The sequence below is a fragment of the Kribbella sp. NBC_01505 genome (genome assembly GCF_045040285.1).
GTDB lineage: Bacteria > Actinomycetota > Actinomycetes > Propionibacteriales > Kribbellaceae > Kribbella.
Genome location: NZ_CP109425.1, coordinates 6252974 through 6365456, shown reverse-complemented (window position 1 = coordinate 6365456; position 112483 = coordinate 6252974). Strand labels below are relative to the sequence as shown.

The 112483-nt window shown below is 66.0% G+C and carries 119 protein-coding genes and 2 tRNA genes (1 of these 121 only partly in view); 78 read left to right on the top strand and 43 right to left on the bottom strand.

Going from position 1 to position 112483, the window contains the following annotated elements; translation table 11 throughout:
- The 8 genes from OG474_RS30055 to OG474_RS30020 form a co-directional block, all read left to right on the top strand.
- Positions 1 to 248, top strand: partial view of a hypothetical protein gene (locus OG474_RS30055; RefSeq protein WP_405056963.1) — the 3' portion only. The gene continues 73 nt to the left of window position 1, outside the view; only the last 248 of its 321 coding nucleotides appear in the window; its start codon lies beyond the left edge, outside the window; its stop codon occupies positions 246 to 248.
- A gap of 3 nt (positions 249 to 251) precedes the next feature.
- On the top strand, positions 252 to 3518 hold the full coding sequence (locus tag OG474_RS30050; protein WP_405056962.1) for a hypothetical protein: 3267 nt from the start codon (positions 252 to 254) through the stop codon (positions 3516 to 3518).
- A 1-nt stretch (position 3519) separates the two neighbouring features.
- On the top strand, positions 3520 to 4428 hold the full coding sequence (locus OG474_RS30045; protein ID WP_405056961.1) for a hypothetical protein: 909 nt from the start codon (positions 3520 to 3522) through the stop codon (positions 4426 to 4428).
- Positions 4429 to 6075, top strand: coding sequence for a siphovirus ReqiPepy6 Gp37-like family protein (locus OG474_RS30040; RefSeq protein WP_405056960.1), 1647 nt, complete (start codon positions 4429 to 4431; stop codon positions 6073 to 6075).
- Between the two features lie 33 nt (positions 6076 to 6108).
- Positions 6109 to 7149 carry a hypothetical protein gene (locus OG474_RS30035; protein WP_405056959.1) on the top strand — a complete coding sequence of 347 codons (1041 nt, stop codon included), beginning with the start codon at positions 6109 to 6111 and terminating at the stop codon, positions 7147 to 7149.
- A complete protein-coding gene (locus tag OG474_RS30030; protein ID WP_405056958.1) occupies positions 7146 to 7475 on the top strand; it encodes a hypothetical protein in 330 nt (109 codons plus the stop codon). Before OG474_RS30035 ends, OG474_RS30030 begins: the two co-directional genes overlap by 4 nt.
- Positions 7476 to 7592: 117 nt before the next feature.
- A complete protein-coding gene (locus tag OG474_RS30025; RefSeq protein ID WP_405056957.1) occupies positions 7593 to 8363 on the top strand; it encodes a peptidoglycan-binding protein in 771 nt (256 codons plus the stop codon).
- Positions 8360 to 8671, top strand: coding sequence for a hypothetical protein (locus OG474_RS30020; RefSeq protein WP_405056956.1), 312 nt, complete (start codon positions 8360 to 8362; stop codon positions 8669 to 8671). Before OG474_RS30025 ends, OG474_RS30020 begins: the two co-directional genes overlap by 4 nt.
- Positions 8672 to 8722: 51 nt before the next feature.
- On the opposite strand, the gene OG474_RS30015 is transcribed toward OG474_RS30020, so the two are convergent.
- Positions 8723 to 9022 (bottom strand): hypothetical protein, encoded by a 300-nt coding sequence (locus tag OG474_RS30015; RefSeq protein WP_405056955.1) that lies wholly within the window; start codon positions 9020 to 9022, stop codon positions 8723 to 8725.
- Between the two features lie 143 nt (positions 9023 to 9165).
- On the opposite strand from OG474_RS30015, the gene OG474_RS30010 reads away from it, so the two are divergent.
- From OG474_RS30010 to OG474_RS29910, 21 genes are all read left to right on the top strand, one after another.
- Positions 9166 to 9633, top strand: a complete 468-nt coding sequence (locus tag OG474_RS30010; RefSeq protein WP_405056954.1) for a hypothetical protein — start codon at positions 9166 to 9168, stop codon at positions 9631 to 9633.
- Positions 9634 to 9909: 276 nt separating this feature from the next.
- Positions 9910 to 10230 carry a hypothetical protein gene (locus tag OG474_RS30005; RefSeq protein ID WP_405056953.1) on the top strand — a complete coding sequence of 107 codons (321 nt, stop codon included), beginning with the start codon at positions 9910 to 9912 and terminating at the stop codon, positions 10228 to 10230.
- Positions 10227 to 11339: a hypothetical protein gene (locus OG474_RS30000; protein ID WP_405056952.1), complete on the top strand. Its 1113-nt coding sequence runs from the start codon at positions 10227 to 10229 to the stop codon at positions 11337 to 11339. The genes OG474_RS30005 and OG474_RS30000 overlap by 4 nt, the downstream gene beginning before the upstream one ends.
- Before the next feature lie 129 nt (positions 11340 to 11468).
- On the top strand, positions 11469 to 11996 hold the full coding sequence (locus OG474_RS29995; RefSeq protein WP_405056951.1) for a hypothetical protein: 528 nt from the start codon (positions 11469 to 11471) through the stop codon (positions 11994 to 11996).
- Positions 11993 to 12181, top strand: coding sequence for a hypothetical protein (locus OG474_RS29990; RefSeq protein WP_405056950.1), 189 nt, complete (start codon positions 11993 to 11995; stop codon positions 12179 to 12181). The genes OG474_RS29995 and OG474_RS29990 overlap by 4 nt, the downstream gene beginning before the upstream one ends.
- Positions 12178 to 12384 carry a hypothetical protein gene (locus tag OG474_RS29985; protein ID WP_405056949.1) on the top strand — a complete coding sequence of 69 codons (207 nt, stop codon included), beginning with the start codon at positions 12178 to 12180 and terminating at the stop codon, positions 12382 to 12384. Before OG474_RS29990 ends, OG474_RS29985 begins: the two co-directional genes overlap by 4 nt.
- The gene (locus OG474_RS29980; protein ID WP_405056948.1) at positions 12381 to 12548 is read left to right on the top strand and encodes a hypothetical protein; all 168 of its coding nucleotides are present in this window, start codon (positions 12381 to 12383) and stop codon (positions 12546 to 12548) included. The genes OG474_RS29985 and OG474_RS29980 overlap by 4 nt, the downstream gene beginning before the upstream one ends.
- A gap of 18 nt (positions 12549 to 12566) precedes the next feature.
- Positions 12567 to 12944 carry a hypothetical protein gene (locus OG474_RS29975; protein ID WP_405056947.1) on the top strand — a complete coding sequence of 126 codons (378 nt, stop codon included), beginning with the start codon at positions 12567 to 12569 and terminating at the stop codon, positions 12942 to 12944.
- 89 nt (positions 12945 to 13033) lie between these two features.
- Positions 13034 to 13477 (top strand): hypothetical protein, encoded by a 444-nt coding sequence (locus OG474_RS29970; protein WP_405056946.1) that lies wholly within the window; start codon positions 13034 to 13036, stop codon positions 13475 to 13477.
- 73 nt (positions 13478 to 13550) lie between these two features.
- The gene (locus OG474_RS29965) at positions 13551 to 14297 is read left to right on the top strand and encodes an AAA family ATPase (RefSeq protein ID WP_405056945.1); all 747 of its coding nucleotides are present in this window, start codon (positions 13551 to 13553) and stop codon (positions 14295 to 14297) included.
- Between the two features lie 16 nt (positions 14298 to 14313).
- Complete coding sequence (locus OG474_RS29960) at positions 14314 to 14835, top strand: hypothetical protein (protein ID WP_405056944.1); 522 nt, start codon at positions 14314 to 14316, stop codon at positions 14833 to 14835.
- Positions 14832 to 14978, top strand: a complete 147-nt coding sequence (locus OG474_RS29955; RefSeq protein WP_405056943.1) for a hypothetical protein — start codon at positions 14832 to 14834, stop codon at positions 14976 to 14978. Before OG474_RS29960 ends, OG474_RS29955 begins: the two co-directional genes overlap by 4 nt.
- Positions 14975 to 15355, top strand: coding sequence for a CHC2 zinc finger domain-containing protein (locus tag OG474_RS29950; RefSeq protein WP_405056942.1), 381 nt, complete (start codon positions 14975 to 14977; stop codon positions 15353 to 15355). Before OG474_RS29955 ends, OG474_RS29950 begins: the two co-directional genes overlap by 4 nt.
- Before the next feature lie 22 nt (positions 15356 to 15377).
- Positions 15378 to 15857 carry a toprim domain-containing protein gene (locus OG474_RS29945; protein WP_405056941.1) on the top strand — a complete coding sequence of 160 codons (480 nt, stop codon included), beginning with the start codon at positions 15378 to 15380 and terminating at the stop codon, positions 15855 to 15857.
- On the top strand, positions 15854 to 16237 hold the full coding sequence (locus tag OG474_RS29940) for a hypothetical protein (RefSeq protein WP_405056940.1): 384 nt from the start codon (positions 15854 to 15856) through the stop codon (positions 16235 to 16237). Before OG474_RS29945 ends, OG474_RS29940 begins: the two co-directional genes overlap by 4 nt.
- A gap of 204 nt (positions 16238 to 16441) precedes the next feature.
- Positions 16442 to 17629 (top strand): hypothetical protein, encoded by a 1188-nt coding sequence (locus OG474_RS29935; RefSeq protein WP_405056939.1) that lies wholly within the window; start codon positions 16442 to 16444, stop codon positions 17627 to 17629.
- Complete coding sequence (locus OG474_RS29930; protein WP_405056938.1) at positions 17619 to 17858, top strand: hypothetical protein; 240 nt, start codon at positions 17619 to 17621, stop codon at positions 17856 to 17858. The genes OG474_RS29935 and OG474_RS29930 overlap by 11 nt, the downstream gene beginning before the upstream one ends.
- Positions 17858 to 18169: a hypothetical protein gene (locus OG474_RS29925; protein ID WP_405056937.1), complete on the top strand. Its 312-nt coding sequence runs from the start codon at positions 17858 to 17860 to the stop codon at positions 18167 to 18169. The genes OG474_RS29930 and OG474_RS29925 overlap by 1 nt, the downstream gene beginning before the upstream one ends.
- Entirely contained in the window at positions 18166 to 18420 is a 255-nt protein-coding gene (locus OG474_RS29920; RefSeq protein WP_405056936.1) for a hypothetical protein, read from the top strand. The genes OG474_RS29925 and OG474_RS29920 overlap by 4 nt, the downstream gene beginning before the upstream one ends.
- On the top strand, positions 18417 to 18782 hold the full coding sequence (locus OG474_RS29915; RefSeq protein ID WP_405056935.1) for a hypothetical protein: 366 nt from the start codon (positions 18417 to 18419) through the stop codon (positions 18780 to 18782). The genes OG474_RS29920 and OG474_RS29915 overlap by 4 nt, the downstream gene beginning before the upstream one ends.
- A gap of 39 nt (positions 18783 to 18821) precedes the next feature.
- Positions 18822 to 19022, top strand: a complete 201-nt coding sequence (locus OG474_RS29910; protein WP_405056934.1) for a hypothetical protein — start codon at positions 18822 to 18824, stop codon at positions 19020 to 19022.
- Positions 19023 to 19070: 48 nt separating this feature from the next.
- Here the strand turns inward: OG474_RS29910 and OG474_RS29905 are convergent, their stop codons facing one another.
- Together OG474_RS29905 and OG474_RS29900 are read right to left on the bottom strand one after the other, a co-directional pair.
- Positions 19071 to 19484, bottom strand: a complete 414-nt coding sequence (locus tag OG474_RS29905; RefSeq protein ID WP_405056933.1) for a hypothetical protein — start codon at positions 19482 to 19484, stop codon at positions 19071 to 19073.
- A gap of 455 nt (positions 19485 to 19939) precedes the next feature.
- Positions 19940 to 21148, bottom strand: a complete 1209-nt coding sequence (locus OG474_RS29900) for a helix-turn-helix domain-containing protein (protein WP_405056932.1) — start codon at positions 21146 to 21148, stop codon at positions 19940 to 19942.
- A gap of 101 nt (positions 21149 to 21249) precedes the next feature.
- On the opposite strand from OG474_RS29900, the gene OG474_RS29895 reads away from it, so the two are divergent.
- The 11 genes from OG474_RS29895 (at position 21250) to OG474_RS29845 (ending at position 27501) form a co-directional block, all read left to right on the top strand.
- Positions 21250 to 21447, top strand: coding sequence for a hypothetical protein (locus tag OG474_RS29895; RefSeq protein WP_405056931.1), 198 nt, complete (start codon positions 21250 to 21252; stop codon positions 21445 to 21447).
- A 168-nt stretch (positions 21448 to 21615) separates the two neighbouring features.
- Positions 21616 to 21792 (top strand): hypothetical protein, encoded by a 177-nt coding sequence (locus OG474_RS29890; protein ID WP_405056930.1) that lies wholly within the window; start codon positions 21616 to 21618, stop codon positions 21790 to 21792.
- Positions 21793 to 21992: 200 nt separating this feature from the next.
- Positions 21993 to 22349: a hypothetical protein gene (locus tag OG474_RS29885; RefSeq protein ID WP_405056929.1), complete on the top strand. Its 357-nt coding sequence runs from the start codon at positions 21993 to 21995 to the stop codon at positions 22347 to 22349.
- A 65-nt stretch (positions 22350 to 22414) separates the two neighbouring features.
- Positions 22415 to 22687: a hypothetical protein gene (locus OG474_RS29880; protein WP_405056928.1), complete on the top strand. Its 273-nt coding sequence runs from the start codon at positions 22415 to 22417 to the stop codon at positions 22685 to 22687.
- 32 nt (positions 22688 to 22719) lie between these two features.
- Positions 22720 to 23667: an ATP-grasp ribosomal peptide maturase gene (tgmB, locus tag OG474_RS29875; RefSeq protein WP_405056927.1), complete on the top strand. Its 948-nt coding sequence runs from the start codon at positions 22720 to 22722 to the stop codon at positions 23665 to 23667.
- A complete protein-coding gene (locus OG474_RS29870; protein ID WP_405056926.1) occupies positions 23664 to 24761 on the top strand; it encodes a methyltransferase domain-containing protein in 1098 nt (365 codons plus the stop codon). Before tgmB ends, OG474_RS29870 begins: the two co-directional genes overlap by 4 nt.
- A 92-nt stretch (positions 24762 to 24853) precedes the next feature.
- Entirely contained in the window at positions 24854 to 25213 is a 360-nt protein-coding gene (locus OG474_RS29865; RefSeq protein ID WP_405056925.1) for an Imm1 family immunity protein, read from the top strand.
- A gap of 30 nt (positions 25214 to 25243) precedes the next feature.
- Positions 25244 to 25504 (top strand): hypothetical protein, encoded by a 261-nt coding sequence (locus tag OG474_RS29860; protein WP_405056924.1) that lies wholly within the window; start codon positions 25244 to 25246, stop codon positions 25502 to 25504.
- Positions 25504 to 26412: a DddA-like double-stranded DNA deaminase toxin gene (locus tag OG474_RS29855; RefSeq protein ID WP_405056923.1), complete on the top strand. Its 909-nt coding sequence runs from the start codon at positions 25504 to 25506 to the stop codon at positions 26410 to 26412. Before OG474_RS29860 ends, OG474_RS29855 begins: the two co-directional genes overlap by 1 nt.
- Positions 26409 to 26813, top strand: a complete 405-nt coding sequence (locus OG474_RS29850) for an Imm1 family immunity protein (RefSeq protein ID WP_405056922.1) — start codon at positions 26409 to 26411, stop codon at positions 26811 to 26813. The genes OG474_RS29855 and OG474_RS29850 overlap by 4 nt, the downstream gene beginning before the upstream one ends.
- A 475-nt stretch (positions 26814 to 27288) precedes the next feature.
- Positions 27289 to 27501 (top strand): hypothetical protein, encoded by a 213-nt coding sequence (locus tag OG474_RS29845; RefSeq protein ID WP_405056921.1) that lies wholly within the window; start codon positions 27289 to 27291, stop codon positions 27499 to 27501.
- 54 nt (positions 27502 to 27555) lie between these two features.
- Here OG474_RS29845 and OG474_RS29840 read toward each other — a convergent pair whose 3' ends face one another.
- Both OG474_RS29840 and OG474_RS29835 read right to left on the bottom strand, forming a co-directional pair.
- Complete coding sequence (locus OG474_RS29840; RefSeq protein WP_405056920.1) at positions 27556 to 30447, bottom strand: BTAD domain-containing putative transcriptional regulator; 2892 nt, start codon at positions 30445 to 30447, stop codon at positions 27556 to 27558.
- Positions 30448 to 30668: 221 nt separating this feature from the next.
- Positions 30669 to 31187, bottom strand: a complete 519-nt coding sequence (locus tag OG474_RS29835; RefSeq protein WP_405056919.1) for a TetR/AcrR family transcriptional regulator — start codon at positions 31185 to 31187, stop codon at positions 30669 to 30671.
- A 114-nt stretch (positions 31188 to 31301) separates the two neighbouring features.
- Here OG474_RS29835 and OG474_RS29830 point away from each other — a divergent pair, with 114 nt between their 5' ends.
- Positions 31302 to 31877: a hypothetical protein gene (locus tag OG474_RS29830; protein ID WP_405056918.1), complete on the top strand. Its 576-nt coding sequence runs from the start codon at positions 31302 to 31304 to the stop codon at positions 31875 to 31877.
- Here the strand turns inward: OG474_RS29830 and OG474_RS29825 are convergent.
- Positions 31866 to 32264: a MerR family DNA-binding transcriptional regulator gene (locus OG474_RS29825; RefSeq protein ID WP_405056917.1), complete on the bottom strand. Its 399-nt coding sequence runs from the start codon at positions 32262 to 32264 to the stop codon at positions 31866 to 31868. The two genes, OG474_RS29830 and OG474_RS29825, sit on opposite strands and share 12 nt — an antisense overlap.
- A gap of 44 nt (positions 32265 to 32308) precedes the next feature.
- On the opposite strand from OG474_RS29825, the gene OG474_RS29820 reads away from it, so the two are divergent.
- Positions 32309 to 33148 (top strand): alpha/beta fold hydrolase, encoded by an 840-nt coding sequence (locus OG474_RS29820; RefSeq protein ID WP_405056916.1) that lies wholly within the window; start codon positions 32309 to 32311, stop codon positions 33146 to 33148.
- On the opposite strand, the gene OG474_RS29815 is transcribed toward OG474_RS29820, so the two are convergent.
- Positions 33123 to 33794: a TetR/AcrR family transcriptional regulator gene (locus OG474_RS29815; RefSeq protein WP_405056915.1), complete on the bottom strand. Its 672-nt coding sequence runs from the start codon at positions 33792 to 33794 to the stop codon at positions 33123 to 33125. The genes OG474_RS29820 and OG474_RS29815 overlap by 26 nt on opposite strands.
- Positions 33795 to 33825: 31 nt before the next feature.
- Entirely contained in the window at positions 33826 to 34965 is a 1140-nt protein-coding gene (locus OG474_RS29810; protein WP_405056914.1) for an FAD-dependent oxidoreductase, read from the bottom strand.
- Positions 34966 to 35428: 463 nt separating this feature from the next.
- On the opposite strand from OG474_RS29810, the gene OG474_RS29805 reads away from it, so the two are divergent.
- Entirely contained in the window at positions 35429 to 36010 is a 582-nt protein-coding gene (locus OG474_RS29805; RefSeq protein WP_405056913.1) for an AAA family ATPase, read from the top strand.
- Here the strand turns inward: OG474_RS29805 and OG474_RS29800 are convergent.
- A complete protein-coding gene (locus tag OG474_RS29800) occupies positions 35997 to 36638 on the bottom strand; it encodes a TetR/AcrR family transcriptional regulator C-terminal domain-containing protein (protein ID WP_405056912.1) in 642 nt (213 codons plus the stop codon). The genes OG474_RS29805 and OG474_RS29800 overlap by 14 nt on opposite strands.
- Before the next feature lie 60 nt (positions 36639 to 36698).
- Between OG474_RS29800 and OG474_RS29795 the strand changes: the two genes are divergently transcribed.
- Together OG474_RS29795 and dnaN are read left to right on the top strand one after the other, a co-directional pair.
- Positions 36699 to 37670: an NAD(P)-dependent alcohol dehydrogenase gene (locus tag OG474_RS29795; protein WP_405056911.1), complete on the top strand. Its 972-nt coding sequence runs from the start codon at positions 36699 to 36701 to the stop codon at positions 37668 to 37670.
- A gap of 88 nt (positions 37671 to 37758) precedes the next feature.
- Positions 37759 to 38892: a DNA polymerase III subunit beta gene (dnaN, locus tag OG474_RS29790; RefSeq protein ID WP_405056910.1), complete on the top strand. Its 1134-nt coding sequence runs from the start codon at positions 37759 to 37761 to the stop codon at positions 38890 to 38892.
- Here the strand turns inward: dnaN and OG474_RS29785 are convergent.
- Both OG474_RS29785 and OG474_RS29780 read right to left on the bottom strand, forming a co-directional pair.
- The gene (locus OG474_RS29785; protein WP_405056909.1) at positions 38889 to 39758 is read right to left on the bottom strand and encodes a helix-turn-helix domain-containing protein; all 870 of its coding nucleotides are present in this window, start codon (positions 39756 to 39758) and stop codon (positions 38889 to 38891) included. The genes dnaN and OG474_RS29785 overlap by 4 nt on opposite strands.
- A 51-nt stretch (positions 39759 to 39809) precedes the next feature.
- Positions 39810 to 40613 (bottom strand): SDR family oxidoreductase, encoded by an 804-nt coding sequence (locus OG474_RS29780; RefSeq protein ID WP_405056908.1) that lies wholly within the window; start codon positions 40611 to 40613, stop codon positions 39810 to 39812.
- A gap of 90 nt (positions 40614 to 40703) precedes the next feature.
- Here OG474_RS29780 and OG474_RS29775 point away from each other — a divergent pair, with 90 nt between their 5' ends.
- The gene (locus tag OG474_RS29775) at positions 40704 to 41426 is read left to right on the top strand and encodes a YdcF family protein (protein WP_405056907.1); all 723 of its coding nucleotides are present in this window, start codon (positions 40704 to 40706) and stop codon (positions 41424 to 41426) included.
- 116 nt (positions 41427 to 41542) lie between these two features.
- Here the strand turns inward: OG474_RS29775 and OG474_RS29770 are convergent, their stop codons facing one another.
- Positions 41543 to 42331, bottom strand: a complete 789-nt coding sequence (locus tag OG474_RS29770) for an alpha/beta fold hydrolase (RefSeq protein ID WP_405056906.1) — start codon at positions 42329 to 42331, stop codon at positions 41543 to 41545.
- Positions 42332 to 42471: 140 nt separating this feature from the next.
- On the opposite strand from OG474_RS29770, the gene OG474_RS29765 reads away from it, so the two are divergent.
- The 4 genes from OG474_RS29765 (at position 42472) to OG474_RS29750 (ending at position 45787) form a co-directional block, all read left to right on the top strand.
- On the top strand, positions 42472 to 43443 hold the full coding sequence (locus OG474_RS29765) for a LysR substrate-binding domain-containing protein (RefSeq protein ID WP_405056905.1): 972 nt from the start codon (positions 42472 to 42474) through the stop codon (positions 43441 to 43443).
- Positions 43444 to 43488: 45 nt separating this feature from the next.
- Positions 43489 to 44649, top strand: coding sequence for an NAD-dependent formate dehydrogenase (locus tag OG474_RS29760; RefSeq protein WP_405056904.1), 1161 nt, complete (start codon positions 43489 to 43491; stop codon positions 44647 to 44649).
- A gap of 123 nt (positions 44650 to 44772) precedes the next feature.
- Complete coding sequence (locus tag OG474_RS29755; protein ID WP_405056903.1) at positions 44773 to 44934, top strand: hypothetical protein; 162 nt, start codon at positions 44773 to 44775, stop codon at positions 44932 to 44934.
- A gap of 106 nt (positions 44935 to 45040) precedes the next feature.
- A complete protein-coding gene (locus OG474_RS29750) occupies positions 45041 to 45787 on the top strand; it encodes a GntR family transcriptional regulator (protein ID WP_405056902.1) in 747 nt (248 codons plus the stop codon).
- Positions 45788 to 45859: 72 nt separating this feature from the next.
- Here the strand turns inward: OG474_RS29750 and OG474_RS29745 are convergent, their stop codons facing one another.
- The 6 genes from OG474_RS29745 to OG474_RS29720 form a co-directional block, all read right to left on the bottom strand.
- A complete protein-coding gene (locus tag OG474_RS29745) occupies positions 45860 to 46459 on the bottom strand; it encodes an acyltransferase (RefSeq protein WP_405056901.1) in 600 nt (199 codons plus the stop codon).
- 68 nt (positions 46460 to 46527) lie between these two features.
- Positions 46528 to 47067, bottom strand: a complete 540-nt coding sequence (locus OG474_RS29740) for a hypothetical protein (RefSeq protein WP_405056900.1) — start codon at positions 47065 to 47067, stop codon at positions 46528 to 46530.
- A gap of 1 nt (position 47068) precedes the next feature.
- Entirely contained in the window at positions 47069 to 48568 is a 1500-nt protein-coding gene (locus tag OG474_RS29735; protein ID WP_405056899.1) for an Nramp family divalent metal transporter, read from the bottom strand.
- Positions 48569 to 48645: 77 nt separating this feature from the next.
- Positions 48646 to 50790, bottom strand: coding sequence for an acetate--CoA ligase family protein (locus OG474_RS29730; RefSeq protein ID WP_405056898.1), 2145 nt, complete (start codon positions 50788 to 50790; stop codon positions 48646 to 48648).
- 88 nt (positions 50791 to 50878) lie between these two features.
- Complete coding sequence (frc, locus tag OG474_RS29725; RefSeq protein WP_405056897.1) at positions 50879 to 52105, bottom strand: formyl-CoA transferase; 1227 nt, start codon at positions 52103 to 52105, stop codon at positions 50879 to 50881.
- A gap of 12 nt (positions 52106 to 52117) precedes the next feature.
- A complete protein-coding gene (locus tag OG474_RS29720; protein ID WP_405056896.1) occupies positions 52118 to 53827 on the bottom strand; it encodes a thiamine pyrophosphate-binding protein in 1710 nt (569 codons plus the stop codon).
- A 132-nt stretch (positions 53828 to 53959) separates the two neighbouring features.
- Between OG474_RS29720 and OG474_RS29715 the strand changes: the two genes are divergently transcribed.
- Positions 53960 to 54244, top strand: coding sequence for a hypothetical protein (locus OG474_RS29715; RefSeq protein WP_405056895.1), 285 nt, complete (start codon positions 53960 to 53962; stop codon positions 54242 to 54244).
- Here OG474_RS29715 and OG474_RS29710 read toward each other — a convergent pair.
- Both OG474_RS29710 and OG474_RS29705 read right to left on the bottom strand, forming a co-directional pair.
- Positions 54205 to 54768, bottom strand: coding sequence for a hypothetical protein (locus OG474_RS29710; protein ID WP_405056894.1), 564 nt, complete (start codon positions 54766 to 54768; stop codon positions 54205 to 54207). The genes OG474_RS29715 and OG474_RS29710 overlap by 40 nt on opposite strands.
- A complete protein-coding gene (locus OG474_RS29705; protein WP_405056893.1) occupies positions 54765 to 56135 on the bottom strand; it encodes an OFA family MFS transporter in 1371 nt (456 codons plus the stop codon). The genes OG474_RS29710 and OG474_RS29705 overlap by 4 nt, the downstream gene beginning before the upstream one ends.
- 159 nt (positions 56136 to 56294) lie before the next feature.
- Between OG474_RS29705 and sucC the strand changes: the two genes are divergently transcribed.
- Genes sucC through OG474_RS29690 form a run of 3 tightly spaced genes read left to right on the top strand, consistent with a single transcriptional unit; the run spans position 56295 to position 59229 of the window.
- Positions 56295 to 57446 carry an ADP-forming succinate--CoA ligase subunit beta gene (gene sucC, locus OG474_RS29700; RefSeq protein WP_405056892.1) on the top strand — a complete coding sequence of 384 codons (1152 nt, stop codon included), beginning with the start codon at positions 56295 to 56297 and terminating at the stop codon, positions 57444 to 57446.
- 29 nt (positions 57447 to 57475) lie between these two features.
- On the top strand, positions 57476 to 58357 hold the full coding sequence (sucD, locus tag OG474_RS29695; RefSeq protein ID WP_405056891.1) for a succinate--CoA ligase subunit alpha: 882 nt from the start codon (positions 57476 to 57478) through the stop codon (positions 58355 to 58357).
- Positions 58354 to 59229, top strand: coding sequence for a 2-hydroxy-3-oxopropionate reductase (locus tag OG474_RS29690; protein WP_405056890.1), 876 nt, complete (start codon positions 58354 to 58356; stop codon positions 59227 to 59229). The genes sucD and OG474_RS29690 overlap by 4 nt, the downstream gene beginning before the upstream one ends.
- Positions 59230 to 59236: 7 nt before the next feature.
- Here OG474_RS29690 and OG474_RS29685 read toward each other — a convergent pair whose 3' ends face one another.
- From OG474_RS29685 to OG474_RS29670, 4 genes are all read right to left on the bottom strand, one after another.
- Positions 59237 to 60214 carry a LacI family DNA-binding transcriptional regulator gene (locus OG474_RS29685; RefSeq protein ID WP_405056889.1) on the bottom strand — a complete coding sequence of 326 codons (978 nt, stop codon included), beginning with the start codon at positions 60212 to 60214 and terminating at the stop codon, positions 59237 to 59239.
- A 292-nt stretch (positions 60215 to 60506) separates the two neighbouring features.
- Positions 60507 to 61523 carry a 2-dehydropantoate 2-reductase gene (locus OG474_RS29680; protein ID WP_405056888.1) on the bottom strand — a complete coding sequence of 339 codons (1017 nt, stop codon included), beginning with the start codon at positions 61521 to 61523 and terminating at the stop codon, positions 60507 to 60509.
- A gap of 5 nt (positions 61524 to 61528) precedes the next feature.
- Positions 61529 to 63295 carry a glyoxylate carboligase gene (gcl, locus tag OG474_RS29675; protein ID WP_405056887.1) on the bottom strand — a complete coding sequence of 589 codons (1767 nt, stop codon included), beginning with the start codon at positions 63293 to 63295 and terminating at the stop codon, positions 61529 to 61531.
- A gap of 50 nt (positions 63296 to 63345) precedes the next feature.
- Positions 63346 to 64143 (bottom strand): hydroxypyruvate isomerase family protein, encoded by a 798-nt coding sequence (locus OG474_RS29670; RefSeq protein WP_405056886.1) that lies wholly within the window; start codon positions 64141 to 64143, stop codon positions 63346 to 63348.
- A gap of 265 nt (positions 64144 to 64408) precedes the next feature.
- Here OG474_RS29670 and OG474_RS29665 point away from each other — a divergent pair, with 265 nt between their 5' ends.
- Entirely contained in the window at positions 64409 to 64612 is a 204-nt protein-coding gene (locus tag OG474_RS29665; protein ID WP_132164162.1) for a cold-shock protein, read from the top strand.
- 45 nt (positions 64613 to 64657) lie between these two features.
- Here OG474_RS29665 and OG474_RS29660 read toward each other — a convergent pair whose 3' ends face one another.
- Genes OG474_RS29660 through OG474_RS29650 form a run of 3 tightly spaced genes read right to left on the bottom strand, consistent with a single transcriptional unit; the run spans position 64658 to position 68778 of the window.
- Entirely contained in the window at positions 64658 to 65131 is a 474-nt protein-coding gene (locus OG474_RS29660) for a GNAT family N-acetyltransferase (protein ID WP_405056885.1), read from the bottom strand.
- A complete protein-coding gene (locus tag OG474_RS29655) occupies positions 65128 to 65541 on the bottom strand; it encodes a peptidoglycan DD-metalloendopeptidase family protein (RefSeq protein ID WP_405056884.1) in 414 nt (137 codons plus the stop codon). Before OG474_RS29655 ends, OG474_RS29660 begins: the two co-directional genes overlap by 4 nt.
- Positions 65542 to 65574: 33 nt before the next feature.
- Positions 65575 to 68778, bottom strand: coding sequence for a tetratricopeptide repeat protein (locus OG474_RS29650; RefSeq protein WP_405056883.1), 3204 nt, complete (start codon positions 68776 to 68778; stop codon positions 65575 to 65577).
- A gap of 207 nt (positions 68779 to 68985) precedes the next feature.
- On the opposite strand from OG474_RS29650, the gene orn reads away from it, so the two are divergent.
- The 10 genes from orn (at position 68986) to OG474_RS29600 (ending at position 79413) form a co-directional block, all read left to right on the top strand.
- Positions 68986 to 69594, top strand: coding sequence for an oligoribonuclease (orn, locus tag OG474_RS29645; protein WP_405056882.1), 609 nt, complete (start codon positions 68986 to 68988; stop codon positions 69592 to 69594).
- Positions 69595 to 69661: 67 nt separating this feature from the next.
- Positions 69662 to 69734, top strand: a tRNA-His gene (locus tag OG474_RS29640).
- Positions 69735 to 70430: 696 nt separating this feature from the next.
- Positions 70431 to 70652 (top strand): mersacidin/lichenicidin family type 2 lantibiotic, encoded by a 222-nt coding sequence (locus OG474_RS29635; RefSeq protein WP_405056881.1) that lies wholly within the window; start codon positions 70431 to 70433, stop codon positions 70650 to 70652.
- 30 nt (positions 70653 to 70682) lie between these two features.
- Positions 70683 to 70919, top strand: a complete 237-nt coding sequence (locus tag OG474_RS29630) for a mersacidin/lichenicidin family type 2 lantibiotic (protein ID WP_405056880.1) — start codon at positions 70683 to 70685, stop codon at positions 70917 to 70919.
- Between the two features lie 93 nt (positions 70920 to 71012).
- On the top strand, positions 71013 to 74324 hold the full coding sequence (locus OG474_RS29625; RefSeq protein ID WP_405056879.1) for a type 2 lanthipeptide synthetase LanM family protein: 3312 nt from the start codon (positions 71013 to 71015) through the stop codon (positions 74322 to 74324).
- Complete coding sequence (locus tag OG474_RS29620) at positions 74321 to 74848, top strand: hypothetical protein (protein WP_405056878.1); 528 nt, start codon at positions 74321 to 74323, stop codon at positions 74846 to 74848. Before OG474_RS29625 ends, OG474_RS29620 begins: the two co-directional genes overlap by 4 nt.
- The gene (locus tag OG474_RS29615; RefSeq protein ID WP_405056877.1) at positions 74845 to 76992 is read left to right on the top strand and encodes a peptidase domain-containing ABC transporter; all 2148 of its coding nucleotides are present in this window, start codon (positions 74845 to 74847) and stop codon (positions 76990 to 76992) included. Before OG474_RS29620 ends, OG474_RS29615 begins: the two co-directional genes overlap by 4 nt.
- 65 nt (positions 76993 to 77057) lie before the next feature.
- On the top strand, positions 77058 to 77573 hold the full coding sequence (locus OG474_RS29610) for a multidrug transporter (protein WP_405056876.1): 516 nt from the start codon (positions 77058 to 77060) through the stop codon (positions 77571 to 77573).
- A gap of 20 nt (positions 77574 to 77593) precedes the next feature.
- Positions 77594 to 78535, top strand: a complete 942-nt coding sequence (locus tag OG474_RS29605) for an ABC transporter ATP-binding protein (protein ID WP_405056875.1) — start codon at positions 77594 to 77596, stop codon at positions 78533 to 78535.
- Positions 78536 to 78543: 8 nt separating this feature from the next.
- Positions 78544 to 79413: an ABC transporter permease subunit gene (locus tag OG474_RS29600; protein WP_405056874.1), complete on the top strand. Its 870-nt coding sequence runs from the start codon at positions 78544 to 78546 to the stop codon at positions 79411 to 79413.
- Between the two features lie 3 nt (positions 79414 to 79416).
- Here the strand turns inward: OG474_RS29600 and OG474_RS29595 are convergent, their stop codons facing one another.
- Complete coding sequence (locus OG474_RS29595; protein WP_405056873.1) at positions 79417 to 80229, bottom strand: BTAD domain-containing putative transcriptional regulator; 813 nt, start codon at positions 80227 to 80229, stop codon at positions 79417 to 79419.
- A 336-nt stretch (positions 80230 to 80565) separates the two neighbouring features.
- Here OG474_RS29595 and OG474_RS29590 point away from each other — a divergent pair, with 336 nt between their 5' ends.
- Positions 80566 to 81054, top strand: coding sequence for a SigE family RNA polymerase sigma factor (locus OG474_RS29590; protein WP_405056872.1), 489 nt, complete (start codon positions 80566 to 80568; stop codon positions 81052 to 81054).
- A gap of 10 nt (positions 81055 to 81064) precedes the next feature.
- The gene (locus OG474_RS29585; protein ID WP_405056871.1) at positions 81065 to 81859 is read left to right on the top strand and encodes a hypothetical protein; all 795 of its coding nucleotides are present in this window, start codon (positions 81065 to 81067) and stop codon (positions 81857 to 81859) included.
- A 3-nt stretch (positions 81860 to 81862) separates the two neighbouring features.
- On the opposite strand, the gene OG474_RS29580 is transcribed toward OG474_RS29585, so the two are convergent.
- Positions 81863 to 83578, bottom strand: a complete 1716-nt coding sequence (locus tag OG474_RS29580) for an aminotransferase class V-fold PLP-dependent enzyme (protein WP_405056870.1) — start codon at positions 83576 to 83578, stop codon at positions 81863 to 81865.
- On the opposite strand from OG474_RS29580, the gene OG474_RS29575 reads away from it, so the two are divergent.
- From OG474_RS29575 to OG474_RS29555, 5 genes are all read left to right on the top strand, one after another.
- The gene (locus tag OG474_RS29575; RefSeq protein WP_405064630.1) at positions 83492 to 84217 is read left to right on the top strand and encodes a tyrosine-protein phosphatase; all 726 of its coding nucleotides are present in this window, start codon (positions 83492 to 83494) and stop codon (positions 84215 to 84217) included. The two genes, OG474_RS29580 and OG474_RS29575, sit on opposite strands and share 87 nt — an antisense overlap.
- Before the next feature lie 31 nt (positions 84218 to 84248).
- Positions 84249 to 84908 (top strand): thiaminase II, encoded by a 660-nt coding sequence (tenA, locus tag OG474_RS29570; protein WP_405056869.1) that lies wholly within the window; start codon positions 84249 to 84251, stop codon positions 84906 to 84908.
- A gap of 4 nt (positions 84909 to 84912) precedes the next feature.
- Positions 84913 to 86457, top strand: coding sequence for a phytoene desaturase family protein (locus tag OG474_RS29565; protein WP_405056868.1), 1545 nt, complete (start codon positions 84913 to 84915; stop codon positions 86455 to 86457).
- Positions 86458 to 86527: 70 nt separating this feature from the next.
- Positions 86528 to 86600, top strand: a tRNA-Lys gene (locus OG474_RS29560).
- Between the two features lie 216 nt (positions 86601 to 86816).
- Positions 86817 to 88238: a helix-turn-helix domain-containing protein gene (locus tag OG474_RS29555; protein WP_405056867.1), complete on the top strand. Its 1422-nt coding sequence runs from the start codon at positions 86817 to 86819 to the stop codon at positions 88236 to 88238.
- Positions 88239 to 88360: 122 nt separating this feature from the next.
- On the opposite strand, the gene OG474_RS29550 is transcribed toward OG474_RS29555, so the two are convergent.
- The 6 genes from OG474_RS29550 to OG474_RS29525 all read right to left on the bottom strand — a co-directional run bounded on the left by OG474_RS29550 (position 88361) and on the right by OG474_RS29525 (position 96254).
- Positions 88361 to 89056: a hypothetical protein gene (locus OG474_RS29550; protein ID WP_405056866.1), complete on the bottom strand. Its 696-nt coding sequence runs from the start codon at positions 89054 to 89056 to the stop codon at positions 88361 to 88363.
- Between the two features lie 771 nt (positions 89057 to 89827).
- Positions 89828 to 92836, bottom strand: a complete 3009-nt coding sequence (locus OG474_RS29545; RefSeq protein WP_405056865.1) for an ATP-binding protein — start codon at positions 92834 to 92836, stop codon at positions 89828 to 89830.
- A 130-nt stretch (positions 92837 to 92966) separates the two neighbouring features.
- The gene (locus OG474_RS29540) at positions 92967 to 93845 is read right to left on the bottom strand and encodes a hypothetical protein (RefSeq protein WP_405056864.1); all 879 of its coding nucleotides are present in this window, start codon (positions 93843 to 93845) and stop codon (positions 92967 to 92969) included.
- Between the two features lie 160 nt (positions 93846 to 94005).
- Complete coding sequence (locus tag OG474_RS29535) at positions 94006 to 94491, bottom strand: PPC domain-containing DNA-binding protein (protein WP_405056863.1); 486 nt, start codon at positions 94489 to 94491, stop codon at positions 94006 to 94008.
- Positions 94472 to 95911, bottom strand: coding sequence for a multiprotein-bridging factor 1 family protein (locus OG474_RS29530; protein WP_405056862.1), 1440 nt, complete (start codon positions 95909 to 95911; stop codon positions 94472 to 94474). The genes OG474_RS29535 and OG474_RS29530 overlap by 20 nt, the downstream gene beginning before the upstream one ends.
- Complete coding sequence (locus tag OG474_RS29525) at positions 95904 to 96254, bottom strand: hypothetical protein (protein ID WP_405056861.1); 351 nt, start codon at positions 96252 to 96254, stop codon at positions 95904 to 95906. The genes OG474_RS29530 and OG474_RS29525 overlap by 8 nt, the downstream gene beginning before the upstream one ends.
- A gap of 127 nt (positions 96255 to 96381) precedes the next feature.
- Between OG474_RS29525 and OG474_RS29520 the strand changes: the two genes are divergently transcribed.
- On the top strand, positions 96382 to 97122 hold the full coding sequence (locus OG474_RS29520; protein ID WP_405056860.1) for a multiprotein-bridging factor 1 family protein: 741 nt from the start codon (positions 96382 to 96384) through the stop codon (positions 97120 to 97122).
- The gene (locus tag OG474_RS29515) at positions 97122 to 97598 is read left to right on the top strand and encodes an NUDIX hydrolase (protein WP_405056859.1); all 477 of its coding nucleotides are present in this window, start codon (positions 97122 to 97124) and stop codon (positions 97596 to 97598) included. The genes OG474_RS29520 and OG474_RS29515 overlap by 1 nt, the downstream gene beginning before the upstream one ends.
- Here OG474_RS29515 and OG474_RS29510 read toward each other — a convergent pair.
- Positions 97555 to 98133 (bottom strand): HD domain-containing protein, encoded by a 579-nt coding sequence (locus OG474_RS29510; RefSeq protein ID WP_405064629.1) that lies wholly within the window; start codon positions 98131 to 98133, stop codon positions 97555 to 97557. The genes OG474_RS29515 and OG474_RS29510 overlap by 44 nt on opposite strands.
- A gap of 95 nt (positions 98134 to 98228) precedes the next feature.
- The gene (locus OG474_RS29505) at positions 98229 to 98900 is read right to left on the bottom strand and encodes an XRE family transcriptional regulator (protein WP_405056858.1); all 672 of its coding nucleotides are present in this window, start codon (positions 98898 to 98900) and stop codon (positions 98229 to 98231) included.
- Positions 98901 to 99077: 177 nt separating this feature from the next.
- Here OG474_RS29505 and OG474_RS29500 point away from each other — a divergent pair, with 177 nt between their 5' ends.
- Together OG474_RS29500 and OG474_RS29495 are read left to right on the top strand one after the other, a co-directional pair.
- Positions 99078 to 99257 carry a hypothetical protein gene (locus tag OG474_RS29500; protein WP_405056857.1) on the top strand — a complete coding sequence of 60 codons (180 nt, stop codon included), beginning with the start codon at positions 99078 to 99080 and terminating at the stop codon, positions 99255 to 99257.
- Between the two features lie 94 nt (positions 99258 to 99351).
- Positions 99352 to 99633: a hypothetical protein gene (locus tag OG474_RS29495; protein WP_405056856.1), complete on the top strand. Its 282-nt coding sequence runs from the start codon at positions 99352 to 99354 to the stop codon at positions 99631 to 99633.
- Between the two features lie 507 nt (positions 99634 to 100140).
- Here the strand turns inward: OG474_RS29495 and OG474_RS29490 are convergent.
- From OG474_RS29490 to OG474_RS29475, 4 genes are all read right to left on the bottom strand, one after another.
- Positions 100141 to 100344: a helix-turn-helix transcriptional regulator gene (locus OG474_RS29490; protein WP_405064628.1), complete on the bottom strand. Its 204-nt coding sequence runs from the start codon at positions 100342 to 100344 to the stop codon at positions 100141 to 100143.
- A gap of 338 nt (positions 100345 to 100682) precedes the next feature.
- On the bottom strand, positions 100683 to 101216 hold the full coding sequence (locus tag OG474_RS29485) for an ImmA/IrrE family metallo-endopeptidase (RefSeq protein WP_405056854.1): 534 nt from the start codon (positions 101214 to 101216) through the stop codon (positions 100683 to 100685).
- Positions 101217 to 101249: 33 nt separating this feature from the next.
- Positions 101250 to 102566: a hypothetical protein gene (locus tag OG474_RS29480; protein ID WP_405056853.1), complete on the bottom strand. Its 1317-nt coding sequence runs from the start codon at positions 102564 to 102566 to the stop codon at positions 101250 to 101252.
- Positions 102550 to 102888, bottom strand: coding sequence for a hypothetical protein (locus OG474_RS29475; protein WP_405056852.1), 339 nt, complete (start codon positions 102886 to 102888; stop codon positions 102550 to 102552). The genes OG474_RS29480 and OG474_RS29475 overlap by 17 nt, the downstream gene beginning before the upstream one ends.
- 28 nt (positions 102889 to 102916) lie before the next feature.
- Here OG474_RS29475 and mobF point away from each other — a divergent pair, with 28 nt between their 5' ends.
- Positions 102917 to 106723, top strand: a complete 3807-nt coding sequence (mobF, locus tag OG474_RS29470; RefSeq protein WP_405056851.1) for a MobF family relaxase — start codon at positions 102917 to 102919, stop codon at positions 106721 to 106723.
- A 132-nt stretch (positions 106724 to 106855) separates the two neighbouring features.
- Entirely contained in the window at positions 106856 to 107083 is a 228-nt protein-coding gene (locus OG474_RS29465; protein ID WP_405056850.1) for a hypothetical protein, read from the top strand.
- A 33-nt stretch (positions 107084 to 107116) separates the two neighbouring features.
- Here OG474_RS29465 and OG474_RS29460 read toward each other — a convergent pair whose 3' ends face one another.
- On the bottom strand, positions 107117 to 107647 hold the full coding sequence (locus tag OG474_RS29460) for a hypothetical protein (protein ID WP_405056849.1): 531 nt from the start codon (positions 107645 to 107647) through the stop codon (positions 107117 to 107119).
- Entirely contained in the window at positions 107644 to 112143 is a 4500-nt protein-coding gene (locus OG474_RS29455) for a DUF6531 domain-containing protein (RefSeq protein WP_405056848.1), read from the bottom strand. Before OG474_RS29455 ends, OG474_RS29460 begins: the two co-directional genes overlap by 4 nt.
- Positions 112144 to 112483: the final 340 nt, after the last annotated feature.

The following is a 112483-nucleotide window of genomic DNA, read 5'->3' as shown; positions in this document are numbered from 1 at the left end:
CAGACACATCACTGACCGTGGCACTCGCGTCTGGTGGGCGAGAGCACTACGGCTGGGGCGGCGACCGCCACCTGGCCGCCGACATCTTCGACGCGCTCAACCAGAACACGCGGGCCACCGGCAACTGGGGCAAGAAGCCTCCGAAGATCCCGGCCTACCCGCGGCCCACCCGAAAGACGAAGCCCGAGAACCGCCCGAAGCCGAAGTCGGTTGCGGAGCTCTACGCAGGCTTCCAGGCGAAGGGGTAGCGAATGGCTCAGACCCAGGTGATCGGCCGCGTCGCCGTCAAGGTGCTGCCCGACACGTCCGACTTCCGGCGCAAGGCGAAGGTCGATCTCGACAGGGTCGAGAAGACGCTGCCCGAGCTGGCGATCCACACCAGGATCGACATGTCCGGAGCCTCGCGCGAAATGATCGCCGAGGTCCGCAAGATCAACCAGCGCAACCGGATGCAGGACTCACGGAAGATCCGCTTCGCGACCACGATCTCCACGGACGGCATGAACGAGGAGATCACCAAGGCCCTTCGAGCACTCAGCGCTCGCGCCAACAACCGATCCCTCAAAATCAAGACCGAGCTCGTTGCCGCCACCGCTGTGCTGGAGCTGGACCAAGCCTCCCTCGAACATGTGCAACGCGAGCTCGACGACTTCCGCAATCAGAACGACCCCCTGAAGATTCAGGTCAAGCCCGAGATGGTGCTCGGGGCAACGACCGTGATCAACAAGCGGCTGGAGTTCATCTCGCGCCCGCGGCGCGTGCCGCTACTCCCGTACGTCGAAAGCTCGGCCGCCGCCAAAGCCCTGACCGCTCTGGCCGCGCTATCAGGCGCCCGGGTGCTGTCGTCGTACCTCGATGACATCGCCAAGAGCCTGAGTCGGCTGGACAAGAGCGTGCCGATCATCGGCACTCTTGCCGAAGCGATCGCCGGCCTCGGGGCCTTCGCCCTGGCCAGCGCAAGCAACCTCTTCGCCCTGTCTGCCTCCCTGGCTCAGATCGCCGGGGCATCCTTCGTCCTGCCGGGGATCTTCGGCGGTCTGGCCATCGGTATCGGCTCGACCATCGCGGTCTTCAAGGACTTCAACAAGGTTCTGCCACAGGTCAAGGGCCAGTTCGCTGCGCTCCAGGACCAGATGTCCGCGAACTTCTGGAAGGTTGCCGAGCAGCCAATCCGGAACCTCGTCGACCACCTCTTCCCCGAACTGTCGTCTGGTCTCCAGACCACGGCCAGCAACCTCGGCGGGTTCTTCGGCGCTCTCGCGACCGAGCTGACCTCGTCCTTCGACGGGCTGCTCGGAAACATGTTCGCCGATCTCAACGCCTCGATCGGCATCGCAGCCGGGCTGACCGACTCCCTGGCTCAATCCATCGCAACACTCGGATCAGTCGGTGCGGGGTACCTGCCCAAACTCGCGGCCTGGTTCGTCGACATCGCCGCCAAGTTCAACGGCTGGCTCACTGCGGCTGCCGCAGACGGGCGCCTCGTGCAGTGGATCGACGGCGGGATCTTCGCACTCAACGAGCTCGGCCGCGTCGCCGCTGGCATTGGCGCGACCCTGGGCGGACTGGCCGAGGCGGCGCAGCAGGCTGGCGGCTCCAGCCTTACTGGTTTGGCCGACACGCTTCAGCGCGCTGCTGACGTGGTGAACGGTCCGACGTTTCAGCAGGCACTGGTCGGAGTGTTCACGTCCGCGCACCTTGCGATGGACGAGATCACCACCCAGGCCGGTCCCGCGTTCGAGCAGTTCATGCTCAAGCTCGCCGGCACGCTGAGCTCCGTCCTGCCCGAGGCAGGCATCGCGATCGGCAGTCTGCTCGACGGAATCTTCGGAGCGCTCGCACAGCCGGAGGTATCCGCGGGCCTGGAGTCGATGTTCGCCGGGCTCACGGCCGGTGTGGCAGGCCTGATTCCGGCGCTCGGTCCGGTCGCCATCGCCCTCGGCTCGCTGATGCAGGTCGTCGGGTCGCTCGCGTCCGTGATCGGCCCGGTTCTCGGTGCCGCGTTCGCTGGACTGGCTCAGGCCGGTGCCACGCTGACGCCGGTTCTGCTGCCGGTCATCCAGCTTCTGGGCTCCGGACTCGCTGCGGCCCTGACTGCGATCTCTCCCCTGATCCAGCAGGTCGTTGCGGCCTTCTCGGGACTCGTCGGTGGCCCGGTCATGGGCGCTCTGTCGGGCATCATCGCGGCCCTCGTGCCCGCCTTGAGCTCGATCGGTGGCGCGGTCGGCAAGCTCCTGCCGCTCGTCGCGGCGGTACTCGGACCACTGGTCGAGGGCATCGGGCAGCTCGTTGCCAACGTGCTCCCGCTGGTCGCCGAGGCATTCGGCAAGATCGTTCAGGCGATTTCGCCGGTCCTCACCCTCCTCGGCCAACTGGTCGGATTCCTCGTTCCGATCCTCGTCCCCATCCTGACCTTCCTCGCGAAGATCCTGCTGGAGTCGATCGTCGGCGCGGTGCAGGGCGCAGCCAAGGCAATCATGGGCTTCGTCCAGATCCTGCAAGGTCTCTGGGCCATCATCTCCGGGATCTTCACCGGCGACTGGGCCAAGGTCTGGAACGGCGTCAAGCAGGTCTTCTCCGGCGTATGGGACGCGATCACCGGCATCATCCAGGTTGCCTGGAACATCGGCGTGATCGGTGCCCTGCGCAAGGGATGGGCTGCCATCAAGGCGCTCTGGGATCTGGCCGGCGCAGGTCTCAAGGCCGCTGCGGCTGCGATCTGGGCAGCGATCAAGGGCGGCGTCGACGGCTTCTTCGGAGGGGTTAAGGGCCTCTTCGCGGGGGCGCTCAACTTCCTGAAGTCCCTGTGGAAGGGCGGCCTCGACTTCCTGAAGTCGTACGCCGAGGGCCAGTGGAACCTCGTGAAGGCGATCTTCAACGCCGCCATCAACGTCGTGAAGAGTTCGGTCTCCACGGGGATCAACGCTGTTAGGTCGGCGTTCGGTGCGCTGGGCGATCTGATCGGCCTGGCGAAGCGAGCCTGGGAAGGCATCACCGGGGCGTTCAAGTCCGGCGTCGAGAAGGCGATCGGATTTGTCCGGGATCTTCCTGGCAAGGCGAAGGATGCCCTGAGCAACATCGGCACCGCGCTCATCGCGGCCGGTACTGCCCTCATCCAGGGATTCATCAACGGCATCAAGAAGAAGTTCGGTGACGTCCAGTCGACTCTCGGAGGCTTGACCTCCAAGTTGAAGGACTGGAAGGGGCCGTACTCGTACGACAAGGTGCTCCTGACTCCCGCTGGTGAGGCGGTCATCGACGGCTTCATCAAGGGCCTGGAGTCCAAGTACGACGCCGTCCGAAAGTCCCTCGCGGGCTTGACGAGCGACATCGCCGGCACGGCGTTCGACCCGCCCGGATTCCGCAGCAACGTCGGCTCCCTGTCCGGCGCCATCGACGGCGCCCTCGCGGGTGGGGGCAGCGGCAAAACCCTCATCTACAACGCCGCCCCGGGCAGCTCCATCTCTTCGGAGGAGGACCTGTTCGCGGCTGCCGACCGCTCAAGGATGGTGTTCTGACGTGCCCAAGCTGGTTCTGAAGTCCAACGTCAGCGAGGGAATCCTTGACTTGGATTCCCTGCTGAGGGAAGACGACCCTCTGTATCAGAACCTCCCCATGGAGATGCACGGCGTGCAGGCCCTGGCTGGTGTGACCGGTTTGGGCCTGCCCAGCCTCGCTACGCAATGGCTGGAGGGCGCAGGTGATGGTGCACGGTTCCGCGGACGGCGCGTGCTCCCCAGGGATATCGACTTGCCGCTCTATTTCGACGGCAAGGACCGCGACGGCCTGAAGGCGCTGATGTCGCGGCTCGCAACAATCCTTGCAGGGCAATGCGAACTTCGCATTGTCGAGGACGATGACACCTACTGGTATGTGACTGTGCATCGCGTAGGCGGTGGCAGCTTCGTCTACGGAGCAGACACGATCGGTGAACGAGATCTCCTGACCGTCATCACGTTGCGAGCTGGCGATCCGTTCTGGATCTCGAATCGTATGAGCTCGCCAGTGATCAAGGCGTCCGGTGCAGGGCGAGGACTGCTCAACGGCAGTCTGACTGCATTGAAGGTCAAGTCCTCACAGGCGTTCGGAAGCGTTCTTCTCACGAACAACGGTGATGCGCCGGCCTATCCGCTCTGGGAGATCACCGGTCCTGGCAACAGCTTCAAGTCGGTGTCGCCGTCCGGCGAGATCTTGCAGTGGAACGGCACGCTTTCCAGCACCGAGAAGCTCTACATCGACTCGAAGACCTCGCGTGTCTATGACGCAACTGGGGCCAACCGGTTCGCCGAGCTGGCTCCTGCCCCTCGGATGTGGATGGTTCCCCCGGGCATCTCCAATGCGCAAGTCACATTGCAAGGCGCATCCGCCATCGAGGGCCAGTCGATGGTCAGGATCACCTGGCAGGACCGCAAGTGGATGGTGATCTGAGTGCTACTCGACGACATCACCGTCCTCGTGCGGGACAAGAACTACGTCATCCAGGGAATGATCGCTTCGCCGGATCTCGACATCGAGGCGAACGTTGCCCACAACAACGTCGGCTCCTGGAAGGTCTGGCTTGCGGCCGACCACCCGATGGCAACCCTGCTCCGGACGCCGGGCGCCGGCCTCGTGGTGCAAGGCCCGAGCGATGTCATCTTCTCCGGTCCCACCGTGAAGCCCGAACTGGCCATCACGCCCGAAGATCCAGGCGGCACGATCACGATCGAGGGCGTCACTGACGAGGTCGTCCTGGCGGACGCGCTCGCGTTCCCCGACCCCGCCCACAGCGTCAACGCCGGTCAGGCCTTCGCCAACGACTACCGCACCGGCAAGCGAGAGACGCTCATGCACGCCTACGTCAATGCCAACATTGGCCCGGCCGCAATCGTCAGTCGCCGGAAGGCGGGACTCACGATGGGTCCGAACCTGGCACGCGGCGCGACGGTGACCAAGGGACCGCGCTTCCAGGGCCTGGGCGAACTGCTGGCCGAGCTCGCCATCGAACCAGGCCAGCGACTCGGCTTCAAGGTCGTCCAACGTGGCGCCGGCATCCGGTTCGAGACCTATCAGGTCACCGACAAGACGAAGCTGATCCGGCTCGATGCGCGTAACCGGACCTTGTCAGGGCAGCGCGTCGCCATCTCGCCTCCGGGTCTTACTGCGGCCATCGTCGCCGGTCAGGGCGAGGGCGTGAAGCGCCAGCTCAGGGAATACACCAACGCCACAGCGACTGCTGCCGAGGCCGAGTGGGGCCGGCGGATCGAGCGGTTCATCGACCAGCGCAACACCGATGACTGGACCGAGCTCGACCAGGCCGGCAACGAGCCCCTCGATGACGAGGGCTTCACATCGTTGGCCGTGCAGGCAGTACCCGCCGAAGACAGCTTCATGACCTTTGGCGCTGATTGGTACCTCGGCGACAAGATCAGCGTCGTTGTCGAGAACCAGGAGCTCGTCGCCGACGTGACCGGCTTCGTGCTCAAGGCCAACAAGGAAGGCTTCAAGGTCGGCGTCGTCATCGGCGACCCTCAGGGCTTCTCAACCGCCGCAGCGCTCAACGCACGAGTGGGCAACACCGAGAACCGGATCTCCAGCATCGAGCGAAACATGGAGAAGCCGCAAAAGGCGCCCTACACCTACCGATCCGGCGTGCAGCTCGCGGCATCGAATACAAACCTGATTCCGACAGCGAACTCCTGGCAACCCGTCCGGTTCACCACCGACCGCGGCCACTCGACCGATGCCAGCGGACAAACGCTCATCCCGCACACGTCAGGTGTCGGCGACGGCAGGTTCTACCTGAACCGGCCAGGACGCTACCAGGTAGCTGTCAGCTTCCCCTTCAACCTGGGCAACACCACTGGCAAGCGATGGATGCGCGTCTCGTCGAGCATCAAAGGCGAGCTTCTCTTCGACTCCGTGAACCCCGGCTCAAGCCACTCAGCGCTGCATGTCACCGGATCGCTCGTCTCCGAGCCCGGCGAATCCATCTGGGTCGACCTCCTGCAGACCTCTGGCGCAGCCCTCGGGCCAGCAGGAACCACCCAGGCACTCAACGGGTCCATCTCGATCGACTACCTCGGTCCCGCCTGATCCGCCACCTATGAACTGATTGGAGGCCCATCAGTGGCTACCAGCTCATACCCCTTCGACAACCAGGACTCGACCGAGGACCAGTACACCCGGCTGTTCCGGGAACTCCAAGACAGCGGCGTCGCCGACAGCAGCGGAGGCACCGGCCTCCGCGTCGACGCCAGCGGCGGCATGACGGTCTCGATCCTGTCCGGCTTTGCCGTCGTCCGCGGCCACGGCTTCTACTCGACCGCAACCGAGTCGCTGACGTTGCCCGCAGCAACCAGCAGCACCGTCAACTACCTCATCGTGCTGCGGCTCGATCCCACAGCCAACTCCATCACTATCCAGTTCGTGGCCGGAGCGCCAGGCGGCACCGTGCCGCTACCCACCCAGACCGACACCGGGATCTTTGAGCTCCCGCTCGCCAGCGTCGAGGTGCCTCCAGGCACGGTCAACATCGACCCAGTCAAGGTCAAGAGCCTCCGGTACTTCCTGGGCAGCGCACCGAGCTCCTGGTCGACAGCGAACAGACCAGCCGTCCCGCGGATCTCACGCCTCGGCTACAACACCGACACCTCACAGTGGGAGTACTGGAGCGGGTCGGCCTGGGTCGTGCTGGTCACCGCCGACACCTACGCACGCCTGGCCGCCGTAGAGTCCCCGCCGTCCATTCGGCGTACCAATGCAAAGAACAACGACAACGGCACGTACGCGATCCCGAATCAGACGAGCGTCACCCTGGACTGGACGCTCAGTGATGGGGGCGCTGGCATCACGTATGACCCGGCAACCGGCCGGTTCACGCCAAGCGTGCCCGGGACGTATCGCTACGACATCCAGATCACGTTCAACGGCGACGACAACAGCGTCGGCCGGCGGATGCTGAATCTGATCCGCAACTCAGCTCTGGTCGACAGCGACGTTCGTCCGGCGACAGTGGGCAACTACACCACGCTGCGCGCTAACGGCGAGGTCCCCCTGGCCGCCGGTCAGTACCTCTTCACGCAGGTCTACATCTATGCCGGTGGCGTCGTCGGCATGATCTCCGGACCGGCCTATCAGAAGTTTTCGCTGCGGAGGGTTGGCCCGTGAGTCAGATCCACACCGCTATGCAGCTCATCGCCCCTGCCCTGGGCGGCTCACTGGTCACCGGCATTGCCACCTATGTCGTTCAGCGTAAGAAGGCGCCGGCCGAGATCGACTCGATCATCGTCAACGGCGCCGAAACCGCGGTCGTCGCACTGAAGGCAGTGCTCGAAGCCGAGAGCGCACGAGCCGACCGCGCAGAGGCCGAGCGAGATCGCGCCCTGGAGCGCGAAGCCAAGATGGAGGTTCGCCTCGACGCGATGCAGACGATGCTCGACGAGGCCCGCGGCGAGCTCCATGCATGGCGCCAGGAACGTAACCCCACCAGCTAATCATCCAGATCGAAAGCCCCGATGCGAACGCCTCGCATCGGGGCTTTGGTCTGCCGCAAACAAGTCGTTGGGAGAAAGACCAACTTGGCCAACTACCTCCTGTTCGAAGGCTTCCGTATGGACGCTCGAACCCGAGACATGCTCGTCGAAGCGCGCCGGATCTGCGAGGCGCCACTAGTCATCACGCAGGGCGGCTACAACAAGGGCGGCGTCGAGGCGTCCGCCGGCACCCACGACGGCGGTGGGGCGCTCGACATCCGCATCACGAACCTGACGAAGGCGCAGATCGCCGAGGCCGTCCGCCGTCTTCGACAGGTCGGCTTTGCCGCCTGGCACCGCACGCCAGCCCAGGGCAACTGGGTCGGCCACATTCACTGCATTGCGGTCGGCTGCAAGAGCCTGTCCGCTGGCGCCAGGGCACAAGCCGTCGCCTACAAGAACGGCAAGAACGGCCTGAAGAACAACCGCAAGGACGACGGCGACCAGCTCTACGTGCACAACACCTGGGAGAGCTACCGGGCTTCACTCAAGCCAGGCAAGCCGCTGGGCGCACGCGTCAGCCTGAAGCTCATCGACTACGCCGCAAAGGGCGGCTACTACCACAGCGGCCAGAAGGTCGCGCTCGAAGTAGCCAGTGTCGTCGTGCGCTGGCTCGGCCGGATCAAGGTCGCCTCCGCCCGCGACATTCGCGTCTGGGAGCAGCTCGTTCGCGCGGCCCAGGCTTCCGACCGCAAGGCCGACTGGAAGAAGGCCGGCGCCCAGTACACCGGCATCGTCAGGCGATTCCAGGTGCGCTACGGCCTGACACCGGACGGCGTCGTCGGTCCGGCGACCAAGGCCAAGTTCTCTCAGCTCCTGTCCCACCACGGATTCCGGGTGGTCGCATGACGACCGCCCGCCACCGCAAGCCCACCACCGCCTCTGGAGGAAATGTGAACCTGCTCGACAAGATCCGCAATCTCAACTCCGCCTCGACCAAGCGCTCCGTTCGCACCGCGATCGACGTTGCGCTCGGCTTCCTGGCCACCATCGCCGTCATCGTGCCGCTCCTGTCCGACCTCGGCGTCCCCGTCGAGAGCGAGACCAAGATCGCCGGCATCGTGGTTGCCGCCACCCTGGTGATCTCGAAGGTCAAGAACAAGCTGGAGGAGCTCGGCTTCCTGCCCGCCTTCATGAAGGACACCGAGCAGCACTGACATGACAAAGCCCCCGCCGTCGAGCGGGGGCATTTCGTCGTTGAGGGCTAGCTAGCCCTTGTTCTTCATCGCCTCGATCTCCTCGATCGTCGCGGACCTGGCTCCACCACGGCGGGCAGCCGTCTTCCGCGCGGCAACCTTCTTGGCTGCTCGCTTGCGAGCGGGAGGCCTCTCTGTGCCGTCTGTGATCTGCTCGGGTTTCGCCTTGGCGATCACGTCGCGAATGGGTTTCGCGTCTGCGGTGCACAGGATCATGACCGTCGTTCCGTCCTGGTTCGTGACGGTCACTTCCTCCACCTCCTTGCCGAGCTCCCGGCAAATATCACACACCTCAACCTCGATCGTCGCCACTGTGCCTCATTCTCCCAGGTGTGCTAGTGATGCATGTCACTGTAACACCTTGACAATCAAAACTATGTGATGGCACACTGTCACACTCTGGATAGGTGGGCACGCATCCCGCATGTCGGGGACAGGCGCAGAAAGGGGGCCACATGCCGGCTTCAAAGATTCAGAACAAGCAAGAAGTCATTGACTGGTTCGAGGAGGGGCGGACATACGAGTGGATGGCCGCAACCTACCGCTCCAAGTACGGCATCGAGACGGGGCCGTCAATGTGGGCCAACTTCAGAAGCCGCAACAATCTCGTCCGGCGGACCGTCAGGGATGACGAACTGATCCCATGGGAAGTCAAGGAGGAGCATCGCTGGGCCAACCCGCTAGCAATGCTGCGAGCGGCTGCGCGCCAGCGAGCGGGAATCAAGCTCACTAAGAGTGACGAGAAGCGTCTAGCAGGGTGGCTGCGGGAGCGCGAGAAGGCGAAAGAAGTCGTCCACTACGACCCCGACACCGACGAGGGCTTCTGGTACGTCCCGCGGCGGCCAGGCATCGACCTTGACCTCATTCGTGAGCCAGAGAAGAAGACAACGAAGCGTCGCAACGCGGACCCCGCGGACGAATAGTCAAGCTTTCTGCACGTTGCTGCAAGCAACTTCTCGCCAAACATCACGGAACGATAACAACTGACGAGTAACGTAAAATCTTACCCATAGTGAAAACCGGACGAGTGTTATGTTTTTGACTCGTCAGGGGAATCGCACATCCGTTCGAGCCCTCAGGCGTCCGCCTGGGGGCTTTTCCATGTCCAACGGAGGGACCGTTTGACACACCATCACACCAAGAGGTAGAAACTCCCTCACGCAATGCCACACCATCACACCGGGAGGTTCTACAACAGCATGTCGGAGGCAACCACCTACCATCTCTTCCCTGAGCAGACTGGCCGGCGACACCTACGGCTGGTCGCTTCCTCGGTTCAGCCGAAGCTCTGGAACCTGCTCCCTGTCGACATCTCATCCGGCGGCGTCACGCTGCACCTGGACACCGAGAACGAGGAGCTCTATCTCGACGCGGCGCCCGATTTCAGCCAGAACGCCCTAGTCATCTTGCTGAGGGCCTTGCCGTCTTACGGGTTTGAGCCAATCCCCGAGGGCGAGTGCCCGAGCGAACTGCTCGATGACGGCACGGTCCGCATCTGGTTGGCCGAGGTGGTCGAGTGACGATCACCATCGAATCGCCCCAGACGCCGACGATCTTCGCTCAGCCCAGTACCGCGGGAAGGATTCAGCAGCGCACCGCCGGTGGCGATAACGAGGTGCCGCGTGACGACAAGGAACGCCCGCGGATCCGGATCGAGTGCCCGAAGTGCGTGGGGTCCGGCCGACTCCCATCCCAGAAGCGACCGGGCAACACCGTCCAGTGCCCTACCTGCAAGGGCAAGGGCGAAGCTGAACGCAGTTTCACCCGCACGACCACCTACATCGACGTCCTGGAGGACAAGTCCAACCTTCAGGCCTGGGGTGAACGCAAGGTGCTCATCGGAGCCGCGCTTGACCCGCGGTTCCTGGATGGCGTACTCGACCGCAACGACGAGGAGAACGAAGGCCGCGACTGGCTGAACGCTCGCGCGAAGGCCGCCAAGACAAAGGCTGGCTCAGAGGTCAAGGCAGAGCGCGGAACGTACCTGCACAGCCTGTCCGAACTGAAGGACCAAGGGCAGTTCCTTCCCGATGACGTGTCGTTCGAAGACGTACTCGACATGGACGCGTACACGCGGACCTACCGCAACTTCAAGCACGTCCACATGGAGAAGTTGGTGGTCGTCGACGAACTGAAGGTCGCCGGCACGCCGGACCGTGTGAGCAGGTGGGATAGCCGCGCCTACTGCTTCGAGCCGTACTGCGAGTTCTGCGACGGGCTACGCGAGCCGACTCACTATGTGCCACTGATCACCCCTGACGGTCAGGAGATCAGTGAGGACGACCTGCTGATCACCGACCTGAAGACCGGGCGGGTCGACTACGGCCAACTCAAGATTGCCATGCAGCTCGCGATCTACTCGCGCGGAAAGTTCTACAGCCACAAGCCCGAACTGCTGGCGGACTGCCGCCAAGACATGGGCAACGTCCGCCAGGACTGGGGCATCATCATCAACCTGCCGGCGGGCAGTGGTGAGGCCGAGCTCTACTGGGCTGACCTCACGATGGGGTGGGAGGCCGTCCAGGTGGCCACGAAGATCCGCGACCTTCGCAACCGCGGAAAGAAGGCCCTCATCCCGATGGCGAAGACCGCTCTCGCAACGGAGCTTGCTCTCGCGGTAGCGGTGTGATAATGTGTGATTTAACAGCGAGGGCCTGCCCCCCTCGCTCAAGCAGCCCGGGTGAACCGGGCTTTATTTGAAACCGAGTGTGATAGTGTGTGACTGTCGCTTCGGTGCGAGGAGAGGAGCGGCTACCGGATGGAAACCTGCGACATGGATGGCCGGTTGAGCGTCACGTTCAAGACCGGCGAGAAGTTCAAGGAGTCGCTGATCAACTTCAGCGGCGCGCGTGAGTTCGTTCGCTCCGAGATGATCGCCTACTTCGGTCTCAAGCCGAGTGAGTGCGACGGGCGAACCGACTACGAGATCCGGCTGATGTGCGATCGCGTCGCCCAGGCGGTCGAGATCGTCAGTAACAAGCTTGGCGCGGTCATCGCGACCAAGGGCGAGGTGCAGGCCGGTGATGCAGCCCTGGCCAAGCAGAACGAGACTGAGGCAGCAGGCGCCGACCCCTGGGCCGGCGTTGGTGAGGCTACTGCCGAGCCGGCCAAGTCTGCTGAGCCTGAGGTCGACCCGAGGCGGGTCGTCCTCGACACCATCGAGTCCGTGACCTCGGTCAAGGATCTCCATCGCCTCTGGTCCGAGAACAAGGCGATGTTCGAGGCGAACCCCGACGTGATGGCCGCATACAAGGTCAGGGGCAAGGCCCTTCAGGTGGCGGCATGATCACGATGAGCCGGGCCGAGTACGACAACACGATCGATGCGGCGCGCGCCGAGGCCAATGACGAGGGCTACGACCAGGGCTACAGCGACGGCTACGAGCAGGCCGGCGGCGACGACTGGGACGACGGCTACGCGAGAGGCGTCGAGGACACGATGTCCAAGCACGGCATCCGGAGCCAGCAGTGACGAGCGCCATCGCGACTCTCGACGACCTCGTCCTCCAATCACTGCTGGAGGAGATGGCTACGCCGCGGCGCTGGGCTGCCGGTGTCATCCGGAAGTCTGCGCCGGTGGTCCGCTGCGAGGACTACTCCTGGCTGCCCGTCGACCAGTGCGCTCACTGCCTCGGCCACGAGCTGCCTGACGACGTTCCGGTGCAGAGCTCGTGAGCCAGCGCGTCGAGGACGCCCTGGCCTGGGCACTCGCGGCGATGATCCTGGCTGCCGTCATCGGAGGGCTCATCTGGGCCAGCGCACACATCCCCTGCCACTGGTACCAGTTCTCGGCAGCAAGTGACGTACCAGCCCGCTGCCTAACCAACTTCAAGCACTGACGAGAAAGGACCCCACCCGTGAAGCAGATCCTGAAGGCCATCGTCCCAATCCGCAAGCCTGAACCCGAGCCGACGCTCGGAGAGCGGTACGGCGCCGCGCTGGCGCTGCAATCTGCCGCAACAGCGGTGTTTCAGGGCGTAGTGAACGACCTGACTCAAGCCGAAACCGAGCTCAGCGAGATTGCGCGTGACGCTGGCGCGGAGCAGGCGCTGGCAGCCGCGGAGTACGAGGCGAACCGGCAGGCACTGGTCGACGCACACGAGAAGGCGCTCGACGACCTGGAAGCGCATCACGTCAACGAGCTCAGCGGCCTGTCCGCCATCGCCGACATGGCCTACGGCGACGCGTACACGGCCTACGAACGAGCCGAGGAGATTCAGCGACTCATCGCCTGAACGTACGTCCGCCGATACCTGAGTGACAGTGAGCCACTCGACCCACTCGCAGTACCCCCATATCCCTTTACAGACAGGAGAACACCGTAGTGTCTTGTACCTTCGCGACCCAGAAGAACTCCGGCGGCGCCTTCTTCAAGCCGGGCGACCACAGCGCCGACCTGGCCCTCATGATCGAGCCCAAGAACGTGCTTGAGAACCAGCGCAACGAGTACCAGGGCGACGTGACCTTCCGGGACGTGGTCGTCGCGGACATCACCGTGTTCCGCAACTCCCAGAACATCGAGACCCAGTCGCCGTTCGAGGTGATCCGCGACGGCAAGATCGACAAGACCGCATTGGTCAGCGAGGCGCGCGAGCACGTCGGCACCGGAGTTCCAATGCTGGTCACGGTCGGCAAGAAGCCCGGCAAGAACTACTACGTCTTCAACTTCGACGTGCCCGCCGATCGTGTCACTGCCGTGGCCGGCTACTACACGAATCGCGAAGCCGCTCTGGCCGAGGCAACGGCCAACGCCCCGAGCTTCGACTAATCGGACCGTCTGAGTGCTGACCCCTTCGAGGTCGCTCTCCCTCAACTCCGAATCCGGGCGCGAACTACCTCGCGTGGACGCCTTCTCGGCGATCTATGCCAAGGGAGTTCGCCCCCGGTACGGGGAAGTCATCATGATCGTTGGACGATCCGGGACACAGAAGTCGGGCTTCGCCCTGTTCTGGATCGCGTCGATGAACCTGCCGACGCTGTACTTCAGCGCCGACATGTCTGCATTCACTGCGTCGTCTCGCCTTGCCTCGATGGCTACTGGCCAGACAACCGAGCAGGTCGAGCAAGGGATGGTCACCAATCCGGGGTTCTTCACGGATGCCCTGAAGGACTCGAACATCACCTTCTCGTTCGGTGCCCCGATCACCTGGCAGCAGGTGGACGAGGAGCTGGAGGCTCATGTTGAGCTACATAACAGCTATCCGCAGGTGATTGCCTTTGACAACGTCATGGACTTTGAGGGTGCCGAAAGCGACTACACAGAACAAATGGCAGTGATGTCGAACGCTACCGAGCTGGCCCGAGCTACTGGCGCGACGGTCATCCTGATGCACCACGCGTCCGACAAGTCATGGGATGCCAAGGCCGATCCTTGGAACCCTCCATCGAGAGACCAGGTCAAGGGTGGCCTGTCCGAGAAGCCCGAGCTGAGCCTCTCGGTCGCGCTCGACCCAAACACGCTGGAGTACAAGGTCGCTTGCATCAAGCAACGAATGGGTCCATCGGACGCGACCGCACGCAACTTCGCTGTGCTCAGGTGCGAGCCAGACAAGACCCGCTTCCACGCGTTCAACCGCATGGTCGCCTGACAGAGGAGGTGAGGCAGTGATTGCAGGACTGGACCTGTCCCTGACAGGAACAGGGATCGCGACCTACGGCGGGGGCGAGATCAGAACGCATCTCATCAAGACCGTGGGGAAGAAGACTGACACCGTCTACGAAACGGCAGCACGGATCGACAGCATCGAGCACGACATCCTCCAGCGCATCGGCTCCGACTGCGAGCTCGCGGTGATCGAGGCGCCATCCTTCGGCTCGAAGGGCGGCTCTGGGCACGAGCGTGCCGGCCTGTGGTGGAAGGTCACGACCACCCTGATCCGCCACGGGGTACGTATCGCGAAGGTCGCCCCGACCACGCTCAAGGCCTACGTGGCGAACAACGGCAAAGCCGACAAGGACGAGGTACTCGCCGCGGTCATCCGGAAGTACCCAAAGGCCGACGTGACGAACAACAACGTCGCCGATGCCGTGGGCCTGATGGCAATGGGGTGCCGGTACTACGACATTCCGCTCGATGTCGAGAACTCCAAGACGGCATCGAGCATGAAGGCTGTGGCCTGGTCATGAGACTCACACTGCTCACGCCCGACGAGGCTGCGCAGATCGACGCACTGAACGACATCGCACGAGAGGGCGACGACCCGGCCCAGATCTTCGCGGTCGAGCGGGCATTCCTCGGTGGAACGCTGGAGGAGCTGGGTCTCCTGTGAGCGATGGGAGGCCGGATCTTGCAGACCTTCTGGAGCACTACGACGTACCGGTCAACCGGGGCCGGTCCTCCCAGATGGTCAAGTGCCCGCTGCACGAGGACCGCACGGCGAGCTGCTCGATCAACACCGAACGCGGGCTGTGGAACTGCCACAGCTGCGGAAGCGGAGGCGATTCGTACGCCCTGATCATGAAGAAGGAGGGACTCACCTTTGCCGGAGCGCGAGACTTTGCGGCCTCTGTCGGACTCGCAAATGGAGCTGCTGGAGGAGGCGACCGCAAGCTATCAGGCAGCCGTTACGCCAGCCGTCGCCCAATACCTGCACGCAAGGGGAATCGGGCAGGCGGAAGCAGTTACCAACCGTCTTGGCGTCGTTAGGAATCCGTTCCCCGGACACGGGATGTTCGAGAACTTCCTCTCGATCCCGTACCTCGACAAGGCAGGCCGGCCGCTCACGATCCGGTTCCGCTGCTTGCAGCAGCACAACTGCCGAGACTACGGCCACGGCAAGTACATGACGATCCCCGGCGACACCCCCCGGATGTACGGCATCGCCTCGATCTTCGAGGCGGGCGACGAGATCCACACGACCGAGGGAGAACTCGACCGGATCATTCTGACGAAGCTCGGTCTGCCCGCAGTCGGCTTACCCGGCGCGAGCATGTGGGCCAACCGCCACCGACGAATGCTCGCCGGATTCAGCAGGGTCTATCACTGGGGCGATCCCGACGATGCCGGCGCCGAGCTCACAGCAAAGATCACCCGGGCATTGCGCTCGGCCAAACCCGTCCGCCTGAAGGCGGACGTGACTGACACCTACATGGCAGGCGGCGCGGACGCGATCTTCGCCGCCCTGGGACGAGAGGCGGTAGCAACGTGACCTACACCGAAGACATCCAGGACCGGATCGCCAAGATCAGCGACGAGATCGGCGAGGCATGGATGGACCACCGTCTGACCGAAGGGAAGGGCTTCGTCGACCTAGGCACTGATGAGGAGCTCAAGGCCAGGCGCGCCGAACTGCTCGACAGCATCGCCTTCGACATCAACGCGATGGAAGGAATCGACGAGGAGCTCGCGCTGCGAGCCGACCAGGCGAAGGCCAGGCGAGACAAGATCACCAGCGATAACGCGCGGCGGACGGCGCTGTACTCCATCCCGCCCCTGACCGGACCGGCCTACGACTACTGGCTCGGCTGGGACGGAAGCTTGACGGGCAACTCGCTCGCCAAGCGCTACATCAGCTCGGTCTTCCGGTGAACGACCTTCCCGGCTCGCCGGGACCGAAGCTCCAGAAGGCGTGGACCGAGATTCCGCCCGCCTGCAAGGAGCCGTTCAACGCTCACCTCCTCGGCGGCACTAGTGCCGACTGGCTGAGCCGGTGGCTCGGTCAGGCCGGTCTGTCTGTATCCGCATCCACCATTCGCACGTACCGGCGAACACTTCAGAAGGGAGTGTGAACGTTTGGCCTCCACGCTCCTTCAAGAGCTGCTGAACAAGCCCGTAGGCCCCCAGCTCGCAGCCACCAAGACCAACGACGAGTACTTCACCCGGCAAATCGAGATCTCCGGTGATACCGCCAGCGTGACCGTGCGGGCCGAGCCTGGCCAGGGCGACGAAACGACCGCCCGTGCCCTCCTTCGAGCTCAGGGAGAGGACCCGGACGAGTGGGAGGCTACCGGTTTCAAGACTGGTGAATGGACAACTCCCAATGGCGCCACTGGCGAGTCGAGTCGATACACCTTCAGGCGGGTCGCATCGCCCGGACGTTTGCGCGTCCCGGTCGACGAGCTCCTGGCGGGGGTACAGGACCATCGGCCGACGTTCGACCGTCCTGACGGCGACCACGGCTTCCTGGTCGTACTCGGTGACATGCAGTTCGGAAAGATCGACGGCGACGGCCCCGAAGGCGCCCTCGCACGGACGATCGCCTGCCTCGACCGAGCCGCAGACCGGCTGCTCGCCTACCACGCGCTATTCGACATCGGCCACGTGCACATCGCCTGGATGGGCGACCACATCGAAGGCTTCGTCTCCCAAAGCGGCTCGAACGTATGGCGGACCCAGCTCACGCTCAATGAGCAGATCCGCCTCACCCGGCGGGTGATGCTTCATGCACTGAAACTGTTCTCGCCGCTGGCGGTGAAGGTCACGATGGCCGCGGTCCCGGGCAACCATGGCGAGGCGGTTCGGTTCAGCGGCAAAGGGATCACACGGTACGACGATTCGCACGACACCGAGTCGCTCATCGCGGTCGCCGACGCTGCAAGCCTCAATCCCGAGGCGTTCGGTCACGTGCGGTTCTACGTACCAGACACCGACGAGCTCACAGTCCTTGCCGAGGTCGCCGGCACCCGCGTTGCGCACGCCCACGGGCACGCCTGGCGTCCTGGCAAGCACTTCGAGTGGTGGCGTGGACAGGCCTTCGACAAGCAGTCGGCCATGCATGGAGCTGACCTGCTCCTGGCGGGCCACCTTCACCACGAGTTCGTCGACACGGACGGTGCACGGACCTTCATCCAGCCACCGGCTATGGAGTCGGAGTCGACCTGGTGGAGGCATGCCAAGGGCACCATCGGCGCGCCCGGTCTGGTCATCGCCATCACGAAGAACGGCATCACCGACCTCAAGGAAGTAGTACGTGCGGCCTGAGGCCGTACGGATGTTTCGGTGCGCGGCGTGCGGCAAGTGGTCGCACGCCCGGCGCAAACCCACAACCCACCAGCGATGGGTCTACCAAGGCGAACCCGAGTACCGCGACGAGCTCAACGAGAACCCCGGCTACGACGGCGACCACGGCGGCGCCCCGAATGCGCACTCTGTTGCCTGCGGTCCATTCGCGGCGTACATCGCAACACCCGAGGGAGAGGAGACGAACTAGTGGACGACGAACTGAACGTGGACTGGGAGGTACTCAGCGTCGACGGCGTAACTGACGTGATTACCCAGGCGGCCCGATCCATCAGCAAGAACGAGCGGTACCGGCACGCCGTCGAGATCGAGGATCTGGAGCAAGACGCTCACATCCTCGCGGCCACCAAAACCGACCTTCAGGAGGTGGCCTACGAAGGATCGATGGGCCTGTTGCACCACCGCCTCACCTACGACCTGAAGAACCAGTACGCGACCCGAGCCAAACACCAAGACAACTTGGTGTCGTATGACGAACTCCTTGAACGGAGGAGCGCGTGAAGTGCGTCGTTGTCGCGGCAAGCTTCTCCGGCGACGCTCGCGACCACCTCCGACGACTCGGTGCCAAGCCACAACGGACAATCATCGCCACACCAACCAACGCTCACGCGCTGGAAGGACTCCGGGGCGACGCGATCGAGACCTTCTGGGACATTCGCCGGCCAGGTGCCTATCTCGGTCACCTCGACGACTGCATCGCACGGATGGTCGCGCACTATCCCGAGATGGACTACCGGGTGGCGTCCTGGTGAGTTGCTACGACCGAGAGCTCATCGAGCGCCTGCTGTTCACCGTCTGGGACCCCGAGGCTATGTACGGCGTTCCGGCTCCGCAAGCTCCTCCGCAGGACATGCCCCGCGGTACGGCGAACAAGAAGGAAGCCAACACCCTCTATGCCCACCTAGCCGACATGAACACCGGCTGGCAGAAGACGGATCTCCGGCGCGAAGAACGCCAAGCAATCTTCCTGAAGTACGGCATGGACCTGTCCATGACCGACGCCGCCACGGTCCTCGACCGTCCACGCAAGACCGTGGAGTACCACTGCTACACCGGCGTCGGAAAGATCGTTGCCAAGCTCAACGGAGACGTGTTCGCAGAGCCCGAGGCATGAACGAGCGAGCCCGAACGGCCCGACCTCTATCATGGCAGCATGGATATTCCGTTCCAGGTCCAGAAGGCTCGAAGCGGCTTCGGCTATGAAGTCATCATGAGCGTGCCGGTGGGCAGCGCAGTGAAGAAGCTTGCCCTGCCCCTCAAGAGCACAACCTGGGACGAGGCGCTCCAGGAGGGCGCGGCTGCGGTGAATGACGCCGCAGAGGCGATGGAGGCTCAGCGCAACCGCAGAAACTGAAACAGATACCCCCAAGGCATCTAGCCTTGGGGGTATTTTTCTTTGGGCCTACAGGTCGCCGGCCTGGTCAGTGCAGAGATTGTGGATCGCCGCAATGGCGATTGCCTCCTGCATCTTGATGCTGGCCTCCGGCTGACCTGCCTTCTTCATGTTGTCGGTCAGCGTCTTCACCGTGCCGGGCTTCTCACGGAACGCCTCACACGTCGCGTGGCCATTCTCGATCAAAGCATCCCGAGCGAGGGCCGCCTCGGGTACCTTGCCCATGACCTCAAGGACGAACGCCTGCTCGATCACGGTCTTGCTCGGTGTGGAAGATGACGAAGCCGCCGGCTTCGGAGCTGCTGACGTCGTCGGCGCCGGTGCGCTTGTGCTCGGTGAGGCCGCGGGCGTCTCGTCACCACCACAGGCCGCAAGGCCGCCAGCGAGAGCGATGACCGCGACGGCACACAGAACTGACTTCATTGAGATGAATCCCCCAGATAGATGAACGGGCCACCCCTGGCCCAGCCCGACATTCTGCCTCAATCGAGCGGCAGTTGCAGCTCGGTTCGCGTGGGACAGACCGCGGTCCTCATCACCTGCCGCCGGCCTCGTGATAGCGAGCTACCGCCCGCTGTGCGGCTGTGACCTCGGGCGGGTCTACGACCCGTACCAACCCTCGCGCGAACCAGTCTTCCCGAGACTCGGTCTTGCGCGGATCAGGAACGTAGCTGACGCGAGCTACCCAAAGATTCGCGTTCGTTTGACGCCATTCGTAGATCAGGCCAGGACACTCCGCCTTGTCTGGGTAAACCCGAACCATGCAGAGCCGCCGCCGCTGGTCCGGCGGTGGCGGCGGTGGCTCATACGGAGCGCGCCTGTTCCCCATGAAGTCATATTAGAACAGATGTTCGAGTGAAGTGTCGGGTGAGGTGCCCTCAGCCGGCAACTGCGCCGACGCGCTTAGCAAGCTTCCCAAGCTCGCCGTCGGCGACTTGACGCTTCGCTTTTCGGACAAGAAACCCTACCAACTCCTTGATGATGGCGCGGGTACGAACCTGCTGCGGTGAGCACAGCTCAGCGCGAAGCAGCGTAGCGATGGCCGCGGAGTACTGCCCCGTTGCCGCCTGGGCCCGAGCCAGCTCCATGAAGTACCGCGACTGCCTATCGTTGGTGTCAATCGACTCAGGGTTGAGCGTCTTTGACAGCTCGATGACCTCGCGAGCGTTGTGCATCTCGTTGGCGATAGACATCTGCCAGATGATGACGTTTTCCCGACCGAAGCTCAGCTCATAGGCCGAGCCGTCGCCTGCTCGCCGGACCGTCTCGATGGCCTCGCGAATGTGCGCTCCGGGGTCCTTCTTCAGCGCAGCGGAGGTGAGCGCAGCCTGGAGATGGAGCATGCCGTACAGCTCAAGGTCGGCCGGCGTGGTCAGCTCAGATTGCAATCGGTCGGCGCCGCCAGCCGAGTAGTTCAGCGATGCCGTCATCGCACCCGGCGTACCCAGCATGACCTGACTCCGCGCGAACTCAGCCGCAGCCAGACCACCTGGGTCTCCGACCGCCTGCGCTGATTCGGATGCCGCCCTGGCCGCGTTCCAAGCCAGCGAGGTGTACCCCAGCCCCTTCGTCGCCAGCGCCGTGACGAATGCGGCCTTGGTCAGCTCCTCGTGAGCCCGCCTCTGCGTGACCTCGTCGCCCTCCATCGTGTGCCGATAGAGGTCATTGATCAGGTTGGGCAGCATGCCGCCGAGCGTGGAGTAGTCGTTGCCCATCCGGATCTTGAGCGCCCTCTGGGCGTCGATAGCCAACCGCTCGATGGGAGCCGGGTCACCTGGCTTGTCGAGGTAGCCCTGGCTCATGAGCGCGGCCTCGATGCGAGGGACCGCAGCATGGAAGGCGATGACGTTCGGGTTGACCTTGTCCTGGGCATGCCCGGTGAGGTCCCCAACCTCGACCTGAAGCGCCTGCGCCAGGCCGTAGAGCACCCCTCGATCAGTGACTGGCCGCAGACCGCGCTCATATTGCGCGATCGCACCCTGCGTCTTGTTGACCATCTGGCCAAGTTGCTTCTGCGTCAGGCCGCGCAGCGCGCGGTACGCCTTCACCTGCTGCCCGATGTACCGGTCGTCGACGATGTCGCTCATACCTCCACGGTACCCGGGTTCGATCTAGTCCGTGAGGGCTGCATTACGGCTGGTAATACTTCGCCCCCCACAGACGGTTAATCGTCGTTACGGTCTGTGTCATGGCGCTGAATAGGGACGACGAACTTCGGGCCAGCAACGAGCTGACCGAGGACGAGATTGCTGAGCTGGCGGGCCGGTGCCCCATGCCTCAGCGGAAGTTGTTCGAGGGCTGGCTTCGGGGTGAGCGCCAGCTCGACGGCGACCTGATCGACACGGGAGACAGCGGTGCAGGAGACGACCACCAAGGGGGGATCTGAATGGCGAGTGCGGCTTTGGTTCAACGGGTACGCCATCGCGGACTCAACCGTAGATCGGGACCTCGCGCTCAGGCTGGTGCTGCATTACTGGCTCCGCTTCGCCAAGTTGCGCGTGACCGTGGTGCCGACCGTCCCGCCCGAGCAGTGATCGAGCAAAAGTGGTGGCGTGTGAAGGTCATGCGCGCTGGCCGGACAGTTGATTGGCGGGACGCGCCCACTGATCACGCCAACGCGTACGCCGTCGTCCTCAGGTTGCTCTATCCCTATGACCAGATCCGCGCAGTGGAGATCTCGCGGCACGAGGCGGCCTACCCACGTGATCGACCGTACGACCCCCGGGACTGACGTAGCCCATGAACCGGCGGGACCGGTGCCGCCCCTCACTTCCTCATGGCGCGGATCGGCGCTAGGTACCGGTCCCGTCACAAGACGGAGCCCTCGATTTAACCCCCGTGATCGAGGGCTCCTCAAGACCAGCGGTGGGTGACCGTGCGTGAGGCGAGTCGGTCGCCCGCCGCTGTTCCAACTATCGGCAAGGAGTACCTGTGACCACGCTTGAGATCGAGACCGGGACGTGCCGCCCGGCGGCCTTCCGCCGGGGCGAGCTGTACCGCTATCGCGATCCGTCAGGGGTCAGCGGGGTTGGGGTCGTGGCGCAGGTCGTGATGTTCAGCAACGGATGGGTCGCCGTGGCGTGGCTGGGCGATAACCCATGCGTCACGTTGTGGCCGTCGCTGGAATCGCTGCTCATGGTCCACGGACACGGAGGCGCGACGGAGGTGCGGTGGCTTGACGATGCCCCGGAAGAGTCGACCGCCGAAACCTCGCAATGCCACCAGTTGCCGACGCAGTACCGGACTTCCGCCACCGGCCAGACCGGCGGCGGATCACGGGTGCCCTGACCAGGGCGCCTGGTGAAGACGACGACGCAACAGCGTCAGAAACGAGAAGAGGAACCCACATGACCATGACCATTGACTTGGACACCGAGCGAGTCCCGATGGGACCGGCGCACGGCACCGGGGCGAGTGAGGTAAGCAAGGCATTCGGGATCTTGGCTGCCCGCTGGCAGCCGGACTTCCGCAACGACCGGGACGCGGTGACCCTCGACCCGGACACCCAGATCGGGTACGTCGGTGAGCGGCCGGTCAAGAACCTGATCACGGCAGCCACGACCTGCTCATCTGAGAGCGACGGCAAGACCGCGATCAGCCTCGACTGGTATACGGACGACAAGTGAGGCCGCGCAGCGGTCCGAGCCCTCGCGTTCTGGTGCTAACCGAAGTCTGTGACCCGACGGCGGACTTCGTTCTGGAGCATCTGAATCAGCGAGGCGTCGGGTTCTGGCGTCTGGATCCCGGCGATTTCCCGGACTCCATTGACCTGTCGGCCATCTTCGACCGGTCCTGGTTCGGGGAGGTGCTCGGGCCGCTGCGCTTTGTCGAGCTGGCCGACGTACGGGCGATCTACTACCGCCGGCCGTCCGGCTTCAAGGTCCCGAACGGGATGCCTGAAGCCGAAGCCAAGTTCGTTCGGTCCCAGGCCCGGCACGCACTGTTCGGCGTCCTGGCCGGGCTGCCCGATGTGACCTGGCTGAACAACCCGGGCCGGATGGCAGACGCTCGGGTGAAGCCCTACCAACTGGCGGTTGCCGCGCGGGTGGGGCTCACAGTTCCCAGAACGCTGGTCACGAATCGGCCCGACGATGTGGTGTCCTTCGGCAAAAGGGTCGGACGCATCGTGACGAAGTCTCTGTCCACGATCGTCTACGAGGACGCCGACGAAGGTAGGGGGCTGCTGTACACATCCGAAGTCCCCGAGGCCGACTGGGGACACCCGGGCATCGCAGTTACGGCTCACCTGTTCCAAGAAGTCGTGGAGCGGGACTACGAGGTGCGCCTCACCTACGTCGACGGGCAATGCTTCGCGGCGGCGATCAAGCCGGACGACCCGAACGGCGCGGTGGACATCCGGGCACACAGCCGCGCCGTCACCTACCGGGAGACGCGCGTGCCTTCCGAGGTGCAGAAGGCGGTAGGCGAGATGATGAAACGGCTCGGGTTGCTGTTCGGAGCGTTCGACTTCATCGTCAGGCCGGACGGGAGCTGGGTGTTCATCGAGGTCAACCCCAACGGCCAATGGGCCTGGATCGAGCAAGAAACCGGCCTGCCGATCAGTGCAGCGCTGGCAGACATTCTGGAGAAAGGTGCGATTGGGTGAGCGGGGATCTGTGGGAATCGACAGCGGCGAAGTTGCGCAGTCAGATGGTCGACGAGATGGTGTCGGACGGTGCGGTCACCGACCAGCCTTGGCGAGCAGCCTTCAACGCCGTACCCCGTCACGTCTTCGTTCCGGTCTTCTACCGCCAAGGCCCCGACGCTCAGCCGGCCGTTGACGAGACCTCACCCAACGAGTGGCTGGAAGGTGTCTACAGCAACCAACTGCTGGTCGTCTCGCCTGACGCGAAGTCGTCGAGCACAGTCCCGAGCCTGATGGCAACGATGCTCGAAGCACTGGACCCGGCAGACGGAAACCGAGCATTGGAAATCGGTACAGGAACCGGCTACAACGCCGCCTTGCTCTGCCACCGGCTCGGAGACACCAACGTTGTGAGCGTCGACATTGCCGCCGACCTCGTCAACGCCGCCAGGGAACGACTCGCCTCGCTCGGCTACCAACCGACCCTGGGGATCGGTGACGGCGGTAACGGCTGGGTCGGCGGCGCGCTGTACGACAGAATCATCGCGACCTGCGCACCGAACCGAATCCCACAAGCCTGGATCGAGCAGACGCGCGCCGGTGGGCGCATCGTGTCGCCGATAGCCACCGGCGTAGCCGTCGTTGACTTCGACGACAACCGTCACGGCACTGGGCACTTTCTGCCGGGCGCGGCCTTCTTCATGTCTCTGCGTCCTGATCCCCGACCCGCTGACCTTGGCAGCCAGATCGCCGACATCACCTCAGCCATCGCCACTGCTCGGCCCACCGAGCTGGATGAGACAGTGTGGTTCGACGGCGGCTTCCGCTTCGTTCAGGCGCTCGAACTTCCCGGCCTTCGTTTCCTGACCAAGCTAAGTGACACGGCCACCGCGATCTTCACGCACCCAGACGGATCTTGGGCCAGGATCGAGAAAGGAAGCGTCGCCCAGGCGGGACCACAGCGGATCTGGGACACCGTCGAAGCCGCTCACCAGCGCTGGGACGACCTCGGCCGGCCGTCCCGGGACAGGTTCCGCCTCGACATCGACGGCGACCTGCAAACCGTTAGCCTTGCGGGCACCGACCTCACCTGGCACCTTCCGGCGGTGCCGTGAGCATGGTCCGGTTCCTGTCCGCGGGCTATGGCCTCGGCCATGGTGGCGGCAAAACTTCGCGGACCACCAGGTGGTTGCTGATTCGAGGCTTAATGGACTTCGTGAACGAGCGCAGACAGCCTGTCTGGCTTGAACTTCTTGGTCCGAGCGAGACCGACGAGCCGTTCTCCTCGGCTGCTCTTCATATCGCTCTTGGAGCGGACTACAGCTCGCTCGTCTTCTACGAGGCAGGCGGCAAGGGGGATCGGTACGACTCAGCCGGGAACATCGTGTTGCCCGAGAACGAGGTGTTTGACGACTTCGGCGAAGCCATCTCGATCATGCCTGGCAGCGCGATAGACACGGCGTCGGCCCAGCACGCGGCCAGTGAGTTCCTGGAGACCGGGGCTCGGCCGACATCCGTTGCCTGGAGGAGGTTTGACCTGCCCAGCGAAGGCTGGCTGGAGAGGTAACCCGGAACATCGCCCAGTGAGGGGAACCAAATGTCAGACGTTCAGCAGCTCAAAGAACAGTTGTTCCAGGTCTCGATGGAGGCCAAGCAGGCGGCGGGTGGTCTGGCCGGATTCAAGCTGCGATTCACCCAGAACAGCCAGCAGGTCCAGAGCCTGATCGCCGGTACGGCGACCGGGGTCGACCGGGACATCTCGGAGATTTTGGACGCGGCGGGCAAGGCCGTGGAGCAGGCTGCGGAGGCGTTGGAGATCGCTTCTGCTGGGTGCAAGAGCTACGCCGACCAGATCTGATGCCCTCGGACCTTCAGAAGGCTGCACGCGGCCTTGTGGACTGTATGAACGAGGTGCCGGAGATCGCGGCCCGCCTTCAGCGCACGGCTGCTCGGTGCCGAGAGAATGCGGATATCGCGCTCCAGGTGTCGGGCGGCGGAGCGTCTATGGCTGCCCAGCAGCTCTATGCCGCTGCGCAGAGGTGCGAGGAGGCAGCTCATTATCTGTCCATGGCTCCGCCGAAGGCCAAGGGCTGGGCCGAGCGTCTGATCGGAGCGCAGCTCGGCGGGACCAGCCAACCCGACTCAGGATCAGCGAGCCGGAATCCGCTGACGACCGGTGGTCCAGGAGCGGGTGATCGGAGTGCCGGCCGTGGCGCGCCGGACAGATCGGGACCAGGTGGCCGGAGCGGCGGACGGCCTACCGGTGTCACGGGAGGCAGCCAGCCTGACGGTGAAATGAGCCGGGGCTTCGGTGGCGATGGGCCGAAGGTAGAGCTGAAGGGCGCTCGTCCAGCGCGTCGCGCTGACTGGTCCGAGGTCGACTTGAAGTTGTTTAAGAAGCTACCTGTACGAACGAAGGAGACCGACCCAACGGACGGCATCCTGATCGGCAACGGGGAGCCTGAGGAAATCACGAGCGGGCGCGGCGGACCGGGAGCGACTGGGCCAGGACTGACCGGGAACTATCGCCGAGCGATCACGGCCTTGCACCATGTAGAAGGACATGCAGCGGCGATCTTGCGTCGAGCTGGAGCATCTAAGGATGTGACGCTGTACGTTAACAACCGGCCGTGCCCCCGCAGACTGGGCTGCTACGCCATCTTGGAGGATCTGCTTCCTGTGGGTACCAAACTGACGGTCTACTGGCCCGAGAGCGACGGGCTCAAGAGCGACGTGTTCCGTGGCAATGGAAAGGGAGTGGCATGACCGCGCTTGAGGCGAGCTACGACTTCGAGTTGGTCCACGTAACGTCGGCGGACGATCTGGTAGCACTGCTCGACAAGGTTTCGGCGTTGAAGTATCCGACCTGGCTTGAACTCTCGTCGCCAGACGACGCCATACTCAGCATCGGCCTGGGAGCGGAGTTCAGCACACTGCGGTTCTACGAGGATGGCCTATCCGGCGAGATCTACCACTCGTCTCCGACGCTTGCGGAGCCTCATGTAGCCACGTTCCAGATGGGGGAGCAGCCGACGCACATGGATGACGGGAGCGCGATCGGCGTCGAGGAGGCCAGAGCAGCAGCCATCGAGTTCCAGCGGACTGGACGCCGCCCAGAGGTGGTCGCGTGGACGGTGGTCCCGCTGCCGGAGGAGCCGGCGTCGTAGCAGGCGATCATGCAGGGACTGGGTCCGCGTAATACGCTGACAGCCGTCATGAGCTGGCCTGTGGATAACTCCAGATGCGCTCGCAAGTCTTCTGTCATCCTGGAAGTCGTGGGCAGGGGCGCGGCCAGCAGATCACGTCGCACCCGTCATGTGTTCCAGAGTTCGACGAGCGAGCTTCGGGGTGCATTGCCAGGCCACCCCTGCCCGCCTCAGATGTGACCGGAAGTCTGACCGGTAGTCGCATGATTCATGACGACTTGAGCAGATCTCTGATGAAGTCGATGCCGCAGTAATCAGGACGAAACACCAGGTCAGATGGCATTTGCTGATCCAAGCTGATCTCCGGTGATGACCCGAACTGCGACTCCGTTGGTCGCAGGTTCGAGTCCTGCCTGGCGCACAAACCCCCTCCCTGACCTGCGGTTATGTGATTTCAGGGGTACGCGCTCCGGTGCGAGGTCAGTACGATCGGCTGATGAGTAGCGACCGCAGCGGGGACCGGGGACGCTTGTATCTGGTGCTGAGCCTTGTCGGCAGCGTGCTGGGCGTGGTGTCACTGGCTCTTGCGGTCGCAGACCCCAGCTGGCTCAGCTGGGGGCGCGTCGGCGTTTTTGCTTGTGTGACCGCCAGTTTGTTCATGGCGTATCGGCACGGCGCACGCCGTAGAAACCCCCGAACCCGCGTCTGACCTGCGGTGATGTCCCCAGCCTGCGCCGTCCGAAGGAACGCCTCGTACTGCGGTTCACCAGCCGGCGGGGCGTAGGTGTGGCAGCGACTCGGGGCGTTCCAGGTCGAGTCGGATGGCGATTTCGGCTGCCGCCTGGAGGTGCTTCTGTGCCGCCTCGGCATCGTCTTCGCCGAGCATTTGGGCGAGCTCGTGGTGGGCCTGGGCTTGTTCGTGGAGGTGATCACCCGGTACGGCGATGGTGAGGGCGAGGTCGTACTGCTCGACGGCCTCGGTGGTGAGGGCCAGCGCGGCGAGGGTCCGGCCGAGTTCGATCCGGGCCTGTGCTTGGAGCCGGGCGTCGTCGTCGGACATGGTGACGGCGGCGCGTAGTGGTTCCAGGGCGGCGTGGGCATGCCCTGACGAACGGTGTGCTGTTCCGATGAGAATCAAGGTTTCGGCTTCGCCCTTGAGATCGCCGATCCGTTGCCGCAGGTCACGTGCCTGATGGAGGTGACCGAGGGCTTCCTCGGAGGCGCCGAGTGCGATCAGGCATCGGGCCAGTGCGGTGAGCACGTGGTCGTTGGGGCTGTCCTGGCCCAGTACCTCGCATTCGGCGTAGGCCGTTCGGAGATAGGTCAGCGCGGTCTGGTGGTCGCCGTTCAGACCCCGTACGACGCCACGGGTCCAGAAGGTGATGACTTTGGCATCGATGCCGAGCGGGGACAGCCGCTCGAGACTGGCGAGCTCGTCGAACGCCGCTTGCGCATGGTCTGCTGCCTCCGTGTGGGCACCGCGTTGCAGGTGCATCAGGCCGAGCAAGGCGAGTGTGTGCGCGTGCGACTCGGTGTTCTCCTGCTGCTTCGCCGAGGCGGTCAGCAGATCGTAGGCGCGCGACGTGTGACCGGCTGACCAGTGGGCCAACGCCAGCAGAGTGCTCAGCAGTCCCTCGCCGCCCTCCCCCGTCTCCTGCGCCGCAGCCAGGCCCTGCTCCAGCAGCTCGATCGGGTCATCGGCGACGTTGCGACCCAGCAGGTGCCAGAAGGAGATGGCCAGCCGCCAGGCCTTGTTGCTGTATCCCTCAGCCGCGGCACACCGCGTCGCAGCCAGCAGATTGCGGCGCTCCGCCATCAGCCAAGCGTTCGCCGCCGCGGCGTCCGGACCGTTGCCCCCACGGTGGGCTGTCGCCTCCGTGATCGCTGCCATGTAGTGGTCAAGCATCTTCTCGGTCATTTGCGGGTCGTCGGACAGACCGCGGGCGTACTGCCTCAGCAGGTCGTGCTGGCGGTATCTGCCGGGCACGGGTTCCTCGGCCAGATGGACATCGACCAGCCTCTGCAGGGCGTCGTCGGCCTGCCCCAAAGACATGTCGGTCATTGCGGCGAGGACGGCGGCGTCAGCGTCGGCACCGGGGTGCCGGGCCAACGCGTAGAAGACCTGCTGGTCGGCGGCGGGCAGGTGCTCATGGGACATCCGGAACGCCAGTGCCACTTCTCGGTCGGCGAACAGTTGCGGCAACCGTCCGCGCGCATTGACCAACTGCGCGGAGAGATGCGCGATCGGCCACGCCGTACGGTGTGCCAGCCGTGCGCCGGACAGCCGGAGCGCGAGCGGCAAGCCCGCGCAGATGCCGACGATGCGTGCCACGGCCTCGGGCTCGGCGGCCGCCCGGTCGGCGCCCACCTGACGAGCGAAGAACGCCGTAGCTTCCGCTTCCGGCAGAACGACCAGGGACAGCGGCCGGGCCCCGGCGAGCTTCGGCAACCGGGCTCGACTCGTCACGATCACCAGGCTGGGACCGGCAGGCAGTAGCGGCCCTACCTGCGTCTCGTCCACGGCGTTGTCGACGATGATCAAGAGCCGCAGTACGGCGGTCTTCGCCCGCCACTGTGCCTTGGCGTCACCGGTCACGCCGATGGCGAGCTGCCCCAGCAGAACGTCCAGAGCCTCGTCCGCGGTCAGGGGCATCTTCCCCGCGCTGTGCCCTTGCAGATCGACATAGAGCGCACCGTCCGGAAACCGATCGGCCAGCAGATGGCCGGCGTGGACGGCGAACGCGGTCTTTCCGACCCCCGCCATACCGTCGACTGTGTAGACCGTGGCCCGATCGTCGGCGCAAGCCGCCAGCCGGGCGAGTTCACTGCCCCGACCGGTGAAGTCCGGAAGGTCACGGGGAAGACAGTTGCGGCGGTTCTCGCCGACGGCCGAGTCGGTGGCCGCGATTGCGGGCGCCGTGCTGCGGGGAAGGCTGGCAGCGAGCACCTGCCCATGCAGCTCCTGGAGCTCGGCACCCGGATCGGCACCCAGCTCTTCGATCAGCCACGCACGGACCTGCTGGTAGTGCTGCAGCGCTTCGGCGGCTCTTCCTGCCTGGTAGAGCGCCAGCATGTACTGGCCCGCCACGCGCTCGTCCGACGGGTGCTCGGCGGCGCGCGCAGACAATTCGGCAACCAGGTCTTCACCGTGACCCGACCTCAGCCGGGCGTCGACCAGCTCGTGTTGTGCCGCCAACCGCTCCTGCCCCAGCCGGTCGCGTTCCGTCTCGGCCCATCTGCCGTTCAAGCCGGTCAGCGCATCGCCACGCCACCACGCCAAGGCCTCGGTCAACCATCGCTCAGCGTTCACGTCGTCTGCGCGGGCGCGAGCACACAGGGCACGGAATCGGTGCAGATCGGTCACCGGGTGCGCGGTGGCGAGTGCATAGCCGCCTGAGCGTCGCACGATGGACACTCCCTCGGCGCCCGCCAATGCCCCTCGTAGCCGCGAGATGTAGCTGTGCAGCGTCGCTCGCGCGCGCGGCGGCGCGTCCGCACCCCAGACCCGCGCGACCAACCGATCCACCGGCACCACTCGGTCGGCCTCGACCGCGAGTGCTGCCAGCATGCACCGCTGCATCGGCGGCCCGAGGTCCACCGGCCGCCCGTCAACCAGCGCGTCGACCTCACCCAGCAGACGGATCTCAGCCGTCACACCCAGCCTCCCTGACGCTCCCTAACGACACGATTACAGGGCGTGGACAGCGTAGTGCAGAAAACCTGCAAGCAATCCACACGGACGACTCGCCATCGTGAACATCGCACGATCCGAAGTCGTGGTGACAGGAGATTCACTTGACAGCGAACGCACGGCCAACCGCCCCGGCAACCGAGGCCTGGGACTGACCCGATTCGACGGGTACGTCGCCACGTCCGTCACGTGAGGGCTCGGAGGTAGAAGTCCTTCCACGTGCCGACGGGGGACGTGGGCAGGGAGCGTTCGAGGGTCAGCAGGCCGTGCATGCTGGCCCAGAGCCGGAGCGGCTCGGCTTCGCCGGCTGCGGTGAAGTACGTCGCGATGCGGGTGATGGCGTCGGCGCGGAGCGCTTCGTCGATGTCCAGGGCCGCGAGCGACTGGTCGAAGAGCAGGGCGTAGGCGCCGGGGTTGGTGAGAGCGAACCGCCGGTACGCCGCCGTGAGGCCGAGCGTCGTGCTCCCCTCGACCGGCCGGGCGCGGTCGAGGACGCCGTACAGGCTGTTGGCCGCCTGCTCGTAGACGGCGCTCATCAGGCCACCCCGGCTGCCGAACTTGGTGTAGACGCACATCGTCGATCGCCCGGCCGCCTCGACCACGCGGCGAACGGTCAGCCCCTCGACGCCGTCGGCGGCCAGGACCTCGGCGGCGCCGGACAGCAGGCGTTCGCGGATGTCGGGTTGATCGGTACGGCGAGCCATCTGCTTCCACTCCGGACGACACAGGTGGATCACGGCCCTTGTGGTCCGCGATCGCTGCCGTCACTATAACAACCGTTATCCAATAACGAGTGTTATCGAATCTGGAGGCGTGTGATGACGTTGCCCTCGGTGTACCGATCCGCTGCGGTGGCAGGACTGGCCAGCGGCGTGGTCCTGCTCGTCAATACGGCCAAGCGGGCGGAGGTGATCCCGATCAGCGCGGCGACCCAACTGGTCGCACCGCTTGCCCAGGTCCTGGCGCTCGCACTGGTGGTCGCATTGTTCGCCCGAACCGGACGACGCAGCAGCACGTTCGGCGTGGTCGCCTTCGGGCTCAACTTCACCGCGATCGCGTTGCTCGTCGGCGTGGAGTTCGTGCTCAACCTGGTCTTTCCGCGCGTCGACGGCGCAACCGTCGAGTCTCTTCGCGCGGGTCCGCTGGGAGTGGCCCTGACGGTGAGTTCGATCCTGTTCCTGATCAGTACGACGCTGTTCGCGGCGTCACTGTGGCATCGCGACGGACCCCCGCGGCCGGCCCTGATCCTGTACGCCGTCGGAGCCGTGCCGGTGTCACTTCGCGCGGCCGTGCCGGAGGCAGCTCTGCAAGCAGGACTCCTGCTGCTCGCCGTCGCGATCGGCTGGCTGTCACTGTGGCTCTGGTCGAGTTCGCGGGAGCCCCTACCGGCCTGAAGGACCCTGCACGTCCAAGGTGGGGACGCACTGGGTTCCGTCGGGGTGCTGAGCGAGGGTGATGAGGAGGTCGAGGCGGCGGCCGGCTTCTTGGAGGTCGGCCACTCGGCGAGTGATCTGGGCTCGTTCGTCGGCCAGGCGTTGCATGAGGTCGGGGCCGATCTCGCGGGCGTCGATGCTGGGGAGCAGCGGCTCGATCAGGCGGCTGCTGAGGCCGGCGGTGTAGAGCTGCTGGATGAGCAGGACGCGGTCCACTGCGGAGTCGGGGTAGACGCGCTGACCGCTCGGGGTGCGCTCGGACTCCAGAAGGCCTTGCTCTTCGTAGTAGCGGAGCGCGCGAGTACTGACACCGGACTTGTGGGCTACCTCACCGATCCGCACGGCCATTCCCCTTGCCTTTGACGTCAACGTCAAGAATTAGCCTAGCTCGCATGGACATCACGATCGCGAACGGTCTCAAGCTCGAGTACGAGTCCCACGGACCTGAGGACGGCGAGGCGGTACTGCTCATCATGGGCCTCGGCGGACAGCTCACCCTCTGGCCGATGGGCTTCGTCGACCTACTGGTTCAGCGAGGCTTCCGCGTCATCCGGTACGACGCCCGCGACGTCGGTCTGTCCGAAAAGGTCGACGGGGCCTACACACTGGACGACATGGCGGCCGATGCCGCCGGGCTTCTGGATGCCTTGGGCATCGGCGCCGCCCACATCGTCGGCGGTTCGATGGGCGGGATGGTCGCGCAACTGGTCGCGATCAATCACCCCGAGCACGTCCGCACCCTGACTTCGATCATGTCGACCACCGGCAACCCCGAGCTCCCCAACTCCTCCCCCGAGCTGATCGAGCGGCTCAGCACCCGGCCGCCCGACCCCGCCGAGGACCTGGACGCCTTCCTCGACCACCAGGTCGCCAACATGCAGCTGACCCAGTCCCCCGCCTACCCAACCGATCCGCAAGTACTCCGCGCGCAAATCAGCCGCGACTTCAACCGCTCCTACTACCCCGCCGGCGCGCTCCAGCAGCAAATAGCCACCGTCGGCGCGCCAGACCGCCGTACCGGCCTCAGAGCACTCAACGTGCCCACGCTCGTCATCCATGGCGAGGCCGATCTGGTCATCGCGCCGGCCGGCGGCCGCGACACGGCGGAGAACGTCCCGAACGCTCGGCTCCTGCTCATCCCCGGCATGGGACATGACCTACCGCCGCAGCTGTTCCAGCAGTTCGCCGATGCCATCGCCGAACTGGCTAGTGCGGACGAGCGGTCGCGATGATGCCGTTGATGAGCATGTCGATCGCCCAGCGCCGGCGTTCGGCCGGGGCGCCAGAGACCAGATCGGCTGCTTGCTCGTGGAGGTGCGGGAACTCTTGAGCTGAGACGCCGCCGATCGTGTCGCTGAGCTGCTGCCACTCCGCGTCAGCGTCGTGGCCCTTGTCGGCGGCGTGCTCAGCGGCTGTGGCCGTGGCGGTCTGGAGGAGGTAGTCCAGACCCCAGGCCGCTTGTCCGGCGGGCACTCGGCCGGCCGCCAGCAGTGCGAGCAGAGTGTCGACCAGCGCCAGGTAGTTCGGACCGTTGGGGCGGAGGTTGAGGGCGGAGTGCGCCAGGCTGGGATGCGCGAGCAGCAGGTCGGTGTAGCTGCCCAGGACCTGCTGGAGTCCCTCGCGCCAGTCAGCTGCACCCCTGGCCGAGGTCAGATCGATCTGTGCCAGCAGCCGGTCCAGGATCGCGGCGTGCAGCTCGTGTGTGTTGGCGACGTACACGTAGAGGGAGGCGGGTCCGGTGTCCAGCTCCTGCGCGAGCCGGCGCATCGTCACGCGCTGCAGACCGTCGCTCTCCATCAGCCGCACCGCCGAGTCGACGATGCCCTCGCGGGTGAGTGCAGGTTTGGCGGGACGCTCCCGGCGGCTCAGGGCTGGCATGGCGACAGCGTATTCGGCCTGCACATCCCCATCACCGGATCGTGCTGAAGAACTCGACCATGCGCTCCAGAGCGTCCACGGCGAACATGTTCTCCAGCCCCTCGGCGGAGTCGGCAGCGCTGGCCTCGCCTCGCGGGAACAGAGCGTCCTCGTACGCCGTCAGCGCGGCCTCGGTGTCGTTGCGGTGTGCCGCGATCGCCTGGCCCAGCTCCGCGCCGTCGAACATTGCCAGGTTGGCGCCTTCGCCTGCGAACGGGGACATCAGGTGCGCAGCGTCCCCGAGCAACGTCACACCGGGCGTGCGCTCCCAGCGATGCCCGACCGGTAGCGCGTGAATGCGGCGTGGCACCAGAGAACCGTCAGCGTCCGCCACCAGCTCCCGCAGCCCTTCGTCCCAACCCTCGAACTGGCTCAGGACCGCTTTCTTGGCGGATGCGGAGTCGGTGAAGTCGATGGGGCTCAGCCAATCCTCGTCCACCTTGAGCGCTGTGTAGACGTGCACGCTGCCGTCGGTCTCCCGGTGCGCCAGGAAGCCACGCTGGTCGCCAAGACAGATGAACATTCCGCCTCCGACGAGCGCGGCGCTGCGCGGGTGCCGGACAGCAGGCTCCAGCAGGTCGGACTCGACGAAGGAGATGCCCGTGTAGGTCGGCAGCGCATCCGAAACGAGCGGCCGGATCCGGGACCAGGCTCCGTCAGCTCCGATCAGCAGGTCGGTGGTGATGGTGGACCCGTCCGCGAAGGTCACCTCGTGCCGGCCGTCACCCAGTGCGCGCGCACCGGTGACCTTCTTGCCCCAGTGGATCGAGCCGTCGGACAGCGACTTCAGCAGCAGCTCGCGCAGGTCGCCGCGATCGACCTCGGGCCGGCCGCCGCTGCCGTCGTCCGCCTGCTCCACGCGGACGCCGCCGTCCGGGGCGACCAGGCGCATCGCCTCGCCACCTTCGTGGATGATCGCGCGGAACTCGTCGTACAGGCCGGCCGCGCGGAGCGCCTGCTGCCCGTTCTCCTCGTGGATGTCGAGCATGCCGCCCTGCACCCGCGTCTCCGCGGACGGCTCCAGCTCGAACAGCGCCGCCTCGATTCCGTTGACCTGCAGAACGCGCGCGGCCGTCAGACCGCCGAGGCCCGCGCCGATGATCGCGATGGGGTGATGCGTCGATGTCGTCATGTTCCCACCGTAACGAACATGTTCGTTACGAACAAGTTCGTTACCGAGCTGAGCCGGAACTGAAGAGCTGCTCCCCCGCCACCAGCGGCTGCTCCGAACCCACGTAACGATGGACGCCCACGCCGTAGCCCGCGTCGGGCTCCGACAGATATAGCCGCTCGAACCCCACGGACTCGAACCACTCACAGATGGCCGGCGCGAGGTCGGGCTCCTCGCGATGCCGCGTCCAGAGCAGGGACCGCACCCGGCTTGCAGAACTGCGGGCAGGACGCGATGGTCCGCTCGACATCCGCATCGGAGATGTTTCCGAAGATCCCGCACGCCAGTACGACGTCCGCCGGGACCAGAACGGCATTGTCCTCTCTCAGGGAACTCCTAGGGAGTTCTTAGCGCGCCCATGGGGCAGAGCGGGGAACCCGCTCGTCTAACGAGTATTGGCGGGCTAGGGAAGGGCACTGACGTGATGGCGACGAACTTGGCGGTCGTCGGGGCCGAGGAGGAGATTCGGTACTCGGGTGAGGCTGTGGTCGTGCTGGCGGGGATTCCGGGAGCCGGCAAGAGCACACTGCTGCGTCGGCTCTACCCGGAGGACTCTGACCATGCCGGAGTGCAGGTGTTCGACTCCGAGCGGTTGCGGGCGCGGTGGATGCGAGTGCTCGGCGTGGTGCCGTATTCCTACTGGCGTCCGTTGCTGCACCTCACGTACTACGCGCAGGTGCTGACCGCGATGAAGAGTGGCCCGATGGTGATCCATGACTGCGCTACGCGCCCATGGGTACGGCGTCTGCTCGGTTGGCGGGCCAAACGGGCCGGACTGCCGTTGCACCTGATCCTGATCGACGTACCGGGTGAGGTGGCTCGAGACGGGCAGTGGTCGCGGGGACGCGTCGTACGGACCAGCAGCATGGAGACGCACTGCCGGCGGTGGCCGCAACTGCTGGCCAAAGCGACGGAGGACCCGGGACAGGTGGTTCCGGGCGCGCGGTCTGCGATCGTACTGAGCCGGCGGCAGGCCAGCCGGCTGCAGGCAATCACTTTCCGTTGAGTTTGGCCTCCAGGCCGTCCAGCACGAGGTCGAGGCCGAACGTGAAGTCCTCGACCCGGCCGGACTGCATGACGTGCGTGATGATCCGCACGACATGCGGGAACCGCTCGGGGTCCAGATCGCCGACGACGTTCGCCGACACGTCCGGCGCGGCCTCGATGGCGAACGGCAGGTTCACCTCCTGCAGGGTGAAGCCGTACAGGTGGCTGTCGAGCGTGTGCCACGCGTCCAGCGCGCCCTCGACCGTGAAGCCACCCTCGAGCAGGCGCCCGAGCGTCGAATCCAGGTACTTCGTCATGCCCGGCCCGATCGTGAACCGGGACATGATCTGCACCGCCGCCCACGGATGCGCCACCAGCACGTCGTGGGCCGAGATCGACCGGCGCCGCATGGCGTCCTTCCACGGCGTCCCCGCCGGCGGCACCTCGATGTCGGTCAGCACCAGGTCGACGATGGCGTCCAGCAGGTCGCTCTTGTTCTTCACGTGGTTGTAGAGCGACATCGCCTCGATGCCGAGCTCGTTGCCGAGTTTGCGCATGCTCAGCGCGTCCAGGCCGTCCCGATCGGCGAGCGCGATCGCGGCCCGGAGGACGCGCTCCCGGTTCAGTGGATCTCCCCGCGGTGTCATGGACAGATTCTAACTTACATCGTAAGCTTACGCCGTAAGTACGACTGGGGGAGATCATCAATGCTTGCCATCACACAGGACCGGTACGGCGAGCGCGGGGTGCTCGCACTGCGCGACATCGACGTACCGGTGCCCGCGGAGGACGAGGTCCTCGTCGAGGTCCGCGCGGCCGGGGTCGACCGGGGGGTCTGGCACCTCATGACCGGACTGCCCTATCCCGTCCGGTTCGCCGGGTACGGCGTTCGCGCGCCGAAGAACCCGGTGCTCGGGATGGACCTGGCCGGCGTGGTCAGCTCGGTCGGAGCCGGGGTCAGCCGGTTCCGACCGGGCGACGAGGTCTACGGCATCGGGATCGGCGCCTTCGCCGAGTACGCCCGGGTGCCGGAGAAGAAGCTCGCGCCGATGCCGAAGAACCTGACCTACGAGCAGGCGGCCGCCGTACCGATCTCGTCGTTGACCGCGCTCCAGGCGGTCCGCGACCAGGCCGAGGTCAAGGTCGGCGACCGGGTGCTCATCCTCGGCGCGTCCGGCGGAGTGGGCAGTTATGCGGTGCAGGTGACCGAGACGTTCGGTGCCGAGGTGACGGCGGCCTGTAGTGCCGGCAAGGCCGACCTCGTCCGGTGGCTCGGTGCGCATCACGTGCTGGACTACCGCACCGACGACTTCACGCAGTACGGGCCGTTCGACGTGATCATCGACATCAACGGGAACTCGTCGCTGAGCCGGCTGCGGAAGGCACTGACCCCGAAGGGGACGCTCGTCATCACCGGAGGTGAGAACGGCGGTCGATGGGTGGGGGGCAACGACCGCCAGCTGCGGGCGATGGTGCTGTCGAGGTTCGTCGGCCAGCGGCTGCGCCCGTTCATGAACTCCGAGAACCACGTCGACCTGGAGGTGATGACGGAGCTGATCGAGACCGGCCAGGTGGTGCCGGCCCTCGATCGGGTCTTTCCGCTCGCCGAGACCGGGTCGGCGATCCAGTACCTGATCGACGGTCACGTGCGCGGGAAAGTGGTGATAGCCGTGACCTGACAGGGAGTTTCCGCGCCTCCGGGGGGAGGGAACGGAAACTGTCGGTGGCGCCTGATTGGGTTGAACCTCGCGATCGGGAGGGGTGACCGTGAAGGTTCGAGTCGGGCGTGAGGTGCTGGCCGAGGCGGTCGGTTGGGTGGCAAGGGGGCTGCCGAGCCGGCCGAGTGTGCCGATTCTCGCCGGGATGGCCGTCGAGGCGGCCGACGGGATGCTGACGGTGTCCGGGTTCGATTACGAGAGCTCGGCGCAGGTCCGGCTACCGGCCGAAGTGGGGGACGACGGCCGGGTCCTGGTTTCGGGGCGGCTGCTCGCCGGCATCTGCCGGGCGATGCCGCGGGACACCGTTGACCTGAGCTCGGAGGGGGCTCGGGTGACGGTGTCCAGCGGCGCCTCCCGGTTCGCGCTCCAGACGCTGCCGCTGGAGGAATACCCCGCGCTGCCGGAGCTTCCGGCGGCCGGTGGGGTGGTGAGCGGTGAGGTGTTCGCGCGGGCGGTCACACAGGTGGTGACCGCCGCGGGGCGGGACGACACCCTGCCGGTCCTCACCGGGGTGCGGGTGGAGATCCGCGGGCCGGTGATCACGTTGCTGGCCACGGATCGCTACCGGCTGGCGGTCCGCAGCTTCAGCTGGGAGCCGTCCGACCCGGAGATCGAGGCGGACGCGCTCGTCCCGGCGAAGGTGCTGGCCGGCCTGGCCAAGACGATGGCCGGCCATGAGGTCACCCTCGCACTCGGTTCAACTCGCACAGGGGACGGGTTGATCGGGTTCGAGGGGGCCGGCCGGCGGGCCACCAGCCGGTTGATCGACGCCGAGTTCCCGAAGGTGCGCAAGCTGGTTCCGGCGCCCGGCGCGATCACCCGGACGGCCACGCTGCCGACCGCCGCCCTGATCGAGGCGGTGAAGCGGGTCTCCCTGGTCACCGAGCGGACGTCACCGGTGCGGTTCGCCTTCGCGGACGGTACGGCGACCCTGAGCGCGGGCAGTGGCGACGAGGCGGAGGCCACCGAGCCGATCGAGGCCGCCCTCACCGGCGATCCCCTGGTGATCGGATTCAACACCGGCTACCTCCTGGACGCGCTCGCCGCACTCGGTACGCCGTTCGCGCACTTCTCGTTCACCGAGCCGACGAAACCGGTCAACGTGGTCGGCCTGGGCTCCGCCGAGGAGATCCCGGACGGCAACTCGGCGTACATCGTGGTCCCACTGCGCATGACGAGCTAATGGTTCGCCAGGTCGGCCGCCCACGATGCCAACAGGGTCAGACCGTCCGCGCTCGCTGTGCCGGCGGGCGCGGTGTAGACGTTCAGATGCAGACCGGGATCCGCAGGTAGCTCCATCGACTCGACGTCCAGGTCGAGCCGGCCCACCACCGGATGGTGCAGTCGCTTGCGCCCGGACCGATGGAGCCGAACGTCCTGAGATGCCCACCGCTGCCGAAACAGTTCACTGCGTGCCGACAACTCGCCGACCAGCGCGATCAGCTCTTCGTCGTGCGGATTGCGGCCGGCCTCCATCCGTAGCTTCGCGGCCAGATCGCAGGTGATCTGGTCGTAGTCGACGAAGAACGTCTTTGCCGACTCGGGTTCCAGATAGACGAACCGTGCGGTGTTCGCAGGACGTCGGGTGTCGGCGAGCACTGGTGAATACAGCGCGCGGGCCAATTGATTCGTGGCCAGCACGTCGTACCGGATGTTGCAGATCCACGCCGGCGCCTCGGTGCTGGCGTCGAGTACCCGCTGAAGCGCCGGACGCACCGTCACGGTAGGTCGCTGGCGGCGGTGCGAACCATTGGGCGCCCTCGACTGCCGAGCAAGGTGGAACAGGTGATCGCGCTCGGCCTCGTCAAGTTGCAAGGCAGCTGCCAACGCGTCGAGCACCCCGTCGGACGCGGCGGCGAGGCCGCCGCGCTCCAGACGCACGTAGTAGTCGATCGACACCCCGGCCAGCAGAGCTACCTCTTCGCGACGCAGACCTTTGACCCGGCGGTTCCTGCCGTAGGCGGGCAGTCCGGCCCGCTCGGGCGTGATCCGTGCGCGACGCGAGCTCAGGAATTCCTTGATCTCAGTGCTCGGATCGATCGCAGCCACCCCTTCACTGTAGGCCGGGTCCGCAGCCGAAGGGAGGTACTGCCGGTACCCCTAGGTCCCCGTTGCGGTCGTCGCGATACCGCCGTCGACCGGGATGATGGTGCCGGTGAGATACGACCCGGCCCGGCTGGCCAGGAACACGGCGACACCTGCCATGTCGTCGTCCTGGCCGAGCCGACGCAGCGGCGCCTTCGCCGCGATCTGGTCGCCGATGGCATCGAGCGTGGCCGCCATCATCTGCGACGGGAACGGTCCTGGCGCAACCGCGTTCACCGTCACGTGCTGTGGGCCCAGCTCTCTGGCGAGCACTCTGGTGAGTTGATGGAGTCCTGCTTTGCTGCTGGCGTACGAGTAGTTGGGCGACGCGGCCACGTGGATGGCGCCGATACTGCCGATGTTGATGATCCGCGCGGGATCATCCGCGGTGCCCGCCTTGCGAAGCGCGGGGAGCAGCGCCTGCACCAGCCAGAACGGCGACTTGAGGTTGAGGTCGAGCACCGTGTCCCAGGCCTCGTCCGGGAACGTCTCCAGCGGCTCGCGCCACATCGCTCCCGCATTGTTGACGAGGATGTCCAGGCCTTCCGAGTCGGCCGTGACGAGATCAGCGAGCCGCTGACACTCGTCATGCCTGGACAGGTCCGCGGGGATTGCTCGAACCTCACCGAATTCGGACAGCAACTGCTGCGCCTCCGCGCACGCGTCTGCGTTGCGTGAGCTGATGACGACGCGTGCACCCGCCTGCAGCAGGCCGCGCGCGATCATCATTCCGATGCCCCTGGTGCCGCCAGTGACAAGTGCGTACTTCCCAGTGAGATCGAAGAGATCCTCGTGAGTGGTGACCTGGTTGTCCGCCATTGAACTTCGTTCCTTCTATCGTGGAAGCATGTGCTCAACCAGGTTGACCGCCGTCCTGGACTTCCGGGAGGCCCTGGTGAGACAGGTACCGTGAGGACCCCGTTGCCTGAGGCCACGATCGCCCGCTACCTCGCCCGGCGCGACGAACCGGCCGCGCACCTCGACGTCATCGTGCTGATGGGCTCGGCCGTGCTGGAGTCGGTAGCAGTGGCCGCCGAGGTTCAGCACGCCACGTCCGCGCGGATCCTGATCAGCGGCGGCATCGGCCACTCGACCCACCACCTCGACGATGCGGTCCGCCGTCGAGGGCTAGCCGTTGCAGTAGGTCGACCCGAGTCGCACGTGTTCCGCGACCTCCTCACCACGATGTACGACGTACCGGCCGCGGCGATCGAGATCGAGGACCAATCCACCAACTGCGGTGAGAACGCGGCCTTCACCAGACGTCTCATCAACGAACCGGGCGCGCTGATGCTGATCCAGGACCCGACCATGCAACGCCGAACCCATGCCAGCTTCGAGCGTTCTTTCGCCGATCTCCCCGACACCCGACTGATCAGCCACGCGCCGCTCATCCCGTGGATCGGCCCCGACGTCGTCAGCGCCGGCCCGGACCTACCAGAGATCTGGACGCTGGACCGATTCCGTTCCCTCGTCCTAGGCGAGGTCCGCCGCCTCCGCGACGATCCCGACGGCTACGGCCCCCGCGGCCTCAACTACATCGACCACGTCGACATCCCCTCCCCCGTCCTCGCGGCGTACGACGACTTGGCCACCGCACACCCCGCCCTAATCCGCCCACCCGGCGCCTAGCGGCCGGGTGGGCTGACCGGATACCGGGGGCGTGCACACCCCACCGTGGGCGTGAACAAGTTATGACCTGTGCACGGCCACCGTTTGCTGTTCACACCCCCAGCAACTGCCTTTGGTTAGAGGAGGTAGTTGGCCAGGACCTGGGTGAGGGTTTCTGGGGGGAGGGTATGGAACGTGCCGTCGTGGCCTTCGACTGTGCCGTGCGGCAATGCAGCGGCGGTCTGGCGGGTGGACTCTTGCAGCCAGTCCGGACTGGCGTTGCTGAAGAGTGCGAGCGTCGGCGTCTCGATCGACTCGAGCAAAGCCGTCGGTACGGCGCTGTCCCGCAGCTGCAGCGCGTCGTACACCAGCGTCGGAGCCATGGCTTCCAGCCCGGCCCACATCGGCGTATCGCGGATCTGATCGACCGCCTCCTTCGGCTGGCCGACTGCCTCCACGATGAAGAGCTCGACTGCCCCACCCGGGTTCCCGGCCGCGACAAACTCCTGCAGCCGTTCGACGTACCGGTCCGGCACCGGCGGTGCGCCCTCGGTCCGGAACGGCGGCTCGACCACAGCAATCCGCTCGAACGGCACCCCCGACTGCAGCAACACCATCACCCCGGACGAGAACCCACACGCGAACTGCGCCCCGGTCGCCGCCTGCACTGCGGCCAGGTCCTCCCACTCCCGCTCAACCGTGTACGGCGTGGTGTCACCGGAGTCACCACGGCCGCGACGGTCGTAGTTCACCACGGTGAACGCGCTCGACAGCGCCTCGACGTACGACGTGTTGGACGCCCGCTCAGTGAACGCACCGGCGACCAGTACCAGACCCGGTCCACGACCAACCACGTCGTACGCGATCTCGGTGCCGTCTGATGACACGACCTTCTGCATCTCGCTGCCCTTCATCGAAGAAGTCATGCTCTTGCCTCAGCGTCGATCGGGAGGCTTCACGCCGGACACTACGCCGCTGTGACCTGAGTCACACATAGACGAGGTCTATCGGACAGGCAGTCTGATCACTACAGTTGCATTATGTATACAGACAGCTGGTATGCGCGATGCTGCTGAGGCAGCTGGAGTACCTCGTGGCCCTTGCTCGGGAGAAGCACTTCGCCCGGGCCGCCGATGCTTGTTACGTCTCGCAGCCGTCCCTGTCGGCCGCGATCCGCAAGCTCGAGCAGGAGCTCGACGTGCCGATCGTACGGCGCGGACGCCGCTTCGAAGGGCTGACTCCGGAGGGCGAGCGGGTGCTTCTGTGGGCGCAACGAATTCTGGCTGAGCAGAATGCGCTCCGGCACGAGTTGTCTGTCCTGCGTGGCGGCCTGACCGGGACCCTACGGCTCGGGGCGATTCCGACCGCGATGCCGGTGATCTCGCTCCTCACCACACCGTTCTGTGAGCGGCACGGGAACGCGCGCGTGACGATCGAGTCGCTGTCGTCGCGCGACATCACCCACAAGCTGGCCGAGTTCGACCTGGATGTCGCGATGACCTATCTCGACGACGACACACTCGGCCAGGTGCGCAAGACCCCGCTGTACGAGGAGCGCTACCTGCTCCTGACTCCGCAGCACTCGCCGCTGGCCGACGTACCGATGGCAACCTGGGCGCAGGTCGCCGAGTTGCCGTTGTGCCTGTTGTCGCCGGAGATGCGCAACCGCCGGATCATGAACGGCTACTTCACCGACGACGGCGCGATCGCCACCCCGGCCATCGAGAGCGACACCGTCTCGGGCCTCTACAGCCACCTGCACGGCAACCACTGGTCGACCGTGATCTCCCATGCCTGGTTGCACATGTTCGGCGTACCGGACGGCATGCGCGTCGTACCGCTGAAGGGGCCGGCCGACGGACCGCGGGTCGGGCTGGTGATCGCGGCACGCAGCCCGGAGCCAGTGCTCGCCCGCGCGCTGCTCGACGTCGCCCGCCAGGCCGGCGTTCACAAAGCCCTGGACGATCTGCTCGACGTGCACTTGATGGGTACCGCCTATCAGGAGATAACGAGCAAGTCTTTGACCGTCGGTACCTAACCACGGGACGGTGGAATCACCTTACAAACAAGGAGATTCCACATCATGGCGAAGATCCTCTGTGTCCTGTACGACGACCCCGCAGCCGGCTACCCGAAGTCGTACGCCCGCGACGACATCCCCGCGATCACCAGCTACCCCGGCGGCCAGACGGCTCCGACTCCGAAGGCAATCGACTTCACGCCGGGCGAACTGCTCGGCAGCGTCTCCGGTGAGCTCGGCCTGCGCACCTTCCTGGAGAGCCAGGGGCACACGCTGGTCGTGACCTCGGACAAGGAAGGCGACGGCTCGGTTCTCGATCGCGAGTTGCCGGACACCGATGTGGTGATCTCGCAACCGTTCTGGCCGGCCTACCTGACCGCCGAGCGGATCGCGAAGGCGCCGAACCTCAAGCTCGCGATCACCGCCGGCATCGGCTCCGACCACGTCGATCTGGATGCGGCCGTGAAGCAAGGCGTGACCGTTGCCGAGGTCACCTTCAGCAACAGCATCAGCGTGGCCGAGCACGTGGTGATGATGATCCTCGGCCTCGTGCGCAACTACATCCCGTCGTACCAGGTGGTCGTCGACGGTGGCTGGAACATCGCGGACTGCGTGCAGCGCTCGTACGACCTCGAGGGCATGCACGTCGGCACGGTCGCAGCCGGACGAATCGGTACGGCGGTGCTGCGGCGACTGGCGCCGTTCGACGTGAACCTGCACTACACCGACCGGCACCGGCTGCCGGAGTCGGTCGAGCGCGAGCTCAATCTGACCTTCCACGCCAGCGCCGCCGACATGGTGCCGCACTGCGACGTGGTCACGATCAACGCGCCGCTGCACCCGGAGACGGAGGGGCTCTTCGGGGAGAAGTTGCTCGCGACAATGAAGCGCGGCACCTACCTGATCAACACCGCGCGGGCGAAGATCGCCGACCGGGACGCGATCGTCAAAGCCCTGGAGAGCGGTCAGCTCGCCGGCTACGCGGGCGACGTCTGGTACCCGCAGCCGGCCCCGGCCGACCACCCGTGGCGGACGATGCCGAACCACGGCATGACCCCGCACATCTCCGGCTCGTCGCTGTCCGCGCAGGCCCGGTACGCCGCGGGCACCCGCGAGATCCTCGAGTCGTGGCTGGCGGGCACGCCGATCCGCGACGAGTACCTGATCGTCGACGGTGGGCGACTGGCCGGTACCGGAGCGCATTCGTATTCGACCCGTATGTAAGGCGGATCACGTGAGACGCGGGCATAACCGGTGAGTACACCTGGTTGAATGTATACAGAAGCCAGAATTCAAAACAGCTCCTCAGAGAGCAGACAGCTCCTCAGGGAGCAGGAAGGGATAGAAATGATCTTCACCCGTAGGTTCGGTGCTCTGGCGGCGCGCCCGCAGTTTCCGGATGCCCCGGAGCTGCAGCACGAGCTCGACAACCCCGTGGACCTGGACACCGAACTCGCCCAGCTGACCGAGCAGGACGAAAAGAAGCGCGCCGAAGAGTCGGCCGCCTGATTCGATCGACCCAAGGCTGCGCAGAATGACTATGTACGGTCATGGCACTTGGTAGACTGTCTACCAAGTGCCATGCTGTTGCCTCAGGCTCAACGGGAGGACCTTCATGACGACGATCAGCGCAGGCCCAGGTGCGGAACCGGCCGGGGTGCGGCATGTGAAGCGGCCGCAGCCGTTGCGGGAGTCGGTCTACGAGGCCCTCACCGAGATGATCATCGACGGCACGCTCGAGCGTGGCCGGCATCTGGTCGAGGTCGAGCTGGCCGGTCTGCTCGGCGTCTCCCGGCAGCCGGTGCGCGAGGCCCTGCAGCGGCTGAACAACGAAGGCTGGGTGGACCTGCGGCCCGGCTTCGGCGCCATGGTGCACGTGCCGGCCGAGGACGAGGTCGACCAGCTCCTGGCTGCCCGCGCAGCGCTGGAGTCCGAGTCCGCCCGCTTGGCCGCTCGGCATGCCACCAAGGAAGACCTGGCCAAGCTCAAAGAGCTCTGCAAGGTCGGTACGGCGTTCCACGAATCCGGTGACACCGACGGCGCCGTCCGCACGAACGGTGAACTGCACGCCTTCATCACCCAGATGTCCGGCAACCGGTTCCTGATCGACTTCGCCGCCCAGGTCGACCGTCGCGTCCGCTGGTACTACACACCCCTCGCCCCCGTCCGCGGCGCCGCGTCCTGGCGGGAGCACAGCCGTCTCGTGAAGGCCATCAGCGACGGCGACGAGGACAAGGCCGCCCAGACGATGCGCGAACACACCGAGCACACCCGCAAGGCCTACCACGACCTCCGCGCCGCCGAAGGTCCCGCCGAGCCCACCCCCGAGCCAGAACCCCGCCGCCGGCGCCGCACGCTCTGACGTACGCCTCGTGCCCCGCCCGCTGCTTCCTTTTGACTAAGTGTACAAACGCGGGCTGGTCTCGCCGGAAGGTTATCCACAGGCCTCGGGGTACGTGACAGCTCGCAGCACCTTGGCGGGAGCTCCGGCCGCGATCGAGTACGGCGGGATGTCGTGGGTGACCACGCTGTTCGCGCCGATCACGGATCTTTCGCCGATGGTCACCCCGCTGGTGACGACGACGTTCGCGCCGAGCCAGACGTTGTCGCCGATCCGCGTCGGTCCTTTGGAGTCGAACCCCTGCCACGGAACCGGCCGATCCGGATCGTCGAAGCGGTGGTTGGAGTCCGTCACGAAACATCCGTTGGCGAGCATGCAGTGCGAACCGATCTCGACCAGCTCCAGCGCAGCGACCATCACCCCGAGATTGAGGAACGTCCCGCCGCCGATCCGTATCCGCGCCTGATCACCAACCGTGATCCACACGTTGGGCTCGAAGAGCGTGTGCTCCCCCACCTCGAGCCGCCCGTCCCGCAGCGCCTCGAGCACGTTCCCCTGCAACGGCCAGCGCGCGAACGCACCGCGGCGCATCAGCTCCCAGTGGATCCGGCCGCGATTCCATGGCAGCGAATTGCGCTCGTACCAACGCCATTTCTGCCCCCACAACCTGAGCTGCCCCGCCAGACCGTCCACGCGCTCACACTAACGACCGCCCGCGGCCCCTGGTGGGAGCTGCGGGCGGTCGGCAGGGGATGCCTCGCTCAGGCGACGCGTTTTGCCGGCCGACGACCGCGGCCGGTGGCGGCCTTGCGGGCCTCCAGGGCAGCGGCCAGGTGGCCGTACTGTTCGACGGTACGGCGGGCGTACCGGTTGTGCTCGAGGATGCGGGGCCACCAGTGCCGGCCCAGCTGCTCGTGCATCCAGAGGAAGCCGATCGCGAATCCCATACTGACCAGGGCTCGGAACGCGAGGAACTTCCAGGGTTCGGGCGGCAGACCGGGCGAGCCGGCCACCACCCATTCGGTGGCGATCGCGTGCACCATCAGCGAGAGCGGGAACGCGATCACCCAGTAGACCGCGGCCGGGGCGAACACCCCGGCCGGGACTTTGCCGAGGGCAACGAGTACGGCGTACCCGGCCCCGAACACCATCAGCGGCAGCCCCAGGCCGATGCCGGTCGCGATGGCACCGCCGAAGGACTGACCGGCGACCGAGCCGAGGATGCCGGCGACCAGCCCGGCCGCGGCACCAACTGTCGCGGCCGGGACCGAGAACTCCGCGAGTTCTTTCAGCGTGGTCATGTCAGCCCACTGCCACGCCGAAGCGGAAGAGGCAGTAGAAGAGCATGCCCAGGTAGAACACCGCGCCGAACCCGATGATCACGTTCCGCACCGGCCCCGGCCGGATCTTCTTCGGCAGCAGCTTGTTGTTCACCAGGAGCAACACGATGCAGTAGGCACCCATCGCGAACGTGGACAGGAACGCGAGGGTGTCCAGGATCCCGGCCGGCCCGTCCGCCGGACCGAACAACAGGATCAGGATGCCGAAGACGATCACGCCCCACAGGAACCCGGCGTACAGGCGGGACATCGAGAACCGCTTGGCGCCCGGTACGAAGTAGTACGTCATGTCCGCCTGGCCGCGGGAGAACGAGTCGAACAGACCCAGGGTCGCGTTCAGCCCGATCAGTGCGATGAAGGCGAAGAACAACGTGCCGAGGATCGGCGAACCGGCCGAGGCGAACGCATCCGACATCGCCCGCAGCGCCGCGTCCCGGTCACCGCCTTCGATCAGTGACTTCACGTCCGGGTTGGTCCGGGCCGCCGACATGGCCAGCACGGTGAACGAGACCGTCACCAGCATCGTGATGCCCCAGAAGAGCAGGATCGCGTCGAAGGTGACCCACTTGCGCCACCCCTTCCACTTCGCCATCTCCGCCGGGTCCTCGGTGTCGAACATGAACCCCCGCGACGGCATCGCCTCGGCCTCGCCGGCCGAGCGCAGCCCGCGCACCTTCGGGATGTGCGCACCCATCCCGGCGCCGCTGTCGCGCAGTTGCAGCGTGTACCACATCTGCTGCATCCCGGACGGTCCGGCGAAGGCGATCGAACCGACCACCACCGGGAACCAGGCCGACGTCATCGCCTCGTGCGGGAAGTACCCGACCGCGAACATCCCGCTCAGGGTCTTGCCGAGGTCCTCCCAGTTACCGACGATCGCCGCGATCACCGACGTACCGACGACCAGGAAGCCGATCAGCAGACCGAGGAGTTTCTCGAGGAAGTTGTAGATCACCGAGAGCATGCTGAACAGGACACCGACGAACACCAGAGCCACGCACGCGGTGACCTGCCAGGGTATGCCGCTCACTTCCTCGAACGCCGCGGCGCCGGCCGACAGGTGACCGGGCCACATGTAGATCAGGATCGCCGCCACGTAGAAGAACCACATCAGCGGTTTGAAGATCCGGGCGGCGCCGAAGAAGATGCTCTCCCCGGTCGCCATCGCGTACCGCGCCATCTCCAGCAGCACGAACGCCTGCAGGGTGACGCCGACCATGAACAGCCACCGGATGTCCGGGCCGAACACCAGGACGAGCCGGGGCCACATGTAGGACTCCCCCATGCCCACTCCCAGCGCGACCAGGAACACGGTCGGGCCGAGGATGTGCATGGACGGTGGTGCGTCCGGAAGTTTCCGGATCGGCATCGGTTCGAGCCGGCCCGCTTTCCAGACCCGCTCGGTGACGGCCGCCGCGGCGGGCTCGTCGGGTACTTCTGAGGTCTTGCTTGTGACGTCCAAGGCGGACTCCTTAGATCGACGCCAGGCCACTGACGCAGTGCGCATTACTTGGGCCCCCGCTGAGCACCCCTCCTTGCTTACGAACCGAGTGGTCCCGCGTTGCGGGCCCAGCGGTACTTGGCGCCGAGCACCTGGACAGGTGTCTCGGTGGTGTACGGATACGCGACCACGCCGTGCTCGAACAGGTACTGGGCGGCTTCCTCGACCTCGACGTCCCCCGACAGGGAGGCGACGACGGGCTTGTCGATGCCCTTGGCCCGGTACTCCTCGACCACCTCGGCGACCAGCTTCGCGAACACCATCGGCGGTGTCACGATCGTGTGCCAGTAACCCAGGATCAGCGCATGGATCCGCTCGTCCTCCAGCCCGAGCGCGACCGTGTTCCGGTACGTCGACGGTGGCTCCCCGCCGGTGATGTCGACCGGGTTGCCGGCCGCCCCGAACGGCGGGATGAACTTCTTGAACGCCGCGTCCAGGTCTTCGGGGATCGTCATCAGCTGCAGCCCGTTGTCGACACAGGCGTCCGAAAGCAGGACACCCGAGCCGCCCGCCCCGGTGATGATGACGACGTTCTCACCCTTCGGAGTCGGCAGCAGCGGGATCCCCCGGGCGTACTGGAGCATCTCGTTCAGCCCCGGGGCCCGGACCACACCGCTCTGCCGCAGGATGTCGTCGTACACCTTGTCGTTGCCCGCCAGCGCTCCGGTGTGCGAGCTGGCCGCCCGCGCGCCCATGGCGGTGCGACCGGCCTTGAGCACCACGACCGGCTTCTTCTTCGACACCCGTGAGGCCGTCTCGGCGAAAGCCCGGCCGTCTTTCAGATCCTCTAGATGCATGGCGATCAGGTTGGTGTTGTCGTCGTTCTCGAAGAACGTCAGGAGGTCATCCTCGTCGATGTCGGCCTTGTTGCCTACCCCAACGATCGCGGAGACGCCCATCCGGCTGGACCGGCTGAAGCCGAGGATCGCCATCCCGATCCCGCCCGACTGCGAGGAGAGCGCGACCGACCCGCGCACGTCGTACGGCGTACAGAACGTCGCGCACAGGCTCTCGGGCAGGTAGTAGTAGCCGTAGATGTTCGGCCCGAGGATCCGCACGTTGTGCTTGCGGGCGATCGCGACGACCTCGTCCTGGAGCTCCTGCTCACCGGTCTCGGCGAAGCCGGACGGGATCAGGATCGCGCCCGCGACCCCCTTCTCGCCGCACTGCTCGAGCGCTCCACCGACGAACTTGGCCGGTACGGCGAACACCGCCACGTCCACGTCGCCGGGGACGTCGAGGATGCTGGGGAAGGCCTTCAGCCCGAGCACCTCCCCGCCCTTGGGGTTGATCGGGTAGATGTCGCCGGCGTACCCGCCGTTGACCAGGTTCTTCATCACCGAGTTGCCGATCTTGCCGTCCTCGTTGGACGCCCCGATCACGGCGACCGCGCGCGGCTTCATGATCCGCGTCATCGCCGTCAGGATCTCCTCCTGGCTGTACCGCTCGACCGGCTTGCCGGCCTCGGCGTCGACGATGATCCGGAAGTCGACCGCGGTGGCGCCGTCCGGCCCGGCGAGCACCGGGTTCAGGTCCACCTCGGCGAACTGCGGGAAGTCGGTGACCAGGTCGGACAGCCGCTGGACCAGCTCGCCCAGCGCGTCCTTGTCCACCGGCTTGGCGCCGCGGACACCTTCGAGCATCTCGCGCGCCTTGATCCCGTCGATCATGGCGCGCGCCTCGTTGCCGGTGAGCGGCGCGAGCCGGAAGGTGACGTCCTTCAGCACCTCGACCAGGACGCCGCCGAGACCGAAGGCGACGATCTTCCCGAACGTCGGGTCGGTGACCGCGCCGACGATGACCTCCTGGATGTCACCGCCGGTGACCAGCATCTTCTGCACCTGCACGCCGCTGATCTGCGCGTCCGCCTTGTAGGCCTTGGCGTTCGCGATGATCTTCTCGTACGCCGCTCTGGCCGCCTCCGGGCTGTCGACCCCGACGACCACGCCACCGGCGTCGGTCTTGTGCAGGATGTCCGGTGAACTGATCTTCAGCACCACCGGGAACCCGATCTCGTCGGCGAGACCGGCGGCGCCCTCGGCAGTCGTGGCCAGCCCCTCACCCGGTGTCGGGATCCCGTACGCGTCCGCGACCAGCTTGGCCTCGGGCGCGCTCAGCGAGGTGCGGCCGTCCGCCAGAGCCTGGTCGAGGATGGTCTGGACTGCTGCCTTGTCATAAGTCATGCGTGAAGCTCCTCTGCTCCGATGCTTGCGTCCGAAGATCTGCTGTACGGCGGTCGCGGGTCGTTCGGCCGAATCAAGACGGCACTGCCTAGACCACGCCGGCGGCTTTCAGCGACTCGAGTTCGGCGGTGTCGATGCCGAGGGAGCCGTAGACGGTGGTGTTGTGCTCACCGAGACCGGGTGAGGTCTCGATCACGACCGGGGAGTCGGACAGCTTGATCGGGCAGCCGACGGTCTTGAAGGTGCCGCGCTGCGGGTGCTCGACCTCGACGACCGCGCCGAGGTCGGCCAGCGTCTCGTCCTCGATCAGTTCGCGGGTGGACATGATCGGCCCGCACGGCACGTTCAGCGCGTTGAGCTTGTCCATCACCTCGAACTTGGTGTGCTGCTCGGTCCACTGCTCGATCAGCGCGAACATCTTGTCCAGCTTGTCGAGGCGGGAGGCGGGCGTCGCCCAGTCCGGGTCCTCGGCCAGCTCGGGCTTGCCGATCAGGTTCGCGATCGGGGCCCAGCCGGGCGGCTGGACGATCACGTAGATGTAGTCGTTCGGCCCACCAGGCGCCGTCCGGACCGCCCAGCCGGGCTGACCGCCGCCGGACGCGTTCCCGGACCGCGGCACCTCGGAGCTGAAGTTGTCGTTCGGGTACTCCTTCAGCGGGCCGTGCGCCAGCCGCTGCTGGTCGCGCAGCTTGACCCGCGTCAGGTTCAGCACCGCTTCCTGCATCGCGACCGAGACCCGCTGGCCCTTGCCGGTGTTCGTGCGCTGGTACAGCGCGGCGAGGATGCCGGCGACCAGGTGGATCCCGGTCCCGGAGTCGCCGATCTGCGCACCGGTCGCGGTCGGCGGACCTTCCTCGAAGCCCGTCGTACTCATCGCACCGCCCATCGCCTGGGCGACCACCTCGTAGGCCTTGAAGTTCTCGTAGCGGCCCGGGCCGAAGCCCTTGATCGACGCGAAGACCAGCTTCGGGTTGATCTCCTGCAGCCGCTCCCAGGTGAAGCCCATCCGGTCGATGGCGCCGGGGGCGAAGTTCTCCACCAGGACGTCGGAGTTCTTCACCAGGTCGATGAAGATCTCCTTGCCACGCTCGGATTTCATGTTCAGCGTGATGCTGCGCTTGTTGCAGTTCAGCATCGTGAAGTAGAGGCTGTCGACGTCCGGTACGTCGCGCAGCTGCTGGCGGGTGATGTCACCGGTCGGCGCTTCGAGCTTGACCACGTCAGCGCCGAGCCAGGCAAGGATCTGGGTGCAGGACGGTCCGGACTGCACGTGTGTCATATCAAGAACGCGAACACCATCGAGGGCCTGAGACATGGCGGGTCCTCCCTACTTGTACATGGTCTGGTTCATGGTTCCGGGGGCGTACGCGTCCGGGTCGACCCAGACGTTGATCAGCGACGGCAGTCCAGACTCGCGTGCCCGCTGCATGGCCGGCCCGATGTCCTTCGGGTCCCGGACCTCCTCGCCGTACCCGCCGAGGTTGCGCGCGAACTCGTCGTACTTGACGTCGCCGAGGGTGTTGCCGACCCGGCCGCGGTCGTGGCCGTACTTGGCCTCCTGGCCGTAGCGGATCTGGTTCATCGACGAGTTGTTGCCGATGACGCCGACGAACGGGAGCTTGAAGCGGACCAGCGTCTCGAAGTCCCAGCCGGTCATCGAGAAGGCGCCGTCACCGAACAGCGCGACGACCTCCTTGTCCGGTCGCGCGTACTTCGCCGCGAGCACGAACGGGACGCCGACGCCGAGGGTGCCGAGCGGGCCCGGGTCCATCCAGTGGCCGGGCGACTTCGGCTGGACGACGCCGCCGGAGAAGGTGACGATGTCGCCGCCGTCGCCGATGTAGATCGAGTCCTCGGTGAGGAACTCGTTGATCTCGTGCGCCAGGCGCAGCGGGTGGATCGGGTTCGCGTCGGACAGCTGGCGGGGCAGGCGCTTCTGGTACGCCGACTCCTCCTCCGCGCGCAGTTCCTTGAACCAGGCGGTGCGATCCGCCTTGCGGACCCGACCGGTCGAGGCCTGGGTGACCGCGGCCAGGATCGCGCCCGGGTCGCCGACCAGACCGAGGTCCACGTCGCGGTTCTTGCCGACGGTCCGGTAGTCCATGTCGATCTGGACCACGGTCGCCGATTTCGGCAGCCGGCGGCCGTAGCCCATCCGGAAGTCGAACGGCGTACCGACGATGATGATCAGGTCGGCGTTGTTGAAGCCGTATCGCCGGGACAGGTGGAAGTGGTGCGGGTCGCCCGGGGCGAGCGTGCCGCGGGCGGCGCCGTTCATGAAGGCCGGTACGTCGAGCGCCCGGACGAAGTCCGTGGCCGCGTCACTGCCGCGCGAGGTCCACACTTGACCACCGAGCAGTACGACGGGCTTCTCCGCGTGGGCGATGAGATCCGCCAGCGCCTCGATGGCGGCCGGGTCGCCGATGCTCTTCGTGGACGCGCGGTACTGCCCAGCTGAAGGAACCGTCGCGGAGTCGACCGGGACCGAGTTGTCCAGGATGTCGCGCGGGATCTCCAGGAACGACGGGCCGAGGGCGCCGTTGTAGCACTCACGGAACGCCATCGAGACCATGTCGGCGGCGCGCGCGGTGTGCGGCACGGTCGCGGCGAACTTGGTGATCGGCGTCATCATGTCGACGTGCGGCAGGTCCTGCAGGGACCCCATCTTGTGCTGGTTCAGCGCGCCCTGGCCGCCGATCAGCAGCATCGGGCTCTCGGCGCGGAACGCGTTCGCGACACCGGTCACGGCGTTCGTCGTACCGGGGCCGGCCGTCACGACCGCACAGCCGGGCTTGCCGGTGATCCGCGCGTAGCCGTCGGCCGCGTGCGCGGCGACCTGCTCGTGCCGGACGTCGACGACCGCGATGCCCTCGTCGACGCAACCGTCGTAGATGTCGATGATGTGGCCGCCGCAGAGGGTGAAGATCACGTCGACCCCCTCGGCCTTCAGGGCCTTGGCGACCAGGTGACCGCCCGAGATCATCTCCGGCTCCTTCACCTGCGCGACGGACTGGGTCTCCGACACTGTCTGCGCCATCTGCAGTCATCTCCTCGGAAAGAGCCGGGATTCGGCTTTTGGGGTTCAATGTAGATTGCATACCGTATGTGGTAGTCGTAGTCTTATCCCACGCCATGGTGGTTGTCCAGAGGTCGAACCCAGGAGGCTGCGATGACGATCCACGAGGAGCTCCAACGGACGCGTACAGCACTGCTGGCGCTGGAGAAATCCCTTATGTCGTTGAGGAATCAGCTCGGCGCGCATATCGACGTACTCCGCCTGCTGGACGACCTCGAGCGCTGCGCGACCGACCTGGGCCGGCTCGAGGACCAGATCCAGGTGCCGGCTCGGCGCGAGCTGATGGTGATCCCCGACGACGACCGCGACCATGGGTTGTGGGGCGCCGGGGATGTCGATCACGAAGGCGTGGGCGCTCCCGGCCGGAGAGCGCCATGAGCCGCTAGGCACTGCTTGAGCAGCTGTCTGAGCTTGAGATCGCGGTCACCGCTCGCATGGCGAGCGGTGACCGCGACTGCTTCCGCCACATGCTCGGTGGCGACGAAGGTCCGATAGAACGGTTCGCTCCAGCCGAACCGGCCGAGGAGCGGCAGCCACCAGCGGGCCGCTCCCTCGGGCTCGGCCCGACCGGTCAACAGGTGCAGTGCCGTCTGATGCGCACCGTGCAGCCGTTCGCCCTCGTCCCTCGTCATGTCACCGCAGGCCAAGGCCGTAGACACACAAAGCGCGACGACCCGGGCCGAGACCTCCAAGCCGGGCCTGGCGGTGTCGAGGAACCTCGGCGCGAGCGGGAGCAGCGCCCGCCGCCCGGCCGAGCTGGAGTGGTCGTGGATGGCCCGGGCCGCCGCGCTCAGGGTCGGATGCACGCAAGTCGGCCGATCCGTCCACGGCTCCCGGGCCAGCCGCGAGACCAGCTCCATCACACACGGCTCAGGTCGCACGGCGCGCCCGTACTCACTCACTCGTTCGACCCGCTAACCGGCGTACCGAGTTGCGGCCGGACCGGTAGGGCGGGTCGCCCGGGTTGCTTGAGCAACCGGACGCTTAGGGCGGCCAGTAGGCCGAGCAGACCGGCGCTCAGGAACAGCGGCCGATAGCCGACGACGGCGATGACCGAAGCGGCCACACCGACACCGATGAGCCCGCCGACGGCCTTCGCGGAGTACAGGATCGCTTGGTTCTGCACGAGGCTGTTCTCGCCGAAGAACTCCAGCACGAGGTTCGCCATGATCGCGTAGAACGCGCCTCCGCCGAGACCGGCGAACATCGCGCAGACGACGAACGCCCAACCCACACCCGCCTCACCGGCGACCACCAGGCCGACATGGGTGAAGCTCTCGACCATCAGTACGGCGGCCAGCACGCGCCGGCGGCCGAATCGATCGGACAAGGTCCCGGCGAGCGAACGGCCAAGACCGTTGACTGCGGCAAGCAATCCGGCCGCGAACCCGGCGACCGCCACGCCTAGTCCGGTGGCGACGGCGAAGCTGACCACGAACGCGATCCCGAACAGGGACAGGGCCGCGCTGATCGCGAGCATCAACCACATCAGCGGCAGTGCACCGGTCCGCATCGCCTCAGCCGGGCGATAATGCCGGACCGCGGGCGCGTTGTGCGGGATGCTGCGGTTGAGCTTGCGGTCGATCGCCCAAGCCTGCGCATCGATCGCCGCCGGCCACCAATGCCGCGGCGGATCCTTCAGCAGCCCACCGCCGACCGCTGTGGCCAGCACTGCGACGATCGCGGTCAGATCGAAGACCAGCCGCCTGTTGCTCGCGCTGTTCGCGAGCGTCAGCAACGCAATACTCGGTACGGCGCCGATCGCGAACCCGCCGGTGACGAATCCGATCGTGGCGGTCCGCCGCTCCGGGAACCATCGCGCCGCGGTGGTGATGCACGCGGCGTACACGATGCCCGCGCCGATTCCGCCGAGCAGGGCGTAGCCGACCACGACGACCAGATAGCTGTCCGCGTGCGCGAGAGTGGCGAGGCCGACCGCGGACAGGACGCCGCCGAGGACCACGAGCTGAGTCGGCGTTGCCCGCCGTACCCGCTGAAGCCAGCCGGCTGGGATCGCGACCAGCGCCTGGCAGGCGACGAAGATCGCCAGCAGCCACAGGGTTTGGACCGCACCCCAGCCGCGGTCCGACTCGAGACCGAGGGCGGCGGTGCCGAACGAGTACTGCAACGGGCTGATGGCGAGCATGCAGGCCCACGCGGCCCACAGCTGCCACCGGCGCGGGTGCCCGGTGAGCTCCTGGGCCTCCTCGCCGACCCGGTACCGCCGGCCGTACACGTCACGCACATCCCGGGCAGTCACGTGATTCATGTCGCCTCCTGACCATGGCTACTGCATACCGTATGAGATCTGTGGTACCTCTCCACGCCGCCGGTTGTCCAGACCTGGCGTGTTGCAGCCACCTCTTGTGACCAGATTGCATACCGCATACAGTCGGCACACGACCGCTCGGATCGGAAGGACTTCCCCGTGGACCTGATGGAGTACCAAGCCAAAGAGCTGTTCGCCCGGCACGGCGTCCCGGTGACGCTCGGCCGCGTGATCGAGGATCCGGCCGATGCCGCCGCAGCCGCCGCGGAGCTCGGCGGGCGCGTGGTGGTGAAGGCCCAGGTGAAGACCGGCGGCCGCGGCAAGGCCGGCGGCGTCAAGCTCGCCGCCTCCCCCGACGAGGCGGTGGCCCGGGCCGGCGAGATCCTCGGCATGGACATCAAGGGCCACACCGTGCACCGGGTGCTGCTCGCGCCCGCCGCCGAGATCGCTGAGGAGTACTACCTCTCGTTCTTGGTCGACCGCGCCAACCGCACGTACCTCTGTATCGCCAGCACCGAAGGCGGTGTCGAGATCGAGCAGGTCGCGCACACCAATCCTGACGCGATCGCGCAGATCTCCATCGATCCGGCGGTCGGCGTCGATGACGCGAAGGCCGCCGAGATCGTGGCCGCGGCCGGATTCCCGGCCGGCGCGGAGGACGTCGTACGGCGACTGTGGGATGTGTTCATCGCCGAGGACGCGACGCTGGTCGAGGTGAATCCGCTGGTGAAGCTGGCCGATGGATCGCTGGAGGCGCTGGACGGGAAGGTCACGCTCGACGACAGTGCGGCGTACCGGCATCCGGATCATGCCGCCTTCGAGGACCGCGCCTCCGCTGATCCGCTCGAGGCGGCGGCGCACGACAAGGGCCTGAACTACGTCAAGCTCGACGGCTCGGTCGGCATCATCGGGAACGGCGCCGGGCTCGTCATGTCGACCCTCGACGTGGTCGCGTACGCGGGATCGCAGTACGGCGTGAAGCCCGCGAACTTCCTGGACATCGGCGGCGGCGCCTCGGCCGAGGTGATGAAGAACGGGCTCGGGATCATCCTGGGCGACCCGCAGGTGCGCAGCGTCTTCGTGAACGTCTTCGGCGGGATCACCGCCTGCGACGCCGTGTCCAACGGAATCGTGCAAGCGCTGGCACTCCTCGGTCCTGCCGCCGACAAGCCGCTGGTCGTCCGGCTGGACGGGAACAACGTGGCCGAGGGCCGCAAGATCCTTGCCCAGGCCAACCATCCGCTGGTGACCGTGGTCGACACGATGGACGGCGCCGCGGCGCGGGCCGCCGAGCTCGCCGCCGCGAACTGACCCGCCTCGAACCGAAGGGACTTATTCTGATGGCGATCTTTCTGACCGAGAAGAGCCGCGTGGTCGTCCAGGGGATGACCGGCGCCGAGGGACAGAAGCACACCAGCCGGATGCTTGCCGCCGGCACCGACATCGTCGGCGGCGTGACACCGGGCAAGGGCGGCCAGTCGGTCGACTTCGCGAAGCGCTCGATCCCGGTCTACGGATCTTGTGCGGACGCGGTCGCGGCAACGGGCGCCGATGTATCGGTGGTGTTCGTGCCGCCGCGGTTCACCAAGGGTGCGGTGTTCGAGGCGGTCGACGCCGGGATTCCGTTGGTGGTGGTGATCACCGAAGGCGTTCCGGTGCACGACACCGCCGCGTTCTTCGCGCACGCCCAGGCCGCCGGGGTCCGCGTGATCGGGCCGAACTGCCCGGGAATCATCAGCCCCGGCCAGGCGAACGCGGGGATCATCCCGGCCGACATCGCCGGGCCCGGGCGGATCGGACTGGTGTCGAAGTCGGGCACGCTGACCTACCAGATGATGTACGAGCTGCGGGACTTCGGCTTCTCGACCGCGATCGGCATCGGCGGTGACCCGATCATCGGGACCACCCACATCGACGCCCTGCAAGCGTTCCAGGACGACCCGGACACCGACGCGATCGTGATGATCGGCGAGATCGGCGGCGACGCGGAGGAGCGGGCGGCGGCGTACATCGCGGCGCACGTCACGAAGCCGGTGGTCGGGTACGTCGCTGGGTTCACCGCGCCCGAGGGTAAGACCATGGGGCACGCGGGCGCGATCGTCTCCGGCTCGTCCGGTACGGCGGCCGCCAAGCAGGAGGCCTTGGAGGCAGCCGGCGTCCGCGTCGGCAAAACCCCCACCGAAACCGCCGAGCTCCTCCGATCCGTGCTGGTCGCGGTATGACCGCCATTGGGTTCATCGGCCTGGGGATCATGGGCTCACACATGGCGGCGAACCTTCTGGCCGCAGGACACGCGGTCACCGGGTACGACGTCGTACCGGCTGCTGTTGATCGGTTGGCTCAGGCCGGTGGGAAGCCGGCGGCCGACATCGCGTCCGCGGTGGCCGGCGCCGAGGTCGTGATCACGATGCTGCCGGATTCGCCGCAGGTGAACGAGGTCGTGCTCGGTCCGGACGGTGTACTGGCCGCAGTCGAGTCCGGCGTCCTGCTCATCGACATGAGCTCGATCGCCCCGGAGACCTCGCGCGCGGTGGCGACCGCCGGCTCCGCGCGCGGCGTACGGGTCCTGGACGCACCGGTCAGCGGTGGCGAGCAAGGCGCGATCAAGGCCTCCCTCTCCATCATGGTCGGCGGTTCACCCGACGACTTCGAGACCGCCCGCCCGATCTTCGAGGCCCTCGGCCGAACCATCGTCCACGTCGGCCCCCACGGCTCGGGTCAAACGGTGAAGGCCGCCAACCAGCTCATGGTCGCCGGCATCATCTCCCTGGTCGCCGAAGCGATCGTCCTGCTCGAAGCCTCCGACGTCGACAGCACCCGCGGCCTGGAAGTCCTGGCCGGCGGCCTGGCCGGCAACCGCATCCTCGACCTCAAAGCCACCACCATGCTGGCCCGCGAGTTCACCCCCGGCTTCCGCATCGACCTGCACCACAAAGACATGGGCATAGCCCTGGCCGCAGCCCGCACCGCCGGCGTAGCCCTCCCCCTCACCGGCCTGGTAGCGCAACTCGTAGCCGCCACCCGAGCCCAAGGCCACGGCTCCCTCGACCACTCGGCCCTCCTAAAAACCATCGAGTCCCTCTCGACCCAGTAACCGAACCTCAGCCGGGAGTCGCCGTACTGGCGCGGACAATCAGCTCCGTTGGTACGGCGATCGGCTGCGGTTCGCCGGCGGCCAGCGTGGTGAGCAGGGACTCGACGGAGTGGCGGCCGAGATCGGCGAACGATTGGTGGACGGTGGTGAGGGGCGGCCAGAAGTGGGCCGACTCTTCCATGTCGTCGAAGCCGACCACGCTCACCTGCGCAGGCACCGAGCGGCCGTGTTCGTGGAGCGCTCGCAGAACACCGAGCGCCATCTGGTCATTCGCAGCGAAGATCGCCGTCACCGATGGGTCCGCCGCCAGCGTGCGGCCGGCCTCGTAGCCCGACTGCGCAGTCCAGTCGCCGAAGAAGACAGGCGGACAGTCGCGGCCGTGGTCGAGCAGGGTCTGTTCCCAGCCGCGACGACGGTGCGCGGCCGGGTACGACGTACTGGGTCCGCCGACGTGATGGACCGTCCGATGACCGAGGTCCAGCAGATGTGTGACGGCCTGGCGCGCGCCGCCGAACTGGTCGCTGTCGACGACTGGGTAGTCGTAGTGAGCACTCGAGTCCACGATCACCACCGGCAGTCCGTGCGGTAGCTGGACGCCGGCCTCGTCGAGCAGGTACGCCTCGATCAGGATGATGACACCGTCGACCGCCTGCACGCTGAGCCGGTTGAAGGCGTCGTTGACCGCGCGCTGGTTGATATCGAGCACCGGCATCAGATTGACCGCGTACCCACGCTCGGTCGCCGCGGCCGCGATCGCGTCCAGGGCCCGCGTCGTACCGAAGGTCGACAGCTCGAAGACGATCACGCCGATGCCCCGGAACTGCCCGCTCCGCAGCGCCCGGGCTGCGCCGTTCGGCCGGTAGCCGAGCTCCCGCATCGCCGCCCGCACCCGAGCACGCGTGGTCGCGTCGACGTTCGTCCGGTTGTTCGCCACCCGGGACACGGTCTGCCCCGAAACCCCGGCCAGCGCGGCCACATCCGCCATCGAAGGCCCGCGCCGCGGTCGTCCCGTCGTACCCAAACTTCACCCCCGTCCGCCGTGTTGACGTGAACACTACGACCGGACAAGGTGCATGAGAAGTAGACGCGGACCGCCACCACTGACTAACTGGGCCGCCCGCCACCCCGGCCCCGCTCAGCCCCACCGCAGAGCGCCCACTTCAGCACGTTAGTCAGTGGTGCAGATCCGCCCCGTGGAAACAGGTGGGTCCGAACTCTATGAAATCGGACCCACCCCACCGCCCCGGTCAGGGGCTGTGGATCGGGCCCACCTGGGCTCAGGACGGTGCGCGGGCCGACGTGGGCGCGTGGGCGAGGGCCGGGCCGGTGCCGATCTTGCTGGAGAGAAGATCAGCCACAGCGTGTACGGCGCGCAGCGTCGGAGCCGGCGTGCCAGTGAGATCGGCCAGTTCGACGACCGCGGCCAGGATGACGTCGAGTTCAAGGGGTTTGTCCTTCTCGAGGTCCTGGAGCATCGACGTCTTGTGCTCGCCGACCCGCTCGGCGCCGTCGATCCGCTTGTCCACCGAGATCTCCGGCCGGCAGCCGACCGCCGCCGCGATCTCCAGCGACTCCTCCATCATCAGCCGGATCATCGCCCGCGTCCCTCGATGGGTGGCGATCTCCACCATGGTCGCCCGGGCCAGCGCGCTGATCGGATTGAACGCCGCGTTGCCGAGCAGCTTGATCCAGATGTCCTTGCGGATGTCGTCCTCGACCGGGCACTTCAACCCGCCGGCGATCATCGCGTCGCTGAACGCCGTACACCGATCGGACACTCCCCCACCGGGCTCACCGATCGAGAACCGCGTGCCCTCCAGATGGCGGACCAGGCCGGGACCCTCCAGCTCGGTCGAGCAGTACACGACGCACCCGACCGCGCGATCCAGATCCAGCACCTGGGTCACCGACCCACCGGGATCCACGGACTCGACCCGACGACCTTCGTACGGTCCCTTCAGACCATGGAAGTACCACCATGGGATCCCGTTCTGCGCCGCCACCACGACGGTGTCGGAGTGCAGCAGCGGTTCGATCAACGGACCGGCCGACGCGTACGAGTTCGCCTTCAGCCCAAGGAAGACATAGTCCACCGGACCGACCTCGGCCGGATCGTCCGTCGCCGGCGTCCGGGCCTCGAAGTCACCCCGCGCACTGAGGACCCGGACGCCGTCCCGCCGGATCGCTTCCAGATGTGCACCACGAGCGATCAGGTGGACCTCGGTCCCACCACGGTGCAACGCAGCACCGACGTACGCACCGATCGCTCCGGCGCCGAGCACCGCAACCTTCATCCTGCTCACTCCCTCGGCCCGGAGGCGGTCGGCACCGGGTGGCGCACGTCGGCCAGTTCCTCGAACTCGACCACGTTGTCTATCTCGGTGCCCATGGCAACGTTCGTGATCCGTTCCAGGATCACCTCGACGATCACCGGCACCCGGTACTCGGCCAGCAGCTTCTTCGCCTCGTCGAGCGCGGGCTGGATGCCGTCGGGTTCGACCACCCGCAACGCCTTGCAGCCAAGCCCCTCGGCCACCTTCACGTGGTCGACGCCGTACCCGGCGAGCTCCGGCGTGTTGATGTTGTCGAAGGCAAGCTGCACGCAGAAGTCCATGTCGAAGTTCCGTTGCGCCTGCCGGATCAGTCCGAGGTAGGCGTTGTTCACCACCACGTGGATGTACGGAATGTTGAACTGGGCGCCGACCGCGAGCTCCTCGATCAGGAACTGGAAGTCGTAGTCGCCCGACAGCGCGACCACCGGCGTCTCCGGATCCGCGACCGCGACCCCGAGCGCGGCCGGGCCGGTCCACCCGAGCGGTCCGGCCTGGCCGGCGTTGATCCAGTGCCGCGGCCGGTAGACGTGCAGCATCTGCGCGGCCTGGATCTGCGACAACCCGATCGTCGACACATAACGAGTCTCCGGCCCGAAGGCGTTGTTCATCTCCTGGTACACACGCTGCGGCTTGATCGGCACATTCGCGAAGTCGGTACGGCGTCCCATCCGCGCCTTGCGATCCCGGCAGGCGGCCGCCCACTCGGAGCGATCGTCCAGCGGCGCCTGTTGCCGCCCGACATGCAGCAGCACCTCCAGCGCGGCCCTGGCATCGGACACGATCCCCAGGTCCGGCGCGAACACCCGCCCGATCTGCGTCGGCTCGATGTCGATGTGCACGAACTTCCGCCCGGCCCGATAGACCTCGAGCCCGCCGGTATGCCGATTCGCCCAGCGATTGCCGATCCCGATCACCAGGTCGGCCTCGAGCATCGTCTGGTTCCCGTACCGATGGGACGTCTGCAACCCGACCATCCCGGCCATCAGCCGGTGGTCGTCGGGGATCGTCCCCCAGCCCATCAAGGTCGGTACGACGGGCACGTTCGTGAGCTCGGCGAATTCGACCAGCAGGTCGGCCGCGTCCGCGTTGACGATTCCGCCGCCGGCCACGATCAACGGCCGCTCGGCCTGCGCCAGCAACTGCAGAACGGCCTTCGCCTGCGCGACCGAGGCCCGCGGAGTTGCCACCGGCAACGGTGTGTACAGCTCCGGGTCGAAGTCGATCTCGGCCAGCTGGACGTCCAGCGGCAGGTCGATCAGCACCGGCCCGGGGCGGCCGGACCGCATCAGCTGGAACGCCTTCTGGAACGTGCCCGGCACCTGCGCCGGCTCCATCACGGTGACGGCCCACTTGGTCACGGTCGCGGCGATGGACGCGATGTCGACGGCCTGGAAGTCCTCCTTGTGCAGCTTCGCCACCGGCGCCTGCCCGGTGATGCAGAGGATCGGGATCGAATCGGCGCTCGCGGAGTACAGGCCGGTGATCATGTCGGTTCCGGCCGGCCCCGACGTACCGACGCAGACGCCGATATTGCCGGCCCGCGTCCGGGTGTAGCCCTCGGCCATGTGCGAGGCGCCCTCGACGTGCCGGGCGAGGACGTGCCGCAGTTCGCCCTGGGCGCGGACGGCGGAGTAGAAGGGGTTGATGGCCGCTCCGGGCAGGCCGAACAGGTGGGTGATGCCTTCGCGGCGGAGGATCTCCACGGCAGCGCGGGCAGCGGTCATTCGGGGCATACCAGCTCCAATCAGGCGGAAGACTCACCGCCGGCGGGACAGGTTGTGGATCAGCGGATCCAGTCGAAGCTCTCGGCAGAACTGCCGGACGGCTTGTACTCCAGTCCGATCCAGCCCGCATAGCCCGCGGTGGCGAGCTCGGCGAGGTACTGGTCGACCGGGATCTTCCCGGTGCCGGGTTCGTTCCGGCCGGGTGCGTCGGCGAGCTGGACATGCGCGATGCGGTCCGCGTACGTCGAGATCGCCGTACTCACGTCGTCCCCGTTGACGGTCAGGTGGTAGAGGTCGGCGAGCAGACCGATCGCGGTGACCCCGGACTCCCGCCGTACCCGGTCGACGACCGCGACGGCGTCGGCCGCGGTCAGCAACGGGTAGCGGTCGGCGCCACTGACCGGCTCGACCAGTACGACGCCGCCGAAATCGCCGGCCGCGGTTGCGGCCAGTGCCAGGTTCTCGGCCGCGAGCTCGTCCTGGGCCTGCGGGCTGAATCCCTCGACCCGGTTGCCGTAGAGCGCGTTGAACGCCCGGCAACCGAGCCGCTCGCCGATACCGAGGGTGACCGGGATGTTGTCCCGGAACTCCAGCGCCCGCTGCGGCCAGGAGACCAGACCGCGGTCGCCGCCGGGCATGTCCCCGGCCGCGAAGTTCAGCCCGGTGAGCTGGACACCGGCCTCCGTGATCGCCCGCTCGAACGCGTCGACCTCGGCGTCGCCGGGCAGGTGGGTGTCGAACGGCCACCAGAACTCGACCGCCCCGAAACCGGCCGCTCTGGCCGCCGCCGGACGCTCGAGCAGGGGTAGCTCGGTGAACAGGATCGAGCAGTTGACGGCGAACCGGGCAGAGTTCATCGATCCCACCTTCCCGCATGGCTTTGTATACCGGATACAGTAGGCCGTGCCGCGAGTGCGGTCAAGATCACACCGGACAGGCCGAGTTCATCCACAGTTCCCGGTTCTGGCGGCCACTCTGTGCTACTGTCGTCATCGGTTGCAGTTCTTGCAGTTCCTCGATCGTTCATTGACGCCCGCGGATTTGTGATCCGCTCGGGCGTTTTTTCATATCGGCCGGGTTTACCGCAACCACCTCATTAATTTCTTTAGAAAGCGGTACATCATGGCCAGCGGTACAGTGAAGTGGTTCAACGGCGAAAAGGGCTTCGGCTTCATCTCCCCGGACGGCGGCGGCGCGGACGTGTTCGTGCACTACTCGGCGATCGCGACCGACGGCTTCCGTAGCCTCGACGAGAACCAGAAGGTCGAGTTCGACCTGACCCAGGGCCAGAAGGGCCCGCAGGCGGAGAACGTTCGCCCGGTCTGAATGACTTAGGAAGGGCCCGGTTGCTTCGGCAACCGGGCCTTTTTCTTATCTCCAGAGGTGTTCGCCGTCAGCCAGCTCGTCGGTGCGGCTGAGCCCGACGGCGGTTGCGACCGCGGCGGAGGCCAGGTGGTCCGGATGGATGTGGGCGATGAGCCGCAGGTCCTGGGCCCTCAGCCACTCGGCCAGCCCTAGAGACGCCTCCTTGGCGTAGCCGTGGCCCTGCCAGGCCGTGCCGACCACCCAGGCGATCTCCGCCGTACCGGCCGTCACAGTGCTCTGCACGAAGCCGATGAGCTCGTCACCCGCCTGGATCACCCAGTTGAGCCAGTACTCGTCCGGTCTGCCCGGTCCGGCGATCTGACGCTCGTACCGGGCCCGGAGCGCGTCCACGGTCGGCGGCTCACCACCGGTGAACGCATAGAGAGCCGGATCGGACAGTACGCCGGCCATCTCCTCGGCGTACTGGGGTGCCAGCGGGAGCAGGGTCAGGCGAGCGGTGCTGAAGGCGGTAGCGATCACGTGGTCACGGTAGCGCCGGGCGGCTCGACAGCTCCCTCCACAGCCGAATCACCCGGCGCCACCACCCGCATACGGGCGTTGATGTGCAGGTCGAACTGGGGCTTGCGATGGTCGCCGGCCTGGTACGGCGCGACCCGCTCCTCGTAGTGCAGTGAGGAGTCGGCGGCGGATCCGAGCAGCTCGCCTGTTTCCACGGTCTCCCCCTGGTTGACCGTCGGTCCGGACAGCCGCCGGTAGAGGTGCCAGATCGCGTTCGACTCGACCACGACCTGGTCACCGTCCACATGAACCACCACACCGGCCAAAGTCGCCCGGACCGTTCCTCCGGGCTCGGTGCGGTAGTCACGACCCGAATGAACCGCGGCGTCGAACTCGCGGACCACCACTGGTTTGTGCACCGGCGCTGCCATGAGCAGATCGTGCACGCGGATCTTCAGCCAGCCTTAAATTCGCGCGGGCACCGCAGGGTAGGGAGCGGGCTCGACCTCCAGCTCACCCATCCGCTGCACGTAGGTGCGGTAGGCCCGGCGCGCCTCACCGTGCGCACCGCTCGCCTGGAACGCCGAGACCAGGCCCAGGTGGGCGCGCTCGTCGTACTGGTCGCGCTGGAGGATCCGGAGCAGGTATCCGGCCGTCGCATCCGGGTCACGGCGTCCCCGCTCGGCCAGAACCCGTGCCACCCGGACGTAGAGCGCCCGGGCCTCCTCCCGCATGCCTGCGGCCCAGTCGGCGTACACGTCCTCTTCAAGGAAGTCACCGCTGTACGACGCCTCGGCCGTGCGCAGGAGCCGCAGATCGCTGGTGTTGAGCCCCTCCCGGGCACCATGCAGGAAAAGCTCCACGTCGACGGCCGTCTGATCGCCGTCCAGCCAGATGGTCGCCCGGTCGGCGCCGATGAAGCGGTCCGGCGGGTACTTCTTCTCTGGGTCGAGCACCGCCCGCACCGTCGACAGGGCCACCGACAGTCGCGGAGAGGCGACGGTCTCGTCCTGGTCCGGCCAGAGCAGGTCCAGCAACTGCACCCGCGCGACCGGTCGGCAGCGGCGGGCCACCAGGATCTTCAGCAGGTCCCGTGCCTTCTTGGACGGCCACTCCCCCAGCTGGACCGCCTTGCCTCCACGCAGCACCCGGAAGCCGCCAAGGCACTCCACCTTCACGGCAGCCGGGCCGGTCTGGTCACTCGTGGCCAGTGCGGCGGCCGCATAGCGGGTTGCACCGGCGGCCAGGAAGCGCTGGTGGGCCCGCATCGCGAGCTCCCGGCCTTCTGTGCCGCTGGTCCGCTTGGCGAGCATCAGCTCGGCCCGGGCCTCACCCAGCTGGTCACCCAGCTCATTGCGGATGTTCAGCACCTCGTGGAGGACCGATCCGCCACCAGCTTCGGCGTACAGCTCCAGAGCGTCAGCCAGACCAGCACGGTCGCGTCGCTTGCGACAGAGCGCTGCGGCTTGCTCCGCACTGGCCGCAGCCTCCGCGTTGTTGCCCGCATGCAGGGTGACCCAGCCCAGGGCGACCAGAGCCCCGGAGAGACCCAAGACCGGGCCATAGGCAACGGCCTGCCGAGCAACCTCGGCCAGCTCAGCTGCGCGCTGCGGCTCCTCCACCGCCAGCACTCTGGCCAGTCCCGCGAGTGAGGGAACCAAGGCCTGTACGTCCTTGGTCTCCTCGCCGATCGCGATGGCCTCTTCGAAACAAGCCCTGGCCATCGCCCGGTCGCCACGCTGCCGGTAGACCTCGCCGAGGACCGAGAGCGGCTGGGCGACCCGCTTGGACTCCAGCTTCTGCAGCAGGGCGCGGGACGCCTCCAGCTCGCTGATCGCTTCGTCCAGCCGGCCGAGCCGGAGCAGCGCCTCACCGCGGTTGTTCAGCGCCAGCGCGCGGAAGACCGCGAAGCCTGCCCGGTCCGCGAGCTCCAACGCGCTCTCGAGCTCTGCCAGCCCGAGATCGTAAGCACCTTCGGCGATGTGGTGCGACGACTGGTTCACCCGGATCCGGATGGACTGCAGCAGGTCGCCGGCGCGTTCGGCGTACTCCAGCGCTCGCACATAGTGCGTGGAGTTGGCGATCGGGTCGCTGTCGACCGCGGCCATCATTGCGAGCACGGTGTGCGCAATCGCGAGCGCTCCGTTGTCCCCGATCTCTTTAGCAGTCGCGTATGCCGCTGTGACGAGCTCCCGGCACTCCTCGAACTCACCACGTAGCCAGTGCGCGCCCGCACACCACGCCTGCAGCAATGCCTCGTCGGCCGGGTGCTCTCCATCGATCCGACCACGCTGGTACGTCGCGATCGCCACATCGGTCTGACCGCGCAGGTGATGGATGAGGCCGAGCCGCCACGCGATCGCTACTGGAATCTCACCAGCTGGCTCGATGATGCGATCGAAACACTCGACCGCACCCTGCCAGTCCCCGAGCACTTGCCGGGCTTCGCCTTCGAGCTGGTCCATGACCGGGTCACGCAGCTCCGACGGCAGTGCGGAGACAGCAGCGACAACTACCTCGGCGAGACCACCACTGACCATCGCATGACCGGTGTCGGTGAGCATCCGGGCCACTCTGGCCGGGTCGACGGACTGGTAGCAGGCGAGCGCGTCACGGGACTCGCCCACCGACTCGAACCACTTACCTGCTTGCAGAGTCAGCTCGGCAAGCTCCGGTTCGTCGACGACCAGTCGGTCGTTGGCGAAGTTCTTGACTAGTGGATTGAGCTCGTAGCCATCCGCCTCACCCGCCGAGACCAACAGCCCCCTGGTCCGCAGCTGGTGCAGGGTGTCCGGGTTGTCGGTCAGCCCGATCGCCTGGCAGAGCTCGGATCCGAACCGCGGAAGGACAGCCACGCTCGCGACCAAACGCCGTACCGATGGGGGCTCCGCAGCGAAGACCTCCTCAGCCAGGTAGTCATACAGCGGACCGTCCGAACGCAGCGCTCGCCTGAGCCGACTGGGCCGGTCAGCAGCCGGTGCGGTCCGCAGCGCCTCGACAGCAAGCCGCACGGCGGCAGGCCAGCCCTGCACCGCCGACTGCAACGACTCCGCGAGCTCCTCGGTGCCCGCACCAAGCACCTTCTCCAGTACGGCGAGGGTCTCGGGGACTGTGAACGCGAGCGCGGTCGCGTCGATCTCCAGCACCTGGCCACGTCCGCGGAGACGGTCGATTCCGAACGGCATCGACGTACGCGACGCAACCACCAGGTGGACATTCGCCGGGGCAATCCGGACCAGACCCTCGATCAGCCTGGTCGCCGGTGCATCCGGGCCCAGCTCGTGCAGATCGTCGAGCACCAGGACCAGGTCCTCGTCGAGGTTCTTGTCGAGGGCCTCCGCCAGCAGAGCGGCGTACGCGAGTGCTCTGGTCTCCTGCTCGGCGTCCGCATCCGGTCCGCGCGGACTCTGCAGCTCGGCCGGGATCGAAGCGAGTGCAGGGACCTGACTGCGCAGTGCAGCCACCAGGCCGGCCACCATGCTGGCCAGCGACGCGTCCTCGGCCCGCACGGTGTGCCAGGCGCAGGTGCGGTCGGCGGCCCAAGTGGAAAGCAGGGTCGACTTGCCGAAGCCGGCATCAGCCACGACCGTCAGCAGCCGGCGCTGCACGCCTTCGTCCAGCAATGCGGTCAGCCGCGGGCGTCCCACCGTCCCCGCTCCGGGTTCCATCAGCCCGCCACCCCCTCCCCAGGGTCCCCGAACAGGACAGCACCAGCAGTAGCCGCCGCGCAACCGAGTTGGCACGGATCCGGTGCGTGAATAGTGGCGGATTGTGGCCGGACCAGCAACTGAACGTATAAATCTTGATCAGACAGCGAGCGCCACCCGGCCAGCCGGTCGCGGCACTGTCCACGGACCGCCGTAAGGTGGGTGCCCATGAACGACCGGCTGGTGTGGATCGACTGCGAGATGACTGGCCTCGACCTGGCGGCGGACGCCACGATCGAGGTCGCGGTGCTCGTCACCGACTACGAACTGAACGTGCTCGGTGACGGAATCGACCTGGTGATCAAGCCACCGGCCGCCGCCCTCGAGCAGATGGGCGACTTCGTCCGCAACATGCACACCGAGTCCGGACTGCTCGCGGAGCTCGACGAAGGCATCGAGCTGGCCGACGCCGAGCAGCAGGTCCTCGACTTCATCTCCGGCTACGTCAAAGAACCCCGCAAGGCAGCGCTGGCCGGCAACTCCGTCGGCACCGACCGCACCTTCCTGGTCCGCGACATGCCGCGCGTCGAAGCCCACCTGCACTACCGCAACGTCGACGTCAGCTCCATCAAAGAGCTCGTCCGCCGGTGGTATCCGCGCGTCTACTACGCCACCCCCGCCAAGACCGGCAACCACCGCGCACTGGCCGACATCCGCGAAAGCATCTCCGAACTGCGCTACTACCGGCAGACCGTTTTCGTGTCCCAGCCAGGCCCCGACTCGGACACCGCCCGCGCCGCGGCAACCGCTGTCAGCACCCCCACGACAGGCGCCTGAACCCCCGATTTTTAGTAACCGGGCATCATCGCTATGATTGCCCAGCCGTCGCAGTAAGACGGTCATGGTGGGTGTAGCTCAGCTGGTAGAGCACCTGGTTGTGGTCCAGGTGGTCGCGGGTTCAAGTCCCGTCACTCACCCTCAGGCGAAGGCGACCTATGTCCGCGGAAAGCGCGGACGGGTCGCCTTCGGCATTTTGTGCGCCTGCGCTTCGCTTGGCGCGGGCGGGGGCTTCGCCACCCGCACCCCCTGGCGCCTTCGCTTCGCTCGGCTTCTTGTGGCTGGGGTGGGCTTTACAGTTCCCGGATTCGGCTGGGGCGCGCTTTACAGTTCCCGGATTCGGCTGGGGCGCGCTTGCTCGGCTCCTTGTGGCTGGGGCGCGCTTTTACGGTTCCGGCTTCGGCTGAGGCGCACTCGACAGTTCCGATTCGGCTGGGGCGCGCTTGCTCGGCTCCTTTGTGGCTGGGGCGCGCTTTTACGGTTCCGGATTCGGCTGAGGCGCACTCGACAGTTCCGGATTCGGCTGGGGTGGGCTTGCTCGGCTCCTTGTGGCTGGGGTGGGCATTTAGGGTTCCGGGTTCGGCTGGGGTGGGCGGCTGCGGTTGCGGTTGCTCGGCTTTGGTGCGGGTGGGGATTGACAGTTCTGGCTGGGGTTGCGGGCTGGTTCGCTCGGGGTTCTTGTGGCTGTGCGGGGATCGTCCGCCGGGTATGCGGGGGCTGTGCGGGGGGCTTCTTTTATGGGTGCTGGAGGGCAACAACGGGCGTCCACGATGGCCGGCACGGTCACCGCATGGATGGAGCGGTGAGCGAATTTCAAGGGGAGGAGGTGAAGACACATGAATCTCATTCGCGCTTGGAAAGACCCGGAGTACCGGGGGACTCTGGCCGACGTGCCGGCCAATCCGGCAGGGCTGGTGGAGCTGGCTGACGACCAGCTCGACGGGGTTGCGGGCGGTACCAGTTGGGCCTGCGCCACGGTCACGCTGACCGTCACGGTCTGCTCGCCCACGGGAACGCTGTGCGGCAGCTGCAGCATGGGCACCCGCGGCTGCTGCTGATCGGAAGTCACCACAAGGAAGGTGAGGCACGTGGACGTCATCAGGTCCTGGAAAGACACCGAGTATCGCCATTCACTCGGGATTCAGGCTCCCGCCCATCCATCGGGCGAGGGGCTCACCGCGATCACCGACGAGGAACTGGCCGCGGTCAACGGGGCCGGCACCGGTGTGCTCGGCACTCTCGGATGCTGCTCGTGTTTGCCGTGGTACTCGGGCTGGACCGTATGCGGTCTGGCCTGTAACCCGGGCAAGCCCTGCTCGGAGTAGCGCGCCAACGAACGACGCCGCAACCGGCGAGGTCCTGTGAGCGCGCTCGCAGCGGCCCCGCCGGTTGCGGTCCTACCGAAAGGAAGTTCCCGCATGCTTGTCGAGGCAACCGATCAACCCACTGGTAGGCCGGCTTCGTTGCGCCTCCCCTGGCAGCGGGCCGCCACGTTGGACGAACGCATGGGCGCGCAGGTGTCGCAGACCGATCCGGACCGGGGCGAGAGACGTCTGGCCGCGTGGATGGAGCTGGCTCCCCTCGCCGGCGATCGAGCGACACTGGACGAACGGCTCGCCACTCTGGATGTCACAGCTGATCAGCTCGCGGCGCTGCTGGGTGAGACGGACACCTCCCTGGCGGCGAGGCTCACCGTCGAGCCCGAGTGGCACTCCACCTTCCGCCGTTGGTGGGCCAAAGGTATGGCCGCCACCGATGCGGACCGCCGGCTGGATCCCGACATGGGACTGCTCGAGGTGATGCGGCCGCTGGTCGAAGGGGCTGTCCGTGAGCTCGACGCACTGGTCGAGAAGCGGGTCGCCACCTCGACCGACCCCGTCCTGGCCGACCTCGGCCAGGTCCTCGACGTGATCCGGGCAACAGCCCCGGCCGCCGATCTTCTCAGTCAGGTGCAGCGAACGCTGGTGCTCGAGCTGAACGTCGCCCGGGTGCAGGGCCGGCTCGACGGCGACACCCCGGCCGAGCGCTTCTCGTCGTACGCGAGGTTGCTGCGTGACGAGCGAGAGGCGTTGGCCGTATGGGACGAGTACCCCGTGCTGGCCCGGCTCGTGGTGACCACTCTGCAGTTCTGGATCAGCACCCGGGTCGAGTTGGTCGAGGCCCTCGTCGCCGACCTCCCCGTACTGCGAACCGGCCTGCTCGCCGATCCGGCCCCGCAACGGATCGAGCGGATCGAGTTCGGTGCCGGCGACAAGCACAGACGGGGCCGCTCGGTCGGCATCGTCACCTTCGATACCGGTGCGCTGGTCTTCAAGCCCCGCTCGCTGGCCATGGATGTGGTCTTCGACCGGCTGCTCGACTGGTTCAACCAGCAGCAGCCGCCACACGAGCTCGCCCGCGTCGTCGTCCTCGACCGAGGTGAGCACGGCTGGGTCGAGCTCGTCGACACCTCGGTGACGACCGACGCCGCCGGAGGCGACCGCTATGCCTGGCGCCTCGGTGCACTGACCGGCCTGCTTTACCTGCTCCATGCCACCGACTTCCACTTCGAGAACGTACTTGCCGCCGGCGAGTACCCGGTTCTGGTTGATCTGGAGGCGTTGCTGCACAGTGACAAGACCGCTGCGGTGGTCAAGATCAACGGCGAGACAGACATCGCGGCGGTCACCCTGGCCAACTCGGTGCAATCGGTCGGCATCTTGCCGAACCGGCTCATCGTCCGCGGCGAGGACGGCACCTTCGGGCTCGACGTCAGCGGCCTGGCCGGTCACGGCGGTCAGCTGACCCCGATGCCGGTGCCGACCTGGGAGGACAGCGGCACCGACCGGATGCGCCTGGTGAAGCGGCGGATGGAGATGGATGCCGAACGCAACCATCCGACCACCGCCGACGGAGAGGCGATCGACCTGGTCGCCCGGCTGGAGGAGTTCACGGCAGGGTTCGCCCACTGCTACCGGTTGCTCGCAGACCGGCGCGCGGAACTGCTGGCACCCAACGGACTGATCGCCGCCTTCGCTCCGGTCCGAACTCGCCTCATCGCCCGCCCGACGCACATCTACGGCCGGTTGCTGCTGGAGAGCACCCATCCGGATTTCCTGCGCGACGGACTCGACCAGGCCCGGTCCCTGGCCCGGCTGCTCAGCGGTCATGACGACCTGGACGCTCGCGTCGCGATGATCGTCGACGAGATCGCGGAGCTCGCCCTCGGCGACGTCCCGATGTTCACCGTGGACGCGGACACCGGTGCGTTGCGAGGTGGTCTCGAGGGCGCACAGATCGGGACCCGCGATCCGGCACCGCTGGCAGCGGTCCGCGAGCGGCTGCAGACGATGGACCCCGACGACCTGGCTTTCCAGGAACGGGTGATCCGTTCCAGTGTCGCGGCCACCACCATGGGGGGCGGCGATGCCCGCTGGCCGAACTGGCACCGGAATCGACTGACCGGCGCAGCGGGCGCAGGAGACTTCGCCGAGGAGGCGCACCGAGTGGCCCGGCGGTTGGCAGACCTCTGCGTCCGCGACGGCCACGGACTGGGCTGGATCGGCCTCGACCTCGTCGACGAGACGTACTGGCAATTGGCTCCGGCCCCGATCGGCCTCTACACCGGTACTGCGGGCATCGCCCACGCCCTGGACGCGGTCGCCGCGGTAACCGGCGATGCCGAACTCGGCGAGCTGGCGCTGGCCGCCTTCGACCAGGTAGCCGGACGCTCGCTCCTGATCGCCGAGACGCTCGCCGGCTTGAAGAACAAGCCCGGACCCAACGAACTCGGCATCGGGGCGTTCGGCCCGTTCGGCGGTGCGATCTACGCGCTGTCGCACGCCGCGGTGCGGCATCGCCGGACCCACTACACAGCAGCGGCGCTGGCCCTGCTGCCGAGCGTGGCCGAACTTGTCGAGGAGGACCCGCTGCTGGATGTCGTCTCCGGCTCGGCCGGGGCGATCCTGTCGTTGCTGTCACTCGAACAGGCCGTGCCCGGTCGCGGCGCCCTCGAACTCGCGGTGCGTTGCGCTGACCGGCTGCTCGCCACCCGCCAGGAGATCGGCGACGGGTGGGGCTGGATCACACCGCTCAACCCCGAAGCACCGCTGGCAGGGTTCTCGCACGGCGCCTCCGGGATCGCCTACGCGCTCGCGCGGCTGGACGCGGTGTCACCACGCCCCGAGTACGGCGAGGCGGTGCGACACGCCCTGCGCTACGAGCAGACGGCGTACGACCCGGAGCTACGGACCTGGCGTGACCTGCGCCCGGCGAACATCAGCGGCCGGACAGTGATGAATGCCTGGTGCCATGGGGCTCCTGGCGTCGCCCTCTCCCGCACGGAACTCCAGCGTCTGGGCGCCGCACCCGACCTGGCACACGTGCTCGAGAACGACCGGCACCTGGCCGTCCTCGCCTCGATGTCCACCGGGCTCGACCTCGATCCGGTCTCCGGTCTGGGGAACCACAGCCTCTGTCACGGTGATGTCGGCAACCTGCTCATCATCGGCGACAGCCACCGTCCCGAGACCGAGCCTGAGGTCGCCGAACTGCTGCCCGGTGTCTGGAACACCTTGCTGCACGAGGGACGCGAGAACGGCTGGTTGTGCGGCGTACCGCATGGCGTGGAGACCCCGGGCTTGATGACCGGGCTCGCCGGAGTGGCGTGGGGACTGGCCAGGATGGCCTCGCCGGCGACGGTACCGGATCTGCTCACGCTCGCCGCGCCGGCCCGATCGGACAACGCGTGAACACCGCGGCGACGCCGGGGGAAGAACTGAACGGCGTGGACGAGCGTGGGATCGCGAACGGCGTCTACCGGCCGAGCATGGTGGCCGCCTACCGGGCCAATCCCAGGGGCGCCGCCCGCTCCGGCTTCGACGCCGAGCGGATGTCTCCCCGCTGGCGATGGATATCGATCGGCGCTGTCCTCGTCGTAGCGACGATGCTGGCCGGGCTGCTGTTCACGGTCCCGGTCGGACCGACGGGTGCCGTCGCCGGCCACAACGGACGCGATCTCGTCCTCGCCTTCCCCAATTTCACTCCGCCGGCGCAGGGCAGCCCGATCGTGCTGCGGCTCGGCGGCGACCGCACCATCGCCGGTGTCGTGAAGGACAGCCAGCCGGGCGCGAACGGCTTTCAGGTCACCATGGTGCTGGTCGAGCTCCGTGACGCTACTGCTGCCGGAAGCCTGACCGACGGCGCACAGATCGTCCTCGATCAGGGCAGCAGGCCGTTGCTGCTCGACCTGCTCGGCATCGGCGGCCGGGAATGAGGCCGGGACGCCGCAGGGTTCCCGTTCGGCTGCAGTCCACGTCGGTCGAATGCGGCGTCGCCGCACTGGCGATGGTTCTCGGCTACCACGGCCGGCACACGGCCGTTGCCGAGTTGCGTGACCGCATGGTGCTGGCGCGCGACGGCGCGAGCGCGGCGTCGATCGCGCGGCAGGCCCGCGAGCTGGGAATGTCGGTACGGGCCTTCCACGCCGAGCCGCACGCCTTGGCCGGGTTGAAACTGCCGCTGATCGCGCACTGGGGAATGAACCACTTCGTAGTGGTCGAGCGCTTCACCCGACGCGGCGCCGACATCGTCGATCCCGCCTCCGGACGCCGCCGCGTCAGCGCCGAGGAACTCGACAGTTCGTTCACCGGCGTGGCGCTGGAGCTGCAACCGACCGACGAACTGGAGCAACGGAAGGGCACCGAGGCCGGCCTGTGGTCGTTCGTCAAGCCGTTCCTGCCGCGCAGCCGCAGTGTGCTGGCAGCGATCGTCGCCGCGTCGGCCACCTTGACGGTGCTCGGCCTCATCCCGGCCTTCCTCACCGCCTACATCGTCGACCAGGTACTGCCCGGCCGCGAGCAGAGCACCTTACTCGTGCTGGCGGCGGGACTACTGGCCTACACCGCGAGCCACGCGATGATGACGCTGGCCCGGGCCGAGCTGCTGCTCTGGATCCAGACCCGAGTCGACTGGTCGATGATGAGCTCGTTCCTGCGGCATCTGATGTCGCTGCCGTACAAGTTCTTCCAGCTGCGCACCGGTGGTGACCTGCTGGTGCGGGTGTCGAGTATGACGTACGTCCGTGACGCGGTCAGCAGTCAACTGCTGGCGATCCTGCTCGACGTAGCGCTGCTGGGTACCTACCTGGTGGTGATCGGGTTGAAGTCGATGCTGTTCGTCGGTGTCATCGTGGCCATCGCGATCGCCCAGCTGACCGTCATGATCGTCTCGGCTCCGGCCGCGCAGCGCCTGACCGAACGCGAACTCCAGTCACTGGGCGAGGCCCAGAGCGCCCTGCTCGAAGCGGTCACCGGGGCGGAGACGGTGAAGTCGTCCGGGGCCGAGCAGGTCGTGGTGAGCCGCTGGTCGCAGAAGTTCACCGATCAGCTCGGCTCCTCGCTGCGCCGAAGCAGGCTGGACAACGCCGTGAACGGACTGATCGGTCTGCTCGGCACCGCAGCGCCGCTGATGATGGTCCTGCTGGGCGCATACCTGGTGTTCAGCGACAGCCTGTCGCTCGGCACCATGCTCGCTCTGATCGCGCTGGCCGGCGCCGCGCTGTCACCGGTGGCTCAGCTCGGACGCAGCATCAAGACCTTCCAGACCGTCCGGGTCCACCTGGACCGGCTGCGTGACGTCCTGAACGAGTCCGCCGAGGACGTCGGGCAGGGCGACGTGGAGGCCGACCTGGATCAGCCGATCACCTTGACCGATGTCAGCTTCCGGTACTCCGGCGACGGTCCAGAAGCCCTGTCGGAGATCTGTCTCACGGTGCAGCCCGGGGAGAAAGTCGCTATTGTGGGCAGTAGTGGCTCGGGCAAGAGCACCCTTGCCCGGTTGATCCTCGGTCTCTACGACCCGACCGACGGTGCGATCAGCTACGGCTCCACTCCGTTGATCGACCTGGACCTGAACAAGCTGCGACGCCGGTGCGGTGTGGTGACCCAGGACGCCGACATCTTCAGCGGTTCCGTGCTGACGAACATCGCGCTGGTGATGCCCGAGGCAACTCTGGACGACGTCGTCGCGGCCGCGCAGCTCGCGGCCGTTCACGACGACATCACCCGGATGCCGATGGGCTACGAGACGATCCTGGGCGAAGGCGGCAGCGGCCTGTCGGGCGGACAACGCCAACGGGTGGCGCTCGCCCGGGCGGTGGTGCACGGTCCCCGGTTGCTGCTCCTGGACGAAGCCACCAGTCACCTCGATGCGACCACCGAGGCCACCGTGCACGCCAACCTCTCCGCGCTCAACTGCACCCGCATCGTCATCGCGCACCGGCTGAGCACGGTTCGCGACGCCGATCGGATCCTGGTGCTCGAGCGGGGCCGCATCGTCGAGAGCGGCAGTCACGACGACCTGATCGCGGAGAACGGCGCGTACGCGGCCCTGGTCGAGCACCAGTTGGTCAACGACTGAGCCGACGGTTACGGAGTGTCAATGTGCGATAACTTGTCTTTCCCCATCGTCGAGAGGTGGACTCCATGACGCGGCACCGGACAGCGCTCAGGGGACGGCTGCGCACCTTGGCCACCTTGGAACTGGTAGGCGTTCTCGTGATCGGCTGGGCGGTGTTCGGCGCCTACGAAGCCCCTCGGAGCAGGGCGAACATCGTCGGCTTCGCGCTGGTCACGCTGCACCTGCTCATCGGTTCGGCGTACTGGACGGTGAAAACGCGCCAGTTGCGGGACGTCGATCCCCAGCCGCCGTTGATCGGGGTGTTCGCGTGGCTGCGGCCGATCTGCCAGGTAGCTCTCGCCGCCGGGCTCATCGCGCTAGCGCCGGCCGTGGACCAACCAGTGGCCACCTGGCTGCCGGGCGTTGTCCTGTACGGACTGGCGCTGGCGGAGTACGTGAACTACTTCCATTGGCAGCTGATGCACGACACCCGGTCGGACTTGCTGCGACTGGCGCGTACCCGGAGGCTGCGCCGCTCTCATCTGTCCGAGGACCTGCGGATCCGTAAGGCGACCCGAACCCGACACGCAACGTCCCAGTGAGCCGAGGAGAGGTGTGAGTCGTGCCCAGAACAGCGAAGGATGCCGAGGCCGGATCCGTGGAGGTCCGGGGGCTCACGAAGCGCTACCGCGATGTGGTGGCCGTCGACGACCTGACCTTCACGGTCGAGCCGCGGTGCGTCACGGGGTTCCTCGGGCCGAACGGCGCCGGTAAGACGACCACCCTTCGGATGCTGCTGGACCTGGCTGCGCCGACGGCGGGTACGGCCACGATCAACGGCCGGTCGTACCGTGAGCTGGACGAACCCGCGAAGGTGGTCGGCGCGATGCTGGACGAGTCCGGCGCGCACCGTGGCCGGTCCGGCCGCGACCATCTGCGCATCCAGTGCGCGGCCGGTGGGCTGCCCCGGCGGCGTGCGGACGAGATGCTGGACTTCGTCGGCCTCGCGCGAGCCGGCCGCCGACCGTACGGCGAGTACTCGTTCGGCATGAGGCAACGGCTCGGCGTCGCCCAGGCGATGCTCGGCGACCCCGACGTACTGATCCTCGACGAGCCCGCGAACGGACTCGATCCGGAAGGGATCGTCTGGATGCGGGAGTTACTCCGGACGTTCGCCGCAGAAGGGCGGACGGTGCTCGTCTCGAGCCATCAGATCGCGGAAGTCGAGCAGACCGTCGACAACCTGGTGATCATCAACCACGGACGTCTCGTGGCCGAAGGATCCACTTCCGAGGTCATCGCTGGGCTCCGCCAGGATCCCCGGATCCGCGTGCGGGTCGCGCACCCCGCCGTACTGGCTGCTGCTCTGGTAGCGGCCGGAGCGACAGTCACGGCGGATCCGCCCGACAGCGGAGGTGCGCTGCTGGTCACCGGGATGCCGGCTGCCGGCGTGTCCGCGCTCGCGGGCTCGCACGGCGGTGCGCTGTACGAGCTGACGGAGGAACGGCCCGATCTGGAACAGACCTTCCTGCATCTGACCCGTGGAGAGGCGACGATCCGATGAAGCGCGCGGTGACCAGCGAACTGCTCAAGTTGCGAACAGTCCGGACCTGGTGGATCGCCGGGGCGGGAATGGCCGGTGTCGCGCTGCTGATGGCGTTGTGGAACAGCTGGCAGGCGAATACTTTCCTCCGTCCTTTCGACGAGTACCTGGCGGGCGCCATCCGGCGCCCTCGCGAGGACCTCTCGACGGAGCAGGTCGAGGCCATGCGCACGGTCTGGGAGACGCACAGCGACCCGAGCCGGATCGCCACGTCCTTGTACACCTCAGGGCAGCCGCTGGGCCTGCTACTCGCTTGCTTGCTCGCGGTCCTGCTGGTCACCAACGAGTACCAGTACCGAACCCTGACAGCTACGTTCCTGGCCACTCCACGCCGGGCTCGGGTGGTCGTCGCCAAACTTGTCGCGGTCGTCATCACCTCGGCCGGCTTGTGGCTGGCATCCACCTTGGCCGCGATGGGCGTCGGGGTCGCGTTCCTCAGCTCGCAAGGGACCGGCCTGCAACTCGGCTCCGTCGACGTTCCGAGAGCGATCCTGCTGAACCTGGCGGCGTACGCGATCTGGGGCCTGTTCGGCTTCGGCCTCGGCGTCCTGGTCCGCAGTCAGGTCGCGGCGATGGTCGCCGCGACCGCGCTGTACTTCCTCACCTCGGTCGTGGTCGCCTTCGGCTTCCAGGCGATCCACGACCTCGTCATCGAGGAGGCCTGGGTGCTGCAGGCCCAGGTGCTGGTCCCCGGCGTCGCCTCACAGATCATGACCACACCCGGCGAGCTCTTCGCCGGCGCCCCGCCGCAGTGGAGCGGAGCCGCCGTCCTGCTCGGCTACGGTCTGCTCGCCGCCGTACTGGGCACGATGCTGCTCCGCCGCCGGGACGTGCTGTGAGCGCTAGTTACACCATCTAGGTTCGAAGCCTCGCTCGGGAGCGTGCGCCGCGACGAGTGACCTCGCGCGGTCACGGTCCCAGTCCCGCACCGCGGCCTGCATCGCCTCGACACCGGGCGGCAGATCCAGGCCGAGTTCCTCCGCGAAGACGACCCGGCAGCGCTCGATCACGGACAGGGCATTCGCCGCGTCGCCGTTGATGCAATGCGCCGCGGCCAGCAACTCCCACAGCCGTTGCCGATAGGGCGCCTCAGCGATCACGCTCTCGATGCGGTAGCAGAGCAGATGGGTCCGGTTGGCCAGGATGTAGGCGGCGAACAGGTCCTGGAGGGCGTCGAAGCGCACGTTGTTGATCCCGGTGACATGGGCAGCGAACCATCGCGTCGGCGGTAGGTCCTCACCGAACGGCCCACGCCAGAAGGCCACTGCCTGTTCCAGGGAACCGACCGCACTGGGTAGGTCACCGCGCATCAGCGTCGCCCGGCCGTGCCGCGCGGCATGAGTGAACCCGGCGAGATCCAGCTCATCGGGGCCGATCTGCAGTCCGTACCCGCTCTGGCCGCCGCGGTAGGTCTTGATCTGGCGGCCGAGCCCGGGCTCGGCCGCGTTGAGGTCACGCCGCAGACCGGTGAGGTGACTGCGGATGTTCGGCCCCGCCGAAGCGGGTGGGTCGTCCCACAGCAGGTCGGCGAACTGCGAGACTCCGATGATCTGTCCGGCCCGGAGCAACAGCGCGGTCAGGATCGCCCGCCGTACCGGTGACTCGATCATGATGCTGCCGTGCACCAGCAGGGGTCCGAGGATCGCGAAGCGCATCACAGCGGACCCGAGCCGACCCGGAGCCAAGGCGCCTGAAGCGGCTGTACTGCTGCTGTATCCCCCACAGCCAGAGCCTAGAACCCGACCTGCGCGAGGCGACAGATCGAGGCCTTGCAACTTCCTGCAACGTTGCGGGTCGTAAATGCCCGTGGGGCTAGAAGACCAGCGTGAGTACCCAGGTGGTGAAAGCTATGAGGGCTACGACGAACGTCACCGCTACGACCACCGCGTAGGCGAACCAGGAGCTTCCATTCACGGATCCATCCTGCCAGGTGTGTGACCTGTTCCGGTGGTGGGTGCGTCTAGAGGGTGTAGGCGACGGCTGGAGGGTGGATGAAGGGGATTGCGGAGTTCGAGGAGTTCGCTCGGGCTCGGGTGGGTCCGTTGTACCGGACTGCTTGGCTGCTGTGCGGGGATCGGCACCATGCCGAGGATCTGGTGCAGGACACCCTCGCGAACATGCTGAAGGCGTGGGGGCGGGTGGATACGCCCGAGGCCTATGCGCGGACCGCGTTGGTGCGGACGTTCGTTTCGCAGCGGCGGCGGCGTAGCTGGACCGAGCGGCCCTCCGCGGAGCTACCGGAGCGGGTCGCGGCCTCGGGAGACATCGATCTGCGGATGGCTCTGCAGAAAGCGTTGGGTGAGCTGCTGCCCTTGGATCGGGCTGTGTTGGTGCTGCGGTACTTCGAAGATCGCAGCGTCGAGCAAGTGGCGCTGGATCTGGGGAAGAAGCCGAGTGCGATCACGACGCGGACGGCGCGGGCGCTGGAGCGTTTACGGACAGTGCTCGGGGACGACGTCGCGCAGTTGATCGCTCAGTGAAGGAGAAGTCGTGAAGGATCTTGATACTCAGCTGCCGGAGCTGATGGTGCGGGCCACGGACGGGCTCGAGCCGGAGTCGGTCGATCTGGTGGAGCGCAGTGTGGTGCAGGGCGTGCGACTGCGGCAGCGGCGCAGTGCGCTGGCCGGGGTCGCCGGCGGGGTGGCTGTGTTGGCGACTGTGGGAGTCGTCGTCGGCGCGGTTCAGCATTTCGATCAGGGCGGCAGCGCGGAGCCGGCGGGATCACTGGTGGTGGGGCCTGCGGTGACACCGACCCCCGCACCTTCGGCGCCGGTCCCCGGGGCCTCCGAGGAGGTCTACACGCCGCCGGTGGTGAACACCAAGGATCCGACCTTGCAGACGTTGAAGTCGCTGGTGAGCGGATCTGGGCGGACGCTCTCGGCGCCGGAGAACTGGGGCGGTAAGGAGGACGGCTTCTTCGCCGCCGGTTGGGTCGTCGACGACGGTAAGGGCGGGTCGCGGGTCCAGGTGTTGCTGGAGCGCCACGAGGCGTCGCCCAGTTGCGCCGGGGTGCCGGGCTGCCACAAGCGTCCGGACGGGTCGACGATCCGGTCCGAGAGCCTGGGACCCGAGTACTCCGACGGCCGTCAGAAGGAGTTCGGCATCGTGTCCAGCTACGTCGAGATCACCCGCAAGGACGGCCGGAAGATCTCGTTGACGGCGTACAACGGGGTGTCCGAGAAGGGCACGAAGCACACCCGGGCCGTGCCGATCCTGACCGTCGCCCAGATGACGAAGCTCGCCGACAACCAGGCCTGGAAGTTCCCGGCCAAGGTCACCAAGTAGACCTCAGGTCAGGCAGCGCCCCGGCAGGTCGAACCAGCGCAGGTGGTCGAAGTCGGAGTTGACGGTCCCTTCGGCCTCTGCGTTCCGGTCCTGACTGGACGAGAGCAGCTCGCGGGCCTCGGCCAGATAGTCCTGGAGCGCCGACTCCGGGGCGGTGTGGTCGTGCCGCGGATACCGCAGTTTGCCGTCGGCGTCGTACCCGACCGCGGACAGCCTCATCGGCGGCTCGACCGGACCCCGGTGATGACGCCACAGGCCGGTCGCCGGTGCGAAGCGATAGTCGCCGAGGAGACGCCAGCCGCCCTCGGCGACCAGCTTCACGGCCTCCACGACGTACTCGAAGACGGCCTCGGAGATGAAGTAGTTGAAGTTGACCCGCACCCAGCCCGGCTTGATGCCCTCGCAGCCGTGCATGATCTCCTCGGCGAACTCGGCCGACCGCGCCAGGTCGATGTTCAGCAGCGAATGCCCGTACGGTCCCGCGCACGAACAGCCGCCGCGGGACTGGATCCCGAACAGGTCGTTGAGCAGCGCGACCACGTAGTTGTGGTGCAGGTAGCGCCCGGACGGCGCCTTGATCACGAACGACACGATCGAGAGCCGCTCGGCGTCGAGGTTGCCGAGGATCTCGATGTTCGGGTCGCCGCGCCACGTCTCGACCGCACTCCGCAGGTACGCGTCCTCGTGCGCCCGGATCACGTCGATCCCGACCGCCTGCTTCAGCTGGAACGCCAGCCCGGCCCGGATCGAGCCGATGATGTCCGGCGTCCCGCCCTCCTCGCGGTGGATCGGGTCGTCCAGGTACCGGTGCCCGGTCGGGTTCACGAACGCGACCGTGCCACCACCCGGTACGTCGGGGACCCGGTTCGTCAGCAGGTCCCGCCGGGCCACCAGTACGCCGGGAGTCCCCGGACCGCCGATGAGTTTGTGCGGGCTGAGGAAGATCGCGTCCTTGTACGACAACGGGTCCGCGTCGCGACCGCCGTACATGTCGATCTCGATGTACGGCGCGGCGGCGGCGAAGTCCCAGAACGACAATGCCCCGTGCTTGTGCAGCAACGCCGAGACACGATGGGTGTTGCTGACGATCCCGGTCACGTTGCTGGCGGCCGAGAACGAGCCGATCTTCAGCGGGCGGGCGGCGTACTCGACCAGGCGCGCCTCGAGCTGCGGGATGTCGATGTGCCCGTCGGCGTCCTGACTGATCATCACCACGTCGGCGATCGACTCACGCCAGGGCAGCTCGTTCGAGTGGTGCTCGTACGGCCCGATGAACACCACCGGCCGCTGATCGGCCGGGATGTGGTCGGTCAGCTGATGCTCGTCGTCCAGCTGAGCCGGCACCCGCAACCCCAGGACACCGACCAGTTTGTCGATCGCTCCGGTCGCCCCCGACCCGCAGAAGATCAACGCGGTCTCGTCATCCCCGCCAACACTCTCGTGGATGATCCGCCGCGCATCCTCCCGCAGCCGAGTCGTCTGCAGCCCGGTCCCGCTCGACTCCGTATGCGTGTTCGCATACCGCGGCAGCACCTCCTCGCGAATAAAATCCTCGAGGAAGGTCAGCGCCCGCCCGGAAGCGGTGTAGTCGGCGTACGTCACCCGCCGCGGCCCGTACGGCCCAGGCATCACCTGGTCGTCGCCGATCACCGAAGCGCGAATCCGTCGCAACAGCGGCGAGTCCGGCGGAGCCTGCAAACGTTCGTCCTGGACCGTCATGGCGCCAGGGTAAGCGCTCAAGGAGACAAACCACTGACTCTCGACTGGGACGGCTGCACGAATGCCCGCGACGCCGGCGGCATCGTCGCCGGCATTCGTCCCGGGGCTTTGACACGCTCGGACAGCCACAGCCGGCTCAGCCCCGCAGGCGTGGCGGCAGTCCGTGCGAGCGGAGTACGCCGGATCCTCGACCTGCGCTGGCCGACCGAACTCGCGCAGGATCCGAGCCCGCTGGCCACCGATCCGGCGTACCGGCATCTTCCGCTGATCGCAGAGCTCGCCGAAGCGGGCACCACCATGCCTGACGCGTACCGGTCGATGCTCGACACCAACCAGCACCGGATCACCGCGGCATTCATCGCCGTCGCCGAGGCGCCACCGGGCGGGGTGGCGGTGCACTGCAGCGCCGGGCGGGATCGCACCGGAGCGCTCATCGCGCTGGTGCTGGCCGCTGCCGACGTACCGGACCGGCAGATCGCCGATGACTACGCGCTGACGGACGGCTGTTCGCCGACGACCATGCTCCGTATGTTGGCTCACCTCGAGACCCGCCATGGCGGCGTCATTGCCTATCTGACAGCCGGCGGCGCCGAGCCGAATCACTTCCATCGGGTTCGGTCACGGCTGTCGGGTGGATAGGGTCGGGGGCAGTCGACTGTGAGGAGCGGGGATGACGTTTTCCGGCGAGTTGTGGGGTCGGGGCGGGGCTGCTGTGTACGACGAGATCGTGCGGCACCCGTTCATCACGGGGCTGACCGACGGGACGCTGGATCACGATGCGTTCCGCTACTTCATCGTCCAGGACAGTCACTACCTGCGCGCCTACTCCCGGGCGCTCAGTCTGGTCGCGGCGCGGGCTACCGACGAGGATGCGGTCAGCATGTTCGCGCTGCACGCCACCAACGCGATTGCGGTCGAGCGGGAGCTCCACAGCTCGCTCCTCGGCTCGCTGGGCCTGACCACGGCCGATGTCGAGGCAGCCGGTTCGAAGCCGACCACAACGGCGTACATGTCCTATCTGACCGCTGTCTGCGCCACTGGCACGTACGCCGAGGCCGTGGCCGCCGTACTGCCTTGCTACTGGATCTACCGGGACGTCGGGCGCGAGCTGCTGAAGCGGTCGTCGCCGGACCCGGTCTACCGGCAGTGGATCGAGACCTACGGCTCTGACGAATTCGATGCCGTAGTGGAGTCCGTTCTTGCGGTGACCGACGTACTGGACGTGGGAACGTCGGAGCGGGAACGTTGTCACCAGCACTTCGCGACGACCTGTCGCTACGAGTGGATGTTCTGGGACGCCGCATACACCAAGCTCGATTGGCCGGTCTGAACACATGGACTTCTATGACGTCGTGATCGTCGGCGGTGGGCACAACGGCCTCGTCGCCGCCACATACCTGGCTCAGGCCGGCATGTCCACGCTGGTGCTCGAGCAGCAGCCCCACACCGGCGGTGCGGCGGTCAGCCAGCAGGTGTTCCCCGGTGTGGACGCACGCCTGTCCCGCTACTCGTATCTGGTCAGTCTGCTGCCCGACAAGATCGTGGCCGACCTAGGCCTCTCACTACAGCTCCGCTCGCGCGCAGTCGCCTCCTACACGCCAGTACGCCGTTCCGGCCGCGACCTCGGCCTCATGGTGGAACGCCCGGAGGGTGCGGCGACGCGGGAGTCGTTCGCGCGGCTCACCGGCAGTGACGCCGAGTACGACGCCTGGACCGCTTTCTACGGCGCAGTCGGCTCATTGGCCGAGGCCATCGCCCCCACTCTGCTCGAACCGCTGCAGTCCGCAGCCACACTGCGTTCCCGAGTCGACCCTGCCCTCTGGGACGAGCTGGTAGAGCGCCCCTTCGGTGAGTCCGTCGAACGACGCTTCGCCGACGACACCGTCCGGGGCGTAGTCGCAACAGACTCAGTCATCGGCACCTTCGCCGGTCTGCACGACCCCTCCCTGATCCAGAACCGCTGCTTCCTCTACCACCTGATCGGCAACGGCACCGGCGAGTGGCGAGTGCCCGTAGGCGGTATGGGCGCCGTCACCGACGCCCTGGCCTTTGCAGCGCGTCAGGCCGGAGCCTCACTCATCACCAACGCCTCCGTGACGTCCGTCGAGGTCGACGGCGTGCGCGGATCCGTCACCTGGCTCGGCGGCGACGGAGAGCGCTCCGTGGACTGCTCCTACGTCCTCGCCAACGTCGCACCGGCAACCTTGGACACCCTGCGTGGTCGCGACGTCTCCAGCAAACCCGAGGGCTCGCAGCTCAAGATCAACCTCCTGCTCTCCCGCCTCCCGGCCCTGCGCTCCGGCGACGACCCCACCCGCGCCTTCGCCGGCACCTTCCACATCGACGAGGACTACACCCAGCTCGAGACCGCCTACCGAACCGCCGCCAGCGGCGCCCTCCCCGACGTACCGCCGTCCGAGGTCTACTGCCACTCGCTGACCGACGCGTCGATCCTCTCCCCCGAGCTGATTGCCTCCGGCCACCACACCCTGACCGTCTTCGGCGTCCACTTCCCCGCCCGTTTGTTTGCCTCCGACAACGAAGCGGCCCGCGCCGAAGCCACCCGCCGTACCCTGGCCGGCCTCGAGTCCCACCTCGCCGAACCCCTCGAAGACTGCATCGCCCGCGACACCAACGGCGACCTCTGCATCGAAGCCAAAACCCCCTACGACATCGAGGAATCCGTCGGCATGCCCGGCGGCCACATCTTCCACGGCGACCTCCAATGGCCCTGGTCCACCGACGACACCACAGTCGGCCGCTGGGGCACCGAAACCGACACCGCCAACCTCCTCATCTGCGGCTCCGGCGCCCGCCGAGGCGGCGCCGTCTCCGGCCTCGGCGGCCACAACGCAGCCATGGCGATCCTCACCCGCTAACCGATTTCACATCTCCCCAAATCCCCTGCTAAGCTCCTCTTCGTTCGCAAGCAAGACCACAAAAGAACATGCGCCGCTAGCTCAATTGGCAGAGCAGCTGACTCTTAATCAGCGGGTTCGGGGTTCGAGTCCCTGGCGGCGCACAACACCGAGGCCCGGGCACACATCGCAATGTGCACCGGGCCTTCGTGTTGCCCGACTCACCCTTTACTCACCTCTTTGCCGCCTCCGGCACCGACCTGCGCGACAGGTGATCGTGACTGTGCGTCAGATCACATCAGTTGCCATCGTTGCCGACTTCGCGGAATCTCTGGTCTCTGAACCGTTGATCCAGCTCCAACACGAGCTGGAGGCTTGAGATGGCGAGAGCACCGCTGCCCATCGGATCTTGGGGCAAGATCTCGACGTCGATCACCAAGATCGACGCCAAAGGCAAGCCCCGCAGCCACACCGCCAGAGCTAACTTCCGCGACCACGACGGACACGTCCGTGATGTCACTGCAACAGGTCACAGCAAGACCGCCGCAGAGCAGGCCCTCCTCACCAAACTCAAGGACCGCGCGAGGACAAGCGGCGCCGGCGAGCTCACCTCGATGCACAAGGTCGGTCAGCTGATCGATCTGTGGGAGAAGAAGTTCAAAAAACTCGTCGAGATCGGCAAACGCTCCCCCACCTCCTACGACACCTACGAACGCGTCATCCGCAACCATATCCGCCCCGCCATCGCCGAACTACGCATCGGCGAAGCCACTACCCAACGCCTCGACAAAGTCATCACCACCATCAGCGACCGCTCCGGCCCCTCCACCGCCAAGACCGCCCGCGCCATCATCTCCGGAGCCATGAGCCTCGCCGTCCGCTACAACGCCGTCACCGTCAACCCCATGCGCGAAATCGAACCCATCGAAGCCGCCCCCAAGAACCCACCCCGGGCGCTCACCGCCGAAGAAGTCACCCTCCTCCGCACAAGCCTCGCCGCCGACCAGCGTGCCGTCGATGCCGACCTCCCCGACCTCGTCGCCTTCATGCTCGGCACCGGCGTCCGCATCGGCGAATCCCTCGCAGTCACCTGGTCCCAGGTCGACCTAGAAGCCCGCACCGTCGAAATCACCCACACCATCGTCCGAGTCCGCGGCCAAGGTCTCCTCCGCAAAGCAACAAAATCCAGAGCAGGCGAACGCCTCCTCCCCCTCCCCCAATGGCTCATCGCCATCCTCCGCAAACGCCAAGCCGCCGGTATCCGCCTAGACGCCGCCGTCTTCCCCGGCACCACCGGCACCCACCGAGACCCCTCCAACACCCGCCGCCACCTCCGCACCGCCCTCTCCCCCGTAGGCAGCACCGCCCGCCGCGACCTAGGCCTCACGCTCCGCTCCCTCCGCCGCGCAGCCAAACTCACCCGCAAACAACTCGCCGCCAAACTCGCCTGGCCCCAACACCGAGTCGAACTCCTCGAAACCGGCCGCATCAAACCCACCGCCGACCTCGTCACCGACTTCACCACAGCCTGCGGCGCCACTCCGGCCAACCTCACCCCCGAACTCGAAGCCGCCACCCAACCCGCCGACTCCGACCAACTCACCTGGATCCGCTCCCACGCCCTCCGCAAAACCACCGCCACCGCCCTAGACGAAGCCGGCCACACCGCCCGCCAAGTAGCCGACCAACTAGGCCAAGCCAAAGTCTCCATCACCCAAGACGTCTACATGGGCCGCAAAGTAGCCAACCCAGCCGCCGCCCAAGCCCTAGACGATGCCTTCGGCGACCTCGACCTGCTCTAAAGCGGACGCCCCGCACCGGAGCCAGAGTGCGGGGGCGTCGTGTCGCAGGACATCGGTAAGCAGTCTGCGACACGACTAAACCAACCGGAGCCGTCCCAGTCAGCCACCGCCCGAAACGACGATCAGTCGTCGTAGCGCTTGGTCACAATGAAGCCGGTGCCGGCAAGCGGTTCGCCGACCGCAGTCTTCGCCCAGGCCTCGAACTGATCATTGCCGTCCGCGCTGAGATTCAGCAGCTCCACGATCTCCTCAACGCTCGGAGACGTCGATCGTTCGCAGCTGAGAACCGAATCGCTGGATGCGGCCCCATCATCGAGGTCATCCGGATCATCTGGCACCCAGCGGCTGATCTCAACGCTCCAGCGCTCCTGCCCGAAGTCCCCGCTGGGAATCGGCGCTACAACGTCGAGGAAGAAGTTGTCGAGAGTATCGACGAAGGGGTCATCCATGATCGAGAAGTCTTGGACTCGCAGCTGGACTTCGTCGTTCGTGCAGCGCTGGACCGCGTCCCAGAGAACCTGCAGATCTGTAACCCCCTGACGAAGCTCTGGGCCACTTGCCCCCTCCTCTCTTTCGTTCAAGTACTCGCGATCTTCCTCACTCAACGCCGATTCGACGGCCACCAAGGCCGCACCGGAATCCCACAGCCGCCGTCCATCCGCCTCCGGCGGCTTCACACCGTCCGTGAACTCGACCCAAGCCTCCCTGAGGTTTCGAGCCTCTACCTCAAGCTCAGCCGCGATCGCAGTTCGCACCGGCGGAGGTGCCGCCGCAACTGTCTCGTCGAGATCCTTCAGCGCCAGCTCAAGACGCAACATGACGTGCTGATACCAAAGGCTGTGCGCACCCACCCGCAGTTCAGCACGAGCATCCTTCCTGACGAGAACCTCGATGTGACTAGTCGGATACCTCCGATACCGGTCATCCCGCCGGTCACGCGCACTAAGCGGACCTGTCGCATACGCAGACACACGATTGAGAGCATCGACAATCGGCCCAGCGATGGCCTCACTGTCGACACTTGTGACGGTCACCGATGACACACCGGCAGACCCCTGATAGGTAGCGAGAATCTGGATCTTGCCCCGGTTCGGGTGCTGAGAATAGATAGTCACGATCTTCCTTCTGCCATCAGTACATGACGCACCAACAGCGGGAGTCGAAGTACCTGGACCGAAGCGGAGGCGCAGGTCCTATCCCGCGCTCCATGCCTCGCAAAACAACGGTGGATGCCCAGGCACACTCCCAAGCCCCTTGCCGCTTCCGACCATACACGGCCCATCAACACCCCAGCCATTCCGACTGACCGCAGGCAAAACACCACGTCGGACCGCTTCGAAGATCCCGAGCATCTAGCAGGTACAGGCCAGGTCAGAGAGCGACTCTAGGTTCGCTCTCTGACCTGCATCTTCGTGCGCATCGGCCCCGACCCTGATCGCGCCTTGTCAGCGCCTCATGGGACAGCGACGGAACAGAGCCGCAGCGCCTTGGCGCTACCGTGAACGAGAATCCTCGTCGACCTGTCGGGCATAGCTCCGCGGCGAACAGCCGCGAGGCATCACGAATCGTTCGTCGTAGACACCGCGACCTCAATTCTCGCCTGCGAATGACATCAGTGGCATGAACTCGTCCGGACTAGGCCCAGCCTCCGCGTCCGTCTCCTCGCTCATGGCAGCAGTGCGCTTAGCCTCCGCGTGCTCGCCACTGGCCGCAAGAACTTGGACGAGGATCGCCCTAACATGCTGACGCAGGGCGTTCGGCCACTTGGCGGACCTGATGTCCAGATCACGGACGTGGGTCAGGGCTTCACGCGCTCGACCGACTTTGATGAGATTCGCGCAGAGGCGACCGATTATCTGCGCCGCCCCACCGTAGTCTTCTAATTCTTCGCACTGGAGCGCCACTCGCGCGAAGGAGTCGGAGGCGCCCTTAATGTCTCCAACCAGGAACCCAATCTCGCCAAGCACAACTGCCAGAGACAGCAGGGCTGCCCGGTCCTCAGCTACGTCGAGCAGGGCCTTAGCATGCTTGATATCTTCCATCGCCAGACTGGCGTTGTCCGGATCGATCGCCAGTAGGTTGTCAGCCATCCTGATCCTGGCTTTCGCCATCCCGACGGTATCGCTCAGCCTCTCGCAGATCTCGTAGTCGGCGACGTGACACTCGTAGGCCGCCGCGTGCTCCCCGGACGCATACCTCGCCAACCCCAGATCGTTCAGGGCGTTCCCTGCGTTCACCATGTCCGATGCGCCAAGATGCCCTTGTACCGACAATTGCAGCGCCGTGACGGCGGCACCGACCTCTCCCAGGTGAAGCCAAACGAGCCCGAGGGTGTTCAGCGTCTTCGCCTCGCCGATCCGGTCGTTGACCGCACGGCAATTGGCCAGATCGCTATAGAGATGCGGCAAAGCCTCGGCCGGACGACCTAACCTCATCAGCACCGCGCCGACGTTGTGGCGGACGACTCCGCTATACAGGTCGGCAGAGAACCCATCCCATACCTCCTCCGCGAGTCGGTACTCTGCCAGAGCCTCCTCGCGACGCCCGACGGCGTCCAAGAGATTCCCGCGGCAATTGTGAATCTGTGCGCTCAGCACCGAGCCTGGCTCGATCAACGACGAAGCACGATCACACCGCTCAAATCCTTGCTCGAACCTCCGTAGGCCACTACAGGCGGTGGCACTCGCCAGGAGGAACATCGCTTCGGCCACCGGAGCCGCCTCGGGATCAGCAGTTCCCTTCTGAATAATGTGCTCCACCAGCGACAGGCCGGACTGACACCACTCCTCCATCGGCTCCCAGGAACAGCGAATCTCGAGGTAAGAGACAAGGTCGACGGTCATCTGTAGAGCTTCGTTCGTCGCACCATCGACCGTCGCCTTGCGAATGGTCGCGGCAACAGCTTCTTCATGGATGTCGAACCAGGCCAGCAGGTCGGCAACCTCGATGGCAGTGGCGGACGATTGCTGCAGCTCGTTCCGAAAATGCGGGTCCAGCGCTTGCCCGATTTGATGTGCCGTCATGTAGATGTACTGCGCCACCCGGAACTCGGCGTCCTCGACATCCCCCGCCACATCGTCGGCGGCAGCTCGATCCTTCGCGAAAAGACGGAGCAGATCGTGGAGCCGAAATCTGTTGGGCAGGCTACTGGGGTCGACGAGACCCCGCTCAAGAAGTTCGAACAGCGACGCAGTGGCCGTGCTTTCACCCTGATCGATCGCCGCTGCCGCCAGACTTGCGTCGAACGTCGATCCCGGGATCAGTCCCAGCCGGCGAAAGGTCAGCTTGTCGGCCTCAGGGAGCATCCGGTACGAGAGCTCGAAGCTCGCACGAAGCTCGATGTCTCCAACGTTCAAAACGTCCAGACGAGAATGCTCGGCAGTCAGCTCCCGCACGAGCCACGCCAGACTCCACGGCGTACGAGCCGCGAGGCCAGCGGCAACACGCAGAGCGAGGGGTAGGTGGCCGCAAAGCTGAGCGATTTTCGCGGCTGCCTGAAACTCTTCGTCGACACGCACCGAGCCGATGTGCGCTCGCAACAAATCCACCGAATGCTCAGCTGGCAAGACCTCCAGACGGAAACGGAGATTGCAATCGAGCCCACTCAGGTTCGACCTGCTGGTCACGATCACAGAACTGGCGGAAGTGCCCGGTGAGAGCGGGCGCACTTGGCCTTCGGACCCGGCGTCGTCCAGGATGATCACAGCACGGAGCTCGGCCAGCTTGCTCCGGTAGTGGGCCGCGAGCTCATCGATGGTCGATGTCTCCGGAAGGTCGACCTGCAGCGCTGTCAGCACGCGTTCAAGCACAGTCCTGGGGTGCAGGGCGTCATCGTGTGTTCCGCGCAGATCCACGTAGATCTGGCCGTCGGGCCACATGTCCTCGGCCAGGTGCCCGGCGTGAACTGCGAGCGCTGTCTTTCCCACGCCAGGTTGTCCCGAGATCAGAACGAGGCCGCCGCCGTGCTCGCCGATCGACCGCAGGCACGCCAACTCGTTGTCGCGACCGGCGAACCCCTTCGCATCCGCTGGGAGACTCCGCGGCAACCGGGTCGACTCAGTTGTATGCGGTGTATGACGCGCGATCTGCTCGGACACCCAATTGTGCTCGCTGGGCATCGTCTCGAGCCATCCCCACAGGTCTTCTGAATCGATGGCCTTGACGTCACGCCATGCAGCATCTGCACGTTTCGCTTCAACCCACTTCGCCTTGCCGGGCCAATGGCGCATAGTGACGAACACGAAGGTCGTCTCAGCCGGATCGACACCTAGTGGCGCCTGCAGCCGCTTCCGATAGTTCCGTTCCGCAGCTTCCCCAACTCGCTTGGCGTTGCTCATCTCCCACGCCGACGGGCCAGCCGGCATGTACGGGCCTCCCGCCGACTCCTGAACCAGCCCGTCCCAACCGTCGCGCCACACCCCTTCGGCAGCCGGCATCGTCAGCCCGACCATCCCGGGCGTTGCCGCAACGAGGCGCCGCACGAGGTGCGGCAACAACCCGCGGGAGAACTCTCGAGTGTCGCGCGCCTGGGCCAGGTAGTTCAGAACATTCGCATCGACTACCTGACCCGGAAACATCCCTTCTCGCATTGGATTCATAGCGTGAGGCTCGCAGAAGCCACCGACAGTTCATTGTCTCGGATGGAATCGTGGACGATCGATCCTCTGAGGCGAGATCGGCACTGGATCGTCGCCAACCGGCGTACCTGACCCTAGATGATGCGCTATCTCACAGGCCCAGGTGCGGACCGCCGGTCACGTCTGGCGAGGGCTGTCCGAAGCTCCGCGACCCTCTCGATCGCGGCCTGCGGGGTCGCGCATAGTCGGCCAGGGGCCGGGTCAGCAGGAGTGCATCGTGCAGGCGCTGATGACCGTCGGGCGACTTCCACAGACTGGCCGGGGTATGGCTGTCCGGCAGCTCCACGGCTTGGACTCGCGGGAAGTTCGCGGACAGGTCATCTAGGCACTCAGCGGCCATCTGTCGTAGTGCTCGTCTGCGACTGGTCGCGACGATGACCGTTCCCGTCAAGGTTTCAATGCCGAGCATCCTTGCCTGCTCGGCGGACAGTACGCCGTCACAGAGTGGAATACCGACCCATCCTCCGCCGGCAAGCCGACTGACGCGCTCGATGGCGAACGCGTCCATCGGGTCGTTGACCAGTACGGGCGTTGCTTCTAGTGAGAGGAGATCAGATTGCTCGGCGAGGCCGACGAGGCTGGTCGATCGCTGATGTACCTGGGTCGCCGGGGTGGCCCGGTAGTACGGGCCGGATGAGCCTTCGTGAACTGCGATGAAGCCGACGATCTCGAGCCGGTGATTCCTTGCCGGCAGCATCAACTGGTCCCGGAAGCGATCGATCAGCCGTCCTCCGGGGCCGTCGATCCCGAGGCCGGCGTTGCGGACGGTCGCCATGTCGAAGCCCTGGGATCTCAGATGATTGACCAGGCGCGACGGCGAGTCCGGAGCGAACCCGACGATCCAGCTCGAACTGGGTTCCAGTACCTCGAAAGCCTCGCCTCGCTCGAGGTACCCGCGAGCCCAGGAATCCTTGGTCCGGAACAGTTCTCGCCTGAAGAACCTGGCCGCCGCATGGTTGACCTCCAGCAAGCGGCGAACCTCAGCAGCATTCGGAACCGCATTCGGATCTCGATCCTCCCGACCGACGCCCCTTCGCCAAGCCTCCAAGTGATCCATACCCCCGACGCTCGCGGCGCGGCATCAGGTTCAGAACCTGGTTCTGCAGTCCCGGAACTCCTCGTTGCCCCGATCAAGGACCAGTTGGCGACGGCTCTCCGAACGACAGGAGCGGAACGTCATACAGGGAAGGGTTTCGCTGCCGCGAAAAAGCCGGTCCGCTCACCTCGACCACATACATCTCGGTCAAGAACTGGATCTTCGCGCCAAGGAGATGGCTCGTGTGAGCGGTTGCCGACTGCGCCTTGAGCCCAACGGACACGTGAATGTGCGGCAAGACAACACCCGCCTCCGCGTCATAGGCAAGGCTTCCACCACCGACGGCCTCGACGTTCTCAAGATGGACCGAGCTCCAGACCGGCGCGTCCGGGTTCTCGAGCTTCTCGCAGGTGCCAACGAGTTGGACCTCGCGCATGCCGGCGATGAACATCGGGATGAATCCCTGTCGTACGTCGTGCTCGGCACAGAACTCGGCCAGAGCGGTGTAGAAGTCGTCTCCATGGTCGAAGTGGACCGCGAAGGTCCGGCCCATGATGAGTTCAGCGGCGCGCAAAGTCATCTCCCTCAAGGACGTCGATGTGGGCAACATAGCTGACCGCGGTATTCAACCCGCGAGTCGACAGCAGACGGCTACGCGGATGACAGATGTCGTCAACACCCACCGCCGCCAACTCGGCGCACCTCCGCCGGAACCACCCCCACGGCACCCGGAGATAGTCAGCGGCAGCGGCCAGCCGCTCAAGCGGCGTCGTCTGCGTCAACAAGGATTCTCCACCGACCTGATCAGCGAGTTCCCGGTACGTCGCCAAGCGTGACCCGGAAGCCGACGCCTCCACACACCACAGCCCAGGGCTGTCCAGCCAGCTCGCCACGATCGCCTGATCAGCGAGCACGAAGCCTTCCACCTCGGCATGATCGGACTCGCCGCTGATCTGCACGTGGATACCGAAGGCCTCCATAAGCGCCATCGCGAGCAGCAGCATCACCCGCTCATATCCGGGCGACGCCTCCACCTCACTCTCCGGGATACAGAAGCCCCGTCGCGCCCGCGGGAATCGCCGCCAAACATGTCGGAGGTACTCAAACTTGTGCGCCCAAAGCAACCAAGCCGCCGCATCCTCCCCACGCTGCTCCCGAGTCCAGAACAACGGATCATCCCCCACCTGATCGAGGTGCCGCACGATGTAGCGCGAGCAGAACTGCGACCCCAGCCACAGAGCAGCTACTCGATTCAGCGACGGCACCTCATCAACCGCTCCCTGCGAAGCCTCACGCTCCTGCTGAGCCATGACATACAACTGGCTCCGCTCGAGCTGAGCATCGTCGGCCAGCAGCGCCGAGTCCGCGTTCGCAGTCGCCCAGATGATCCCCACCGTGAGATCGTCAACGACATTCGCCAACGGCACCGCCTGCAACTCGGCACCACCTCGAGCACGGTCGCCCACACGACGACCGTCAGCGACGTAGTGCCGGTGCTCACTATCGACCGCAAACACCATAGACCGGCGGTCCGGTTTGCTGAGCTGAGCCAGTACCTGTTCGTCCGGCCGAATCAGCAACTGGTTCGAGCTGTGCCGGTCGACGTTCTGGTAGTACGCCGAGATCTCGGTACCGAAGTACGACCGCCCAGCCGGTACCACCAGGCATTCGGGCACACCCGACGTACTGCGTTTCCCGGCAAGCGCGAGCAGGTCAACGGAGGCAGGCTCCGACAGCCGCCGCTTAGGACGATTGATGTAGAAACCGAGCTCTTCAGAAGTTCGAACCTGCAGGACCTCGCAGAGCGCACTCCGCACCTCATCACGGGGCCAGGTGTGCCACCCACGCTCGTAGGCCGAGATCACCTTCGCCTCAATGTCCGCGGTATGACCGGTAGCGCGATAGATCGCGAGATTGACCTGCTCAGCGAGCGCCTCCTGCGACATCGAGCCGCGCGCCTTGCGAAGCAGTTCATTGGGCTTGCGCCCTCCATCAGCCACGGTCGACACGATCCCTCGGTGGCAACTGGTACTGATCTCGTACGACGTCGCGGCGGTCAAGGCCGATGTACGCCGCCGCGAGTGGATAAGCACCAGCCGGATCCAGGAGCCGGATCCGCACGCTGGGAACAAACCCACGGGGAACACCTCGCCGCCGACCCACCACGAGCAGCCGGCCACCGCTGAGGCGTCCTGTCTCCTCGTGAATCCACCGCTCAGCGATGCTCCGAACGCTCGCCTTGGGCGGCCGGCTGAACTGCCCCGTCCCGGATGCCACCCTCGACCACGAGCCGTCCTTGCCTCGCTTCGCGATCTCGAACGCATACATCCTTCTGCCTCGCATGACCCCTCCTAGGGTTCGTGCAAGCAGGATGCCCCGCGCCACCAGGACAGCATCACGGCAGGAGCCGACATCTCCGAGACATCTCGGATGACACCAAAATGTCCTGAAATGTCTTAAGTTAGGTTCCGTGGCTAACGAACGACTGCGAGCGGCGATGGCTGAGCGAGGCCTCACCCATCATGCCCTGGCAGAGGAGCTCGGTGTCAACGTGAAGACCATCGAGCGCTGGGTCCTCACCGATCTGATCCCCTTCCCACGCAACCGGCACGCCGTGGCCACCCGCTTGGGCAAGGAGGAGGGCTACCTCTGGCCAAACGCGCTCACTCGTGACAGAGCCGCCGCAGTCTCCGAAAGCGAGATCGTCAAGGTCTATCCCCGTCGCTCCGATGTGCCCAGCGACGAGTGGCGACAGTTGCTCGACGCAGGCGACCAAGAGATAGGCATCCTCGTGTACGCCGGACTGTTCCTGGCCGAGGATGCCGGCATCCAGCGCCTACTTCGGAAGAAGGCGAAGGGCGGGGCGCGCATCCGGATCCTTCTCGGTGACCCATCCGACCCGACAGTGGCCAACCGCGGCCGCGAGGAGGGCATCGGTGATGCTCTGGCGGCGAAGATCCGGAATGCGGTAGCCATGTACGGCGACCTGGCGACCGTCGACGGCGTCGAGTTCCGACTTCACCGGACCGTGCTCTACAACTCCATCTACCGCGCCGACGACCGTCTGTTCGTCAACACCCACATCTACGGCCTTCCCGCAGCACATGCGCCCGTCTGGTACCTGCGCAAGATCCCCGGTGGAGAGCTCGCAAACCACTACCTCGAGAGCTTCGAGCGGGTCTGGGAAGATTCCACCCCGATGGAGGACTGATGCCCGGCCGAATCGACTACTACGACGACCCCAACGCGCCCGCGGCCAACAGCATGGTCCCGTCGGTGAACGTCGTCATCGAGAACGACGCCGGCGAGATACTCCTCATCGAGCGTTCCGACAACGGCAACTGGGCGCTTCCGGGCGGTGCGATCGATCTCGGCGAATCCATGTCGCAGGCCGGCGTCCGCGAGACCAAGGAAGAGACCGGCATCGACTGCGAGATCATCGATGTCCTCGGTATCTACACCGACCCCAAACACATCATTCTCTACACCAGTGACGGCGAAGCCCGCCAGGAGTTCTCGATCCTGCTCCGCGCACGAGCAACCGGCGGTCAGCCGACCCCGAGCAACGAGAGCACCCAGGTCCACTGGGTCGCCCGCGAGGACCTGCCGGAACTTCAGATGCACCGCTCGATGAGGCAACGTATCAAGCAGTACCTCGACCCCGGCACGCCCCTTTACTTCGACTAGCCCCGAGTCGCCCCTGAACGTTCTCAGCGGCCGTCCGAATTGTCGGCGCCGAACGGAGAATCGACCGGTGTACGACGTGCTCGTTCGAGTACCGCATCAGGATCTCGCTCAGCCGTTCCTCGACGTCCACGCGACACCCATCTGGGTCTGTTGTGACATCGCAATAGGTCAGAGCATCCAGGAGATCTGCGTCCGGCAATGCGAACTCGTCGACGAGCTCCGGGATCTCCCGTTCATTAGCCTCGACCATCGCACCGGTGTGGTGCGCGACCAGCCGACACACCATGTCGTCAGCCGCCACGACATCTCGCAGGTACCGCGCCCCGTCGAGAGGGTGGAAGCCCGTCGATCGCAGCACCGGTGAGTACCCGATGTCATGCAGCCAGGCCGCTACCTCAACAACCTGCGCCCGCTCCCCCAGGATCGCTCTGAGCTCACGCGCACGGCCGCCCACACCTTGGGTATGCGCCCAACGGCGAGGCAGCTGCTTGGACAGCAGCCGCTCCGCCAGAGACCTTGCATCCTCAACAACCATCACCCCCTCGACACTACGACGTTGTAGCGGACAAGGTGACCGCACGGGCGGCATTCTCTAGACCGGCAAATGTCTGGCGCCTGCTCGCCGATCGATCAGCTGACGGTGCGCGCTCCTCCCAGCGCGCCCGACCAGATGATCTCGAAACTCGACAGGTAGGCGTCGTACATCTCGCCAGATTCCGTACGGCGGTAGTGGTAAACCGGCGATTCGGAAGCAGCGACGCCGTACGAGTGCTGGTTGACGAGGAGCTGATCATCGGCGATGTACATCGAGTTGTAGAGAACCTCTTCATGGAACCGCAGTTCGATGTCGCCGGCGTCGCGCAGCTCGACAGGTACACGAGAACCACCTGTCGACGCGACGACGATGCGTACCCGAATCCCTCGACCGCTGCGCTCCCTGAGAATTCGAACGAGGCCGCGATCCTTGAGCAGTAACTGGACATCACTCGCGAGGATTCCGATCTGGGATTCGGCGTCCGCGAAGAGGGTTAGCCAGTCGGCATGACTGATCGCTGCCGAGCGCGGGTAGACGCCGACCAACCCGGCCGGCCGATCGGCGCCGACCGCAGAGCGACTGGGCGATGGCCACAGCACCGAGGCATCGACATCGAGGAGGGCCGACAGCGCAGCTCGGCTCCCCGGATGAGGTACCTGACCGTGCATCCAGTTACGAACCGTCTTGGGGTCGACCGCCAGTTCGACCGACAGGTCGAGCTCGGTGAGGCCAGCGTCGTACATCGCGCGCCGAAGCACCGTGTTCACTCGGAGCACCACCCTTACCCATGGGTAGATGTCGGTAAATGTCTGATCGGACAGTAGCACGAAATGTCCGTAAATGTCTGAGGACATGGTTCTGCTGTCCGGCCTGTCGCCGACAGGCTTGGGGCACGCTCGGCAATGCCGTCGAGCAACCACCAAGCTGATGGAGGGGTGCCGAAGATGCACGACACAACCGCATCTGGACGGCAGCGCGTGCGGGTCTGGTTCGGGAAGGTCGCGTTCGTCGACCGATCGACATCGCCCGAACTCGCGCAGGCATTCGCAGCAGCGATGAGGCGTCGGTTCACGGGTCTTGACGTCACCGTCGAGCCGACCGGCCGCGGCGGGGATTCCTCGTGAACCTTGAACTGTGGATCCTGCTGCTGTGCACGGCGGTCATCGCCCTGTCGATGCTCTGCGACCTGGCGTACGACTTGGGTCGAGGCCGCGAGTGATGCGCCGTGGCGAGCTGTACAACTATCGCGATCCCGCCGGTGTCAGAGGGACCGGCATCGTCGCCTTACTCGTCGAGTTCCCGCCCAACGATGACGGCCAACAATGGGTAGCCCTGCAGTGGCTCGGCCGGTACCCCTGCCTCACGATGTGGCCAAGCATCGCCGACCTGCTTGAGGTGCACGCGCATCTCGGGGCGGCGGAGATCCGCTGGCTCGATCCAGATCCGTACGACGTGGACCCGGACCCCACACTCCTCACCGGTTCTCGATCACCCTCCTGATCCGGCGTGGCTGACGTGTCGAGCGGCGGTCTCCGCGTCGGTCACGCCCTCCAATCCACCCACGCCTCACAGTGTGGTGGGACACGGGGAACCAGGGTTCCTGCCACCGCCTCCCCTGTCGGTGGCAGGAACCCCTCCTGTCCGAAGAACCTATTCGATCGGAAAGAACCTATGCCATCCCCGGTTGCCACCGGCTCCCTACGAGCTTGGTGGCGGAAGCGGTCACCCTTGAGACCCCTTTCACGGTCTACTACTCGCCACGACTGAGCCGGCTCCTGCGGCCATTGATCAAATGCGTTCGGTGGCCTTGGGAGCGTGGCTACGGCGCCGGCTGGGACGACGCGCTCCAACTGGCCACCAACGAACTCTTGCGACTCGAGAACTCACACGCCGAAGGCATGGTTCGCAAAGTCGACGTACGAGCAGTGACAGACTGGCTCGTTCTCGAGGCCGAGCACCCTGAGGGAATGCACGTTCGCCTGCAACGAGTGAGAGAAGTCTTGAGTATCAGAGCTCTGCGCGACCGTGAGCGCGCTCGTCAAGACTCGAATACCACGCAATAACCTCAGCGGCGCGGTACCGCAGATGTCGGCCGACGCGACGTGCCGGTGGTCCGTAGCCATGTGTGCGCCATCGATACAGCGTGCGCCTGGGAACCTTCAGGTACGCCGAGACCTCATCGATGTCCCACAGCGGGTCGGCGTCAGGCATCCTCATCGCGCGCCCCTGTCCGCGGGCTTCCTCGGTCTTCAGCCGACCGACCACGCTCGGCCCTGACCATCCGCCGTACCTCCCGCTGTGAGATCCCAAGAATCTCTGCAGCCGCCTCGGCCGACCCGCAGACCTTGGCCAACCGAGTTGTCCCCGCTTGGGAGAGCATTTCGGCCGCAGCAATGAGCTCGTCATGGCGTTCGATAGCGTGGCATTTCGCCTCCTTCGCCCGTACGACGTTGCCGCGCGTCGCGACCGCCACAGCCGCCGCTGTCTCGATCCTCGCTTGCCGTTCCCGAGCACGTCGCAACGCGGCGGCCCTTGCACTGGCACCCATCTCACAGCTCCGGGCCGTCATGATCAGGAGCAACGATGGCCTGCTCGCCTGCGTGCCAACGAGCCGCTTGCATCTGATCACGCACGTAGCAATGCACCTGGGCGCTGAACTCCGTGACTGCGGGAGCGAGCCGTTCACTGACCGCCTCGACCAGCTGCTCCGGCGCCTGCGGCGCAACCCGCATCGCCCAGTTAGTCATGTAGTGAAGCAACGAGTCGTCAGGTGTGATTCCGTTATGCAACAAGACGGCATACGCGAACAGCTCAGCCTCGATCTCGCGGACGCCGCGGTCGGGAAACGCGCTCGGATGCTGATGGTCCGCATGCAGGTAGACATGCCCAACCTCATGCGCCAGTCGGGCGAGTGCGCCCAGCGGACTGAGGCGATCAGAGATCACGACCAGCCTCGCGCCGTAGTCGCTGTATGCAGCCACGGAGGAATCCATCGATCGCACGACTACCCTGAACCCTTTGCCCTGCGCCTGATGCCGCAGCGCAACCCACAGACCGCGTTGACGTTCCGTCTCATTGCTCATGGCAACCTCTCGTGATTTCGGTTGTTCGCGGGCTCATCGTTCGAGGCCGTCCAGATCTGGTCCTGGACTGAGAAACTCCGGTATCGCGAGGTAAGGCCCCGGACTACGCCAAGGTTGACCGTGACTTGGGCGGCGTTCTTGAGAGGTGCCGGCCAGCCGACGAGCGATCTCCGAGGCGACTGTCAGGTGGTCGGCGGTCCACGCCAGACACGCGGTCAGCCCGACGAAGAGCTCCGGCTGCGTCGTTCGCAACCACCGGCTCTGGAGTGGCCTGGTATTGACTGGCCTGTTCAAGTACCTGAGGTCGCGCCTGTTGATGTCCTCGCGCGGGACGAAGAGACGCCCCTGACTCACCAAGGCCGCAGTGGCACGCTGCTGCCGGCGCGCCACTTGTTCGGCTGACCAAACGATCTCGTCAACGGCCTGCAGTATGGACACCGCATGCCCATGATCCGGCACCAACGAATCAGCCTCCAACAAACCTCCTCCCGGCCGCACAAACCGCGACAAGGCGGCGCGAAGATCCATGAACGCCGCCTCACTCGGCGTACCGGCAAGTCCGTCCAGATCAGAGAGCCGTCGCCTCCAAGACTCCGCAGTCCTCAACGCGCCGGCTTCGGCCGATCGCACGGCCTGCTTAAGGACGCCGAGCTCCAACCGTTGCCCGTCGCCAAGCTCGGCATGATCTGACGCGAGCAGGTGATCGGCGAGATGCCACACGTAGCCGCAGACAGTCCGGATCTGCGCCGTCGTCGATCGAAGGTCGCGAGTCAGCAAAGACTCAACGGTGACGCTGTCGTCGGCCCGCTCCCAACGCGCTGCGTGCCGCGGCAGCATTGAGACCTCGTGGTCGGCACCGGCAGGCCCACCGGCTGCGAGGAGACCAATCTCCCCCAGCCCGCCGCGCAATGCGTCAGATCTCGCCAGCGTCTCGAGCTCACGGGTCGTCGCCTCCGCCTTGCGTCGCTCAGGCGTCCGGCTGCGGGTATGGCCGAGGAGGCAGTCGGCGCCGGTCAGAGCGATCGCCGCAATCTCAGCCCGTGCGGCGCGAAGGTACCGAGGATCATCAAGAAGGCTGGCGTTCTGCGCATCCTGGATCGCCAACAGGTCGCTGCCCGCGCCGATCGCCTGAGCCAAGCGCCCGAGTGGTCGATCGGACTGTACGGCGGGTTCGTCGTACAGGTCAGCTGCCCGGAACCGATGTCGCAGCCAACGAAAATGGACCGCAGACGCCGCGACCACAGCCTTCCAATCATCTACAGCCTCAGAGCGATCCTTGTACCTGCTCCCTGCGGCATCCACCGCGGACCGGCGCGCAGCGCGCAAGAGGTCCTCATACGTCGCGCGCATCGCGCACCATCCGGATGTCGGCCGCCGCAGTCCGAAGCGCGTCACCAAGGGCCAGCCGCCAACTGAGTTCTTCGAGCGAGACCTCCAGCGCATCCGCGATCGCGACTGCCTCTTCAAGGAGCGCGACCGGATCCGCTTCGACACTGCCTTCGTAGATGCCGTACGGCATGATTCCGAGCAGTGCGCACAGCCGGTATCGGCCGAAGGCTGTCATCGCCCAACAGCCATCCAGCGTCGCCGTTTCCATCCCCTCCACGATCGCCTCGGCTCGCGTAACCAGCTCGACGATTCGTCGCCGTTGCGAGTCATCCTGTGTACTCACATGCGTCCTTCCGTTGAGGCCCTGAGCGATGCCTTCAGGACCGGCCGATTGGTTCACGGCCGCTCAACGGATGCCGAGGACAACTTTTTGGCCTACGCGGCAGAGGAAGCACCGTCACACTTCTTGCATCCAAGGGGCGGGATCGGCACCGACGGTCGGAATCGGTCAACGGTCTGCTCATCCGTTGAGCCCATATGCAGTCCTTGACGAGTTCCCTTCCCCATCACCTCAGCTGTGGATCGACGTGCTGAGCATCCACCGGCTGACGGTCGGCGACGGCTACAAATATCTGCTTCGTCACATCGCTTCAGGCGATGTCGATCGGCGCATGGCGACCCCGCTAACGGCCTACTACACAGCTGCCGGGTATCCGCCGGGCCGCTGGTTGGGATCCGGGCTCGCTGGCCTCGGCGACGGTCAACTGATGCTCGGCAGCGAGGTGACCGAGCCCCAGATGGAGGCCGTCTTCGGCCGCGCCGAGGATCCCGTCAGCGGCCGCTTACTTGGGCAGCCACATCGCGTGTACAAGAGTCCTTCGGCACGCATCGAGGAGCAGATCCGCGCCCTCGATAGCGGCCTGAACGATGACGCTCGCCAGGCCGCCATCGATCGGATTCGCAGGACTGAGATGCGCCGAAAGTCGCGACAGGCCGTCGCCGGCTTCGATCTCACGTTCTCCCCCGTGAAATCCGTATCCGCGCTCTGGGCGGTATCGGACGTCGGCGTACAGGAGCAGATCGTCGCCGCTCATCACGACGCAGTCAGGGACGTCATCGAACTGATCGAGCAGCACGCCACGTTCACTCGAAGCGGCCATGACGGGATCGCCCAGCTCGATACCCGAGGCCTGATCGCCGCCGCCTTCGACCACTGGGATACCCGTGCGGGCGATCCGCAATTGCACACTCACGTCGTAGTCGCCAACCGAGTACAGAGCCCAGACGGCCTCTGGCGGACCATCGACGGCAGAATCCTCTTCCGTGCAGCAGTAGCGATGTCAGAGATCCACAACGTCTTCCTAGCCGACAACCTCACCCGCCGGCTTGGCGTGCATTGGGAACTCCGCGAGCGTGGTACACGGCGGAACCCGGCCTTCGAGATCGACACGATCCCGGACGAGCTCATCGTCGAATTCTCAGCAAGAACAGAACAGATCGAAGCCAACCTCGCTGCCCTTCTCGACGAACGCGAGGACCAGATCCACCCTCCCGGCCGCCGCGAAACATACGTCCTCAGACAACAGGCAGCTCTCCTCAACCGGCCACCGAAACACCTCGCTCGCCCGCTCGCAGCCATGATGACCAGCTGGAAGAACCGTGCCGTTAGAGCCGTCGAGCCAGAGGTACTGGCGACCATTCAGCAGTCCCTCGACCAGCAAAGCGAACGCACGCTGGCAGCGGCAGACCTAAGCCCCGAGACCATCGACGCGTACGGCGCTGCCACCGTTCTGACCCTTCAGACCAAGCGCGCCGCCTGGACCCGCTGGAACCTCCTGGCCGAGGCCGCCCGCCAGACTCGACTCCTTCGGCTGGTCTCGCCTGGCGATCGTTTCGACGTACTCCAGTCGATCGTCGAGCGCGCCGAACAGCACTCGATCAACCTCACCACTCCGGAGTTGATCGCCGTCCCGATGCACCGTGCCAGCGGGGAGAGCATCTTCACCATTCACAACGGCCAGATCTACACCTCCCCGGTCATCCTCGGGGCCGAGGCCGCACTCCTCGACCTGGCGCGCGACTCCTCCGGTCCAAAGCTCAGCCACCATCAAGTCCAAGCTCTTGGCCTGAGTGCCGACAAGGTCCGTGCCCTACAGCGGATCGCGACCAGCGGACAGAAGGTCGAAGCGCTGATCGGCCCCGCCGGCACCGGCAAGACCAGCCTCCTATCGGCCCTCAGCACAACCTGGACAGACGTCTACGGCGACGGATCGATCATCGCCCTCGCACCATCCTCGGCTGCCTCCACTGTCCTCGCGGACGCCATCGGCACGCCAACCGAGAACATCGCGAAGTGGATCTACGAATCCACCGGCCTGGGCGCAGAAACCCGCCGCCAACGTATCCAGGACACCGAACGCGCAGCCCAACTCGCCCAGCACAGCCGACGCCAACGCCGGCACCCACGCCTCGCCACCCAACTGGCGGCCCTGCGCGCCGAAGACGACCGTTGGGCTTTCCATCAGGACCAACTTGTCATCGTCGACGAGGCGTCCATGGCCAGCACAATGGAACTAGCCATCCTCGCCCGCGCCGCCAACGCAGCCGGCGCCAAACTTCTCGTCGTCGGTGACGACGCCCAACTCGGCGCCGCCGACACCGGCGGCGCCTTCCGCCTCATCGCCCAAGACACCAACGCCGCCGAACTCAGCGACGTATGGCGCTTCACCAACCATTGGGAACGCGACGCCAGCCTCGCCCTTCGCCAAGGCCACCTCAGCGTCATCGACGCCTACGACAGCCACCACCGCCTGGCCGCCGGCCCTGCCGACGAAATGGAAGACGCCGCCTACCAAGCCTGGCAAGCCGACACCCACGCCGGGAAGAGCAGCCTCCTCATCGCCGCAGACAACACCACCGTCGCCCGCCTCAACACGCGAGCCCGCCTGGACCGCATCACCTCCGGCGAAGTCGAACCCGACGGCATCGAACTCCACGACAGCACCCACGTAGGCCTCGGCGACCAAATCGTCACCCGCCTCAACAACCGCCGCCTCCGCTACGGCACCACCGGCTTCGTCCGAAACGGCGACCAATGGACCGTCATCCACCGCTGGCCCGACGGCTCCCTAACCGTCCAAAACCCAACCGCCGAAACCGTCACCCTCCCCAGCGCATACGTCCAAGAATCCGTCGAACTCGCCTACGCCACCACAGCCCACCGCGCCCAAGGCGCAACCGTCGACACCGCCCACCTCGTAGTCACCGACCAGCTCACCCGAGCCCTCCTGTACGTCGGTCTAACCCGCGGCCGTAGCTCGAACCATGCCTACGTGACCACCCACCAAGCCACGTCGGATCTGCACGAACCCCACTTCGAACAGACCCTGCAAGACATCCTCGAAGCAGTCCTCAACAACCCCGGCGTAGAACTCTCCGCTCACGAAGTCATGCGCCAAGAACTCGACAACGCCACCCGACTCGACCGCCTGGTCCCCATCCACGAACACCTCTGCCAACTCGACGCCCGGCCCCGCATGACCGCAGCCATCGCCACCAGCGGACTCGACCCCACCGACCAAGCAGCAGTCCAGGCATCCCCCGCCTACGGCGCCCTAGTCGCCGAACTCCGACGAGCCGAGCAGCTAGGCCTCAGCCCCAGCGAGCTACTCCGCAAAGCCGGATCCCAGAAACGCCTCACAGACGCCCACGACATCGCCGCCGTCCTACACACCAGAGCCAGACGCCTAACAACCAGAGAGGCACGCCGCACCGGCCATCAGATCCCAACCATCGCCGGCATCCTCACCCCAGCCCACCAGATCGACGACCCCACCCTGACCGCACCTCTACGCGAGCTCGAAGCCCAAGTAGCCCTCCGCGCAAACTGGCTAGCCGAAGCGGCAGAGCAGGAGAAACCCACCTGGTGCCAAGACCTCACGCGCCTGACCGCCGACCAGTCGCACACGCAACAAGCCGAGCTACTACGCCACATCGCCGCCTACCGAGAGCTCTACAACATCCAAGGCACGCTCCTGCTTGGCCCAGCACCCCAGCCCAATCTCTCCACCCAGCGCGCCCACTACTTGAGCCTGCAGAAGCGCCTCAACCGGCCGGTCACAGCAAGCCCGAGACTCCTCGAGGGCCATCCCGATCATGGTCCCACGCGCTCGCGATGAGGGGTCCGTGTGTCGCGTCCCGCTCACGGCGGCCGTCAGGTCCGCCGCTACCGGGTGGGCGTAGCCAGTCCCGTCCTCGTGGATCGACCAGACTTCAGATCGAACAGCAACGGCTTGTAGTTGAGGGTCGCCATGTCCCATAAGGCTCGCTGGAACGACAGGAAGATCCGCGCTACAAGAGGCAATTCCGGCAGACTCATTTTTGGCCGCGCCGACACGACGACGCAGTACGCCGTTCAGTATTCGCCGCGCATCGCCAAGCCTGTGCTGGTGAAGCCGATCCCCTTCTCGGTCGGCATCGCAATGACCGTCGACCGATGCCGCCGGGTGCTTGCGCTCCGCAAGGACGAGCCCTGGTAAGCCGAGGTCGCGGCAGCCTTCGAAGCACGCGGTTCAGGCATAAGCTGCCTGCTCGGATATCCACGTTACGAACGTGTTGGCTTGTACCTCCTGTGCGCTGATGATCTGGTGACCGTAAGCTGCAAGCATCAGATCGACATCGAAGTTGAACTTCGGATTCGGCACCTTCGTGAAACCCATGATCACATGCCGCTGGTATGAAACATCGCGCGCACCTTTGTCGAACATCACCCAGTGCAGTCCTGGACAGCGCTCGATGAGCACGTCGCCGAGAAACAGCGCCAAGTCGTTGACGACCGAGTACCAGATGCCTTCTAGCCGAAGCGTCTCTGCATTGCCTTCAACCTCCGCACAAAACCAGTCGTTGATCCGCTGCAACCCGTCGTCATCGGACGACAGCACTACACCGTTGATCTGCAGCAGTTCACGGAGCTCCTCGATGCGCCCGGCCTTGGCCGCCATCAAGAGCTTGAATGCCGCGCGTGCTTCCCGCTTGCTCACCTGATGTAGGGGCTGCTCGACTCCTGGATCGAACGGTGTGTATCCATTCCACGAAACAGTCATGGAACTATTACTATCGTGATCCCGGCGGCTTTCAAAGCTGCCTCCAGCGGACCTGTAGGGCCGACTTTGCCTGTTACGCCGCTCCTTGAGAACTCCCAGATCACGTGCTTCACCTTGCCCAACTTGACGAGCTCAGCATCTCTCGCCAGTTCTTGCCGCTCACGGGCGCCTAGGGAGGTCCGGCCGACCTTCGACTCGATGCCGACGCCATCGGCCGTCAAGACATCCAGACGTCTACTCCCACTTATAGCCTGCATTGTGACCTCGTCTCGAGCACCCGGATAGCGAGCCATGATTGCTTTAGTGACAGCGTCTCCGGCATTCTTGTTCGCCAGGATCTGCGGCAGCGGCGCTGGGCGTGCTGGTGGCCTACCGAGTTTACTGAGCACCAGGTTCCAGCGTTCTGCTTCGAGGAGTCTGCAGATGGCGCGTGCTTCACCGCCTCCCGGTGCAAACAAGATGGCCGTGTTGGTGAGCTCTTCGCTAACCTGGGCATTGGTTGAGTTACCGTTTACGCCGGTCCACTCAACGTACTCTTCGTACCACTTAGATGTACCTTTGCCGGTTTTCTGTTGTAGGGCAAAGTCAAGCAGGCTCCCATCGGTCGCATGGACGACGGCTCTGTAGACGCCGGAGAGATCCTCGAGGCCCGTCTCGTAGTCAGGGTAGGGGGCGATGCCGATAAGGCCACTCGGGTCGGCGTAGAGGGTGGGGCGTTGGTTGGCGTAGGCGTAGGCGGTGATGTAGGGGTCTGCGGTGTCCGGGGTGAGGGGGTCTGGGGAGAGGAACATGCCCCAGGGGTTGAGGTCGCGGGCTCGGAGGTGGTAGTTGCCGGTGGTGGATTCGAGGTAGGCGCCGGTGAAGCCGAGGCCGGGGTCTTCGGCGGTGGTGTTGAGTTTTTCGTTGGTGCGTTTGGCGCCGAAGGGTTCGTAGCTGTAGCGCCATCGTGCTCCGGCGGCTTGGTCGACGATGTCGGTGATGCTGCCGATGCCGTCGGTGAGCGTGAGTGAGCGGGGGTAGGTCTTGCCTGGGTGTTCGACGTAGACGGCAGTGCCGTCGGGGGCGTAGCGGTGGCGCCAGAGACTGTTGTCGGTGCGGGTTTCGACGCCGAGCATGGGGAGCGGGTTGTTGATGTCCCAGGAGAGCTTCTTGGTGCCCGCGGCATTCTGGACCGTGCGACGCAGGTCCAGCGCGTCGTAGGCGAACTTGGCCGTTGCTTCTTCGGTGATGCGGCCGAGGACGTCCCACTTGCGGCCGTTGCCTTCGAGTTGGCCGTCGGCGTTGTAGACCTGGGGTGTGACGACGCCGGCCTGGTCGGTGCGGTTGACCATCTGGTTGGCGGCGTCGTAGGTGTATTTGATCGTGCCGGGTGTCGTGGTCCCGACACGTTCTTCGGTGAGCCGGTTGCTGTTGGTGTCGTAGCTGTAGTTGATGTACTGCGTGGCACCGGTGCAGGTGGCCAGGGTCAGGCAGTTCCTGGTGACCCGGTTGGCGGCGTCGTACTCGAAGGCCTCGTTGTAGACGGTGGCACCGCGGGTGCGCTTGATCGTGGTCGGGTTGTTGTTCGGGTCGCGTGTGTAGTCGTAGCGGCTCAGCGGTGTGGTCACACCGGACTTCTGATTGACGACCGCCGATACCGCACCGGCGCGGTCGTAGGTGCGGGCCTGGGTGTAGCCGCTGGAGGCCGGGTAGGTCAGCAGCGTCAGGTGGTCTTCGACGTCGTACCCGAACTTGGTGGTCTGCGCGTCGGCGACCATCGAGATCGCGCGGCCGTCAGCGTCGTAGGCATAGGTCGCGGTGACGGCGCCGGGCTGGACGCGGGTCGCGACCGCCCCGTACGGGGTGTAGGTGTAGGAGTAGTTGCCCTGCGGCTGGGTGACGGTCTTGAGTTGGCCGATCGCGTCCACTGTGAGCGTTGTCGCTCCCGTTGCGTCGGTGAAGGACGTCATCTGCCCGTCGGCGTTGTACCCGAACGTCGAGTTCGAAGCGGCCGAGGCGGTCGTCACTGCGGTGCGGAGACCGCGCAGGTCGTAGGCCTGCTTGATCGTGTAGGTCGGGAGGTCGCCGGAGGCGTAGCCGCGGGCCTTGATGATCTCGGTGAGGTTGCCTTCGGGGTCGTAGCCGAAGGTCTGCTTACGGTTCAGCGGGTCGCTGAGCGAGACCATCTCTCCGCGCGCGTTGTACCCGTACTTCGTGACGCCGTCGCGTGCGTCTTTGCGCTCGATCAGGTTCCCGACCGCGTCATAGCTGTACGACGTCGTCGCCGGGCCGGCCGGTGACGTCACCGAGGTCAGGCGGTGCAGGGCGTCATAGGTGGAGGTGGTAGTGAAGCCGCGAGGGTCCTTTTCACCGACTACGTTGCCGGACGGGTCGTAGGTGCGGGTGGTGACGCGGCCGAGCTTGTCGGTCTGGGTCAGCAGGTTCCCGGCCGGGTCGTAGGTGTACTTCGTGGTGTGGTCAGCCGGGGCCCCGCCGGTCACGTTGCCGCGCGGATCGACCTGTGTCGTCTGCCGACCGTCGGCGTCGTAGGTCCACTTCGTGATCGACGCCCCGCTCGGCGACTTCATCGACAGCCGCTGACCATCCAGGTCGTAGGTGTAGGTCGTCGGCTGCATCGACGGCAACGCGGTAGTCTGCAGACGACCGACCGCGTCGTACACGTTGGTCGTAACCTGTCCCAGCGCGTCCTTCGACGTGAGCACATTGTTGCTGCCGTCGTAGGTCGTCGTCGTGACCGCCCCGGCCGGCGACGTCGACGTCACGACCCGATTCAGAACGTCGAAGGTCTGCGACGACTTACGGCCCGAACCATCGGTCTGGAAGAGCTGGTTGCCGTTGGCGTCGTAGCTGTAGGACCAAGTGAACGTAGCCGGTGTCGCTCCCGCGGTGTTGCCGCGCGGGGTGGTCATCGTCGCAACACGATTCATCGAGTCGTAGGTATAGGTCGTCCTCGCTCCGGTGGCGTCAGTTGACGAGGCCCGGTTGCCGCGTGAGTCGTAGGTCGTTGCCTGCGTCACACCGTTAGCGTCGGACTGCTCGATCGACCGCCCAGCCGCGTCATATCTGTAGGCCGTCCTCGACAGCACCGTCCCAGAGACGTCTTCTTGCGTCGAGCTCGCCAGCTTGCCGACGTCGTCGTAATTGGACCGTGCGACGCTGTCGTCCGGGTTCGTCGTCGTCACAACGTTGCCAGCGGAGTCGTAGGTGTAGTGCGTGGTGTAGTCCTCAGGTGTACTGCCCGCCACGTTCCCCCGCGGATCGATACTCGCGGTCACCCGACCGGCGGCGTCGTACTCGTACTTCTGCACCGCACCCAGCGGCCTCGTATTCGAGACCAGGTTTCCGGCACCGTCGTAGTCCTGGGTCGTCACGTTGCCCAACGGCGTCTTCTGCGTCGCCAACTGCCCCAGCGCCGTGTACGTCAGTACGGTCTTGCCGCCGCCCGGGTCCGTGGTCGACGTCGGCCGGTTCGCGGCGTCGTACGTGAAAGTCGTCGTCTTCCCACGCCCATCGGTCGCCGACGTCACGTTGTCCTCGGCGTCGTAAACCCACGTCTCCTTGTACGACAACGGCGCCGGCGCTGTCCGCGTCAGCATGTTCCCGCGGGCGTCGTAGGTCATCCGGGTCTCGTTGAACTGCGGGTCGGTGACTTTGATCTTGTTCAGACGGCCGTCGTAGTCGTAGGTCGTTGCGTTGCCTCGGGGGTCGTAGTGCGCGACCAGGACTCCCGCAGAGTAGACATCCGTCCACACGGCTCCGTTCGGGTCGATCGTGTCCGCCTCACCCTTAGCCGCATCCCACTCGAATCGAGTCACATCACCAGTCGGCCCGGTTTGGCTTGATACACGCCCGGTCGCCGCGTCGTAGATGTTCTTCGTGATGACCCGGCCCAAAGCGTCCGTCACCGTGATGATCCGGTCGGCGGCGTCGTAGCCGTAGCTCGTTGTCTTCCCGCGAACATCCGTCACGCCGGTCAGCAGTCCGCCGGCATAGTCGTAAGAGATCTGCCTGCCGTCGGACAGCGCGATCTTCGCGATTCGATCGGATCCCCAGGTAATCGTCGCGGTACGTCCACCACGCTCGGTGATCGTCGCGAGCTTGCCATCCGCGTACGCCAGAGCCACCCCCACTCCGGCCGCATCTACGATTCCGGTCAGTTTCCCGGTGGCGTCGTACCGATAGGTCGTGTCGTCCGTATCGCGCTTTTCCCAGCCGCCGCTAACGGCGCGCAGCCGGGACTGCACTGAGGCAGGAGGCTGCCATACTCCGGCAGTGTCCTTCACGAATCTGACGACAGCGCCGTCGGGATTGCGTACCGCCACCTCGGCGGCGGTTGTCGTCAGCGAGGAGTCGTACGGCCAGGACCAGCCTTTTCCGAACGCAGACGTAGTCGTAGCTAGGGAGGAGTAGAACCGCGACAGTTGCAGTGGGACGCCTGGGCCCGTCCCCTTGGCGTCGACGTAAGCCTCCACGAACGCGCCCGTCGCAGTGTTCACCGGGTCAGCCCGATACGCCTGAACCAGCGGGCACGTGCATTGTCCTGCAAGGTCACCAGGAATTCCGGGGGCGTAGAGAGCGGGATGTGATTGCGTGGTGTACCAAGGCGACCACTCCGCAGCGTTCGAGTTCGGCCGAATGCGGAACCGAGCCTGATACGCGCGACCACTAACCAACGCGAGATTCGGTCCTGACCAGACCGGCACCTGTGGGCATTGGAATCCGCCTGAGTTGAAGCAAATGATGTCGTAGGAAATGATCGGGAACTCTGTGCCGGCAGCCGCATCGAAGATCTGCACATCAAGCGCAGAGCTTGGACTGCTAACCGTGATTCCCGTG

What these genes read in the sequence shown, in the direction of transcription:
- OG474_RS29595 (WP_405056873.1), bottom strand. Translation starts at nt 80,229, where the DNA reads ATGCGCTTCGCGATCCTCGGACCCCTGCTGGTGCACGGCAGCATCATG.
- OG474_RS30025 (WP_405056957.1), top strand. Translation starts at nt 7,593, where the DNA reads ATGGACGCTCGAACCCGAGACATGCTCGTCGAAGCGCGCCGGATCTGC.
- OG474_RS29490 (WP_405064628.1), bottom strand. Translation starts at nt 100,344, where the DNA reads ATGCCTGACGCCGACCCGCTGTGGGACATCGATGAGGTCTCGGCGTAC.
- OG474_RS29945 (WP_405056941.1), top strand. Translation starts at nt 15,378, where the DNA reads ATGTTCGAGAACTTCCTCTCGATCCCGTACCTCGACAAGGCAGGCCGG.
- OG474_RS29835 (WP_405056919.1), bottom strand. Translation starts at nt 31,187, where the DNA reads ATGGCTCGCCGTACCGATCAACCCGACATCCGCGAACGCCTGCTGTCC.
- OG474_RS29705 (WP_405056893.1), bottom strand. Translation starts at nt 56,135, where the DNA reads ATGAATCACGTGACTGCCCGGGATGTGCGTGACGTGTACGGCCGGCGG.
- OG474_RS29555 (WP_405056867.1), top strand. Translation starts at nt 86,817, where the DNA reads ATGGCGAGAGCACCGCTGCCCATCGGATCTTGGGGCAAGATCTCGACG.
- OG474_RS29665 (WP_132164162.1), top strand. Translation starts at nt 64,409, where the DNA reads ATGGCCAGCGGTACAGTGAAGTGGTTCAACGGCGAAAAGGGCTTCGGC.
- OG474_RS29955 (WP_405056943.1), top strand. Translation starts at nt 14,832, where the DNA reads ATGAGACTCACACTGCTCACGCCCGACGAGGCTGCGCAGATCGACGCA.
- OG474_RS30005 (WP_405056953.1), top strand. Translation starts at nt 9,910, where the DNA reads ATGTCGGAGGCAACCACCTACCATCTCTTCCCTGAGCAGACTGGCCGG.
- sucD (WP_405056891.1), top strand. Translation starts at nt 57,476, where the DNA reads ATGGCGATCTTTCTGACCGAGAAGAGCCGCGTGGTCGTCCAGGGGATG.
- OG474_RS29515 (WP_405056859.1), top strand. Translation starts at nt 97,122, where the DNA reads ATGCCCGGCCGAATCGACTACTACGACGACCCCAACGCGCCCGCGGCC.
- OG474_RS29880 (WP_405056928.1), top strand. Translation starts at nt 22,415, where the DNA reads ATGACCATTGACTTGGACACCGAGCGAGTCCCGATGGGACCGGCGCAC.
- OG474_RS29795 (WP_405056911.1), top strand. Translation starts at nt 36,699, where the DNA reads ATGCTTGCCATCACACAGGACCGGTACGGCGAGCGCGGGGTGCTCGCA.
- OG474_RS29865 (WP_405056925.1), top strand. Translation starts at nt 24,854, where the DNA reads ATGGACTTCGTGAACGAGCGCAGACAGCCTGTCTGGCTTGAACTTCTT.
- OG474_RS29625 (WP_405056879.1), top strand. Translation starts at nt 71,013, where the DNA reads ATGCTTGTCGAGGCAACCGATCAACCCACTGGTAGGCCGGCTTCGTTG.
- OG474_RS29845 (WP_405056921.1), top strand. Translation starts at nt 27,289, where the DNA reads ATGAGTAGCGACCGCAGCGGGGACCGGGGACGCTTGTATCTGGTGCTG.
- OG474_RS29690 (WP_405056890.1), top strand. Translation starts at nt 58,354, where the DNA reads ATGACCGCCATTGGGTTCATCGGCCTGGGGATCATGGGCTCACACATG.
- OG474_RS29810 (WP_405056914.1), bottom strand. Translation starts at nt 34,965, where the DNA reads ATGACGACATCGACGCATCACCCCATCGCGATCATCGGCGCGGGCCTC.
- OG474_RS29860 (WP_405056924.1), top strand. Translation starts at nt 25,244, where the DNA reads ATGTCAGACGTTCAGCAGCTCAAAGAACAGTTGTTCCAGGTCTCGATG.
- OG474_RS29460 (WP_405056849.1), bottom strand. Translation starts at nt 107,647, where the DNA reads ATGACTGTTTCGTGGAATGGATACACACCGTTCGATCCAGGAGTCGAG.
- OG474_RS29815 (WP_405056915.1), bottom strand. Translation starts at nt 33,794, where the DNA reads ATGCCAGCCCTGAGCCGCCGGGAGCGTCCCGCCAAACCTGCACTCACC.
- OG474_RS29610 (WP_405056876.1), top strand. Translation starts at nt 77,058, where the DNA reads ATGACGCGGCACCGGACAGCGCTCAGGGGACGGCTGCGCACCTTGGCC.
- OG474_RS29755 (WP_405056903.1), top strand. Translation starts at nt 44,773, where the DNA reads ATGATCTTCACCCGTAGGTTCGGTGCTCTGGCGGCGCGCCCGCAGTTT.
- OG474_RS29990 (WP_405056950.1), top strand. Translation starts at nt 11,993, where the DNA reads ATGATCACGATGAGCCGGGCCGAGTACGACAACACGATCGATGCGGCG.
- OG474_RS29850 (WP_405056922.1), top strand. Translation starts at nt 26,409, where the DNA reads ATGACCGCGCTTGAGGCGAGCTACGACTTCGAGTTGGTCCACGTAACG.
- OG474_RS29750 (WP_405056902.1), top strand. Translation starts at nt 45,041, where the DNA reads ATGACGACGATCAGCGCAGGCCCAGGTGCGGAACCGGCCGGGGTGCGG.
- OG474_RS29655 (WP_405056884.1), bottom strand. Translation starts at nt 65,541, where the DNA reads ATGGCAGCGCCGGTGCACAAACCAGTGGTGGTCCGCGAGTTCGACGCC.
- OG474_RS29545 (WP_405056865.1), bottom strand. Translation starts at nt 92,836, where the DNA reads ATGAATCCAATGCGAGAAGGGATGTTTCCGGGTCAGGTAGTCGATGCG.
- OG474_RS29730 (WP_405056898.1), bottom strand. Translation starts at nt 50,790, where the DNA reads ATGACTTATGACAAGGCAGCAGTCCAGACCATCCTCGACCAGGCTCTG.
- OG474_RS29780 (WP_405056908.1), bottom strand. Translation starts at nt 40,613, where the DNA reads ATGGCGGACAACCAGGTCACCACTCACGAGGATCTCTTCGATCTCACT.
- OG474_RS29900 (WP_405056932.1), bottom strand. Translation starts at nt 21,148, where the DNA reads ATGAGCGACATCGTCGACGACCGGTACATCGGGCAGCAGGTGAAGGCG.
- OG474_RS29895 (WP_405056931.1), top strand. Translation starts at nt 21,250, where the DNA reads ATGGCGCTGAATAGGGACGACGAACTTCGGGCCAGCAACGAGCTGACC.
- OG474_RS29510 (WP_405064629.1), bottom strand. Translation starts at nt 98,133, where the DNA reads ATGGTTGTTGAGGATGCAAGGTCTCTGGCGGAGCGGCTGCTGTCCAAG.
- OG474_RS29760 (WP_405056904.1), top strand. Translation starts at nt 43,489, where the DNA reads ATGGCGAAGATCCTCTGTGTCCTGTACGACGACCCCGCAGCCGGCTAC.
- OG474_RS29500 (WP_405056857.1), top strand. Translation starts at nt 99,078, where the DNA reads ATGCACGACACAACCGCATCTGGACGGCAGCGCGTGCGGGTCTGGTTC.
- OG474_RS29770 (WP_405056906.1), bottom strand. Translation starts at nt 42,331, where the DNA reads ATGACTTCTTCGATGAAGGGCAGCGAGATGCAGAAGGTCGTGTCATCA.
- OG474_RS29525 (WP_405056861.1), bottom strand. Translation starts at nt 96,254, where the DNA reads ATGCGAGGCAGAAGGATGTATGCGTTCGAGATCGCGAAGCGAGGCAAG.
- OG474_RS29465 (WP_405056850.1), top strand. Translation starts at nt 106,856, where the DNA reads ATGTCCCATAAGGCTCGCTGGAACGACAGGAAGATCCGCGCTACAAGA.
- OG474_RS29550 (WP_405056866.1), bottom strand. Translation starts at nt 89,056, where the DNA reads ATGTTGCGTCTTGAGCTGGCGCTGAAGGATCTCGACGAGACAGTTGCG.
- OG474_RS29565 (WP_405056868.1), top strand. Translation starts at nt 84,913, where the DNA reads ATGGACTTCTATGACGTCGTGATCGTCGGCGGTGGGCACAACGGCCTC.
- OG474_RS29580 (WP_405056870.1), bottom strand. Translation starts at nt 83,578, where the DNA reads ATGACGGTCCAGGACGAACGTTTGCAGGCTCCGCCGGACTCGCCGCTG.
- OG474_RS29765 (WP_405056905.1), top strand. Translation starts at nt 42,472, where the DNA reads ATGCTGCTGAGGCAGCTGGAGTACCTCGTGGCCCTTGCTCGGGAGAAG.
- OG474_RS29680 (WP_405056888.1), bottom strand. Translation starts at nt 61,523, where the DNA reads ATGAAGGTTGCGGTGCTCGGCGCCGGAGCGATCGGTGCGTACGTCGGT.
- OG474_RS29715 (WP_405056895.1), top strand. Translation starts at nt 53,960, where the DNA reads ATGACGATCCACGAGGAGCTCCAACGGACGCGTACAGCACTGCTGGCG.
- OG474_RS29830 (WP_405056918.1), top strand. Translation starts at nt 31,302, where the DNA reads ATGACGTTGCCCTCGGTGTACCGATCCGCTGCGGTGGCAGGACTGGCC.
- OG474_RS29535 (WP_405056863.1), bottom strand. Translation starts at nt 94,491, where the DNA reads ATGACTTTGCGCGCCGCTGAACTCATCATGGGCCGGACCTTCGCGGTC.
- frc (WP_405056897.1), bottom strand. Translation starts at nt 52,105, where the DNA reads ATGTCTCAGGCCCTCGATGGTGTTCGCGTTCTTGATATGACACACGTG.
- OG474_RS29590 (WP_405056872.1), top strand. Translation starts at nt 80,566, where the DNA reads ATGAAGGGGATTGCGGAGTTCGAGGAGTTCGCTCGGGCTCGGGTGGGT.
- OG474_RS29905 (WP_405056933.1), bottom strand. Translation starts at nt 19,484, where the DNA reads ATGAAGTCAGTTCTGTGTGCCGTCGCGGTCATCGCTCTCGCTGGCGGC.
- OG474_RS30010 (WP_405056954.1), top strand. Translation starts at nt 9,166, where the DNA reads ATGCCGGCTTCAAAGATTCAGAACAAGCAAGAAGTCATTGACTGGTTC.
- OG474_RS30020 (WP_405056956.1), top strand. Translation starts at nt 8,360, where the DNA reads ATGACGACCGCCCGCCACCGCAAGCCCACCACCGCCTCTGGAGGAAAT.
- OG474_RS29720 (WP_405056896.1), bottom strand. Translation starts at nt 53,827, where the DNA reads ATGGCGCAGACAGTGTCGGAGACCCAGTCCGTCGCGCAGGTGAAGGAG.
- OG474_RS29740 (WP_405056900.1), bottom strand. Translation starts at nt 47,067, where the DNA reads ATGACCACGCTGAAAGAACTCGCGGAGTTCTCGGTCCCGGCCGCGACA.
- tenA (WP_405056869.1), top strand. Translation starts at nt 84,249, where the DNA reads ATGACGTTTTCCGGCGAGTTGTGGGGTCGGGGCGGGGCTGCTGTGTAC.
- OG474_RS29485 (WP_405056854.1), bottom strand. Translation starts at nt 101,216, where the DNA reads ATGAGCAATGAGACGGAACGTCAACGCGGTCTGTGGGTTGCGCTGCGG.
- OG474_RS29495 (WP_405056856.1), top strand. Translation starts at nt 99,352, where the DNA reads ATGCGCCGTGGCGAGCTGTACAACTATCGCGATCCCGCCGGTGTCAGA.
- OG474_RS29800 (WP_405056912.1), bottom strand. Translation starts at nt 36,638, where the DNA reads ATGACACCGCGGGGAGATCCACTGAACCGGGAGCGCGTCCTCCGGGCC.
- OG474_RS29650 (WP_405056883.1), bottom strand. Translation starts at nt 68,778, where the DNA reads ATGGAACCCGGAGCGGGGACGGTGGGACGCCCGCGGCTGACCGCATTG.
- OG474_RS29820 (WP_405056916.1), top strand. Translation starts at nt 32,309, where the DNA reads ATGGACATCACGATCGCGAACGGTCTCAAGCTCGAGTACGAGTCCCAC.
- OG474_RS29685 (WP_405056889.1), bottom strand. Translation starts at nt 60,214, where the DNA reads ATGGCGGATGTGGCCGCGCTGGCCGGGGTTTCGGGGCAGACCGTGTCC.
- OG474_RS29995 (WP_405056951.1), top strand. Translation starts at nt 11,469, where the DNA reads ATGGAAACCTGCGACATGGATGGCCGGTTGAGCGTCACGTTCAAGACC.
- OG474_RS29635 (WP_405056881.1), top strand. Translation starts at nt 70,431, where the DNA reads ATGAATCTCATTCGCGCTTGGAAAGACCCGGAGTACCGGGGGACTCTG.
- OG474_RS29615 (WP_405056877.1), top strand. Translation starts at nt 74,845, where the DNA reads ATGAGGCCGGGACGCCGCAGGGTTCCCGTTCGGCTGCAGTCCACGTCG.
- OG474_RS29855 (WP_405056923.1), top strand. Translation starts at nt 25,504, where the DNA reads ATGCCCTCGGACCTTCAGAAGGCTGCACGCGGCCTTGTGGACTGTATG.
- OG474_RS29825 (WP_405056917.1), bottom strand. Translation starts at nt 32,264, where the DNA reads ATGGCCGTGCGGATCGGTGAGGTAGCCCACAAGTCCGGTGTCAGTACT.
- mobF (WP_405056851.1), top strand. Translation starts at nt 102,917, where the DNA reads ATGCCTTCAGGACCGGCCGATTGGTTCACGGCCGCTCAACGGATGCCG.
- OG474_RS29670 (WP_405056886.1), bottom strand. Translation starts at nt 64,143, where the DNA reads ATGAACTCTGCCCGGTTCGCCGTCAACTGCTCGATCCTGTTCACCGAG.
- OG474_RS29910 (WP_405056934.1), top strand. Translation starts at nt 18,822, where the DNA reads ATGGATATTCCGTTCCAGGTCCAGAAGGCTCGAAGCGGCTTCGGCTAT.
- OG474_RS29805 (WP_405056913.1), top strand. Translation starts at nt 35,429, where the DNA reads ATGGCGACGAACTTGGCGGTCGTCGGGGCCGAGGAGGAGATTCGGTAC.
- OG474_RS30050 (WP_405056962.1), top strand. Translation starts at nt 252, where the DNA reads ATGGCTCAGACCCAGGTGATCGGCCGCGTCGCCGTCAAGGTGCTGCCC.
- orn (WP_405056882.1), top strand. Translation starts at nt 68,986, where the DNA reads ATGAACGACCGGCTGGTGTGGATCGACTGCGAGATGACTGGCCTCGAC.
- gcl (WP_405056887.1), bottom strand. Translation starts at nt 63,295, where the DNA reads ATGCCCCGAATGACCGCTGCCCGCGCTGCCGTGGAGATCCTCCGCCGC.
- OG474_RS29480 (WP_405056853.1), bottom strand. Translation starts at nt 102,566, where the DNA reads ATGCGCGCGACGTATGAGGACCTCTTGCGCGCTGCGCGCCGGTCCGCG.